This is a genomic window from Levilactobacillus sp. FUA 3915, from assembly GCF_044053135.1.
Taxonomy (GTDB): domain Bacteria; phylum Bacillota; class Bacilli; order Lactobacillales; family Lactobacillaceae; genus Levilactobacillus; species Levilactobacillus lanxiensis.
Map to the genome: position 1 here is coordinate 1,960,831 of NZ_CP168704.1, position 115,343 is coordinate 2,076,173.

Genomic DNA, 115,343 nt, shown 5'->3' on the forward strand with positions numbered 1-115,343 from the left:
GCTTCCCATCCGCTAGTCATATGTTTAGAGACCTGATGCCACGCTTGGAAAATGACTTCCATTTGATTGCGCCAGACTATCCGGGGTTCGGCCAATCGAGCATGCCCAACCACAAGGACTTCACGTACACGTTTGCTCACCTGGCTACGGTCATGACCGACTTTATTGAAAAATTAGGGTTAAATCCGTTCTACATGTACGTGTTTGATTACGGGGCACCAATCGGCTTTCAAATCGCTGCGGCACATCCAGAGTGGATTCAAGGCATCGTGAGTCAGAACGGAAACGTTTATCAGGAGGGGTTAGGCCAGAAGTGGGCGACCCGGCAGGATTTCTGGGATCACCCGACACCAGAGAAGCGAGCCAGCTATCGGGGTGCGTTTGCGCCGGAAACCATTAAAGGCCAGTATCTGACGGGGACACCGGCGAACAGTGTGGGTCCCGATGGCTACACGTTGGATATTGCTTACACGCAGAGTCCCAATTACGCGGACAACCAATTGGATTTGATTTTTGATTATCAAAATAACATTAAGCAGTACCCCAAGTTCCAGCAGTATCTCCGGGAGAACCAGCCTAAATTATTGGCGATTTGGGGCCGGAATGATCCGTCATTTATTTTCCCTGGCGCTGAGGCGTTCACCAAGGATGACAGTCAGGCGATTGTGAAGTCAGTGGACAGTGGGCACTTTGCCCTGGAAAGTCACGCTGCTGAAATTGCTCAGAGCATTCTTGAGGTGTTTGGGTAGCGGGGTAACAAAGAAAAAAAACAGAAAAATAAGGAGTGGGCTGATTTCTTAGCTCACTCCTTATTAAGGTTGTACTGATATTAGTGAATGACGCGCACAAACTGTTTGTTCCCGGTGATGTAGCCACCAGCAACCTTGTAGCGCAGGGTGTCGCCCTTGCGGAAGTTGTTGGCATTGGAGTAGGCCCAACCGGTAACGTTGAAGGTGGTATGAGCCTGCTTAGGATAATGTCGATTGCGGCTCGTCAAATTGGCAGTGCCATAACGGTTGACGGCTGTCTTGGCTTGAACGCGTTTAGGCATGGTGTATTTGCCAGCGATAACCAGCTTCTTATTCCCCGACACAAACTGCCCGTTCGGGAGCACGAAGCGTGTCGTCAGGTTGTGGGTAACGATTCGTTTAATTCGAAGAACTTGCCCCTGCCGGTAGTGGGCTCGTTTGCCAGTCAGATTTTTCTTTACATAGCCATTTAGGCCGCGGGGGTTGATGACCGTGAGCTTCTTAGGTTTGTTAGCGTAGTAGACGGCCTTAACGTAAGTGGACCTGGCGGTGATATACCCGGTTGTCCCTTTACCATTAAGGTCCTTCACCTGGTAACGTTTAAGGCCATTCCGTGAGGTCGCAAAGTCAATGACCTTAAACATTGGTCGATTGATTCGCGCCTTTTTCGCGTAGTGGGTCATCTTTGCAGAAGCAGTAAAGGTGGGAGTGGCGTAAAGGTTTAGGCCCTTTGTGGCGTAGATGACACTGTTTTTCACGACTGGCGCGACGACATTCGGGTGGTAGGTATAAGTGACTGTCTGTTTGTGAGCTGTAAAAGTTCCGGTCCCCTGACCGATTGTTTTGACGAGGTGATATTGGGGAATGCTGAGGGGCTGAGTTTGGTAGCGACTCCCAAGCGAGCCAGTCAAGGTTTTAGTTGGTCTGAGGGATTGACCCTGTTCATCAAGGTAGTGGACAATGACTGGCTGACTTTGCGGACTAGGTGGCGGCGTTGGGCCAGGTCCCGGTGCAGTGGGTGATTTGAAGACATAGGTAATGGAGGTCAGAAGCGGATAGGAAGCCAACACGCCATCGGCCATGACTTTACCGTCAGGATTATGATGAATAAAGGTTTCAATGGGTGTTTTGAGTAATTTGGCTGCTTTCACTTCAGATGCGACAGGGTCAAGGTTAACCAGTTCTTCCGGGGAGCTCACTAAATAGTTGGCGGAGGCGAAAGGCAGCAGTTGAGGAAGATTGCTATCGTATTTGGTCTTATCTGAGAACAAGTCGTTCAAGGTGGCAAGCGGATTTTCGTCTATCAGGTTACCCAGTGCTGTGAGCCGCTTCTGCAAAGTCGCTTCATAGTGCGCTTGAGCTGAGTCAAAATCAACATGATTTACGACCTTATCCGCAGCGGCTTGATAAATCCAAGCATACGTGTAGGCCGCAGTTTTATAGGTTTGAGTAAAGTCTGTTAGCGTATTAATGTTTGGAAAGATTTTTTTATCAAACAGATATTGATCTAGATGTTCATCGGGGGTGACGGTCAGACCATCTTGTATCAGACCTTTCATCGCTTCAACCACATTGAAAACGTTATTATCCGATGGATGGCCTCCGGTTATACTGTTAGTAAAAATGTCTGAATCCGTGGTTTCTTCTGCTGTAAACTCTTGAGCAGTGGCGTTAGGAAACCAGAACATCTTGCTGGTGTGCCCCTGTTCATCGGTGATGATGTTATATGGCAACTCTGCGGAATCGAATCTGTAGGTTTGTGAATTAGGGGAATTCGTTTCCGTTGGGAGCATGGCGGCCTGAACGACAGTAGGGGGTAGGCTCGCACCAAGCAAAAGCAATGACAGGCTAGTCAGAATAAAACGGTGAATGATCGTCATCATAGCGTTACCTCATCTTTTCCTTATTTAGATATTGTTAGTCTACCACGATTCAGGTTGAAAAACTTGCTTACAAAAACAGGAGAATCTTGGCAGAGGCGTCATAGCTTAGATTGATGACAATTATATAAATTAATTTATGGGATTAACAAGGCTGTGACAAGGGTGTGTCTTTATGGGGGAGGGCATTAGTTTTTAGAAAAGTAACTTTATTTGACTATTGTAACTAATTATTATAAGATATTTTCAACTAAAAAAGACAGAACGATATTACTCGCTAACAAGCAAAGGAGAATTGACAAGATGCAAGCTGCCCAATTACTGAAATATGACAAGAATTTTAAACTAGTTGTGAAGGACATCCCCGTACCAACGCCGACTGAGGATGAAGTCCTAGTTAAAGTAAAGGCAGCAGCCGTCAATCCTTTGGAAAAGTTAATTGGCATCGGCTATCTGAAGTTGCTGCAGAATTATACCTTGCCAGTGACGACGGGAAACGAATTGTCGGGGGTTGTTGAAGCGGTTGGCAAAAATGTGAAAGATTTCAAAATTGGGGATGAAATCTACTCACGGTTGCCCTTAGAAAAGATTGGGGCCTTTGCGGAATATGCTGTGATTGATTATCATGCCGTCGCGCTGAAACCAACTGGCTTGGATTTTGTACACAGTGCGGCAGTGCCCTTAACCGGCTTGACCGCGTATCAGGGGCTGACCGAAGAACTAGGCGCGCAACCCGGACAAAGCGTGATGATTCCAGGCGGCTCTGGGTCGTTTGGACAAATGGCCATTCCAATTGCTAAAGAACTAGGCTTGAGAGTCATGGTTAGTGGAAATGCGCGCGCAAAACAATCCGTCATGGATATGGGTGTCGAACAATATTTTGATTATCGTGAACAGAATTATTGGGAGCATCTCGAACCCGTTGATTACGTGATTGATACGGTTGGGAAGACAGAGCTGGATCATGAACTTCAGGTGTTGAAACCGGGTGGACGATTATTATCCTTAATCATGACGCCTAATCGCCAGTTTGCTAAAGACCATCAGATGCCATTTTGGAAAACGGCTTTAATCGGGATTGCCGGTAGTGGGATTGATCGGCAGGCCAAACGAGCTGGTGCTGACTATCGGTTTATTTTCGTGAGAAGTGATGGCGAACAGCTGAAGATGATTACCAAACTTGTTGAAGAAAACCAGATTGAACCAGCTGTTGACCCAACTGAGTTTAAATTGTCAGATATTAATCAAGCTTTAGATTATTTGGCAAACGGCCATCCGAAGGGAAAAGTCGTTATTCGATTTTAGAAAATGATTGGCGGTAACGTCTAACAAAAATAGAGGGTGAGCTGAAAAATCAGCTCACCCTCTATTAATTTAAATATTTTTTCTCTGAAACTCTATCAATGGACCCTACCGGGATTGAACTCTTGTTTCAGGGGATGCCAGTAATATCAATGTTTATACGGGGTTTCAGCTAATTATTTAAATTAGGGGTTACCATAAAGGTTACCATTTCGCCTAAAATCCCATATAGGTTGCTAGTTTTTCAGTTGTCTTTTTACGCTGCTTTTCGGAAACGTGAGCGTAAATGTTCATGATGGTATCAACGTCAGCATCCCCTAAACGGTCTTGAACTTCCTTGATGTTGGCACCGGCCTCAAAGAGCAATGTAGCGTGGGTATGCCGGAACTTGTGAATGGTAATCTGTGGTAACTCTGGCTTATCATCCATAATTGCGTGCAACCACTTACTAGGGGTATTTAAAGACTTCATGCCGTTCTTAGTGTTGGCAAAAATGAGTTGGCCGGGCTTCATAGTGTTGTAGCCTAATACCAGATAATCACGCCGTTGCTGTGAACGCCAATGCTTTAGGTGGCCTAATGTAACCTTGTCTAACGTGATAGTGCGCTTACCAGTACGCGTCTTTGGTGGCTGAATAATCTGCTTGCCACCGGTACCTTGCGCAATAGACTTGTTGACGGATAGTGTGCCTTGTCTGAAATTAATATCATTCCACGTTAGGGCTAAACACTCACCGCGCCGGATTCCTGTGAAAGCTAAAACCCGAAATAAAGTGTATTTTTCAGCCTCTTCAACGGGATCAATGAAAGTAAAGAAATGCTTCAATTGTTCTTTAGTCCAGAACTTATTGGGATCGCGTTGCCAGTTGTCGGTACGCCTAGGCATGGTAACCATGGCGGCTGGGTTAGTAGCGATATAGCCTTGCCTCATGGCGTATTTAAATACCATGTTGGCAAAGTTATACCATCGCTTATAGTTTACCTTGACCTCTTTAAACCATCTGTTAAGCGTTGTCTGAACGTCTGAGAGGGTAATGGTTCGGATGCGTTTCTTACCGAAAGCTGGTAGAATATGGTTATCGAACATCCCCGAAACTCTAACGGTGGTGCTCTCACGAACGGTATTTACATAGGACTCATACCATTCCTGATAAACCTCTTTAAACAGAATATTATTGTCTTTTTGTAGGCCGCCTTGGTCAATTTCCAGCTCTAATCTGGAAGCTGCTAGGGTGGCCTCTTTTTGCGTTCTAAAGCCTTTACGGTGAATACGCTTAGGTTTACCCGTTTGTGGGTTAATACCGGCGTAGAGCTGAATACTGTAACGCTTGTCACCGCTCTTAGTGGTGTAACTCTTAATACTAGCCATAATGCTTTTCCTCCATAACGTACCATGCAGGGCGGTGTTATGTAGGGAATGAGAAGAGATTACTTAGTATCAAAAGAGATCTTAATATCTAAATCAATATCAATGTTCTTATCATTGTAGTTAATGGCAGACTTAACTTGCTGTTTCATGTAAGCGGCAATATTGTTCTTAACGTCAGTGATGAAAGAGGGCGATAGTTGGTCTACATAAGGCTTGATTATTTTTAGATTGTCATCCCCATTAACGTGAAATGAGGCCCCATACAGAGCCGTCTGAGTGTCAGACAGTCCCTCATTTTCGATAAAACCATTAAGCTCAACGGTTGAAATGCGAGTGCCATTTTCAGAAATGTTGATATATAGCGGTGCGGTGTAGGTGTACATGTGGTTTTCATTCCAGATGTTTTCATCATAGTCACCTAGCTCGTAGTAGTAATCGAAGTCAAAGGGAAGAAATTCGAATAACTCAGAGGGATTAGATTCAAGGTAAGTACATATTGTATTGATTGTCCCCATTTGAATCATCTTATTACTGTTTTGGGAAAGTGCTGTTAAAGTTGTGCGGGATATACCTGTATCATTGGCCATCTTTGAAATTCTGATTTGTTTTTCTGTCAAGATAACAGCTAAATTACTTCTAATCATGTTGACACCTCCGTTGCTTTCTATTGACAATTGTACGGATAATTGAACAAAATGCAACTTTTTGTTGAAAAAAGATAATTAGTGGGTTAAGATGTTCATGTTGAATCGTTCAAGTAGTTGAACAAAAAGTGATGGAGTGATGATTAATGATTGAGAACGAAACACATATTTTATCTTTGAAACAGACAATGGATTATATGGGAATTAAGTCGTATAACACGCTTTACCGAATGATTGATAACGGATTACCAGTTATTCATGTTGGAAATGTAAAACGTGTTGACCGGGACAAGCTGGATGAATTTCTTGCTAAAAGCACTGAGGTAAAGCAATAGGAGGCAACCAATCATGGCGGAAACAGACCAACGAATTAAGGCTATCTTAGCGACCCTAGACAAGCTAGAAAGCCAAGTGAGGGTGCTTGAACGGGTGGTGCTTGAACAGGCTACTAGGGGAGCTGAGATGGACGTATTACAGGGCCTACTGGTTAAGGTGATGGCAACTAACGAGAGTATTAGCAAGCTATCACGTCAATTAAAAGACTTGTCTAAAGGGATGGAGGTATAAGGGTTATGGAATTAGGACTAACGTTACCAGAGTCAGAGTTAGATCACGTCAAGTCAGTTATGTATCAGTCAGCAATGGAGGCTTACAAGGCGGCTGGGAGGCAGCAGAGTTACCGGCCATATATGACTAAGGCAGAGGCTAGCAGTTACTTACACGTTTCACAAGTTAAGCTGAATGAGTTTATTCAAGCTGGCTTACAGGTTACCACGGTGCAAAATATCACCCGGATTAGTAAGGATAGTTGCGATACATTCATGAAAGAACACTTAATTTAAAGCCATGCAGGGCGGTGTAGTTAGCAAGTCTCTTAGTCGTTACTGAGGACAGCATGAGAGGCGGTGAACAGTCGTAAACATATTTAATGCGATTCTATTGGGGATGTTAGCCAGCTACGCGGCAGGGGGTGTCAGTTTGACACTCCCATACTAGAGGCTAATTCTCTGAACTAAAGTAGATTGTTGGAGAGTAACTCATGAATGAGAGTATAAAAAATCCACGCTATAACTTTGGCGAGTTAGCGTGGACGTGAAAGAAGCATATTCGATTGCTTTTTCTGTACCCTCATTCTATCACAGAATGGAGATTAGTATATTGGATTTAGAAGACGTTAGAGCCAATGTAATTGAGAGCCAGAACTTGAATTTTGCTCAGTTTGAAATGTTGGGACAGTTAGAAACCATGGTTGCTAGTTATAATCGGGGCGAGTGCAGTAGTGAAGACATTGCCCGTGAGCTTAGTCGGATGTTCGGCAGTATCTATTGGCTAGGAATGAATGTTAAAGGCGATTTAGAGAGCATTGACCAACAGTTAGACACGTTGACGTGGCGCAATGCTAGAGGACTAAAGATATGAGTTGTCACTGGGGACAGGAGGTGAAACACGGGGATGAGTTCTAATGGTAAACGACATGATTTAGTTAGAGATGAAGGCCCGTTACTCGTATTCCCATCATTAGCTTGTGAGGTGGGAACTAACGAAGCCATTATATTAGCCCAGATACATTACTGGTTACAACGATCGAAGAACTATCGTGATGACTATCTTTGGACGTATCACAGCTACACAGGATTGCGTAAGCAAATCCCTTTTATGAGTATCAGCACAATTAAACGGAGTATCCAACACTTGGAACGAGACGGCTATTTAATTAGTGCCAATTACAATAAGGCTGGTTTTGACAAGACAAAATGGTACCGAATTAACTACAGCAAAGTGGACGAGCTGCCGTGGGGTCAAGTTGACCCTACGAGTGATTCAGATTGGACCAATGGAACGGGTCAATTTGAGCAAACCAATACCATAGATTACACAGAGACTACATCAAAGACTAACAACCCCATTGTGGGGCAGTTGTCGACACAGGAGCTTGAGAATGATGGGAGTGTCAAATTTTTTGTGTAAATGGAAGTCCTCTCCCATTAGCTAGCTTCTAATACATGGATTCTAACGTATCTTGAATTTGCTTGAAACCTCGATGCGTTCGCTCAAAATTTTGGCCGTTGTAGTCACGAATAACTGTGACCAGAACGCGTTCTAGTGCTGGTTCATTTGGAAATTGTTCTTTCTTCTTTGTCTGCCGTTTTAGCTTCTTGTTGAATGATTCAATGAGATTTGTGCTGTAGATGCTACTGCGTATCGCAGCTGGAAAAGTGAAACAGGTCAAGAGATGAGGATTATTTTCTAGCTTGCCCGTTACTTTTGGATACGCCTTTTGCCACTTGTCTATGAAGTCAGCTAAGGCCTGTTTTGCGTCGTCCATGGTAGCTGCTTGATGGATCAGTTTGAAGTCGTTAAGGACCTCTTGTCGGTCCTTAGTTCGAACGTGAGCTTCAATGTTCCGACTGACGTGGATCAGGCACTGCTGGAGCTTAGCCTTAGGGAAGTGGTCACCAATTGTGTTGGTAAGGCCGACTAAGCCATCGGCCACGAATAAGAGGACTTCTTTTACACCACGCTGCTGAATGTCCACGAGAAGCTCTTCCCAAACGGTACTGGATTCAGTTGGAGCGACTTGGTATGCTAGGACCTCTTTCATACCATTTGGTCGAATGCCAATGGCGATATGCACGGCTTCTTTAGCCACTGAGTCCCGGCGCAGAGGTAAGTATGTTGCGTCCACATAAATGACTGCGTAACGACTCGCTAGAGGGCGCGTCTTGAAGGCGTTGACCTGTTGGTCAACGACCTTCGTGAGGTTTGAAACCGTTTGTGGTGTGTAATGAGCACCATACATTTTCTCAATCAAATCCGCGATCTCACTAGTGGTAATCCCTTTTTCGTAGAGCTGGACAACCGTGGCTTCTAAACCATCCGTTTGGCGTTGATAGCTTGGAATAGTTTGCGTATTAAAGGCGCCATTTCGGTCGCGTGGAACCTCCAAGTTTAGTTCCCCATACTTAGTTTTAAAGGTTCGCAGATAATGCCCATTGCGTGAATTGCCGCTGTTAAAGCCTTGGCGGTCGTAGGGTTCATAACCGAGGAACGATGAAAGTTCCTCGTGCATTAAATCATTGATGGCCGTTTCCAAATGTTGCCGAAAAACTTCGTCCAAATCTTGCTTTTGTGCTAGTGCTGCCATAATTTCTTTGTTAAACTGAGTCATGGGGAAAGCCTCCTATGTCCTATGAAGTGAGTGTGGTTGCTAACTATCATAAGGGAGAGGCTTTCCCTTTTCAATTGCTTATTTTTCTATTTACACATAATTATTTAAACACTCAGAATGATTTTCAGGAGGTATGGAAGCAATACCCAAGTAAGACCGGGAAGAAACTAGCTCTTAAGTATTATCTGAAATGGAGGAATGAAGAGGGCCATACTAATAGGTACCTACTTCATAGACTAGACACCTATAAAAACTATTTAAAATTACATGATAAGCAACCGGTTCATGGATCAACCTGGTTCAATGGACATTTTGACGATGCAGAATGCTTGACTGATAAGGAACGAGAAGAACGATATGGTAAGGCACTAACTGAGACGGAAGGTACTAATACCAATTGGATGGATGAAGTTCCCTTCTGAACCACTGGTTCTAAGAAAAAGAGAAAGGTTCCGCGCGAAAGAGAAAGCTGAGTCGGTATATTACCGAGTGAGGTGTGTACCTAGAACTACACAGCAAGTTAATGGCGAACCCAATAACGTTTTGTTATTGAGAATATGGCGTAGTGTAACCTGCGTCCCCAATTTGGGTACGCAGCCTATCTGATTGCGTAATTGAGAGTACTGACTGTAAGGGTGTAGTTGAGAGTACTCCCTTGAACGAACGTAGCTAGAGCTGCTGCCATTGCCATAAACACAAGCGTAGTTCCAACTACAGTTGTGGATCAACAGACCAAGCAACAGAAGTTAGGAGCGCTGTAATACGTGTCAGTTAAGGGAAATTGATGCCGTTTAGCCAAGCAACAACAGACCAGTCAACAGAGGGACAACAGACCAATAAACGAATGGATCATGATACCTCAGCTACTAGCTGGGGCTTCATTTTGAAGAGGCTTTTGGTACTTCAAGCAGATCAATTTAAAAGACTCAAAATGTCGCGTTATGTGGGGATGAAATAATATCTTTAATAGTGACGAGCAACCAACTACACAACCAAGGAATCAACCAACGTTAGGAGTGCGCTGAACGCCTGTATAATCACTCTTGAACGAATAGAACGGTTAGCAAACAACCAAGGAAACAACCAACAAAAAACGCTGGAAATAGTAACGACTTTAGCAAGGTGACTAAGTTTAACTTAGGGCGTCAGTTGGCAATACTTATGAATGACATAATTTCACGGCCGAAAGGTTGGCAGTGAGAGTATCAAACTTCAATCCATGATAAGTGGACAGGGGTACATCCCCTGTAAACGCCGGTAAGGCAAACAATTATAGGCATGCCGTTAGATAAAGTGAACATCAACCGAACGCCCTAAACCATTACCACAAGTTGTCCAGCAGTTGACAGGCCTCAAACGTTGCCACAATAGGCAACGTGAAGGTAGGTATTGGCGATACTGTCCAGCCGGTGTCCAACGAGTGTTCAGCAGTAATGGAGTGTGCTTAATTTTATGTAGATTTCTCAGTGTCAAGCGTTATGTCGAACCATTAGTAGGCTATCAAAGCTGGTTAGACAGCGTTTATAGGTGGCAGGCGTGTGTGGTGTGTCAAGCCTAATGACAATCAACTGTCAAACCAAAGAGGGGCTACTAACGTTGTTGTATGAGTATTTGCCATGAGTTGGTATGGGTGACGTGTCAAACGTGTTGGCGATGGTTACGCGTCCCCAAATTGGGTACGCAGCCTATGCTGTTTCTTTGCTTAGTATAATCATGGTTAATGTATTCAACGACCAACTAAGGGCCATCAAAGGGCCATCAAAGGGCCAACAAGTGGCAATCAAACTAATAGTGAAACAGGTTGGTATATAAGGCTTGGGGCCGGTTAATAATTGTTGAGTGGCAATCAAACGGCAATCAAAAGGGCCAGCACTAGTGGTAATAAAAAAAGGGATGCAACGAGTTAACGTCACATCCCTTGAAAAAAGCGTCCCAGAGCAGGCATACCGAGTGGTTTAATATCCTAACAGGAACTATTGTATCACGAACGATAGCATAAATGAATTGGAGGCAGAGCAATGGCAGATAGCGGTAACGATAGCCAAGAATTGTTGAGTGAATATTTGGACGTTTCAGAACATTCACAATTTCTGAAATGGAAGCAGCGTAAATATAAGCGTGAGGGAAACACGGCGGCAATGGAAACCGTGTCCAAGGAATTGAAGGGGTGCCAGAGCCAGAATGATAAAGCATTGTCCCTGATAGGTTTATTCAACGGGTACGAGGCCACGTTGTTAAGGCTACGGTATGTAGAGGGAATGAGTGTGAAAGAGATTGCAGACAGCTCAGAGCTTCCATACGGCTATGATTGGATCAATCACAAGCTCAGTGAGGAACGACGTGCGTTAGAGTTACTAGACCGTTGGAAATCGGCACAAGCATAATGTTGGTAGGCATAGAGGCCGTGTACAGTCCTGAGAGGCTGTGTGCGGCTTTTTGATTGGCTTACGGTATGGTTTTACCCCGCCCCGGCAATGCTGAGGCTAGAGCGCACACATTACCGTTGTCTTATACCACAGCAGTATTCTGGAAAACTTTTAGGGGTGGGGGTGAATGAGGGGCAACTGACATTGAAATAGTCGGGGATGCTTGCAATAACGGGTAGGGGACTAGTCGCACGTGTCTAGCGATTTACGGCAATAGTGCCAGATTAGTGTACTTTTTAGCCGTGTTTGAAGGTGCATCCCCGTGTATGGAATTTGCTTGGGAATACTGAGGTATAACCGTTGCAATTGCCAACGCATTTATGGCACTGTGATAACTGATAAATGCTAACATGAAAGGTTTTATATGGTTATTTGAGGCATATGAAAAAGGGTGCAACCTTCTAATTTAGAGGTGCACCTAAAGTTGCAGACTTAGAGTGGAATTTTGGTGAGATTGGCCGTCGGCTCGAGTGGGTAAAGGAACATGACTTAGCACATGGCGAGTTTGAACATTGGTATCAGGGTGTTGGTATGGAACGTCATTTTGTTCAGAAGGCAATGAAGATTGCAACTGAATTAAAAAGCCCAACATCCGGCACTGTGGGATCGGAGGCATTATATCTCATTGCCACCATGCCTGAATCTGAACGTGACAAGCCACAATCGCTAACATTACAATGAAAGCTTATTGGGGTATGAGGGTGGAAACCACAAAAAACTGCTAGCCATTAAGCTAACAGTTCCCACCGCCTTGCATGATGATTCTTGTGTGCCGGTTACCAAAAAGGTTACCATCGGTTACCATATTGTGGTTACCAGTAAAAATAGTAAAAATTGAGAATGCCTTAATACCGCTGTTTACAAGCCGTATTTTACTTCCTGAAACCTTATCAATGGACCCTACCGGATTTGAACCGACGACCTCCTGCATGCGAAGCAGGCGCTCTCCCAACTGAGCTAAGGGCCCATACCACTTACGCCATTAATTATAGCACGTTGCCGTGAAATGTTAATGGCTAAATGGCTGTTGTATTTAGTGCTTAAAACTGTGAATTAGGTGTTGCCACATATTTTCGCTGTCGGTCTGCAACATCAACCGTTGGTACTGGCGGCCAATGTACAGAGCGAACAGGCCAATCGTGACCAGCAAGACGAGCAGGGAGCCCAGCTGTTCCACCAGGCTGACGGTGCCGTTGATGACCCGCATCGGCATGAAATATGATGAGAAGAAGGGCACGTAGGACAGAATCTTAACGGCTAACGCGTCCAAATTATTTTGGAACGGGAAGGCGGCAAAGAAGCCCAGCATTCCCAACATCACCACGGGTTGTGCCGCTTTGGAAGCATCCTCCGCTTTGGAGACCAGCGCACCACTGTAGGCGGCCAGAAGCGTGTAGATGACGACCCCCAACAGGACGTACAGGAGGTTCAGGTTGACGATGTTGTGAATGACACTGTCGACCAGCGATTGGTTGGTACTGATCAGGCGTTTGATCCCCGCGTTATGCATGGCCAATCCATAACCAGCCCAGCCTCCCAGAAGGTAGATGGCAATCTGCGTGACGATGACCAGTAGAATCCCTAAGATCTTGCCGACAAAGTAGCTCGTTGCCGTGGTGCTCGAGAAGATGATTTCCATGATTTTCGTGCCCTTATCCGACGCAATTTCTTGAGCCGTGATGGTGGAGTACGTAATTAGGATGATGTAGATCATGGTGATCAGAATCCAGAAGGAGATAATCTTTGCTAAGTTGGTGGCGCCGTCCTTGGTGGCCACGTGCTGCTTGAGCACCGGCGTTTGGGCGAGGGCCTGTTTCTGTTTAGGACTGAGTTTAGCGGTCTGGTAATTTTGAATGGTCTGATATTGCGTCAGAAAGTTTTGGACCTGCGCCTTCAGCCCATTGGCCATGGCCTTGTTCCCATGATAATCCCCGCGCAGGTGTGCGCCGCTGGTGCTTAACGTCAGGTAACCGGCCAGGTGGTTGGCCTTCAGGGCCTTCTTGGCCGCGGCGGTCGTGGTGATTTTGGTATTGATGCCGTCCTGGTGCTGTTGCAGGTAGCTTTGCCGAAGCACCTTCGAATCGCTAATAATGGCGACCTGTTGGCTGCTACGACTGCTATTGGCGCTGATATAGCTAATGCCGACGGTCAGGGCAATCATGACAAATGGCCCCAGAATCATGAACAGGAAGCTCCAGGATTTAATCTGGCGCAGGTAGGTTTCAAACGTGACGACCCAGGTCTTAGACATGTTCCTCACCCACTTTCAAACGAAAGATTTCATCAAGGGTCGGTGGCTGTTGGCTAAATTCTTCAATATAATGACCCTGCGTCAGCGCATCAAAAATGGCGGGACCGGCCGTGGCGTCCGTCAAATGCAGGACGTAACGGTTGCCGTGTCGGTGGGTCACACTGGCCACGCCGGTCAAGGCTGTGAGCTGCTCGGTGGTCCAGTCGGTCGTGACAAACAGCTCGGTCTTACCAAACTGTTCGCGCACGTCCTCGAGGGTGCCGCGCAACACGACGTTGCCTTTCCGCAGCATCACGAGGCGGTCACAGACGGCCGTGACGTGTTCCATGTCGTGGCTGGAAAAGATGATGGCCGCGCCACGCTCCTTGGCCGCCACGATGGCTTGCTTCAGGAGGTCGGCGTTGACCGGGTCCAGCCCACTAAAGGGTTCGTCCAGGATCAACAGGTCGGGCTGGTGAATCAGCGTGCAGATCAGTTGGACCTTCTGTTGATTCCCTTTGGACAGGTCGTTGATCTTACTCTTGCGGGTCCCTTTGACATCGAACCGTTGAAGCCAGTCGTCGATTTGCGGCCGAATGACTTTAGCCGGTTGACCTTTGAGGCGGGCCAGGTAAATGATTTGTTGTTCAATCGTCAGCTTGGTCATCAGGCTTCGTTCTTCTGGCAGGTAGCCGATGTGGTCGAAATCCTCGGCGGACAGGGTGTGGCCCTGCCACTGAATACTGCCGCCGTAGTCGATAAAGTTCAGGATACTGTGAAAGGTGGTCGACTTGCCGGCCCCGTTTTGGCCGATCAAGCCCAGTATCTGGCCATCGGGAACGTCAAAGCTGACGTCGTTCAGGGCTTTGACTGGGCCGAATTCTTTGCTGATATGTTGAATGCTTAGCATGGCAAATTCTCCTATCAATTGTTTTGCGGTTAAATGTCTTCTTAGCAGCGCCTCCGGGCTGGTGAAAATGGGCCGTGACGCTGTGGGCGCACGTCTGAAGCCTGAGAAACGGTCTTCAGACTTACTTTGAGCCGAAGTTCACGTCTCAAAGATAGCAGTTGCCTAAGCGGGAAACCCGCTAAGGCAACTCCCACGGCTGAGACCATTTTCACCAGCCCTGCGGCTGACACAGATTTTAACCCCAATCAAGCGGTTCGTTCTGTGCTTTGGACAGCAGAGTTACGTTGTGCCTGCTGGGGACTATCAATCTGGGCCTGGTCGCGTCTGTTCCCGGCGGCGGGCTCAAACTGCCCTGCTGCGGGGCCGGTTACAGCCAAAAGGCGGGCTTTCACCTCAACTTTGAGCCTGAAAAGCGGTCTCAAAGGTTGTCCCATGGTCTAAATAGAGAAAACCACTCTATTAAGTCCATCGACACAGCTGGGCAGTTTGGCCCGCCTCTGGTCACTTCCACGACCGGCCCAGTTTCCCCAGCCCTGCGGCTGACACTGGTTTGGCCGCCATCGAATGTATAGATGGTTGTGTCAGTTTTGACTAGTTATGATTCTTCGTTTTCAGATTGTTCCTTGCTGTATGTCAGTGGATGTTTCACTGAAGCTAACGGAACCAACTCCCGACTACCAGTTGAAATGACGATATTGTTGACTAATCCCATCTCGAACATGCTTATATTATACGCAGATGCAGGGGGAAAACTAAAGGACTCTTAACCGTTTGTAAGGTTCCTGTCACACAGTGGGCCATTGTCTGAAAAAATAAGACGTGCTAATAGCTTATCATGGATGTCGGGTGGAAGAAAGTTATTTGATGTATAAATATAGTATAATGTTAATTATATTTAACCGCGAAAAAACGACTGACTCGGGCAAAGGAACCCAGTCAGTCGTTTCGTAATTCATTATTTATTTTGAGGTTGGGCGTCGCTGTTGACCTGCGCTTGCGCGGTCGTCACAGCGCGGTTCGGCCGCATGTTGAAGATGATATTCAAGAGCACGGCGGAGAAACTCCCAATGACGACCCCGTTGTTCATCACGATTTGTAAGGATTGGGGCAGGGCTTGGAAAATCTGGGGATAGACGGTGACGCCTAAGCCCAGGCCAATCGAGATAGCGGAGACCAACAGGTTGTTGTTATTTTGGAAATCAACCTGTTGGAGCATCCGAATTCCTTGGACCCCAACCATCCCGAACATAACGATCATGGCGCCACCCAGGACAGCGTCGGGGATGACCGTAGCTAGTGCACCAATCTTAGGCAACAGGCCCAGCAACATCAAGAAGGCAGCTGAGAAGTACAGGGGTTTACGCGTTTTCACGCCGGACAACTGTACGACCCCAACGTTTTCGGAGAAGGTCGAGTAGGGGAAGGTGTTGAAGAGCCCACCGAGAATAACGGCGATGCCTTCCGCGCGGTATCCGCGTTTCAAATCCTGTTCGCCAATCTTCTTGCCGGTGATATCGCCTAAAGCGAAGAAAACCCCGGTCGATTCAACCATGGTAGTCAGGGAGACCAGAATCATGGTGACGATGGACGACCACTCAAACTTGGGCGTGCCGAAGTAGAAAAATTGGGGGAGGTGGAACCAGCTGGATTGGCCGACCGCCTTTAGCGAGACCATGCCCATGGCACCGGCGATGAAAGTCCCAATCAGGATACCCGCCAGAATGGCTAAGGACTTGAGAAAGCCCTTGGCAAAGGCGTTTAACCCTAAAATGATGCCCATCGTGAGGAAGCCGACCAGTAACATCTTGGGATCACCGAAGTTCTTGGCCGTGGCGTCCCCGCCACCCAGGTCCTGGAAGCCGACCGGAATCAGCGTGAAGCCAATGATGGTGATGAGTGAGCCGGTCACTACGGGTGGGAAGAAGTTCTTAATTTTAGAGAACCAGCCCGCGCTGAGAAAGACGAAGATCCCGGCACTGATGATGGCCCCGTACATGACGCCGACGCCGTATTGATTCCCGATGGCGCTCAGGGGCGTGACGGCCTGCACCGCACAGCCGAGGACGACGGGTAAGCCGATCCCGGTCAGCGGGGTGCGTTTGAGTTGGAGCAGGGTTGCAACCCCACACATGAAGATATCCGCACTGATTAAGTAGGCCATTTGCATGGCGTTAAAATGAAGCGCGCCCCCAATCAGTAGGGGAACGATGACGTCACCAGAGTACATGGCTAATAAATGCTGGAAACCGAGAATGGCCGCGCGCCACATGGGTAGTGACGGCCCCTTTTCTGATGACGAGACGGATGATGCGGACTTTGTGGACTGCAAGAATGTTTCCTCCTTCTCGTGATGTCCATACGCCGCCAAGGTAATTTTGAAAACAAAAAAGCTCCCTTTGCAAAAAGGGGGCTACTGAAAACTCGCCGACGAACTCTTTTCATCGGCAAAAAGAGTTTCGTCCTCAATTTGCTTATAGTCCAGAGTTTACGGCTCTGGGTAGAAACTCGCCAACCTTATCTTGGCATTATATAGGCAATCACTTATTTTTTTAATGGAATGTCATTTACTTTACCACTGAAAAATAAAAATAACAATACCGATTTAGGAGGCCTTGTGTTTCGACCAGAGTCCTTTGAGCCAGTTCCATAAAGATTTGACTAGACCGTTGAACCAAGTCAATAGTGGCCCCCAGTCGGCGATGCCCCCGGATGAGCTGTACTTTTTGGGGTGGACGTGGACGCCTGGGATGTAGCCTTTTTCTTCGTCTTCTCTTTTGGACATTTTTAACATCCTCTCTGAATTCTAACTTAATTCTATCGCAAATACGGTACAATGTGGATAACGAATCTACTTGGCGGGCTGGATTAAAAATAGTTTTGCTCAGCGCCTCCGGGCTGGTGAAAACTGGGCCTGGTCGCGTCCGTTCCCGCCGGCGAGCTCAAGGAGCCCTGCTGTGGGGCCGGTTCCAGCCGAAGGGCGGGCTTCCACCTCAACTTTGAGCCTGAGGGGCGGTCTCAAAGGTTGTCCCATGGAACTAGGCTGGGACAGAACCCCAGCCAAGTCCATCGACACAGCCGGGCACCTTGGCTCGCCTCTGGTCACTCCCACGACCGGCCCAGTTTTCCCAGCCCTGCGGCTGATACTGGTTTGGCCCGCCGAGTGGATTGTTCTGTCGCGAGTCGGTTTGGTGGCTGTGGTAGATGGTATTGTCACGGCTGGTCGAGTTGAGATAGATTTTGCATGGTCGTTGTAATCAGACTAGACTTACCGCAACATTATCCCGGGGATAACCAATGAAATTCAAAATATTCAATGAAACTAACTAATACTGAAAGAAGTTGACAACTGTGAAGAAAATTTTAGCCATTCATACGGGTGGAACGATTTCCATGTCGCAAAATGATCAGGGGGAGGTTGTGCCGAATGCACAGAACCCGATTGCCCAACAGGAAACGATTCTGGCCGGACGGGTGGAATTGTTTACCGATGAAATGTTTAATTTGCCATCCCCGCACATGACGCCGGTGGAGATGCTACAGATCAAAGAACGCATCGACCAGGCCGAGAAAGATGGGATCGATGGCGTGGTCATCACCCACGGGACGGATACGCTGGAGGAAACGGCGTACTTCTTAGACCTGACCCTGCCCAGCACGATTCCCGTTGTCGTAACGGGGGCTATGCGCTCCTCTAATGAGGTTGGGTCCGATGGCCTGTACAACTTTCAATCCGCCATTGAAGTGGCCGCAGACGACGCCTCACGCGGAAATGGTGTGATGGTCGTGATGAACGATGAGATTCACACGGCCCGCTACGTGACCAAGACCCACACGACTAACGTGGCCACGTTCCGGACGCCCACGTTTGGCCCGATTGGAATCGTTGCCAAGGACCACGCGGTTTATTTCCAGAAATTAATTCGGGAAGATACCTGCAATATTGATCACGTTATCGACCACGTTTACTTGATCAAGGCCTACGCCGGGATGGACGGGAGCTTGTTTGATTTCCTCGACAACGACGAGACGGCCGGGGTGGTCATCGAAGGCCTGGGTGCCGGGAATTTACCACCGAAAACGCTGGCATCCGTGCAACGGTTGTTAGACCGGCAGATTCCTTTAGTTCTGGTGTCACGGTGTTATAATGGCGTCGCCGAGGACATTTATGACTACGAGGGCGGTGGCATTGAGCTGCGCAAGATGGGGCTGATGCTGTGTCAGGGGCTGAACGGGCAGAAAGCACGAATCAAGCTATTAGTGGGCCTGAGCGCTGGGTTACAGGGCGCCGAGCTCAAACAATTCTTGAGCACCGCCGTCTCCTAACCAGGCCGCGACTACTGACGGGCTATTTCTGTCAATATATGGTAAGATTTTCAGATAAATACGTTTTACCTATTCATGGGCAACGTATACTAAAAAAGGGGGTCGTCATGTGAATTCAATCGTGAATGATTTAAACCGGGCACTGGCCCAACGCTTACTGGTCAACGTTTATCAAACGAACCAGGAGGTCGTCTACACCGGTTACGTGACGACAGTCGGTGAGACGGGCATCATCCTCGCAACCTACGATGATTTTGGGTTGCCGGACGGTGCGGTCTTTCTGGCGCTGAACGTGATCGATGAGGTCGAATTTTCTAGTGATGATCTGGACAACATGTCCTTTCGGATGAAGACGGCGCAAGAAGAGCGCTTCATTCAAGCCGGGGGCCTGACCATGAAATTCGACACGCAACGCGACTTGCGGCGGCAGGTCTTGAGCCACGCGTGGGTCGATCACCTGGTGATTATGTTGGTTTTAAAAAATGATGAACATTTTTATGAAGGCTTAGTGACGAGCGTGGCGAGTGAAGAGGTCGGCGTGCAGTTGATCAATAAATTTGATTATTCTGACCAGCCGGCGATGATTCTGAATCCCGCAGACATTGAAGTCATTGAGTTCCAAGGCAAGGAGTTAACGCTACAGGGCATCGCAGCCCCCCATTTGCAAAAGCTCACGCACGTGGAACAGGTGGCGGTCGAGGACCCGACGCAATTCCGTGATACCTTGCAACAGCTGGCGGGTAAGGATCCCTTGGTGGCGCTGATTCCCAAGCACAACAAGGACCTCTTCTTCGTGGGCCAAATCAACGTGTTGACGGACGATTCAGTCATCATGAACCTGCTCGACATGTCGGGCCAGTTCGGGGGCTACACCCTGATGCGGCTAAGCGATGTGAATGCCATCGTGGTCGAATCTGATTATCTCCAAACGATGCGGCTCTTCTCGTTACTGAACCGAGCGCGCCAACAACCGCTACAACCGGTATTAAACGACGAACGTCTCTTTGATTCGACGGTGGACCAGTTCCACGAACGGCTGAGCCAGGCCGCTGCGTTCCGGACGATTATCCACGTGAAACTCAAGGACAACGACAGTCAGACCGGTTACCCCAGTCAGGTCGGCGGCGAACGCTTCATTTTCCACGAAGTTTCGGAAGATGAAATCGACCAGGTCGGCAAGGTCTACCGCGTGGCGGACGTGGAGGAGCTGTCATTCGGCTACCTCGACGCCTACCTCACGGAACACCAGTTGCGAGTCGAAGGTGACTTGTAAATGGGTTCAGTGTTGACTGAATTATGTTTGTTTGAGGTTTGAGAAATCAAGCTCAAGTGATAAAAAACAGTTAATAGTTAATGCGTGACCGTAAGTCATGTCGTTGACAAACCGTTTAGTTGCGGGCTAAACCGATGTTAGCCGCAGGGATGGTGAAAATAAGCTCAGCCGTGGGAGTTGCCTTAGTGGCGAAGCCGCTTAGGCAACTGATATCTTTGAGACGCGTTTCTTAGCGGCTCAAAGTAAGTCTGGAGACCGCTCTTTGGCTCCAGACGTTCGCCCACAGCGTCACGGCTTATTTTCACCATCCCGGAGGCGCTGACAACGGTAACCCCAAGACTAAACAATGAAATTTGGTGGCGCGGAAGGGCGCTACCGTACATAAGGAGTTTTTTACATGAAATGGCAAAATTTACCGCGCTGGATTCGCGACACCCTCTCTGTGGTTGGCGCGATGGCGGTGTTGTTGATCATCTATGACGCTTTCTTTGCGAAGAACGTCAACTGGGTACTGGTTCCGATTCAAATCGTGGTCGCCTTACTGGCCGTTGGGGTTTGGAGTTACTTTAGCTACCGGAGTCAACAGAAGCGCAAGCTCGCCGAGGAACAGAAGAAGGCCGCTGCCAAGCAACGGGTCATCGACCGGGAAAAGCGGAAGGTCGAAGCGGCCAAGACCGCTGCCGAAACACGGGAGAAGAACCTGGCGCGGAACCAAGCGCATCAGCAACAACGGCACCACGAATAGGAGGCGGTCTCTTGGCAACAGAGTTAAAATTTTGTCCGCATTGCGGTGCGGCTGTGACGGCGGACGATGACGTTTGCCCACAGTGTCAAACGGATCTCCGGCCTTACCGGCAGTCAGAAGCACCAGCCAAGCCGGCTAGTCAGAAGTTGAACTTGTCCTCGTTGTACGCCAATCCGTACCGTGAGGGCATGAAACGGTTGAAGGACCGGGATGATCAGGCGGCCAAGCCGAAGCATCACTGGCACTGGCCGTGGTCAAAGGAGTGAGCGTATGGCTGATTTTACGGTAATTCGGGGCGACATCACCCAGAGTAAAGTTGATGCGATTGTGAATGCCGCCAATACCACGTTGTTGGGTGGTGGCGGGGTCGATGGCGCGATTCACCGTGCTGCCGGTCCCGAACTGTTTGCGGCCTGTGTGCCATTGAACGGTTGTGAAACGGGTGAGGCCAAGATCACGCCCGGCTTCAAACTGCCAGCGACCTGGGTGATTCACACGCCTGGTCCCGTTTGGCATGGGGGTCAACAGGGCGAAGCGGACTTGCTGGCGAGCTGTTATCGCAACAGTTTACGCGTCGCGGTCGCCCATGATTGTCAGACGGTTGATTTTCCATCGATTAGTACGGGCGTGTACGGCTTCCCGCTGGAAGAGGCGGCGGCCGTCGCGACTCAAACGATTGGCGATGAGTTGGCTCACAGTTCTGGCCTGACCCACGTGCGGTTGGTGGCGTTTGACGACGCCACGGCCACCGCGTACCGGACGGCTTGGAATCGTTTGGCCGATTAACGTTTAAACCTAAACAAATAGCCGTTTCAGAAAGGTGGCCAGGTGACTGGCGAAACTTTTCTGAAACGGCTGTTTTTAATCTTAAATAGAATGTGCTGGTTGTTAGTGCGGCTTCGAAGCAATTAAGCCCTTCAACGAGCTCTGTTCTTCACTAGTTGGTTGCAGTTCGCCAGTCTTGATGCCGTGAAACTTCTCAACTGAAATGCGGGAGCCAAAGGCCATCTCTCCGTCTGTCTTATCGTATTTCTTTTGGTAGGCGATGATTGCTTCGGCCAAATCGTTTAATTCTTGACTCATAGATATCCCTCCAAATGATAATCCTAATGACTGCTTAAGTTCATTATACTAAAGTTTTCAAAAATCGGCGGAATAAGTCCCAATATCTGGAAGTTTTTTTCGATAATGCTTGCCCCGAGAGGAAAAATTGCGTAAACTTATACCCAATATGACAATTGGCAGAGTCGGGCCTGTAACCCGATGTGGCGGAATTGTTACTTACTTTTCGCTAGCCTGTCATGGTTTTGCAACATAAACCCTTTAAGCTAGTTAGTAGAATAATTTAGACTCATAACTAGTGAGGTGGCAGGATGAATTTGAAACATGTGATCAGTAGTCTGTTGACGGCGGTCATTTTATTGGCCGTATTCAGCGGTATGTCCTGGTACGCCATGGGCAAACGAACCACGACCCATCAGAGTTCGAGCCCAGTGGGGGTCATCAGTACCCCGCAGACGCATGCGTTTCGTGTGGCTGTCAAATAACGCGGTTAATCCCGCCCCGGGGCCGGATCATCCGGCTGTTACAACTTAAAACTTTGGTAATCATTGTGATTACAAGACTACAGTCACTTGTAGTTTATCAAGCGGGAAAACAGGTCGGCCTTCGGGCGGGCCTGTTTTTCTATGGAAAAGAGTGCGGAGCGGGGCGGTTAGGTCCTGAGCATTAACGTCGGTTCAGTGATGGCCCTGGGCTTGGGCCATTGCTGAACCGGGGTTAAGCGCAGGGACCTGCCCCGCGTAGCACGTTTCGGAGGCCGCCAGGACCGGGAATGTTCCGTGGAGAAACAGACAAATGATTTAAAACAAGATAAAATCTAAGGATTAACCCCGGACCTGGGGCATTTTCGTTACGGTGTTAAGCGGAACCAGTTGCCTCGCGTAGCACGTTTCAGAGGCTGCCAGGACCGGGATTGTTCCGTGGAGAACCAGTCCCAACGACAAAGAAATCCATCAAAATCAAAAACGCAGTCGCCATAACCTGAGAACCAACTCAGATGATAGCGACTGCGCTTTTAAATTAGCCAATAATAAACAAGGTCATAGATACGAAACTGAGTGACCTGTGTCAGTGACCAGAGGTGGGCCAAAGTGGTCAGCGAGGTGGAAGACCGCTTCTCAGGCTGGAACCGCGCCCCCACAGCAGACCACTTTGAGCCCACCACCGGGAACGAACAACAGAGGCAATCAGTTGGAGTGGAACCAGTCGCTTTGATTGCGGCGCACGTCCTTGCGAATCCCAAAGAAGTAAACCAAGAATGCCGCCACGGCAACGCCTAAGATGATGGTCCAGAACCAATTTTGTGTATGAATAAAGGTAAAGTAAGCAAACCCTAACGTGCTTAACCCGATTAAGACCAGGTTGAAAGGCAGGTGTTTACTATGGATAAACGCTACTGCTAACCCCAAAATGACGGCGCCACCGAACATGTTGTCGCCGCTTAGTTTACTACCTGGGTCCTTGAGCAACGCGTAAATTTCAATCGCGATGCCCAAAATCAGTGCCAGGTAGCCAAAAAACTCCAAGAATGTCAGTCGTTTCATGACGACACCTGCTTTCTCTAATGCGTGTATCTATTATAACGCAGGTTCACCGGGTTGAAAATACAGTTGCTTATGGGTTAAACGGGCATTGTTTGCGCCTCCAGGCTGGTGAAAATAGGCCGGGACGCTGTGGCGCGGTAGGTCGTTCCCGGCGGCGGGCTCAAAGCGCCCTGCTGTGGGGTCGGTTCCAGCCTAAGAAGCGGGCTTCCACCTCACCTTTGAGCCAAAGGGCGGTCTCAAAGGTTGCCCCATGCTCTAAGTAGAGAAAATCACTCTACTAAGACCATCGACACAGCTGGTCACTTTGGCCCGCCTCTGGTCACTGATATCGTCCAGCTGAGCCTATTTTCACCAGCCCTGCGGCTAACACTGGTTTAACCCATGAACTGGTATTTGGTGGTGTTTGTAACAGTCCCGTCTCTGGTCACTGATACCGGTCTGCCTAGCTTATTTTTACCAGCCCTGCGGTTGACACTAGCTTTAACACATAACCTGGTATTTTCGATTAGTCAGCTAGCGGATTGCTAATTATAAAGTTTTATCCGTCACTTAACTTACCCTATAAGGAGTTATTGCCTGAGTGATTAAACCAATTTCACAGCCATGCAAAAAGGACCAACCCAGTGGCCAGTCCTTCAATCGTTAATTCGTTGTCAGTGACGACGATTTCTTACTCGGCGTCAACGACCAGTCCTCGTGGTCTAACGCCATTTGCCAGAAGTTTAGTTCGTACCAGCTACTCTTTTCAAAAATGGCTAACAGCTGGTGCGTGTTTTCTGGGGTGGCGACATAGTTGGCGAGGGCTAATTGGTCCTTCATAGAACCGGTATAGTCGTCCGCGTTGTAGGTGTCGATCCAGGCCTGATAAATGGGGACGGGGGAACCGGTGCCGGCTAATGTCTGACCAATCTCCGCGTACAGCCAATAACAGGGGAGTAATCCCGCCACCGCACCGGCCGGACCCGCCGTCATCAAGGACCGGTAGAGGTGACTGGTATAGGCGTAACCCGTGGGAGCGACGGCGGTATTGGTGACTTCTTCCGGCGTGATATTTAAGCGGTCAAAGAAGGTTTGCCGCACCGCAATTTCACCCTGACGGAGGCTCTCTGCCCCGGCCCTTAGCTGTTTGACGACGCGGGGGTCCTGGCTTTGGTCGGCGGCTAAATCATGGAGTTTCCCAAATTCGTGGAGGTAGTAATGGTCTTGAATGAGGTAGTAGCGGAACGTGTCGCCGGGTAAGGTGCCGGCCTGCAGCTGTTGGATGAAGGGATGGCGTTTGGAGGCGTCCCAGCTAGCTTGGGTGGCCGCGTGTGCTAAATCAGTAAACATCATGACAGAAACTCCTTTTCTAAATTAGGGTAAGCCAATGAAGAGACCGACTTGAACCAGAATCAGACTAATGCCGCAGAGCCACCAGTCGCGGGCCCGCAAAGCTACCGTGACGGCGTGCGTCCGGGGTGCGCCTTCCACAAAACCGTGGGAGGTCATGGCGGCGGCGAGCTGGTCCGACCAGTTCATGGCGGCCAGAATCACTTTGAAATACAACTGGGGCGACCAGACGTGGAGGACTTGCCCACGCATCAACGCTGCGGCCTTAATGGTGGCGACCTCTGCCTGAATCTTCGGCATCAGGTTGAAGGCGGCCAGGAAGCCATAGGCAAATTTCGACGGTAGTTTGGCGTTTTGCTCCAGCGACCGGGTCAGCGTCAACGGGTCCGTCGTTTGGGTGAAGAGCCCGCCCATGTAAACGTAAACGAACATCCGCGTGAAGATGACGATGAGAAAATGGTGGGTGGTCGTTCCCTGGAGCGCTAACGACCAGACTAGAGCGCTGGCGAAGAAGAGCGGCACGACGGTTAGCCACAGGAGGCGTTTCCATTTCACGTGGCCCACGAACATCAGGATTAGACTAATGATGATCAGGGCGACGTTGACCGTCCACACCTGGGTGAAGGACACCTCGAGAGCAATCAGGATGACGAGCGCTAATTTTAAACTCGGATTCATGCTGGGGCCCCCTTGTAGGTGAGATGGTGGTCGGCCAGGGCGAGGTGTAAGGTGATGAGGTCGTCCAGGCCGCTGAGTTGGTGGCTGATCATGATTAGGGTCAGGTGAAGGTCGCGCTGAACGGTGGTGAGAATGTGCATGACCACTTGAATCGACGCGAAGTCCAGGCCCTTTAGCGGTTCGTCGAGGAGGAGAACCGCGGGTGCCATGATCAGCATGCAGAGTAATTGGAGCTTCTTTTGCTGGCCGCTACTGAGCGAGTAGATGATCTGCTCGGTGTGCTCGGCCAGGTTGAGTTGCGTTAAGAGGTCTTGGACCCGTTCGGCCGTGAAGTAGTCGCGGTTGCCAAATTTGCGGGAGAGTGCGAGTTCCTCGGCCACGGTCACGTTGAGAAATTGCGAGCTGGCCGCCTGGAACATGAGGCCCACGGACCGCGCGTACTGCTTGCGGGGGAGCTTTTGAATGTCGGTCCCGTCGTAGGTCAGGCGTCCTTGGTATTTGCCAAGGCGGACCAGCGCCCGAAAGAGGGTGGATTTGCCACTCCCATTGGGGCCGGTGATCAGGGTCGCTTGATGGGCAAATAGCGCCAGATCTTGCGGTGCCAATAGTTCACGCTCACCGTGTCCCAGGCGCAGTTGCGTGCCCTGCAGACTGATGGGCAGTTCACCCGGTAAAGTGACGTGAGTCAGCTGAAGCTTATCGGGGGTAAACGCCGCGAACCGGGCCTGCGTATCTGCTGGCGACAAGAGGGTCAGCTTCCCCATATCCAGCACGGCCAGATGGTCCACCCAGCGGTCGTAATTGCTGAGGTCGTGATCGGCGAGGATGATGGTCTTGCCGCGCTTGGTACACAGGGCGACAAGCTTTTCGAGCAGGGCCAGCCGCGTTGGCGGGTCGATGCTGGCGAAGGGTTCGTCCAGCAAAATGACGTCGCTGTCCATGGCCACGATGATGGCGAGGGCCACCTTCTGTTGTTCACCACCGGACAGCTGCATCAGTAGCCGGTCTTGTAAATCGGTGATGCCGATGAAATCGAGGGCGGCGGTGATTTTGGCGGGGATGTCAGCCGGGTCAATGCACTGGTTTTCCAGGGCGAACCGCAACTCGTTTTTCACCGTGTCCATGGTGAATTGCGTGCTGGGTTCCTGGAAGAGCATGGCGACGGTGGCGGCCCGCTTGGTTGGGGCAATGTCGGCCAGTGGCTGGTCGTTAAAGGTGATACTGCCAGCGGTTGGCAGCGGGGTGAGCCCCGCAATCAGCTTGAGCAGCGTCGACTTGCCGCCACCGGAGACCCCGGTTAATAGGGAAAACTTGCCACTGGGAAACGTGACGTTCAGGTCATCGAGGACGGGCCGGGAACGTTTGGGATAGGTAAATGTCAGTGAATGAACCGCTACGGTGGCCACAATGATTCCTCCAATTCTACAATGATGTTGCTGGGTTACGGGTACGCGTGGGAGTCGCCTTGCCGGTCGGTGAAAATGGACCGTGACGCTGTGGGCGGACACCCGAAGCCTGAGGAGCGGTCTTCGGGCTCACTTTGAGCCGCGAAAACCGCGTCTCAAAGATGCCAATTCTCTAAGCGGCAAGGTCCCCGCTAAGAGAATTCTCACGGCTGAGTCCATTTTCACCGACCTCACGGCTGATACGGCGGTAACCAGCAACGTTGGTGGTTACGGGATTCAGGGCCACCTTCACCTTGTGGTGGGTGGTCGTGAGTTAGCTGTGATTAATTTGGTATCGAAGCTGTTAAGCTTGTGTTCGGTTGGGTAATCTTTGACCCTTGGTGCGGTCAGAGATTGGATGGATAATAGGATGAGAAAATTGTTCAAGAATGATTGATTGGGGTGCAGACAGTGCCGGCCGTGAGGGAAAAGAAAATTGGCTCAGCCGAGGTTTAAGCCGTCCTGCCCCCAGCGTTCCGGTCAATTTTCTTTTCCCGGTAAAGCGCATGGTAAAATCAACCGTTATTTGACGTTTGGTAAGACGTGCGCGCGGGCTAGTAGGTTGGTGATCAGCTTGGTTAAGACGCCACCGAAGAGGAAGACCGAGCAGAAACGGACCGCGAACAGGAGAATCAGGAAACCAAAGTGGTAAGCGGAGTACCCACTGCGGACCAGGTCCCAGGCGAAGGTGACAATCGTGGTGGTCAGCGCGGTCAGAACCAGCGTGACCCAATTGTATTTCTTGTAGCGCATGGCGGCGAAGCCAATTTCAGCGCCCAGTCCTTGCACGGCGCCGGAAATCAGCGTGCTAGCGCCCCAGATGCCGCCCAGGAACATTTCCACAACGGCGCCGAGAAATTCGCCCAGCGTGGCCGCCCCTGGAATCCGGATGATAAAGCCGGCCAGGGGACCCGCCATGACCCAGACACCCAGCAAAATTTCGTTAGCCAGGGGTTGGAGCCCAAATGGGGCGAGGGCCGCTGCCAATAACGTGTAAACGGGATTAATGACCCAGAAAATAACCCCCATAAAAATTGCTAAAATTGTGACCAAAATAATATCTCTAATATGCCAAGCCTTCATAACCCGATGCCTCCTAGAATTTTTTGACAGGGGAGTCTATTGTGAAAAAAATCCCCACTAAGAAAGTGCTTAGTGGGGTTCATTGACAGCATAAAAGTACGCATCCCTTCGCTGGTATTAACCAGAGCAGGTTCAATGGGTTTGATCTCAGCCGTGAGGCACCCCAGTCGTATTTGATTGACTCTAGCGTAACTAATTTGCTGGGTAAATGCAACCATTGCCCAAAATAATCGTGCCTAGTCGTTGATTTATTCAGGATGGAAACGTTTTTTACAATTTCGTTACGACCGGGATATTTCACGTCTAAAGCGGTTAATCGGGCTATCCGTTGCGGGGCAAGAGTGCTATTCTAATAGTTGGTTATCTTAATTATTATACGATAGGAAGGATTTAACTCATGAGAAATTTACATATGAAACGCGGCCTGATGGCGTTTGCCGTGGCCTTAACGGTCGGCGGCACTATCAGCGCTGTCGTGCCTGCCAACGCTGCTTCAGCCTACAAAACGGTCAGCACGAAAACCATTAAGAAGACGGCCTACCACAAGAAACATGCCAAGGGAGCCATTTATAACAAAGCCCACACCCGTAAGGTCAGCAACCTAACGACCCACCCGCACACGACGTGGTACGCCACGAAGCAGGCGACGCTGAAGCATGGCAAGTCGACCGGCGTTTATTTCTACGTCAAGAACAGCAAGAATAGTGTGAAGGGCTGGGTTTGGCACGGCTACCTGAAGAAGGGGAAGGCGCCATTTGTCTTGACCAAGGCCAAGGCGGCGGTTGCCATGAACGCCAAGACGGGGAAGGTCGTTTGGTCCAAGAACGCCAACACCGCACGGCCCATCGCGTCCGTTTCTAAATTAATGACGTTATATCTGGCTTTGAAGAAGGTTGATGGCAAGACCAGCAACTGGAATCACAAGGTCAAGATTACCAGCCGTGGCTTGGTTTCCATGAGCCGGAGTGCCGACTGTGGGGGCTTCCATTTCAAATTGAATCATAGCTACACCGTCAAGCAACTGTACTACGCGGCATTCCTGGATTCGTCCAACAACTCCGCTATCGCGCTGGGCAAATGGGTCAGCGGCAGTAACGGCAAGTTTATCAAGAAGATGAACGCCCAAGCCAAGTCCTGGAAATTGGGTAAGGCCCACTTCGTTTCAGCTTCCGGTCTGGAAAACAGCGACCTGCGGCGGTTCGGTTACGGCTACGGTAAGGCCAACGCCAACAAGGTTTCCGCTAAGGACGTTGCCATTATTGCCCGGCACCTGATCACCAGCTACCCCCGTATCTTAAAGGATGGCAAGATTGGCTCGATGAAGGTCAACGGTCAGGTCTGCCACAACTACAACAACCTGTTGAAGGGGCGGAAGTACTACCGCGCCTCACTGAAGGTCGATGGGTTGAAGACGGGTTACACGCCGCTGGCTGGGTACTGCTTCGTGGGTACCGGTCAGAAGAAGGGTAAGCAACGTGTGATCACCGTTGTGTTGCATGATGAGAACGAGTTCACGGAGACGAAGTCCTTGATGGATCACGCCTACCGCCTCAGCAGCATGAACAACTAATCCTGGGTTTAAATTTGTGTTGTGGACAGCGCCTCCGGGCTGGTGAAAACTGGGCCTGGTCGCGTCCGTTCCCGGCGGCGAGCTCAAGGCACCCTGCTGTGGGGTCGGTTCCAGCCTGAGAAGCGGGCTTCCACCTCAACTTTGAGCCTGAGGGGCGGTCTCAAAGGCTGTCCCATGCTCTAAGCTGAGTGAGAAACCTCAGCTAAGACCATCGACACAGCCGGTCACCTTGGCTCGCCTCTGGTCACTCCCACGACCGGCCCAGTTTTCCCAGCCCTGCGGCTGACACTGGTTTAGCCCGCAGGATTGGTTGTTTTGCTTCGTGGAGGTGGCTGACTGCTGGGGTTGTGTTGTGGTTGGTCAGATTCACGTAATAGCCATAAAATTGTTTTGAAAAGGTCCTACTGAGAGTTTTCTTGGTAGGACCTTTTTCGTGGCTTGAATTGTGTCTACTGAAGAGTCCACAATCGTTAACCATCCTAGTTATTTAGCCACCAACTTGTGGATTACGGTAAAGTTACGTCCCCAACAAGTAAGTTACAGATGGGCCGGAATCCTTGTGGGAACGGCGTTTATCGTGTTAGGGTGACTTATATAAAGTTTTTAATGAGGAGAGGTCTACATATGATGAAATCAGGAAAAACCAAGTGGCTGGTGCTGGCGTTAATGTTTGTATTGACGCTGGGTGCCGGGCTGAGCTTGCAGGTGACTGCCGATGCGGCCGTTTATTCTACGGTGTCGACGGCGACCATGACCAAGACGGCTTACCACAAGAAGAGCACGGCAGGGGCCATTTATAATCAGGCGCATAATCGTAAGATTGCTTCGCTGAAGAGTTACCCCAACACGACTTGGTACGCCACCCAGAAGGCAACCTTGAAGCACGGTAATTCTAAGGGGATTTACTATTATGTGGCCAACAAGTCTGGTTCCGTGAAGGGCTGGATCTGGCACGGCTACCTGACCAAAGGAAAGGCGCCATTCGGTCTGAAATACGCCAAGAACGCTATTGCCATGGACTACACGACGGGTAAGGCCGTCTGGTCCAAGAGTGCCAACACGGCGCGGCCCATCGCGTCCGTTTCTAAATTGATGACGCTGTACCTGGTCTTACAAAAGGTTGACGGCAACGCATCTACTTGGAACCAGGTCGTCGACACCAGTAGCAAGGGCCTGATTGCCATGAGCAAGAGTTCTGCCTGCGGCGGTTTTGTGTTCCAAACGGGGCACACTTACACCGTCAGAGAGCTGTATGACGCGGCCTTGCTGGATTCTTCCAACAACGCGGCAATCGCTTTGGGCGAATGGGTTGCCGGTAGCAATGCTAAGTTCATTCAACAGATGAACGCGCAAGCCAAGAGCTGGAACCTGGGTAAGGCCAGTTTCGTCTCGGCTTCCGGTCTGGAAAACAGTGACTTGAAGGCCTTTGGTTACGCCTACGGGACAGCCAATGCCAACATGGTCTCCGCCAAGGATGTGGCGCTGATTGCGCGGCACCTGATCCAAGACTACCCCCAAATTTTGACCGACGGCGCGGTTGGGTCAAAGACCGTTGATGGCCAACTCTGCTACAATTATAACAACATGCTGTCTGGTCGGAAATACTACAAGGCGTCATTGAACGTTGATGGCTTGAAGACCGGGTACACGCCGCTGGCTGGGTACTGCTTCGTGGGGACTGGTCAACAGGCTGGCAAGCACCGGGTGATTACCGTGGTGCTGCATGATATTAATGAGTTCACGGAAACGCAATCCCTGATGAAGCAAGCCTACAGCTACAGCAGCATGAAAGCTTAATCTGGGGGTTAAACTTGTGTTTGTGGACAGCGCCTCCGGGCTGGTGAAAATGGGCCGTGGCGCTGTGGGCGCACGCCCGAAGCCGAAAGGCGGTCTTCGGGCTTACTTTGAGCCGCTAAGAAGCGCGTCTCAAAGATAGCAGTTGCCTAAGCGGGGAACCCGCTAAGGCAACTCCCACGGCTGAGCCCATTTTCACCAGCCCTGCGGCTGACACTGGTTTAGCCCAGGATTGTGTCGTTCTGCGTCGTGAGAGGTGACTGGTTACTGGGATGGGGGTATCCGTTCCCGTCACCTTGGATCGTCACTGGTCACTTCCACGGCTGGCCCGGTTTTCCCAGCTCTGCGGCTGATACGGGTTGAGCCCGATTAAGTGTCACCCTGTCTCTGTGGCGGCTAATCAGATTGATTGTCTTTTAAACTGACTAATTACTAAGCGTCGTCCTGAAACAATGGGATGGCGTTTTTATTTTTCTATCCAACTAGTGTTGGGGTGATCTGGTTGTTGGGGCGTTTGCTATCTTTTCACCGGTGGTCCCGGTATGATGGGACCAACTACAGGAAGTGAGCGATTAGATGATCGAACGATATCAACATGAATTCACCGAGCCAGTAGCGCCAGGGGGCTCCTTGCAAGAGGCCATTGACCTGCTGGGTATCTCTCCAGCACAGTTAGCCCCACGAACGGGCACCTCGGTTTCGTACGTAACGGCTGTGCTGGCGGGACGATTAGGCTTACCCCGGCGTTTGTGCAGAAATTAGCGCTGAAGGAAAGGGTGCCAGACAATGACTAACCGAGAAACCTACAGATTCCCCGTGCCAATAGCTCCGGGGGAAACCTTACAAGAATCCATCGACCTGTTACAAATCACGCCAGCGGACTTGGCTGAAAAGACGGGGGTATCCGTCGCTTATGTCCGGCAAGTGTTGGCCGGTCATACGCGAATCACGCCCGAGTTTGCCAGCGCACTGACACAAGTCTTCGATGTGCCCGCTGCGTTTTGGCTTCGGTACGATCAGAATTACCATCAAGCTTTAGCTGAACAATAGGCACAAAAAGGCCGCTCACGAGAAATCCGTGGGCGGTCTTTTCATTAGTCGACCAACCAAGTTTCTGGGTGATCGAACGCATTTTGTAATTTCGTGAAGAACTGACTCACGTGGTAGCCGTCCGCGACCGCGTGGTGGATGGTCACGGAGAGGGGCATTTGCCAGTGGTCGCTTTCGTTGACGAACTTGCCAGCCTGGATGACCGGGAAGAACGTGTTCAATGGCGTGAAGGGCAGCGGCGTGTAGCTGGTGAAGTGTGTCCAGGGGATGCTGCCAATCATGTAGGTGTTGGCACTCTGGGGCGCCTTGGCCATCGGCGTGTGCAGGTCGCCATATTGGGTTTGATCTGCCAGGTAGTTTTGGTAAAACTGGGTGAAGCTGGCGTCGTAGGCCGTCCAGAGACTGGAGATGGTGTGGTCGGTGTGCATGACGGAGTAGCTTGGGTGGAGCACCTCGTAGCGCACCAGTTGGCCGTCTTCTGTCCGACTCACCCGGAACTCGGGCATCTCGGTAATTACCCGGGAGACCAGGTAGAGGTACGCCGGATTGAATTTCAAATCGCGGGCGGCGAGCCAATCCTTGGTGGCCGTCACGTCGAGGTCGGCGTTCACGGTAAAGCCGGTCGGCATCATTTTGGTGAAATAGTAAAAGTATTCCCGCCGCGACCAGGTAGCTGGGTCGATGGGGGTGGTTGTCGTGTTTAATGGGTTCATGGAAACTCCTTTTAGTGTTGGTTATAGGCCGGGTGTAGCTTGTCGAGCCACTCGGCTTTGAGGTCACGCAGTTTTTGGCGAAGATGGTCGACGTCGGTAGCGTCCTTCTTCCAGAGTACGCTGTAACTGAACTGGTCGGCGCCTAGCGCGTTCCAATCCGCTTGGAGTGGCGTGTCGTGGTAGAAGTTGCCGTTCAGGTTGGTTTGGTAGTAGCCCCACCGGTTGTGGAGGTTGGGGGCGACGTCGATAAAGATTTGTCCGGTCTGGTCATTTTTGATTTGAATCACGCCGTAGAAGGTGGGCGTGGCTTTGTACTGTTGAATCAAGTCTTTTTTGTTCATGGGTTACTCCTTGTAACTGGGATTCCGCCAGTAGTCGCTGCCGTCGGTGGTGCGTTCGAAGAAGTCGTAATCGACCAGGTAACGGCGAATCAGCGGATAATCCGGATAAATGGGCCGAAGCAGGTCGTTGAGGCCAGCCTCGGTGAAGTGTTGGTCTGGGGAAATCGTGCTGGTAATGCGTTTGAGCACAGCTAGAATCGCCTTCTGGTGCTTGGGCCACCGTGTCAGCTGCAGCGGATCGGTCGACTGGAAGAACTTGGTGACGAGCTGCTGGTACTCGGTAGTCGTCATGGCAAAGCGGTCGTCCTCCGTGCCAGCCTGATTGGGGAAGCGGACCAGACTGTCGGCCACGGCCGGTTGGTTGAAGACCTGGTCGTAAATGGCGAGGTACAGCTTGGCCTGCTTGGCCTTCTCCCGGAAGGTAAACTTCTGGTGGCGAATGGTCGCGGCGGCCACGCCAGTCGCGGTGGCAATCTCGGCGTCCTTTTGCCCGGTACTAAAGGCGGCCAAGAGCTCGCGTTGCTTGGCGGTTAGGGTGTTGTACTTACTAGCATCGTTGATCAACAGGTGGACGGCATCCGGGTGCTCCTGGGCGACGTGCTGTTGAATCATTTGGGCTGCCTGGTAGAATTTGTCCGCGACCGGGAAGACCTGATCGGTGGCAAAGCTGGCCTGACAGTAGTTGCAGACGTATGCCGTGGTGGTTTGGTGCCATCCCTGTTCAATTTCGGTGAGGGAAAGGTCTTGTAAATTCATGATGATGCCTCCAATGGGTCTTAGTGTACAGATGTTTACCAAAACTGTCAACATTTATTTAAAAAACGTATACCCACAATAAACAAATAAATAAAACGACTGTTACGCTAAGCCTGGCAAACGCTTCAGCACTTAGCCAGTTAATATCATTATATTTGTAAGCAAACATCGTTGCGAAGCGGCTTGCGGCCAGGTATGATGGGTGCAAGTTAGCTTTACCAGAAGGGGAGATGGGTGGCGTGACACCAAGGTTGATAGCGACGGACTTAGATGGCACATTTTTAGATAACAGCGGACGCTACGATGCGCACCGGTTTGACACACAGCTGGCGGTGATGGCCCAACGACGGGTTCACTTTGTGGTAGCGACGGGGGACCCGCTCGACCATGCGCAGGGCCTCTTTGCGCCGTTGAAGAATCGCGCGGCCATTACCTACGTAGTCGAGGACGGCGCGCTGATCACGACGGCCACGGGGCAGGTGCTCAAGTGTGCTGCGATTCCCACGACGTTGTGGCAGGTGGCGACCACCTGGATCAGTCGAACGCCCGTGATGGCAGACTGTTTCGTGATTGCTTGCGGCTGGAAGAAAGCCTACACGCAGTTGCCGGTCGACAGCGAGCGCTTCAAGGAATCGCAGGCCTTCTACCCCAGCCTGACGCACGTGGATCAGTTAACGACCGTTGCCGATGGCATTTTGAAATTAGATTTGACCTGGCTGAAGACCGACATCGCGCCCCAAGTTGCCGCCTTCAATCAACGTTTCGTGGGGAACCTGCGGGCAACCAGCAGTGGCCTAGGCGGCATGAACGTGACGCTTCCGGGCGTCAACAAGGCCGCGGCCCTACAGTATTTAGGGGACACCTGGCAAATCGGGTCCGCCCAGATGGCGGCCTTTGGCGACTCCGGCAACGATGCCGCTATGCTCGAGCTGGTGGGCCAAGGATTTGCCGTGGCCAACGCGGCGCCAGAGGTCTTACGGACGAGTCGCCAGCAAACGCCTGACACCAACGATGAGGGGGCCGTCTTGAATCAGATTGCGCGCTGGCTAGTTTGAGTTGCTCGCGTTCTAACCGAATGTCCAGTTGCAGCAAACGACCCGCTGCCGGCATACAATGACCGCAGTGGGGGTGAGTGACGTGCAAATCACAACGAGCCGTTTGGGGACGGCACTGGTTGCGTTGGAGGTCAAGTGTCAGCGCAATCGACAGGTCGCGGCGATTCGCCAAGCGTTGCGGCTGATTTTTCCCATTATTCTATTGGGCAGTTTGGCAGATTTTGTTGACCAGGCCTGGCTGCAACGGACCGGGTATTTTTATCAGACCTTACACGTGGCGACCTGGGTGCTCCAGCTCAAGGTGTTGCGGCAATATCTCCGCTTGATCAGTGCGGGGACGCTGGGACTGGCGGCCATCCTGATGGCGTTTGCCGTGAGCTTTTATCTAGTGGCACCGGTGACCCGACAGACCACCAATCGACTGATGGCCGGCATGACCGCCGTGATCAGTTTGAAATTCTTCAATGTCAGTCGGCCGTCAGTCTTGGCCCTGCGTCCCATCAAATGGGCGTCGGCCAACCTCGGCCTGCAGGGCATCCTGATGGGCATTCTGATTGGCCTCCTCGTGGGCAATAGTTATCGCTGGTTCCTGGCCCACCACGAGACGACCGGTCTGACGGGCCCGTTTCTGCTGATGAGTGGCTGGCTGCTGGGAACCACCGCGCTGGGCCTACTGTGGGTGACCACCCAGACGGTCAGTCTAAATGCGGCGTTCGTGAGCGCCATTCAGTGGCCGTTTCGCTTACCGCATTTCATCTTGGGCCTGCTAGGCTATAGCGGACTGACCAGCCTGTATGCGTGGCTCGGGGTGCTCGAGCCCATCACGCCGAGCGGGCAAACAGTGGCGACGGCACAAAATTTAGAGGCCGTCTTGAACCATGCCGGCTGGCAGTTGCCCCATCCCGTGACGCTCCACACCGTCGTTGACGTCTACGCCAACTTTGGCGGGACGGGGATGTTGCTGGGACTCGTGCTGGCCATCCTGCTGGTGCACGGCCACACGCAGCATCACGCCGTGGCGTGGCTGAGCCTGGTCCCAACGCTGGGAAACTTCGGGGCACCGCTGATGGTCGGCCTGCCGGTGATGCTAAGCCCCGTACTGGGCATCCCGTTTCTCCTGGCGCCACTGGTCTGTATCAGTGTTAGCTGGCTGTGCCTGCATCTGGCCTGGGTGCCCGCGGTGGCGTATCCGTTATTGACCGGGACGCCGGGACCGTTGCAAGCGTTCTTAGGGACCGGTGGCAATTGGGCGGCCTTAGTTCTTGGTCTCGTGAACCTCGCCCTGAGCACGGCCATCTACTATCCTTTTGTGAAATGGCACGTGCAGGCGCAAGCCCAGATAGCCGGGGAGGTGGCCGATGATGATCCACGCAATTAAACGCGGCTTTATCGTGGTGCTGGGCCTCTTGGTCTTGCTCAGTCTGCCAGGTTTTCTCTGGCGGCCCCAGCAACGTAGCGAGGTCCGTAGTCACTATCAAACACTGATGGCGCCCGTCTTTTTGGTGCCTGGCTCGAGTGCGACCCAGAACCGCTTCAACGCGCTGGTCAAGGAACTCAACCGGGAAACGCCCGCGACCCACAGCCTCTTACGGGTCGAGGTCAAGACCACGGGCCAACTGGTGTACACCGGCCGCATCCAACCGGGGGACACGCGGCCGTTCATCGTGGTTGGCTTTCAGAATCATCACGACGGCGCGCAGAATATTTTAAAGCAGGCGAAATGGTTTGCATTGGCCTTTAACGCCCTGCAGAAGACGTATAAGTTCAATCATTTCTCGGCAATGGGGCATTCCAACGGCGGCCTGGTCCTGACGCTATTCATGGAAAATAGTCTGGATCAGCGAATCGTGCGAGCCAACCGGCTGATGACGATTGCCACACCGTTTAATCTGGAGGAAGACGACGCGACCGTGGATACACCCCTGTTCAAGACGCTGGAAGCAGGGCGGCAACGGTTGCCTCGACAGCTGGTCGTCTACTCGATTGCCGGCAGTAAGACCTTCACGGGGGATGGCATCGTGCCGTTTGACAGCGTGAACCGCGGCAAGTATTTATTTCAGGACCAAGTTAAGGGATTCACGCAGATTACCGTGACCGGTGCGAACGCCAACCACGCGGATTTGCCGGAGAATCAACAAATTGTTGCGCTCATTCGGCAGGACCTTTTGTCCTAATCATGGTTTATTTCACAAGCCGTTACGTGTAAACTAGGGGCATAAGGAAAATTACGGAGGCCAACAACGAATGATAAAGATGATTGCGCTCGATTTAGACGAGACGTTACTCAATACGGATAAGACCATTAGTGAAACCAACGCCGCAGCCCTGCGGCAATTACACACTGCGGGAATCAAGGTGGTGCTGTGTACCGGCCGGCCCATCAATGCCATTTGGGGCTACCTGGAACAACTGGGACTGACCACGGCTGAAGATTACACGATTACCTTCAACGGGGCCCTGGTCATTCAGAACACGACCAAGGAAGCCTTGGCTCAGAGTGGGTTGAGTCGCACGGATTTCAAGCCGTTGCACGCCTTTGCAGCAGCCAACCACTATCCCTTGGACGTCTTGGACTTTGATCAAGTCTATCCCGTCGCTGATTTAACGCCATCGGTTTACCAACAAATGTTGAAGGCCCCCATGACCTTTACCCCGACGCCGTTTGCAGAATTACCCGACCATCTCTTCAGTAAGGCCGTCATGGCGACGGACCCCGCCACGCTGGATGAAGTCGTTAGCAAGCTGACACCGGAGCTGACCGATCTGTATCACGTCGTCCGCTCACAACCCAAGATTTTGGAATTCTTGGCCGCCGACATGGATAAGGCCGTGGGATTGGGCCAACTGTTGACGCACTTCGGTTGGGACTTCAGTAACCTGATGACCTTCGGGGATGCCGAGAACGACTTGGGCATGATCAAGGCCGCCGGGGATGGCGTTGCTATGTTGAATGGCCAACCAGCCGTCAAGGATGCCGCCAACCACATCACGCCCAAAGACAACAACGACGCTGGGGTTGCGGCGTACCTTAAACAAACCTTTCCAGAATTGTTGAGCTAGAAGCGGTAGCGCTTGCATTTAGACCGATAAACTGGCAGTATAAATGGTGTATAGGATTAATCTTAAGGAGGATTTTGGTCATGAAACGTTTGATGGTGAAACTTGGATTAGTAGTACTTGCAGCGGGAACCCTGGGTGGTGTCGCTGCACCGAGCGCGGCTAGTGCTAGCACGAAGGCTAAGCCCGCAACCTTTACGAACACAGACTTGAAGCGTTACTACAAGAATGCTAGCTCGAAGACGGCTTTTTACTTTAAGTCATACAAGTCTAACGGAAAAACCGGGACGTTGCTGATTTTTGGTGACTTCAACGGTAAGAGCGCCAACGTCAAATATGGTGTGCCAACCTCTATTAAGGTCAGCAAGAACAAGCGGACGTTGACGACCAAGTACAAGTTGATCGAATTTAAGACGACTGACAACAAGACGACCACGTCATTGACGAAATCAACTTACACGTTTAAGCTGACGAAGAAGTCCAGCACCAAGTTCAGTACCAAGGTAACTGGCACGAAGCTCAACCGGCGTTTAGCCTCAGCCACTGGCAAGACTTATTCTTACAGCAAGGTCAAGAAGAGTCCCGCTGCTGCTTACGCTAAGAAGTACGTGAAGCCAGCCATGCAAAAGCAATACACGGACATCTTTAACAACACCGATGCCCTGACCGCAGCACAAAAGAAACAATACGCCACGGAATACACGAACAACGCTGTTAAGACCATGATCAACAACTTTAACTACAAGGCTTAATTGCGATTAAAAAATGAGCACGCGTCCTCAAATCGGGAGCCGTGCTCATTTTTGCGTACAACAAAAAACACCGGCCGCAGCCAGCGTTTTTCAATCAAACTTATTTGTTGTTTTTGAATAAAGTGGTCAGGTAGTCCATGAAGACCTTGAGGTAACGGTCCTTGTCAACCATGACGGAAACCTTGACGTTGGTAGGTTCATTGAGACGGTTGTCATCACCGATGGTCCGACCGTAAGTTTCCTTGTTGTAGTTAACGACCATGTTCAGGTCAATCGTGGTGACGAAGCTAGGGTCTAAGGCAACCCCAACAGCGAGTGGGTCATGCAAAGCACAGCCGCCCAAGTTGTCGTTGAATTGCTTGTAAGCTTCGATGTAGTAGTCGACGATGTCGGCAAACTTTTCACCAGCAACGGTGCCGAGTTCACGCCATTGCTTGGTTTCCTTCTTGGTTAAGAGGGTCCGCAACGTAACGTCCAGGCCAACCATGGTAGAGTGTAGTGGGCTGGTCAAAACGGCGTTAGCAGCTTCGGCATCTTGGTTGATGTTGGCTTCAGCGTAGGCGGTAACGTTACCAGGCATGGTCAAAGCACCACCCATGAAGGTCATGTTGCCGATTTCGTTAGCGATTTCTGGGGCCTTCTTCAAGGCAGCAGCCAAGTTGGTCATTGGGCCAGTTGGTACCAACGTCAGGTCTTTGCCGTACTTGTGTGCAGCTTCGATTAAGAAATCAACACCGGATTCTTTTTCGATGGCACGCGTTGGTTCTGGCAGTTCAACTTCACCGATTCCGTTTTGACCGTGAATGTTTGCACTAACTTCCATCCGGTCGAAGTGGTCAGAGGTTGAAGAGTGACTTTCGCCTAAGTATACAGGGATGTCGGTGTGACCCAACAATTCCAAAATCTTCAATGCGTTCTTGCCGCCTTCTTCAACGACAACGTTGCCGTATGAACCGACGATACCGATTAAGTCAACATCAGGTGCACCTAATGCGTAAGCGATTGCAAGAGAATCGTCGATCCCAGTATCCAAGTCCAAAATCATTTTACGTTTTGCCATGATATGAGTGTCTCCCTTTTGGTCAATATTTAAGCTTTAACGCCTGCTTTAACTATAATGTAACTGGTTACATTTAGCAAGCTCACCCCGTCACCAAGTTGAAGCAATTGACGGTTCAGGGTAAGATAGAAGACGGCCATTGATTCCGGGATTTCCGCCGGGAGATGGCGCTGGAAGCGCTTGAGTAAAGCGTTTTACGTTCTTTGAAAATTAGTGCCCAATAAGTTAGATGCCGGCTAGAAGTGGGGCGCTAATTTTAGTAAATTTTTTTTGAAATCGGTTAATTTGCGATCGAATTCTGGGTTAATGTGAATCTAAAAAAGGGGGGCCAGCCATGGCCAATGAAGCCAGCAAGCCAAATAGAAAGAAATTCGAGTATCACAACCATTTGCTAGACGACGCCACGAAGGAAATGAATGAGTGGACCGGCGAGAATAAAGTGGTGGAGATTCACCTGTTCCAGATGTTTTCGGAGGTATTCAAGCCGCACAACCGTGACGATGCGGAGGCCCTGTTCATTGTCGGGACCCGCGAAACCACACCGTCCCTGGAAGCCGTGTCGGCGGCACCCGTCAAGCCCTGGCTCTTCTCACGCGTCTTTGCGCTACTGGGGGCTAGCTTTGTCTTGTTAGCGATGTTGTTCCTGGTCTTTCGAAGCAACAACGCCGTGCCGGGGATGATCTTCATCGGGTCACTGACGGTGCCCTTTGCCTTATTGATCATGTTTTTTGAAATTAATGTGTTCCGCAATATTTCAGTGTACCAATTAATGACCGTCTTCTTAGTCGGCGGGATTCTTTCCCTAATTGCCACCATGATTCTATATTCCTTGATTCCATCCGGCAACGGGACGTCGTGGGAGTCGGCGCTGGTTGTCGGCTTCATTGAGGAGACCGCCAAGATGCTGGTGATTGCCTACTTCGTGAACCGTTTCCGCTTGAATTATATTTTCAATGGGTTGCTCGTTGGGGCGGCCATCGGGGCCGGGTTTGCCGTCTTTGAAACGGCGGGGTACACCGGCCAGTATGGCTTGGTGACCCTGCTGATGCGCAGCTGGCAAGCCATCGGGACCCATACGATTTGGTCCGCCATCATGGGTGCCGCCATTATTTTAGCCAAGGAACGGCACCAACCCGTGACCGGGAGTAATATGGTTGCGCCAAAATTTTTGCGTTTCTACCTCCTGGCCATTGCGCTGCATGCCCTCTGGGATTGGAACGCGCCGTTTGCTCTATTAGACATTTTATACCTGCAGCAGTGGGTCCTCATCGCCATCGGTTGGGTCGCCATCTTTGTGCTGATCAACGCCGGTCTCAGAGAGGCGCGCACGCTTCAGGGCCAACGTATCTTGAAAGGCAATCAGCTCGGCGGATAGAGGTAGCGCATCAGCTTGGCGTCCAGCGCCGGGTTCTCGTGTAACAGGGAGTGTTGCGTCTCCCAAACGGGGCCGGTAAACGTTTCGTAGCGGTACTGACCGACGCGGCCAGCGACCAGGCGCCGCAGTGGGGTCACGGTGTTCGCCGGCACCTCGCTGTCGTTGCCGGTCCGGCCAATCACGCCAGCGATATTTAAAATTTTTAACTCTGGATAGCGGTCCGCGAGGCGCGTCCGTTCCGGGAAGTCGGCCCCCACCATCACGATGCGGGCGACGGCCACCGGGGCGGGCGCGTGGTCGTTCAGGTAGTCGTAGGCAATCGTGCCGCCGGAGGAGTGGCCGACCAAGTTGACCCGGTCAACGCCGTAACGCCGGTGGAGTTGGGTCAGGACGGTCGCCAATTGCCGCGCCTGCTTCTGCGGGTGCGTGTTATCCTTGAAAATAACCGGAATGAGCGGATTGTTGCGGCCAACGGACTGGTGTTGTTGCCAGGTCACGTGGCCGTTCCAAGTGACCCGCGCCGTCAGGGCAAACGTCCCGACGTGCGGGCGGTCCAGGCTGGTGACCATGCTGCGCAGCGAGAGCCAAGCGCCGTGAGTTCCCGGCAAAAAGAGGGTGGCCGTCCGCGTTTGCGGCACACGCAGATCATTGAGCACGGTCCAGCGGTGATTCCACCAGCCGATGAAACTGCCTAAAACCAACAGCGTTGTGAGGAAAACGGTGAGTCCACGCGTGTGTTTCACCGGGACCACCTCCTTAGAAAGGATTTTGATAAAATGACTGAGCAATTTGATATCACGATTATTGGGGGCGGCCCCGCCGGCATGTTCGCGGCCTTTTACGCCGGCATGAACAATGCCAAGACCCAGGTCATCGAAAGCCTGGCCGAGCTGGGTGGGCAGGTCAACGCCCTGTACCCCGAGAAAACCATTTTAGACGTGGCCGGCCTGCCCGCCGTGAGTGGGCGCGACCTGATTGCCAACCAGCAAAAGCAGAACGCGCAATTTCCCCTGACCGTGAAAACGGGGGAGACGGTGACCAACGTGACGGCCACGGCCGACGGCTTCACCATCACCACGCCAGCCGGCACGTCGCAGAGCAAAGCGGTGATCGTCGCCATTGGCAACGGAGCCTTTGCGCCACGGAAATTAAACGTGGCCACCGCGGACGACCTCACGGGTAAACACCTTTTCTACAGCGTCCGTGACCTCGAACGTTTTCGCGATAAGGACGTCATGGTTGCCGGGGGTGGGGACGCCGCCATTGACCAGGCGCTGATGCTGGAGCCGGTTGCCAAGTCCGTGACACTGCTTCATCGCCGCGCCCAGTTCCGCGGGTTACCGCACATGGTCGACCTGTTGCAGCAGTCCAGCGTCCACGTCCAAACGCCGTACTTAATTCGCGACTTAGCGGAAACGCCGGCCGGCTTGGACGTCACGCTAAAGCCAGTGGGCCAGGCGGGTGACCCGGTCCACACGACCGTGGATGACCTGGTCGTCAGCTACGGCTTCACGTCGGACCACAGTGCCCTGGCCAAATGGGACGTCCAACTGGCCGAGAGCCAACGCCTGATTACGGTCGACTCGACCATGGCCACCAGTGTGGACGGTATTTACGCGATTGGCGATGGCGTCATGTATCCCGGTAAACAGCCATTGATTGCGACGGGGTACGGTGAGGCGCCGGTGGCGGTGAAATCAATCATGACCCGCTTCTTCCCCGACCACCACGGTCCGATCCACAGCACTTCGCTCGATTCTAAATTGCTGTAAGGGTGGAGGGAGATTGCCGCCGACGGCCGCCAGTACTCCCAGCCTGTGGGGCGACCTTGGAAGCCTGAGGGGCGGTCTTCCAAGGCGCTTAGTAAGCCGGCGAAAGACGCCGACAAACTAAACCGACACAGGCTTCCGCACTGGCTGCCTTACGGCTGAGATTGTGACCTGACCAGTAAATTGGCTTGGACCGCGAAGTACCGTGGCCCAGACGTGGTTTTACTCCCTTTGTTTTGTTGTTTCCAGCCTGTGGGGCTTTCGCACCTAGCGGCCTTATGGCTGAGATTGTGGTCTGACTAGTAAATTGGGTTGGACCGTGAAGTGCTGTGGCCCGGACGTGGTTTTACCCCTCACGTACTGGTATATTCTGCAACTCTGTCCAAGCACATCAATAGTGCGGTAACTTCACCACACATTGATGATTAGCCACAACTACTTACTTTAACCATAGAAGAAAATCTCATAAACGCAAAGAAGCTGCTCGGACAATCGTAAAGATTGAACGGACAGCTTCTTTATTTGGTTATAAAGACTGTATTTAACCTTAAAAGTAATTTTCCTAGCTTATCTGCCTTTTAGATGTTAAAATATCACCAATACGACAACGAATGGGGGAATTATATGCGTAATCCAGCAACTAAAGATCGTTTAACGATTCGAATTGATCATGAACGTAAAGAACGTGCAACTCAAATTGCCGATTCAATGGGGACCGACTTGCCAAATTTGGTAAATATGTTTCTCGCTCAAGTTGTTCAAGAAAATGGGATGCCTTTCAAGCCGACAAATGATCAAAATACAATTGAACTTGATGAAGCTCTCGCTGACGTCAAGGCTGGTCGAACAACGACCTTTACCAATGCTGATGACTTGTTCAAACATATTCATCAGTTAGAAGACTCTGCGAATGATTAAGTTATCCAAGACCACCGCGCGCTTTGATCGGTCAATCAAGAAATTAGCCAAAAAACATTATGACTTGCGACGTCTAGATACTGCAATCGATTTGATTCTTGTCGAAGATCATGAAACATTGAAGCACCGTTTCGATTGGCATATGCTTGTTGGTAATCACGCTGGAGTAAATGAAATTCACCTCGACAAGAATTGGTTATTACTTTATCAAATTACTGATGAAAATGAGCTGACCTTACTCTTACTCGATACGGGTAGTCATGATATCTTGTAACCAGATTTGATCAGAAAAATTGGGGACAGGAATACAGTAAAAAAATTGGTGCAAGAAATCGTTTCGTGATTTCTTGCACCAATTTTTTATTGCTGTAACTAGGTCCTTCTGTTTCAGAATCAGATATCTGTGTTATGGATGATAGATTATAAGAGAACAACCAATCAGATAACGAACCAAACCAACCAGCCAACCAAGCCAACCAGCCGAAAGTACATGGACAATCTCAGCCGGAGTCGGTTAGGTGCGGAACCCTGTGTCGGTGGTGTTGGCCGGTGACTTGCCGGCCTTACAGCACGGGATGTGTTCGAGACTCGCGGGTTGGGCGAGGCTTGAACACAAGGGCGAAGACCGCTTCACAGGCTTCGGCCGTGCCCCATAGGGTGGGAGCACCTAACCGACGCAGGCGGCAGTTGCCCACAGGCGGAGTTCCTTGAAATTTCGGAGGCGGAGCGAGGAGCTACTTCCCGCTAGTGTCGTCTTGGTTGGTGATCTTGATTCGGTTGGAATCGGTGGTCTTGTGCCCCAACTCTGGCGCATTCGTCTTATAGAACGGCTGCGTCGACTTGTCCCCGTTACGGGAGAACAGGCTGGTAGACTTCAAGCCCAACTTCTTCTCCAGCTTCTCTTCCTTTTCCAGCCCGTCGGAATAGTTGTAATCGGACGGGTCAACGGCGGTGAAGCCCTTGGGATGGAAGAAACGCAGGAGGTTCTTTTGGTTCAGTGAATCGGAGTCGTTCAAGCCCTGGTTGACGTGCTTTTGAATGGCATCTAGCTTGGCCTGCAGCGCCTTGTCAGGATGCAGCTCCTCTTGGGTCTTGTTACTATAAACGGTGCCGTCGATGGACGTGTAGTCCGGGCTGACCCAATCGCGGTTACGGAACGCCACGACCGGATTGTGGGCCTTGGAGAACAGGTCGGTCCCGAACTGGATGTACTTCTTGGTATTCATGCCCATCAGATGCATCAGCGTTGGCAGCACGTCGACCTCGCCGCCATAGGTGTGTTCGACCTTGCCCTTCTTGTAGCCGGGCATGTTAAACATCAGTGGCACGCGTTGGAGCTGAGCGTTGTCGTAGTCGTTCCAGTCATCCGGATTGACCCCGAGCAACTTCGCCAGACTCTTGTTCGACGAGTTAGAAATGCCGTAGTGGTCCCCGTAGATCATAACCAACGAATTCTTATCCAACCCGGATTTGTGCAGGTAGGCGTAGAATTCCTTGATGGATTGATCGAGGTAGTGGGCGGTCTTGAAGTAGTTATCGACCGTCTTGTCACCGGTATTTGGTGTCTTGAAGCTGGAGTCTTCACTGTCCAGCGTGAACGGGAAGTGGTTGGTGACGGTCAGGTATTTCACGTAAAATGGCTGCTGGAGATGCTGGAGGTACTTCACGGAATCGTTGAACAATAGCTTATCCTTTAAACCATAGCCCAGCGATTTATCACCCGAGGTGTCGTAGTAACTGGCATCGAAGAAGTACTGGTAACCCAGGTTCTTGTAGGTGTTGCTGCGGTTCCAGAAGCTGGCCACGTTCCCGTGGAAGACCGCGGTGCTGTAGCCGGCCTGGTCGAAAATGGCGGGCGCGGCCTGGAAGGTGTTGTCGTTCCCGAGTTGGGTAAATAGCGACCCCTGTGGCAGGCCGTACGTCCCGGTTTCCAGCATGGTTTCGGCGTCGGACGTCTTGCCTTGGCCGACTTCATGGAAGAAGTTGTCGAAGCTGTAGGTCGCCTTGCTCTTGTAGAGTTTGTTCAAGAATGGCGTGACCTCTTGGCCGTTGACCTTCTTGTTGATCAAGAATTGCTGGAAGCTTTCCAGGTGAAGGATGATGACATTTTTACCCTTGGCGGCGCCGTACATGCTCTTGTCGGGGGCCGCATAATTCTTGTGCACGTATTTTAAAATGCCACTGAGCTCGGACTTCTTGGCGTGCGACCGCAGTTCACTGGTGTGCTGCGACTTGATACCATCGTAAACGGTGAAGGCGTCCAGCCCCAGGTATTTCACCAGGTAGGTCCGGTCAAAGGTCCGCGTCAACAGCTGCGGCCGGTCCATTTCGCCCATGGTCAAGTTGACCGTGAACAGCAGGAGGGCGCTGGAGGTGACGGCGAGGCCGACGCGTTTGTTCAGCGGCCGCGGGTCGATGTAGATGCGCCGCGTGGCCATCAGTGCCAGCACGAGCACGAGGTCGAGCCAGTACAGAATGTCGTGCGGCGAGGTCAGGGCCAGCGAGCTCCCGGAGAGTCCCTGGTCGACCTTGGAATAGCCCAGCATGGTGCTGACGGTCATGAAGTCCGTGAACTCGCGGAAGTAGATGACGTTGATGTACAGCAGCAGGCTGTTGAGGATGTCGATGAGAAAGATAAACGGGTAGAAGAAGCGCGCTCGTTTGAAATACAACGCCAACCCGAACAACAGAATCGTTGTCGCCAGGGGATTCAGGAGGAGAATCAGAAATTGAAACGGATCACTGAGTCCCAGCTTGAAGTCGACGAAATAGGCGAGTAAAGTCTTCAACCAGAACAGGACGACCAGCAGGGTGACAAAGCCCATGCGAGTCCCGGTTCTGGCCCATATTTTTTTGAAACGTTCCACGGTGCGTTCGCTCCTTCGTGTGCGGATAAAGTAGTCTCATTCTACCATATAACTGACCGGGGTGGGTGGTCAGGTGAGCCTCCGGTGACCAGACGCCACTCCCGTGGGCAGACCTGAAGCCTGAGAAGCGGTCTTCAGGGCGACTTGAAGCCTCACCAAGACCGTGAGTCTACAAGCTCGGCCGTGGTCTAAGTCGAGAAGAACGCTCGACTAAAACCACCGACACGGGGTTCTGTCTGATCACCTCCGGCCCACCTGACGGACTTCCCGGCAGTTAATGGTAGATGGACTAGGGGGTTACTTTTGTTTGGGGTTGTGCCCCACCCGGTATGCTTCCGCTGGTTAGCCACCCTGCCTGTGGGGCAGACCTGAAGCCTGAGGTGCGGTCTTCAGGGCGGTTGGGAGCCTTACTAAACCCGTAAGTTTCCCAACTCGGCCGTGGTCTAAGGTGAGAAGATCACTCACCAAAGACCACCGACACAGAGAGGGTGGCCAACCGCTCCAGCACACCGAGTGGGGCACGGCAACGTTGTTGGGTTCATGAGACGTTGGGTGGTGTGAGGGTGTAACCAATATAGTAGAAACTAGTACCCAACTAGGTTATGATGCTGGGTAAAACGGTTAGCGCATAAGGACGAATAGACTAGTTATTTAATCACTTTTCTTCTATTATATATGTCCTATTAATTACATGACGCAATTGCCATATGTCTAAATCATACAGACCTTAACGGATAGAACAGACCAGGACACAGAAAAAACCACCCAACAAGGACAAGCCCGTCGATATTGGTGCGGGGTGAACCAGTGTCAGCCGCAGGGGTGGTGAAAATGCCAGCTTGTGCAGTGACCAGAGGCGGATCAAGGTGACCAGCTGTGTCGATGTTCTTGGCTGAATGGTTTTCTCAGCCTAGAACATGGGACGACCTTGGAGACTGGTGGTTTTCCAGGCTTCAAGACGAGGGGGCAGACCGCTCCTCAGGCTGGCACCGTTCCCCACAGCAGGGCAGCTTGAATCCGCCGGCGGGAATGGAACTAGCGCAGCAGATTTCACCACCCCTGCGGCGAGGCAATCCGTGTTCAACCCAGCGTACCAAAGTTCGGGGGGCTGTGGCCGTTTTGGGGGCAAGTTTAGGAAAACTTTAAGTCAGACTGCGAAATTGTAACCGCTACCGCAGTATCTTTGGTACACTAGAGATAGATTTTAAATGAAAGGTGTGACTAGCTATGACGAAACAACTCACGCTGTACGTGGTCCGTCATGGGCAAACGTATTTTAATATCTACAATAAACTTCAAGGCTGGAGTAATTCACCATTGACTGAGGCGGGCATCGCGGACGCTGAGAGTGCGGGTAAACGCCTGCAGGACGTGCAATTCGCTGCGGCTTACTGCAGTGACACGACACGGGCTGAACAGACGGCCAAGGCCATTTTGGCCGCTAACCACTCGGCACCGGCTGCGCAGTTGACGACGGCGTCCTTCTTCCGTGAAGAGTTCTACGGGTACTACGAAGGTACCGACATGGCACAGGCCTGGTACGTGGCGGGTGCGCCGCATGGAGTGCCAACGTTTAAGGCGATTGAAGAGAAATACTCGATTGGCAAGGCCAAGGACTTCTTGAAGGAAGCCGACCCGTTCCGCCAAGCTGAAAACAACGAAGAGTACTGGGCGCGGGTGGATCAAGGATTTAACCTGATGCGCCACAACCCTGATTTGAAAGACGGCGACAACATCTTGATGGTCAGCCATGGTAACACGTTGCTGAGCCTGATGGAACGTTATGGTCAGGGCAAGTATGACCTGAGCGAACGGCCAGCGAACGGGAGTGTCACGAAGCTACTGCTGACGCCGGACGACATTCAAGTATTAAGCTACAACCAAAAAGATTAAGCGAGGATGGATGGTTTGATGGAAATTAGAATGGCTTGGGGCAAATTGAACCCCGTATACCAAGACGCCCTGCAAATGCGTAAGGACGTGTTCATTGAAGAACAGGGGATTGACCCTAAGGTGGAACTGGACGGGACCGACGAAGACAAGATGCACTACGTCGGGTACGTGGACGATGAACCCGTCACGACGGCACGGATTGATATGCTGGCGGGGAACCGCGTGAAGATTCAACGCGTGGCCACGGTCGCTGATCAACGTAAGCACGGCTACGCAGCGGAATTGATCAAGCAGATCATCCACGACGCCAAGCGCTCAGACGTGGCGCACGTCGAATTGGACGCCCAGTTGACGGCCATGGATTTCTACAAAGAATTGGGCTTTGAACCCATCGGTGATGCATTTGAAGAGGCTGGTATCCAGCATCAGACGGTGCAATATACTGGGGAATAGAGACACATTATACTTAAGGAAGGCTTCTGATCAGTACTGTACTGTTCGGAAGCCTTTTTGTGTGGGTAACCATAGAAATTAAGGTGTTAAATAAACTGCCTACCGATTGCATGGGAAGGTAGTTTTTTTATTTATAGGGTTTGGCTGGCTTAGATGTGTTGGTTACGTAGTATCTGTTTAATTTTTTTATTTGAATCCGGTAAACTCTTTGACAGTCAAGTGATAGTGACGTTTTGTCCGTTGGTTGGTTTCCTGTGGAGGATTTATCCAAGCAAAGGACGTTGATTAATTTTACCCGTGTAAGGGCTGTTATCTCTCGAAAACTTGTGGGTGTAGTACTTGTTTTCGCAAATCAGCAATGTAACTTGGGTTGCACTTTTCACAACAATTCGTATCGACTTGGCTATTAACACTATGATATGTTGCTAAAATAGATATTAATTCTGTTGACGTCTCTATTATAGAGACGTAAAATTAACATTGTAAATGAAGATTGATAGAATCCATGATTGAATTTAATTGTTTTACCATCAATTCATATAATGAGGATTGGCAGGTACATAAGAGAATTATGTGCCATCGCAATTTAAGTGGAGGAATAGTACATATGGAAAATTATTCAGATTTTAATTACGTGGGAACTGGTAGTGATGAGGATGATAAATTTCGTTATTTCTTGGAACTCAAAAATAAAAATTATTCCCAAATTGGACATAGTAAGTTAGCTCCGACCTTAGTAGCGTTAATGCAACATCCCAGTGATGCGACTGTTGAGAAGAGTGACCCAACAGTTAATAACGTTCTCAGAGGACAAGGAAGAGAATATCGAAAAATCATTATTGTAAATCTGGTTCCGATGAGAGGAAAATGTGAATTTTCAAGCAAAAAGTACAAAAAACTTATCGAAAGTAAAAAGAGTGAAAATTGCAAAGTTGTCAATAAAATTATAAAAGAAGAGACAAATTTTGATTTTTTGGTGGCAACTGGAAATAATGCTAGCCGTGTTGCAAGTCAATATAATGGCTTAATTGATATAATTCAAAGCTATTCGCCAAAAAAATCGTTCGTAATTGGTTTATCAAAGTCTGGATATGGTTATCTTCCTTCAAATGCGAATCGGCCAGCAACTAAGCATCTTACTTTGGTTCACATGCATAATAATAATTCTGAATGGACGTTAGAAAAAGTAATCAATTAAAAACAATTGTTGAGCATTATCAAAAATTCACTAATTTAATAATAAAGGAAGTTATCGAAATGAGTGAAGCATATCCAGAAGGATTTAAAGTTATTGGCATTAATCGCAATGAAACCTGCCGTTATTCTTTAGAAATCAAAACGCCAAACGAGAATGCTGATAAAGCACTGTTTGTTTTAATGAAGAATCCTAGTGTGGGTGATGAAAAATTGATGGACCCGACAATCAAGTTACTCGTTAAGCATGTGGCTCCACGTTATCGGAAGATGATTATTGTTAATGCATCACCAGTCATTGAAACGGACAGTGAGAATTTGAATGATCACCGCGAAGAAATTGAAAAACAAGCCGATAAGAATGCACGTGTGATTACAGAAATGGCTCAGAACTTAGGCGAGGCTGACTTACTGTTGGCTACCGGGGAAGTCGAAGATATCTTAAAAGGCTCTTATGTCGAATTGATGAATCAGATTAGTCAGTCAGAGCTAGGCAATCATTTGTACATGATTAGTTCTGTTGCTAACTATGGTGGGCATCCACTTGGCAAACTCATTGCGGATATGGAGAAATTGACTCCTGTTGAACAGGCGGATGCTGAATGGCATCTGAAAGAAATCAAGGCTTAACAGATTAAACCCAGCTGACCGGAGAGGTCGTTGCTGCAATTATCTCCGTGGCTCTATTTTAAAAGCGCCGGAACGGCGCTTTTAAAATAGAGTTAAGCAAAACGGCCAGTTAGGCATGGGCAACAATGAAGCCCTTGACAGCGAACGTTAGCTAGCATAAAACGCTAGTGATCTCAGTCACTTGTCAGATGTAATCAATGTCAAAAATCTTTTCTAAAATTTGGAGGAAGTTAGCATGAAAAAGACTCAGTTGATCAAAGCCGTTTCTGCTTTGTCTGTTGCCTTGTTTGTGGGTGGTGCTGCCACAACGGTTAGTGCTTCAGCGAAGGCCGTTAAGACTACAGGCGCCCGGGTAACCAAGATTACGAAGAACACCCACTATAAGAAGAGTACTTTCAAGAAGGCGCATCCCAAGCAAGGTGTCACGCTTTATTCCAGTCGTTATCTGACTAAGCACGTAACTTCTAAAAATACTAAGACCTTTTATTCGACTGAAAGTGTTCGTGTCAAGAAGTCTACTGGCAAGACGGCCACTTACCGTTATGTCAAGAACGCCAAAGGCTCAGTTAAAGGTTGGATTTGGACGGGCAACTTAAAGGGCAAGCAGGGGAAAGTGACCAAGGTATCTAACAAGATGGTCATTGCGCCAACGACTAACGTAAAAATTGCCAAGAAGACACATGTTACACCACTGAAGAAAACTTCTTCAGATCCTTCTGTAGCTTCAGATAAGGTAGATGTAAAGATTATCTCTGATGCTGTATCTAATTCCAACTTCATGGGGCTTAAAAATGTTGCGACTTACCGTGACAAGATTAATCAGTGGGGGACTATCTTGAAGAATCACCCTAATGCTTGGGACGCTTGGGGTAAGAAAAAATTTAAAGGTTTTTCCCATGAATCAATTCACCGTTTGGTAGACCAAGATTACACTGAATCATATGCTTGGTATACGTATGACATTAAAGTAACGTTGGCTGGTGGGCATACTAAGGGGCTAGTAACACAAAAGGGAATTAATAATAGTATTAAGCAAGCCAACGAATATATCAACGCTGCGAAGTACTAACAGATAGTAGCAAATTAAGAATACCGACCTTTAGGGGCCGGTATTTTTGTTGTCGTTACCTTTTTGTCGACAATTGTACCTAAACTGTCAGTTAGGACACAATCTAACTTATTGCCATCAATCCAGATAATCTTTGTTCAATCACAAGTCAATTCTTGTGTAAGCAATACTCGGTTACATAACTAATATTGGAAAGGTGTCGAGTGGTATGGCAAGTATGAGTAAGAAGAAATTAACTGGGTTGATGCTGACTGGTGTGGCTGTTATAGCGATTGGGGGTACTGAAACGGTTCTTCCGCAAGTCAGTGTTGCCACAGCGCAAGCAGCAAAGCTGAAAACGCAGACGGTTGGTGAAGCAAAAGCGGATTTGCAGAATGCAGTGAATTATTTCAAGGATATTGCGGCAAAGAATCCCAAAGATAGCGGATTGCAACAAGTATACAAGGGAGCACAGACATCCTTGAAGGACGATAAGGCAACAGTAGATGACTTGCAGTCATATAGCCTTGCCTTGAACCAGTACAGAGAAGGATACAACAGCGATGGTTCTACCAAAAAAGATAGTAACGATAAAGAAACGGCTGAAGCTGGAGATAACAAGGGTGGTACCGGTATTGAAGATGACTCAAGTAGTACCAATCCAGTAGCTGATACGCAAGATGCCCATGAATATGAAGAATCCACGGCTCAAGACGAAAACAGTGGTAGCCATTCTACTGATAGTAACACTGCTTCCAACAGTAACTCAGACCCTTCCACTGTAAATTCGTCTTCTACGAAGCCAAGCCGTCATAGCACGAGCGAGTTCAGCAAAGAATCCGTGAATGCTCCGGGTAATGCTGGTTCAACCACAGGTTCCAGTAGCGTATCTAATACAACTCCGGCGGCAAAGCATAATTCCAAGAAGGATAATCTTCCCGGCACCGGTGAAGACAGCAACCAAACAGTCTTACTTGCTACCATGGGACTCCTTGGAATCCTGGGCCTCGGGGGTACGGCATTAGCACTGTGGTTGCGTCAACGTAAGCATGTAAATAATGAATAGGGGTGAACCTTAACATGAAATTATCTAAGAAATTTAAGTATGCAACATTAACTTTAGTTGCCTTAACTACCATGGGAGTAACACTAAGTAAGGGAACGACTGCTAAAGCTATTAATGGGCAGCAGGATGACTTTCCCACGGTCACTTTTTCACCGAAGATTAATACGGGGGGAACAACAAAGATTTCAAAAGTATCTGGTGGTTCACCTGTGACAAGTGGTCTAGGAGGTGACCCGCACTTTTATAGTCGAAGCAGTCCTACCGTATTTAAGTACACCTATATCGGGGAAGATCAGAATACTGGTAAAGCTGTAGACATGAAAGTAAAACTGTACGACCTGTCTTCCCGAATTACCATGGTTGGTTACAAGAAAGACCATGGTATTTCAGTTAACATGAATGGTGGGGGTAGAGCCGGACGTACCATGAAAGTCCAGTTGTCCTTCTATTACCATGGCACAAATACTCAAGTTAAGTGGAATGACGATTCCATTGGGGTAGCCTTTTCAGACTTGGAGCCTAAGAAGTTAGGCGCTGATGGCGTTATTCAGCAGTCTTTTGGCCAGTACGTTAAGAAAATTTCAGCCATTGATAGTTGGAATCCGTACAGTAATCTTACTGGTAAACAGACTTTCTTAAATAACCAGGATGCCAATCAAGGATATTTTCACATGGATAAACCTAGTGGCGATCCTTGGAATTTTCCAACTTTGGCAGCATTGAACAAGAAGTCTGGAAAGTGGGGGTATAATCCAGCAAGCAAGGTAGTAGAGCAGGAGCGTAAAACAGTTCGCCAATATATCCATAGCTTTTGGACTTATCCCGATGCTATGAACCGAGACCTTCGTGCAGATTTACATTATACGGGGGCAATTGCGGTTTACAAGGCAGCTTCTGGTGCCAAGACCATCTCTTTCTTAGTTGGTGGGCATTCTCAAGGAAACGACGAATTCATTCTTTCTGATGCCAATATTAAGGTCAACAGCAAGCCAAAATCCACCATCTCCAAGTCCATTACCTACAACGGCAAGACCTCTACGGCCAACACGTTGAAAGACAAGGACGATGCCATGGTTTACAACGTTAACGCCACGGTCTCAGCGAAGAAGGGGGCTTACATCACAGATACCCTCCCCAAGCGTTTTACGGTAACCAAGATTTCCGCTGTCACGAACTTCTCGCATAATTCAGTGGCTGACGTTAATTCGACGCACAAGTTTAAGGCTACCTTGAACAATAACAAGCTAGACGGCAAGAACAAGAAGATTACTTTCCACATTACCGGTAACATGGGGACTTGGATGGACAAACACCCAAGTATGTTGGCCAGCTTAAAATGGCCCGTAGTCAATACCGCTTACGGGGCCCCAAGAGCACGGGTAAGCTCAAGTTCTCCGGATCACGACACTACTAATTAGGCGGATGGTTTTGTAGTGTCGTGATCCGGGGGACCTGACGTTGAAGGGTGAACAGGGGATGTCACTGTCAGATTTGGTAGCGGTGAGAAGTTTGATGTTAATCAAGTTAAGTAGAAGCGCGTTGGCTAACCGTGGTGGCCATGGAGACTGGCTCATCACAATCCTAGACAGAAAGGGGACTTGAACAGCAATCGCTGCCCAAGTCCCCTTTCAATTGGAACAATTAATGATACTAAATGAGCCACCTCCTCAAGTGAATGGGGAGGTGGTGAGTGTGTGACTAACTCAAAACGATTTACTCAGATGGATTGGTAGGATCAAATTTGCCATCTTTCAGACGCTCTTGGTAACGGGCGCGTTGGAATTTAGCGTAGCCGTCGATGGCAGCGCGATAGTAATAGGGCAGGTCGTCAACCTTTATGGTCGTTAAGTCGTCCTTGATAAATTTCGGCTCAGTCATGTCATCTGTTCGTCCCAGGGCATAATCGGCCGGGATTTTAAAGAAATCGACAATTTTCAGGAACTCTTCGGTCGAGATTTTACGAGTGCCCTTCTCGATACGACTCATACTTGATTTATCCAAGTTGAGCTCGGTAGCTAGTTGTCCTTGGGTGATACCTTTGGCCTCTCGTAGATCCGTGATTCTTTCTGGCAATGTTTTACTCATAGCGATTCCTCCATTCTCTATTTTCACAATGAATCATACATAATTATCTATTTAAAATACGGTATTATGCTAAAATAGAGAATCAGTGTGTTGATTTTGCTATTTTAGAGAAGTAAAATTAAGCTTGTGAACTACGATTGCTGGAATCTGAGAGATGTGGCAATTGTCAGTGGCGTTATTTTTTTGAGAAAAGTTGGATGTAGGACCTGTATTGGTGAAGACATTACATAAAGATAGGTTTCTGTTTTTGAAGCGAACGCTGAGTATATCAATTGCCGCGGGTCCTTCTCCGTGGCTCTAGTTTAAAAGCGCCGGAACGGCGCTTTTAAACTAGAGTTAAGCGAAACGACTAATTAAATTAGTCGTGACTAACCATGGAACTGACGACAGTATACGTCAGAGAGCTTAAAACGCAACTGTACTCAGTTGTTCACCGAGACTAATCGATGTCGAAATGATTTTCTAGAATTTGGAGGAATTTATTATGCAAAAGACTCAGTTGATCAAAGCCATTTCTGCTTTGTCTGTCGCCTTATTTGTGGGCGGTGCTGTCACAACGGTCGATGCGTCAGCTAAGGCCGTTAAGACCACAGGCGCTCGGGTAACCAAGATTACGAAGAACACCCACTACAAGAAGAGTACTTTCAAGAAGGCTCATCCCAAGCAAGGTGTCACGCTTTATTCCAGTCGTTATCTGACTAAGCATGTAACTTCTAAGAATACTAAGACCTTTTATTCGACTGAAAGTGTTCGTGTCAAGAAGTCTACTGGTAAGACGGCCACTTACCGTTACGTCAAGAACGCCAAAGGTTCCGTTAAAGGTTGGATTTGGACAGGTAATTTGAAGGGCAAGCAGGGGAAAGTGACCAAGGTATCTAACAAGACGGTCATTGCGCCAACGACTAACACAAAAATTGCAAGTAAGACTACTTATACAAAGATTAAAGGTAGTAATACTCAGGATAGTTTTAATTTGACCTCAGACGCAGTTTCTAATACCAATTATCGGGGAATGAAGAATGTAGGCAAGCTTCGTGATGCTTTAAATAAGTTAGCAACTATTTTAGCAAAACATCCCCATGCTTGGGATAAGAATATCGGTTACGAGTATGCTTTCGATTCTTATTCAAAAGCCGGTCAATTGTATGGACAGATGAAGTCCGGTGAAGCGAGCGGATCTGGTTATAATAGTATCATTAAGGAACAGATTAAATATGTTAATGGAACCATTAATGAAGCTGAATACTAATAAAAGTTAAGGCCATCTAAAAATGCCGATTCTCTTTTGAGGATTGGCATTTTTATTGTATTTCTAATTATAGACTAAACGACCCCATATACTATCTTGAGACCCTTTATACATTATTCCTGTTGATCTCCTCGATGTTCTGTAGACCAAGAAGTAATTTCTGTATGCAAGAATAATAACGAGTACATAACTCATATAGAAAGAAGTTGAAAGGTATGGCAGATACATGTAAGCGGAAATTTACCACGTTAGCCGTAGTTGGCTTAGCGTCTTTTTCACTTGGGGGTACGCTGATGGCTACTAACGCGGTGCATATACCCACGATTGCTTATGCGGCCAGTGAGACGGCTAAGCAGACTTTAGCGGGGTATATAGCGAAGGGTAAAATTATCTTGGCCAATAAGGACGTTACAGGCATTGCACGAGAGGTTATTGTAAGTGACCAGTCTATGGCTACTGACGCTTATAACTCGGGTGACCAGGAATCTTATAAACAAGCTAACGAAGTTCTTAAAGATGATTATGGTATCTACGATTCAAAAGGCAATTTAGTGGGCAAAAAGGATGAAAGTACTAATGAATCTAACGTAGATGACATGGGAGACAATGTTGCCACTGCCGAAGAACCAGGTACCGGTTCTTCTAATTCAAACAGTTCCGATCCAATCAAAGATACCCAAGATGCCCACGAATACGAAGAATCCACGGCCCAAGACGAAAATAGTAGTAACCATTCTACTGATAACAACATTGATTCCAACAGTAACTCAGGTTCTTCCACTGCAAATTCGTCTTCTGCTAAACCAAATAGTCACAGTACCAGTGAGTTTAGCAAAGAATCCGTGAACGCTCCAGGTAATACCGGATCAAGTACAGGTTCCAGCAATGTATCTAGTACAAAACCTGTAACAAAGTCCCATTCCAAGAAGGGTAACCTACCTGGTACAGGTGAAGACAGCAAGCAAACAGTCTTACTCGCTACCATTGGACTCCTTGGAATCCTGGGCCTCGGGGGTACGGCATTAGCGTTATGGTTGCGTCAACGTAAACATGTAAATAACGAATAGGGGTGAACCTTAACATGAAATTATCTAAGAGTTTTAAATATTCTTTGCTATCATTTATGGCGTTAACAACATTAGGGGTAACTCTAAATACTTCTCCTACCACTGCTCATGCAGCTACGTGGCAAGCAGCTGGTGATACTACATGGTCTCCGCATTGGAACGATGGAGTTAAGTCTTCTTACAGCGTATCTGGTCAAGGTGCTTCTTTAGGTTCAGCTTCTTGGGGTAAAGATGGCATGCACGCCTGGGTACCTAAAAATGGGATGACAATTAAATACGAAAAGCTAGGTGTATACCCTGGAACTAAGAAACAAATTGACATGTGGGTAAAAGTAAAAAGTCATAGTGGTTCTTCTGGCATGGGGTATAAATCTGAGCATGGGGTGTCTTTTAACATGTTTAGCGGTGGTAGTGAAACTGCTAATGTTGAAATTTCATTCCATTACCATTCTGGCGGGGTAGTTAAGTGGGACAATGATGTTATTGGTTTAGCTTATACTGATTTGGAACCAGCTAAACTGGGTAACACAGATTCTAAGCCAATTTTGGCAACTTCGTTTGACCAATCTATCAAATCTAATACGCATCCATCTTCTTGGCACCCTTGGACAGATACCCATCCGCGGTATTCTTGGATTGATACTAAGAAAGCTGAGAATGATTTATTTCAAGTTCAAAACGGGTTAACCTTTCCTAGTAATCTTCAGCCCTCTACCAGTAAAATTGGGGGTAAAGGCTGGGATCCATTGGCAAAAAGACCCAATGGTGGCTATGGTATGGTAGTACCAGAAAAGAAGGGTACTGATTATCCTAACCACCTTCATACTATTTGGGCTGATGTAGGTAGTCGAGACCTTAACCCAGATATTCATTACTCTGGGGCAATTGTCGAATACAAGGCCGATGGCGCAAAAACGATTGACCTAACTATCAAGGGGCATGGCTCTGGAAATAACGAGTATGTTTTCACAGGTGCGAAGTCTTTTCCGAAGCCCAAGTCTACCATCTCCAAGTCCATTACCTACAACGGCAAGACCTCTACGGCCAATACGTTGAAAGACAAGAACGACACCATGGTTTACAACGTTAACGCCACTGTCTCCGCAAAGAAGGGGGCTTACATCACAGATACCCTTCCTAAGCGGTTCACGGTAACCAAGATTTCCGCCGTCACGAACTTTTCACATAATTCAGTGGCTGACGTTAATTCGACGCACAAGTTCAAGGGCTTTGCTGATCTGCCAGTTGGGGCAACCTAACGCAAAAACAGACTGTCAAGGGTTCTGACAATCTGCTAGTGGACCGGCGCTTAGTGGCGCCGGGCGTTGTACTCTTCCGTAATGACCTTGTTATGGAAATCACCGGATTCGATGACGACCTCAGTGGCACTGGTCAGCTTGCCTAGGGGCGATTTCTTAGCCTCGTCGTAGGCCATGTACTGACTGGTCGGGGCCTTGATTCCCCGGGATGAGCTGTAAAAATTCATGCCAGACGGGTAGTACTGAAGCCGGCCCCGCTTGACCAGTTGTTTGTCGTGACCATTCACCGTCTTAGTCACGATGGGGAGGTTACCGGTAAAGTCGGTGACACGACTGAGGTCTTTCAGCGGGATGTCTGTCAGGTAGCTGGTGAGGTAACGGCCGATGTCGTCCACGTCCTGGAGCGCCTTGGTCTTAACGTAACCGTGACCCCAGAGTTCGGTCAGGTCAGTGGGGTCGAGGTAGGGGATGCCCTTGAACAGGCAATGGTAATGCCAGACAGCCCGGCCAGACTTCAAGCGTCCCTGGGGTTCTGCAATCTTGATGTAATCGAAGGTCGCGAACCGCCGGCGGAGACGCTTGATAAAGCGGTCGAAGTCCCGACTGATCTGCTTGGGGTCGGTCACGTCCGCAGCGTACGTCAGGGTCACGAAGAGCTCGTCTTGCTCGCCGGAGAAATTGTTGTTGATGAGGCGACGCAGGCGTTTGAGACTGGCCTTGAGTGACGCCAGATTCTGGGCACGGTTGTCGTTACGCACGTACGCCTTGAGTTCACCGGTACTGAGCACCACGTACTTGGTCTTGTTCAGCCGGCGAATGGTCGCACAGGTATTGCGGTGCTGGCTGTACTGAATCTCGGTGATCTGCTGCATGCGGGTGACCTTGACCCGAGCGTGCGCGGCGATGGTTTCGACGGGATGAATGGCACGAATGGTCTTGGACTCAGTCAAGGTAGCCACCTCCCCAAGTTAGGGCACCGGTGGGAAGTTTGATGTTAATCAAGTCTAATGGAACGGCGGTTAGGTACTGCTTTGTTAAGTTTGTCATGGATAGAACCTCCAAGTTAGAATTAACGGTGATTGGTCGTCAACTCTATAGAAATTCAAGGGGCCTATCCGGTACGAAAGGGTGTGGCTAAGTGGGAAGAGAGTCGTAACTCGCTTATCTAGGGGCAAAAAATAGCCCCCACGTGTTTTGACGTGAAGGCTGGAAAATTTAGGGAGATGGAAGAGACATATAGGTTGGCAGTGTGTGTTGAAGGATTCAATTTCTACTATAGAGTAGGCGGGGAGTTGCTAATAAAAAATGGCCCATGCTTCATCCCAAATAGACGAGAGCATGAGCCAGGAGTAAATCAAGATGATTCACTCCGAATGGCTGAGATTATTTGGAAAAGTCTTTTAAATATGGTTGAACGCGTTTACCATAACACCGGTTGGTGCTCTGCGAATTTTTCACCCAGATTAAATTGGTTTTAGTGGTGTCATTTGTAATTATACCAACGTTGATATCTTTAAGTTCCACTTTTCCTGGCTCCGCAACTTTGCCATTTTTAAGAATGAAGGTTGGGCGAATGTAATTCCCGTGGCTTACGGTACGCACAAATTCATCAAACACAGGCAGTCGAGAATAGAGGATTGCAACATCAGGATCCAAGTAATCAAAAAGACATTTGAAATTATCGTGATTAGAAATTAGTGACTGCTGCGTTGGGTCTATTGCACTCCACTTTTTTGTGGTAGCTATTGCACTTTCGAAATCAATATGAATAGCTCTGTTAAGGGGGGAGCCGTTTTTATCGTATTTTTTAAAGTAGCTGGCATTGAAGTACGGTAATTCCTTTTCCAAATTTTTGAACCAGTTTAGGTAAGGATTGGGATCTTCTTTTCGTTTTTGTTCAGGATCTTCAAAGTAGGTATTCCAGCTATCCTCTAATTTTAAATCCGATGGGAACCTACTGGGATCGACAGGAAGCTTTGTCTCTTCATCAACAAACTCAACATCAGAAGGGTTTACCGCTATTGTAAGAATTTTTCTTTTACTGGATTGGTATGCCGATTCATTTCCAAACCAGGCAATGGGAACCTTAGCGACACTAGTTGTATCAGGGAATGCCTTTTTCTTTTGTTCGAAATCATTTTGAAAGGCGCTAATTACTTGTTCCTTGGTTGGTTTTGTCTCTATGGTATTAACGGGGTTAGTCTGAGTCAAAGTATGTTCCTCCATTCGAAGATAAATTTTAATCAGATGATATATTCAGTTTAGCTTGGTAATGACAGTTATTCAATGGCGTATAAGAATTAACAACGAATTCGCTGTTTGATTCTTTCCCGGGATTTAATCTTGTCCGATGTTAGGGGGTGGTTGAAGGGGGAAGAGACATATAGGTTGACAGTGAGCTTTGCGTGTATGCTATTCTTGTGAGAAGCACAGGATAGATACTATTTTAGTGGGACGAAAAAATGGCCCATGTTTCATCCCCAATGGATGAGAGCATGAGCCGGGAGTAAATCAAGATGATTCACCCCGAATGGCTGAAATCATCTCGTAAGTATTATGCCTATTTAATGAAGGAAAAGCAAGTAACACGGGGCAACTTAATGACAAAAAAACACGTTACCGCCGGCCAATTGCCAACGCGTAACGTGTCGAATTTATTTCGTTCAGTTGAATTCATGAGGAGATTACTGAACGTTAGGTTTTAGAAATTAATCAGCATCAGTTGCGCTAGAAGAAGCGTTGTTGCTGTTATCAGCAGTCGTTACCCGAGCGTAACCAACAGCGTGCCACCATGGGGCATGAACGGCTTCGCGAACGACACCGCGGTTTTGGGCATCGATCATCTTACCTTTACCAATGTACATCCCAACGTGGGAGATAGAGTAAGCACTACCACCAAAGAAGACCAAATCACCCTTCTTGATGTTCTTGTAGCTGACGTGCTTGTAAGCATTGTATTGGGCTTGTGCAGTCCGTGGCAATGTTACGCTAGCACCCTTCTTGTAAATGTAACCCGTGAAGCCAGAGCAATCAAAGGCAGTTGGGCCAGTAGCACCGTAAACGTAACTAGCGCCCAAGTGAGCCTTGGCAACCTTGTAGATAGACGTGAAGTCGCTCTTAGTAGCGGCTGAAGCAGACGTCGTAGAACCGGCGTTAAAAGCAAAGAATCCAACGAAAACCAATGCGCTTGCTGCAATTGCTTTAATAAATTTCTTCATCCTAATAAACACCCCTCATGAATTTTACAAGTACAAGGATACCAATGTAATATGACAAACATGTAACAAGCCAGTTGCAGGGCTGTTAAATGTCTTAAACAAAACATTACTTTTAACCAGAAAGTTGTAATTGGGGTGCGGAATTTGCTATTATCTAACATAATTGGTAACTTAGTTTACATAAGCGTCAAGGGGAGGAGAAGGACACATGGCACAATTTACGAACGAAGCCCGGCATTTCTTTGATGTTCGTCGGTTAGTTTTCCGAATCGGGGAGTTGGCTTCAATGACGGACGTTTCTGCCCGGCAGCTCCGGTATTGGGAGAAGAAGGAACTGATCAGCTCACAGGAACGCACGGATGGCCAGCAGGCCCGGGTCTACACGTTTAAGACCTTCATTCAGGTGTCACTGATCAAGTATTTCATGGACGAGGGGTTCACGTTAGCGGCGGCGGCCCAGAAAGCTGCTGCCCGCCAAAACCGAATGGCGTACATTCACCATTTCATTTCAAGCGGACTACAGGGATTTGCCAAGGTCGATGACCAACTGGCCATTAATCTCGGGGCCTTTGATGCCGAGCAAACGTTGATGGCTCTAGTGCCGGATGGCGATGGGCCCATCACTTACAAGCTCTTACCAAACGCAGAGGCCCAGCAGATGACGCGGGCCGAAGCGGAATAGCGTGGTGTCACAATTTTGTAACAGTAAGCAGGTCCAGGGCGGATTGCCTTGGGCCTTTTTGACGCGACAGAGGAATAACCGATTTTTTCCTGCAGAACATGATATGATGATGTCACACAAGGTTCTGAATCGGTTAACTGGGAGGCTGGGGTAGTTTGGTAAACCAGAAAATCAGAGATAGAAATATTTCTCGCGAGTTTTCGCAACAAGGACGACAGGTATTTATTTTTGGTGGAAGTCTTAATGACAGAATTAATCTAGTAGCCAACAACTTGACAACCTTAGAGCAGCGTTATGGGACTACGAGTATGCAGATTGATGGGACACCGCTAATGACAGACAAAGAATTTATAGCGAATGTTACTAAGCTGGAGGCTGTCCCACCGTTTTCTGAACAGGGCGTTGATGCGTTTAACCTACTAGCAAGAAATTTGCTTGAAAGTAATATGATCCTAGTCATTCGCGAGTTAGCCATTGCACAGTCGACGTCTCTTAGAATCAGACTGGCAGAGATGGCTAAATCAATGTCGGATGACGCAATCAATTATGAAAATTCATACGCTAAGGTTATCTTTACGGGACCAACTGATGTTGTGCAGCAAATGTGGCAGGATGTGCCGTCTCTTAAAAGCCGAATGGCAACAATATCTGTTTAGAGAAAGACGATTACTTGAGAGCCGAGTAATTGTCTTTTTAATTTGTTGCAAAATACAGTGTTTAGGCATAGTAATTAATCCTTACGCTGGAATTGAGTAGTTGTTAATTTTAAGTTGTCATAAACCACCGTTGAATGTATCTGCCAGATATACTATACTTAGTCAGCGGAAAGGAAGCGACTTGTTTGTACGAATTATTTGTGCTCGGCCAACTCATGGATCAAGAGATGGCGGGGTATCAGCTACGCCAGGCGCTCAAGTCGGTAGTGGGGCAGGAACAGACCGTCAGCTATGGCGTCCTGTACCCCTTACTCGAGCGGCTCAGCCAGGCGGGGGACATCACCCTGACCACGGTTGAAACCAGTCAGCGGCCCAAGAAAGTGGCGACTCTCACATCGCAAGGCCGCAGCCATTTTCAAACACTGATCCTGGCACCAGTGACTGTCAACAAGCAGTCCCAGCTGGTCTTTCAAATCAAGTGCAATTTTTTACATTTATTAAGCGTGCCCGACCAGCGGACCGTGTTACAGGATTTTCAAAGCTTTACGCAGTTTCAATTAGACAACCTGCGAGACATAAACGACTACCTGACGACGCAACCGCGAATGGTCCCGACCGACGTGGCCGATGCGCTTCAGGTCAATCAGCTACAAAAAGGACGCGCTCAGGCCCAGGCCGACTGGATTACCGCCCGACTCGCGCGTTTAGATAAGGGAGAATGAACATGCAACCGAAAAACTTTGCGGACGACCCGCAGATTCAAGCACACCGCTGGTGGATTCTCGTTGCGGTCTGCCTCTTTACCTTCATGTCGACGCTGGACGGCAGTATCGTCAACATTGCCTTACCCGTCGTGAGCAAGGACCTACACATCCCGATGAACCAGGCGGAGTGGGTGGTGTCCATCTACCTGATTGCCATCTGTGCGCTCCTACTGATCTTTGGCAAGCTCGGTGATACTCGCGGCAAGATTCGCATTTTTAAAATAGGTTCCGTCCTGTTTATCCTGGGGTCACTGCTGTGTGGCTTCAGTGCCGGGCTGACCTTTCTACTGGTGGCCCGCGCGATTCAAGCGATTGGCGCGGCCATGACCATGGCGACCAACAACGGCATTATCACCGAAGTCTTCCCGTTCAATGAACGGGGCCGGGCGCTCGGGATGATTGGCTCGTTCGTTGCGCTGGGCAGTATTGCCGGGCCCGGGATCGGTGGTCTGATTTTAGCGCACCTCCACTGGGGCTACATCTTCTGGATCAACGTGCCCGTCGGCATCATTGCCTGGTTCATCGGCCAACGCATCCTGCCCAAGGACGTGACCGTGACCCACACGCCCATTGATAAGGCGGGGGGGAGCTTATTCGCTTTGATCATGATCAGTCTGTTTGCCGGCGTCTTTATCGGCCAGGAGATTGGCTTCGCTCAGCCGCTGATTCTGGGCTTGTTCGTGGTTGCCATCGTGGCCATCGTGGTCTTTGTCCGTCTCGAACTGCGGGTGGCCGACCCGATTCTGGCCTTGAAATTATTTACCAATAAACGCTTTAGCATCAGTATCCTCTGTGCCTTCCTCATCTTCGTGGCCAACTTCTTCTTCAACGTGATTTCACCGTTCTACCTGGAAAATGCCCGGGGATTGGCCGCCAATTACGCAGGATACGCGCTGATGACGTTCCCCATCGTGCAGGTCGTCGTCGCGCCGATTGCCGGGGCCGTCTCGGATAAAATCGGCCCGGAGCTGTTAACGTTTATCGGTCTGGTTCTGATTTCCATCAGTCAGGTTGGGTACATGCTAGCGACTCTCCAGACACCGTTGTGGATCTTCATGTTCTTCATCGGTCTGGTGGGGCTGGGTAACGGAATCTTCATGTCGCCCAACAACTCCATCGTGATGAGTTCCGTGCCGGTGCAAAACTTGGGCATCGCCGGGGGTATCAACGCTTTAGCGCGGGAGCTCGGGATGATCATCGGGATTTCCATCGCCACGACCGTCCTGTTCTCAGCGATGGGCCATTACGCCGGTCACCATGTCACGGCCTATCTGCCAGCCCATCCGGAAATCTTCATCGGCGGAATGCGCGTCGCCTTCATGGTCTCGTTAGCCATTTGTTTGGTGGCAACGGTCATCACCGGGGTTCGTCTCTTCCACCGTCCCGCCAAAGCTTAAACGTCCTAAACCATGACGCCTGCGGCCTCTGGGGACGCCGCCACCTGTGGGGAACGCTTGCGGCCTGAGGGGCGGTCCGCAAGCTCGGTTTGAAGCCGGAAGGGCACCGTCTCCAAACACGTCCCATGCTGTAAGTCCGGGGAAAAGCCGCCCGGGCTAACACCATCGACACAGGTGGCTCTGTCCCCAGCTGCCTCCGGCTCACGATTTGCGGTGGGTGTTTAAGTTTGGTGGTGGCGGTAGTGATTTAAGCAAATAAATAGTCCGTTCGACAACTGTTTCTGGTAATTGTCGAGCGGACTATTTTCGTATTAAGCGTGAAGTAGTTTGTGTTTCTTCAGGAAGGCAGTCATGGTTTGTTGGCCCCAGATGTGGGTCACTTGCCGGGGAACCAAGTGCATTGACACACGCATGAATTTGGTGAAGCCGGCGTCGATTTGCGGCTTGTTTTTCTGCATGCCCTTGATGCCCGCATTGACCAATTGCGTGGTGGTGGAGCTGGCGAATTTGTCCAGGAAGGTCTTGTCGTATTGCTGGGTCAGGTTCGTGCCCGTCACCAGGGGGGGCAGGAGCTCAACGATGTGGATGTTGACGTGGTTGGCCTTGACCTGTTCGCGCAGGGCGTCCGTGTACATGTGAATGCCCGCCTTGGTTGCGGAGTAAACGGGTGAGTCGGCCGCGGACACCAGGGACAGCAGGGAACTGATGTTGACAATCATGGCTTCAGGTTGCCGACTAAGCAGGGGAAGTAATGATTTCGTCACGTAGATAATGCCGTTCAAATTAGTCGTGACCTCGGACGTGAGGTCGGTCAAAGCAATCGCTGGGTCAAATAAGTCGTACTGCCGCATGATACCAGCGGAGTTGATGACTAGATTCAAATCGGGGTAGTCGCGTTCAAGTTGATTCGTTAGCGCAGTTACATCAGTGGTCTGACTAATATCGGACCGAATGGCTTCTAGCCCAGGGTGCAGGGAGAGCACGTTATCGATTTTGGCCTGGTTCCGCCCGACAACGATGACGCGATTGCCCATGTCCAAGAGCCTAAGCGCAAAGGCTAAGCCAATTCCAGAAGTCCCACCAGTAATCATAATTGTGTTGTTTGTTAATTTCATATTTTTGCCAACCTTATTTGTTTTATTTTGTAAGATGAGTATAGATGAAGAAGTTACAAAAATCAAATAAAGTTACTTAACTTTAGGAATTGGGTGCAAAGGCGGTGACATGGGTCCTTTAGTGAAGGTGGTTACGAATTAAGTGGAGAGGAAGAATAGAGGGGAAATCAACAACCTAAGTGATGGTTGGAATACAACGTTAGCCGGAGGAGGACAGAGATGGAGGTAGCTGTGACGACGGTGTTAGCTGAGTGTTTTCTCAGCTAACACCGTGGGACGTGTTTGAAGACCGGTGGGTTTCCGGGCTTCAAACCGAGCCGGAGGAACGCATCTCAGCCGGGTACAAGTGGAGAGACAAACTTATTCTGAGATTGATATGTGTTGAAGGAGGACGCGCGTTGTTCAGTGAGGGCGTCCATGTAGAGCCGCAGGAAGCCAGAGATGGAGACAGCTGTGTCGATGGCATTGGCTGGTGTTTTTTACCAGCCTAGGGCATGGGACGACCTTGGAGACGCAGGTCTTTTGCGGCTTCAAGGCGAGCCGGAAGACCGCTCTTTGGCTGGAGGCGTTCCCCACAGCAGGCGGAATCTCTGGAAGCCGCAGGCGGAGGATTGACACAATCGCTGAACAAAAAAAGCCACCGGCCTGTTTGGGGTCGGTGGCTTTCATGTATCTAATTAATCTTTCTTCGAATCGTCAGGCGTCGTCGTTGGCTTGGCATCTGCCTTGCTAGACTTGGCCGACTTCATTGGCCGGTCCGCCCGCTTTTGCCGCTTCTTGCGGTGTGGCGCGTGGAACTCGTGTGGCTTCTGTGCTGGGAGAATCACGGACAACTTCCCGAAGGAGGATGCCATGATTGGCAGCGTCAAGTTGAAGATGATTGCCGTTAAGATGGTAATCAAGGTCACAGCGGTCAACGTTTGTGATTCAGCGACCAACAGGCCTAAGACCCCGGCAATGATGATGAACAGGGAGTGGCGCATGGTTTGGCCGACTTCGTTAATGCCTGGGAGTAACCAGTCAAGCAGTGGGGCGTCGTTTAACCGGTAGCTCAAGGCTAACTGGGTCAATTCTACGACGGCCAATACCGTGACGGGCACGAAGGCTAACAGTGGCACTTGCCAGTTGAAATCGCCGTCGCCGGTCAACCACTTCATCAAGAGGTGGGTCAACTGGTAACTAGCAGCGGTCGAGGCCAGGAAGGTCAAGAACCAGTAAGTGGCTTGCAGGATGGACCGACTGAAGATGATCAGGAGCAATAACGTAATCCCGAAGACCAGGAGTAAGACCCGTGGTAAGTCGTGTTGGTACTGGTTTTGAATCGTGGCGGTCGTGGCTGGTTGGCCAGCGAAGGTCAACGTGGACCCTTCCATAATCGTGCCGCGTAATTGGGCGGTAGCGACTTGTTTCAGTTGGGTCAACGTCTTGGCCGTATCGTTGGCGTTTGGCGCATGTTTCAAGGTAATGGTCAGGTAAGTGGCTTTAACCTTTTCATCGGTGAAGTTGGTCAAGGATTGTTGGAAGTCACCGCTAGAGATTTGGGTAGGGGACAGGTACAAGGCCTTGGCTGCTTCGGATGATTGCAGGCCACTCAGGTACAGGTACATCTTGTTTAAGGACTTCTGCATGGTGATGACTTGCTTACTTGAATCATTCAGGCTGGTGTTGACGGCCTTGATGGTTTCGGCGTAGTTACTCATGTTTGAGTGAGCGGCACTGGCGTCCGTGTTGGTGGTGCTGACGTCACTGGACAGCGTGCTTAAGGTGGCAATCGCTGAGTTCAGTTGGGAGTTCACGGCGTTCAATTGGTTGATGTAGCGGGTAACCTTCTTGGACGTACTGCTGGTGCTACTTGCGCTCGACTTGCTTTGGGCAGCTTGCAGGGAACTTTGAAGCGCGCTGCTGTCGCTGACTAAGCTAGTGGTTTGCGTTGAGAGTTGTTGCAGGCGTTTGATTTCAGCCTTCAACGTCTTCTGTTTCAGGTTGGCACTGTCTGATTTCAAATCGTTGCGGACAGTCCCAAGTTGACCAACCACGCCGGTCAATTCGTTGGTTAACGAGTTGAGTTGGGTTGATGCGTAGTACTGCGTGATGGGTTGACCACCTGGTTGGGTAACGGACGTGACGCTGGCGACACCCGGTTGGGCCCGCAGCTTCTTCGTTAAGTTATCCAGCTGGAAGAGTTGGTTTTGGTTATCAAGACGTTTGTTCGTTTGAACATAGAGGGTCAATGGGGTTGCTTTCCCTTGACCAAAGTGGGCACTTAAGACCCGAGCACCCTGCACGGCTTGGTTATTTGGAATATCCGTTGAATTATCATAGTTGAGTTGGTTGCGGTAGCTGTAAGCAAATGGACCGACCAAGTAGAGGACGACCAAAATGGCAATCCATGGCTGCCAGAGGCCGAAACGGGCGAGGTTATGCCATAACTTGTGATCCTTGAGCTTTGGCCGCGTCTTCTTTGGCCAGAAGAGGCTGGTTCCCAGCATACCGGCGAAGACGGGAATCAAGGTGACGCTGGCGATTCCGGTGATGGCAAAGCCAATCCCGAGGAGGCCGTACGCCCGAATGGTGGAGAAGTCAAAGAGCATGAGGCTACCAAAGGCCAGTGTCAGGCTCAGGGTACTGATCAGAATCCGGTAACCCAGGTCCTGAATGACTTTGCTAGTGGCTTCTTGACTTTCCATGCCATCATCCACGTGGTTACGCAGTTCCCGGAAGAACCAGAAGCTGGTCAGCAACGTGAAAAGGCTGATTCCCAGTAAGAGGAAGATCGGTGTGTACTCGGAGTACGCGAAGTTCCAGTGATAAGCCAGGTTAGTCGCCAAACTAAGCGTTGAAATATAACTGATTAAAATGGCTAGGAACGTAATGATTGGGGCGATGATGGATGCGAATAAAATCCCCATGGCGACTAAGGCAATCAGTAACGTCATTAAAATCACGATTAACGTGAAGGACGAAATGTGCTCGTTCGCGGCGTCACTAACGATTTCAGGGCTGGTCACATACGTGTTGAGGCCGAGCGTAGAAATTTGACTGGTGAGTTGCCCAGTAATTTGACGAACTGTTCCTTGGTTGTGGCTGACCGCGAGTTGAACAACCTCGGTCGACTTATCCTTGGAATACAGTTGCGGTTTGCTGGTTGGCGTGTTGGTCATTGTGGTAATCTTTTGAATCCCATAATAACTTGACCGTTTTTGCAAATTGGCCACGGTCTTGTTGACCGCTGCTAATTGCTTATTGGTGAGCGCGCCGCCCGGGTTGTTGAAAACCGCGTTGACGGTGTACGTCCCGTTTAAGTTGCGCCCCCAAGTATTTTGAATCTGGGTTGCTTTAACGGGTTGACTCGTATTCGCCAATTGTGGTTGACCATCATATTGAATAATGGTATTGACATTCGGCAAGGTGACAATGGCCGCAAAAACCACGATTAACCAGAATACGAGTGCAAAAATTCGGTTGTGGTGAAGCTTTCTAATCCGTTCTTGCATAAGTAGTCTGAGTCCTCTCTATGTATCCAATCTCCCGCCGTGCAAGCAGGGTGTAATCCATACTCAATTTTACCATAATGACCGGGCTTCGGGCCTTTTTAAGACGGATTTAACAAAGTTTAAGAAACTCTTTAGTTGCTTTAAAATCTTAAAGGGGTAAGGTTAGAAACACTTGTATCACCCAATAAGGGAGGGAACTTCAATGGCTAAGCATCATCGGGCCTACCAAAGCCCATTTGCAAAAATGTTAACTGACCAACGTTACCCGTTTGCGACGGAATTAGCCGCGCAGGCCGGGTTAGATCCCAGTCAAGTCATGTTTGCCTATCTGAAAATTACGGCGAGCGTGGCGGATAGTTTGGGGAGTGAGGCCCGGTTGAAGGAAATCGACAGGCGCTTCCAGTCCTTCCTAACCGACGCTTCGCAAGCCTAAGCGGGTTTTTCTTAGCCCGCCACCTGCGGTAGAGGGGTACTCCACCCCTGTGGGGACCGCCTCCAGCCTGGGAAGCGGTCTTCCGGCTCGCCTTTGAGCCTCGGAAAGCGCGAGTCTCAAAGGTCGTCCCGTTTCGTAAGCCGGGAAGGAACCCCGACTAACGAAACCGACACAGGGGTTCCGTACCCCTCTACCTCCGGTTCTGGGCGGCAACAGCCGCTTGGGCTTGCTGCTATGTTTTTCGTTGTGTGGTTATGTCTAGTGAAGCAGTCAGTTTATTTCGGTTGAACGATTGCTGTTCAATGGAGATACTGCTGGCAAGAATTTACGCTTGTGGGTTTGTGGTTGGTAAGTAAAAATAGCTATTTTTCCGCTGGATTATTTGTTCTAAATGAAGCAATATGCTTGGTGTGGCGGTGGTTGTTGGTCGATTCGTGACTGAGCCCGCCGCTTTTGTTTGTGAAATAAATTGAAGCGCTTACATTTATATGCTTTAATGAAGGTGTTCGGAAAATAATTATCCCTTAATTTAACGTCGTCCGGGAGGCGGGGCTGGATTCGCTGGTTATTTTCGAAAAAATCAGATTAGAAGGAGTGTTTTGCGTATGACAAGAGTTGCGATTGTTACCGGTGGTGGCCAAGGTATTGGTGAAGGTATCGTTAAGCAATTGGTTTCCGATGGCTTACAAGTTGCCGTGGCTGATTTGAACAAGGAACATGCTGAAGCCGTTGCCGCTGAAGTGGGCAATGGTGCCAAGGGCTACTTCGTTGACGTTTCCAAGAAGCAAGCCATGTTTGACCTGGTTAAGAACGTCGTTGCCGACATGGGCCACCTGGACGTGATGGTTAACAACGCTGGGATTGCCAAGATCGACCCCGTCATTGAAACCTCTGAAGAAGATTTGGACCAAATCTTAGACGTGAACATCAAGGGTGCTTTCTTTGGGATTCAAGCCGCTGCTGAACAATTCAAGGCCCAAGGAACTGGCGGGAAGATCATCAGTGCTTCCTCAATCGCCGGCCATGAAGGCTTTGAAATGTTGGGTGCTTACTCCGCAACGAAATTCGCTGTTCGTGGCTTGACACAAGCTGCTGCCAAGGAATTAGCGAAGGACCAAATCACGGTCAACGCTTACTGCCCAGGCATCGTGCTCACCCCAATGTGGGATGAAATCGACCAACGCATGGCAAAAATCTACAACGTTCCTGAAGGCGAAACCTTACAGAAGAACATTGATAGCATTGCCTTAGGCCGTGGCGAACAACCAGCCGATGTCGCTAACCTGGTTTCCTTCTTAGCCGACAAGAAGTCCGATTACATTACCGGCCAAGCCATTATTGTTGATGGTGGGATTAATTTCGCTTAAAATAGAATAACTGCATAAAGCTATCGGTCATCGCTAATTGCGGTGGCCGATTTTTGGTTTTGACTTGGGTTTTGGAGTTCGCTCCCGGCGGCAAGCCTTGCTCCCGCTGCTGTGGGGACCGACTGCGGCCTGAGGGGCGGTCCTCCGTCTCGCCTTGAAGCTGAAAAGTCCATCTTCAAGGTCGTCCCATGGCCTAGGGCGGCAAAGAACGCCGGCCAACGCCATCGACACAGCTGCGTCCGCAAGGTTGCCTCTGGTCGCTGACAACGGCCAGGACAAAACCAACTGGCTGTGTGCCGGTGTTAATGGCAGTTGGCTGGTATCAGTGTGGTTATGAAACGGGCAACGACAACTCACACCAGACCGGGTGAGTTTGTGCAGTAGAGAGTTTTACAGCAACAAGTTTAGACAATTAATTAACCAAGGCAAAAACGCGTGCGGTACCTCACAGGTATCAGTACGCGATAAAATAAGTGGGTTGGTTGTTTGGGTGGAGTCGGCGGCCGCTGAGCGCTGAGACCTGTGTCGGTGGTCTTGGTCGGGGTATTTTCCCGGCCTAGAGCACGGGCCGACCTTGGAGACTGGTGAATTTCCAGGCTTCAAGGCGAGGTGGAAGCCCGCTTCTCAGGCTGGAGCCGGGCCCCATAGGCGCTAGCGCTCGGGCGGCCGCAGACGGAACCCAGACAAACAACCCCAACCAATTTTAAAGGAGGCTGACACCTGTGTGTACCAGCATATTACAGATTGCGAAAGACGGCAGCCACATCCTAGCCCGCACCATGGATTGGCACGCCCTATACGTCCAACCCCTGTTCGTGCCCCGCAACTTCCAGTGGCAGGGCCTATACGACAACGAGGTTCACACCAACCGCTACGCCATGATCGGTGGTGGGGGGGCGCATGACCATGAAATTGACGTGTCCGATGGCGTCAACGAAATGGGCTTGAGCGTACAAAAATTGACGTTTGCCAACGGGTCACACCTCGTGGAAACGCCAACGCCGGGCCAGGTTCATTTGGCCCCGTATGAATTTTCATTTTATTTATTGGGGCACTACGCCTCGGTCGCCGACATTGAAGCGCACCTCGACGAGATTCAATTGATGACGAATCGCTTTGCCGTGAACGATATTGGCGACTCCGAATTACATTTCGCCGTGGTCGACCGCACCGGCCGGACCGTGGTTATCGAGCCCACGCATTTCCCCATGAAGGTGCGCGAGAATCCCTTGGGCGTCGTCACCAACAGCAAGGATTTCGAGCTTCAGCTGGAACGGTTGGGCCAATACGTCAACTACACCGACGACTTTGACGCCGGCACCGTCCCATTGAACGCGCCTCGCGTGACGACCGGCCGCTTCTCCGGTAAGCCCGTGCCGAGTGGATCCTTCACACCGGGGGGCCGCTTCGTGCGCGCCGCTTACTACAAGGAACGCGCCGATTTGCCGGACAACGAGGACGAGGCCATTATCAGCGCCTGGCACTTGCTGGACAGCGTGACCGTACCGCGCAGCTCCAAGTACCGGCCGACGTACTCGGTCTACCGCGCCGCCACCGTTTGCGAATCGCTGACGTACTACTTCCAGCCTTACAACCGCTTGGACACGGTTCAGTTGCGCTTGACGCCGGAAATGTTGACGTGGACCAAGCCCAAGTATTACAACGTGCCCAACCAGCTCAGCGTGACCGCGTTAAATTAGGAACCACAGAATGTTGGCCGCGACCATGCCAATTAAAACGCCACGGTGGAGGCGGGGATGCAGCATGATGATTGCCAGAAATTCCCGCGCCCAGGCCGCTGGCAAGTAGCCCCACCGGGTCGGTGCCGGGTAACCGCCACACCGAATACCGAGCTGACTAGCCAGGTGTTCGGCTCTGAACAGGTGATAGTTGTTGGTCACGATGACGACGCGGCCGCCTTGTTGGGGCAGCTTCGTCCATAACCGTTGACTATAAAGGAGATTGGTAAAGGTACTCGTGGCCCGCGTTTCCTGAACAATCTGGTCGCTGGGCCAATCGTGGTCCTCTAAATAGGCCGCCATCGCTGCGGCTTCCGAAAGCGTTTCGTCCGGTCCCTGGCCTCCGCTAACTAGGAGGGTCACGGGGCCTTTTTGGCGTCTAGCAAGGGCTAGCGCCGTATCCAACCGACTGCCCAACACGCGGCCAATTTCATGGCCGTTGCGCAGGCCCGCGCCGAGAATCAGAATCGTATCCGCGCGCCGGGCCCGCCACACGTTCGCCCGCAGGCTGCCGACCAGACTAGCGCCGTAGAGGACGCCCAGATAGGCGCTGAAGGCGGGGATGAAGGTCACCCACGGCCACCAGCTTTCACCGAAGTGGCCACTGGCCAACCGGAAGCCCCAGCCCACGCCGAGAATCAGCCAGAGCCAAATCCCGGCTAGGAGCCCGTAAGTCAGGCGTTCCTTTTTGCGAACGACTAGGTGGGGCGCATTTAGAATCAGTAATAAACTGAAGAGACCGACCACGCCGATGATGGTAATCAGGCCCCAACCCAGGTGGGCGACCAGCTGCCAGCCAGGATGGTGAGAGAAGCTGGCGAAGAGAATAATCAGGCCGCCGCTGATGCAGGTCATCACCGCGGAACTGAGGCCGTGGGGTTGCCAGAAGGTTAGTAAGACGGCTAATAAAATTAAAATGACACTCACAGTAAGCAGCATCCGCGCGGCTCCTTTCGTAAAGGTTAAGTTTTTTTGAGACTTTCTGAATTTAGCAGTTCCTTAAACTTTTCTCGGTATAATTGAGTCCATTATAACGGAAACGAGGGGATTCTGGTGGCAAAACGACGGAGAAAAAAACGAAAATCAACGACTAATCCCGCCATGGCTACCTGGATCTTTGTGATGATCCTGTTGGTACTGGGTGGCGGCCTGTTAATGCGGGGTAAAATCAAGACGGTCATGCAGGCGACGCACGTCGAGCAGACCAGCTATAGTGCCGGCAACACTGGTGAGACGGCGACGCAACAGAAATTTATCAAGAAGATTGCGGCCCCGGCCGTGCGCGTGTACCAGCAAAATGGCCAGGTCCTGCCCAGCATCGTGATTGCCCAGGCCATTCTGGAATCGAGCTGGGGGACGTCCGCGCTGTTTGTTCAGGCCAACAACCCGTTTGGGGTGAAAGGCAGTTATCAGGGCAAGACCAAGTCGTTTCCCACGACCGAGTATGTTAATGGGAAAAAGATCAAGATTCACGCTAATTTCCGGGACTATCCTAGTTTGACCGCGGCGATTCTGGATCATGATGCCTTGTTGAAGGAGAGTTATTTCAAGCAGACCGTGACGGATTACCGGACGGCGGCGAAGTTGCTGCAGAGCAACGGGTACGCCACGGATCCGGATTACGCCAAGAAACTCGACAATGTCATCGCCACCTACAACCTGAACCAGTACGACACTTAACGGGCTTTGTTGGTTGTGTGTTGGCAGCGCCTCCGGGCTGGTGAAAACTGGACCTGGTCGCGTCCGTTCCCGGCGGCAAGCTCAAGGAGCCCTGCTGTGGGGCCGGTTCCAGCCTGAGAAGCGGGCTTCCACCTCAACTTTGAGCCTGAGGGGCGGTCTCAAAGGTTGTCCCATGGGCTAGGCTGGGGAAGTACCCCAGCCAAGGCCATCGACACAGCCGGGCACCTTGGCTCGCCTCTGGTCACTCCCACGACCGGCCCAGTTTTCCCAGCTCTGCGGCTGAGACTGGTTTAGCCCGTTAGGTGGGTGCTGGTTCTGTTGTGGCGGGCTGACTTGTCGGTCGTCTGGCGTGGCCGGTTCCTGGCGGCGTTGGTTGTCGTGGTAGAAATGGCCAATTTGATTTTAGCAAGCTATCCTTGAATTTGAACATAACTGAATAAAAGATTGAAAAAAATCCCCGCCACCAACGTCCAAGTAGGACTGTTGATGACGGGGATTCTTAGTACAGTCAAACAGATACAGTTTAGTCGTGACCACGAAACTCACGTGGTTGTTGCCTAACGGAGCCGGAGGTAATCAAGGCCGAACCCTCGAGGTGGAAGCCAGAACCTCAGGCTGGAGCCGGTCCCCACAGGGTGAAGGGCTTGAATTACCGCAGGCGCAGTGACAGCGACCGAATCGTTAGTTTTCGTTGTAGTAGCGCGCGAGGTCGTAGAGGGTCTTAGCCAACGTGTCGATGGACTTGGTTGGCTTCTGGTTGGCGAATAAGACGACACCCTTCTTGTTTCCCTCGGAGCCGTAGTAAATCGTTTCGTAACCAGAACCGGTCAGGGCACCACGGACGCGCTTGATGCCGCCGCTGTAGTGGTAAAGACCGCCGGCGTAGTTTAATTTGTAATAGTTGGCTAAATCGTAGTATTGGTTCTTGGTCAAAATTTTACCGTTACGCAGGCCCTTTTGGATCTTGTAGTAATCCGATGGGGTCGAGTAGTAGTTGCCGGCGCCCAACAGCGAGGACATCAGTTTTTGGGAGACGCCATTAGCGACACTGTTGCCATTGCTATAGCTGTAACCGTTGGCCACGACGCTGTCCTTAGGCAGGCTGTCCCAGGCGTAGGTGTTTTGCAGTTTCAGTGGTTTGATGATCCGGCTTTGCACCAGGTTATCGTAACTTTGGCCGGTGACCTTGGACGCAATCGCTGCGAGCAGGGTGTAGTTGGCGTTGGTGTAATTAAAGTTTTGGCCACCGGTACTCTTGAGCTGGCTGAGCGTGTAGTTCAGTTCGGCTGCCTGGGTGCTCAACACGCTGTCGGGCGTGCTTTCGTCCATGTCGATGCCAGAACGGTGGTTCAGCAGTTGCCGGAGGGTAATGCTGCCGCTACCGGAAACGCTGGGGTAGTATTTGCTGAGTTTATCGGTTAAGGAAAGCTTGTTGCTGGCCGCCAATTGTTCAATGATGGCCCCCGTCATGACCTTTTGTAGCGAGGCGATGGGAAAGAGGGTCGTTGCGCTGTTGGCTGACTTGCTGGTGGCATCGGCGTTACCGACACTGACCAGGCTGGCGCCGGTCGCGTAGTGGTTGAACAGCATGGCACTTCCTTGGAAGTGGGCGTTGTTTAGTAACGCGGCCGCATTTTGCGAACGACTGTACTTTTGCAGGGCGTTTTGATTGACCCAGCCAATCGTTTTGCCGTACCAAGCGAATTTCACGTAGGTCGTCCCGTTCGAGAGCTTGGCCGTCTGGGTGACCTTGACGAAGCGGTGTTGCCAATTTTTTCCGCTGGCATCGCGGGTCTTAGCCGAGCGCTGCGTGTAATACGGCGCATAGTAATAAATACCATCGTTGCGGCTCGCCTGATTCGTGAACCGCGCGTTGTAGCTGACACTTTGTTTGCTAGTGATTTGCAGGTAGCTTTTGGCATCCGCCGAAGTGGCAGGCACCAAAGCCCCAACAACCAAAAGCGTCCCCAAGATTAACCATAATTTCTTCACAATCATCATCCATTTCCCCTTAGTTGTAAGTCCCATGGTACCGCTGGATAGTTGCGAAGAGGTAACAAGATTGTCACTTTTCAGTAACATTTTCAACGATTTATTTTATAAACAGGTTAAGATACTTAACCAAGGCATTAAAAGAGTATGGGGTGAAGCAACTTAATGGGTCGCAACTTTTAGGGGAGTGTGGTAAACTTAGCCCCAATATAAAATTAGTTATGAGGAGCTGAACCCAGCATTGTTACATTTTCTTGGCCAACTCTATGGGCCATTCTTTGATTTACACAACTGGGAAACGGTGATCACGTCCGGCAACGACTGGCTGATCATCTTTTCACTGGTCTTAATTGAATGTCTATTGTCGGTGGATAACGCAGTCGTGTTAGCCGCCCAAACGCAGTCACTGCCCACCCGCGAACAACAGGAAAAGTCGTTATTTTACGGGATCTGGGGCGCGTACCTCTTCCGATTCATCATCATTGGACTGGGAACGTACCTGATCAATTTCTGGGAAATCAAGGTCATCGGAGCGCTCTACCTGGTCTTTCTGGTGTTCCAATACTTCAGTAAAACCCGGGTTAAGCATACCCGAAAACTGGTCAAGGACAAGAAACGCCGCTTCCTACCGTTGTTCTGGTCGGTGGTCATGCAGATTGAAATGATGGATATCATTTTCTCCGTGGACTCCGTGCTGGCGTCCTTAGCCATTTCCAATAACCCAGTCATCGTCTTGATTGGGGGACTGATTGGGATTCTGGCCATGCGGGGGGTTGCCGAAGTTATTATGAAATTAATGCGGCGGATTCCCGAGCTGGAGCCAATGGCGTACATCCTGATTGGAATCATTGCCCTGAAGCTGTTCGTCTCGATTCCTGCCATCGACATTGAAATTCCCGCCACGTTGTTTGGGATTGTCGTGCTGGGCGCCATCGTGATTACGTTGCTGATTCACGTGATCCGCAAGCGGCGTCAACCACAAACTAAGACCGAAAAAGCCTCAAAACAAACTGAATCTTAATGCCAAGGTCGCGAGCAGAAAATGTTCGCGGCCTTTTTGTAGTGCCCAGCTAGAGAAATGGGTATACTAAAGATATGTTTAGTTCTTGTTCAATTGAAGGTTAGGTCCTTTAGGGGGATGGGATAATTCTGTTTGCCGATTGTAGGTTCAGCTGTTAGTGAAAACTGTGCTAGTTAGTCATGGCTAACCGGTAGAAGCTGAATCATTATAGAGGAAAACAGAATGGTGAAACGAAATATCATTACGAGTTAACGCTGTGTTAGCCGCAGGGCTGGTGAAAATGAGCAACGTGGTCAATGTAAGTGACCAGAGGCGGGCCAAAGTGCCCAGCTGTGTCGATGGTCTTAGCTGAGTGATTTTTCTCAGCTTAGAGCATGGGACAACCTTTGAGACCGTTTCTCAGGCTCAAAGTTGAGGTGGAAGCCCGCTTCACAGGCTGGAACCGACCCCACAGCAGGGCGCTTTGAGCCCGCCGCCGGGAACGGACGCCACCACGTTCTGGCTCATTTTCACCAGCCCGGAGGCGAGGGCAGAGATGTTTAACCCGTAAATTGGAGATGAAGGTATGCGGACCTGGTGGCAGCGTTTCAATTGGTTAATCCTAGTGGGCATCCTGCTAGGCGTCGGCGGCACAATGACCCGTGCGCAGGCGGCAACAACGACGGGCAAGGTGCTCGTCACGTATAAGGTGGCGGACGGCACTGTTTTGGCGCGAAAAACCTTGACGGGGCCGGTGGGACAGCACTACCGGACAACGTATAAGAATGCACAAATAGATTCCCGGCAGTATTCGTGGAACAAGAAGCAGCCGAAAAAGTTTCAGGGTGAATTTACCAAAAAGACGATTCACGTGCAGTACAAGTTTCTATCGGCCATGGCATTCTTTCGGCTATGGGGCAAAAAATCACTTCAGTTAACTAATATTCAGATGAATGGGAATCATCAGATCTTTGATGTGTCCACCAGCCTGAAGGGATCCGGATACATTCAGGCGATTAACTTTTCTAAGGGCAAGGTCACAGTCAATGGTCGACGACTGACACGGGGCAAAACCTATCACGGCAAGATTGGCGGGACGACGTTTAAAACGTTACTGGTGTCTCGCAACCAGGTGCGCGCCACATATTTGGTAAAGAACAAGCTGCACACCTTTCAGTTCACGGCGAGCTCGTGGAAATGGATTAATCAGTAAGTGACAATCAGGAGGTAACGCTTATGCAAATTGGGTTTATTGGGACCGGCGTCATGGGCACCGGCATTATCTTGAATCTCTTGAAGGCGGGGCAAACGGTCGTGGTCTACAACCGGACCAAGGCGCACGCCGAAACCGTTTTGACTGCTGGGGCCACCTGGGCCGAGACGCCCGAAGCCGTGGCGGCACAATCGCAACTGGTCATGACCATGGTCGGCTATCCCAGCGACGTCGAAGAGGTGTACACCGGCGAACACGGCATCTTTGCTGGTATCCAAGCCGGCAGTACGGTCGTAGATATGACGACCAGTACCCCAGCGCTGGCGGTAAAATTAACGCAGCTGGCACACGACCATGACGTTCAAGCGTTAGACGCCCCCGTTTCCGGTGGGGATGTTGGGGCCAAGAACGCCACGCTGACAGTGATGGTCGGTGGCGATAAGGCCGCGTATGATCAGGTCTTGCCGGTCTTTCAACAATTAGGCCAACGGGTTAACTACTTCGGTGGTGCCGGTAAGGGTCAGCACACCAAGATGGCCAACCAAATCATGATTGCCGGCACGATGACCGGACTGACGGAAATGTTGGTCTACGCCAAGGCGGCCGGGCTGGATTTGCCACAGGTTTTGGCCACGCTGAGCAGTGGTGGCGCCGACAACTGGAGCATGGACAATTATGTGCCCCGCATTTTAAAGGGCGACTATACGCCGGGGTTCTTCGCCAAGCATTTCTTGAAGGATCTGCGGATTGCCTTGCAGGAAGCGGACCGGATGGGGCTGGATTTGCCGGCTACCAAGCAGGCTAAACTGTTGTATGAGGCGATGGTGGACGACTTCGGCTTAGGCAACGACGGCACCCAGGGCTTAATCAAGACTTACGAGAAAAAGGTTGGTTAAACTTGTGTGCTTGGCAGCGCCTCCGGGCTGGTGAAAATGGGCCTGGTCGCGTCCGTTCCCGGCGGCGAGTTCAAGGCGCCCTGCTGTGGGGCCGGTTCCAGCCGAAGGGCGGGCTTTCACCTCAACTTTGAGCCTGAGGAGCGGTCTCAAAGGTTGTCCCATGGACTAGGCTGGGAAAATACCCCAGCCAAGGCCATCGACACAGCCGGGCACCTTGGCTCGCCTCTGGTCACTTCCACGACCGGCCCAGTTTTCCCAGCCCTGCGGCTGACACTGGTTTAGCCCCAATTCCGTCGTTGACTGGGAATGAGCCCTGTCATCCGGTGGGTTATGGTAGTTGCTGAGTTTAGTTTGTATGCTATGGATGGTCGTCATTTAATAAAATAATAAATCGAGGTCGCCGTCATTGGCGGCCTTTTTGCGGTCATGGATTGTCCAGCTGGCAGTCCGGTGGTATCTTTAATTTATATAGAAATAGAGGAGAAATAGTTGATGGTTAAATCATATTTAAAGGGAATTATTCCCTGTCTCTTTTGGTTCGTCCTGTTTAGTGTGCCGGTCACGCATGGGGCTCCGCATCTCACTTTTTCGTGGTGGACAGTTTATGTGGTTTTGAGTTACGGCGTCTGTTTTCCGCGTGCTTACCGCATCATGAAGCAGTTTTCTCGCAAGAATAAGGGATCACAAATTCAGCGACCGCGGGGCAATGCTGAAGAAGAGGCCTTACGTGATGGGGCTAGTTACGCCAATACCGGGCGTTTTGGCACGGCCCGCGTTGGGGATGCCGCTGGTAAAGAGGGCTGGCTGACTAGCTGGGGGACGGATTTTGTGTTGCGGTTGTTTGTGATTGTTGCGGCACCCGTGATTGTTGCGGTTGACGCGATGTGGCAGCGTAAGTAACGAGACTTCAGTGAAATTAAAAAGGCCGTGTGACAGGAATTTCGTCACACGGTCTTTTCAATGCAATTTTTAGTTAAGTTACAGGGCCTTCTTCAACGTCACCACTGGGGCGCCGTCCTCTTCGAAGGGCTCGCCGACCACGTGGTAGCCGCAGCGTTCGTAGAAACTTTTGGCGGTGAGCTCGCCGTCAATCAGACCGCTGGTGAAGCCGTGGGCCTTGGCCCAGTTCTCACCGGCCTACAGGACCTGGCTACCGATACCTTGACCGCGCAAGGCCTGACTGGTGCAGACCCGACCGAAGCGCATTTCTGTCGTCGATTGGGGTTCCAGCCGCAACGTGCCGACCGGCAGTTCTGGCCGTTGGTAAGCGACCACGTAGAGTCGGTCCGGCGTATCGCGGTCGTCAAACTCGACGTCGCGGGGAATGCCGCGTTCGGTGACGAAGGTGGCTTGCCGCAAGGACAGGGCGGCGGCACGGTTGAAGGGTGCATTTGAAATGACGATTTCCATGAGAAGGGGACCTCCTATTCAATCTCGGCGAAGAAGCTGTAGAGTTTTTCGCTGGTCAGAGCTTGCTTATCGGCGCCGGCCACGTCATAGGTGACCTTGCCGTGGTGCAGGACAATCAGCCGGTTGCCGTACGTCAGGGCATCTTCCATGTGGTGGGTGATCATCAAGCAGGTCAACTTATCTTGGGAGACCCGTTCATTGGTTAAATGCATTAGATCCTGACCGGTCCGGGGATCGAGAGCCGCCGTGTGTTCATCCAGCAGTAAGATTTCCGGGCGTTTTAGCGTGGCCATCAGGAAGCTAAGCGCTTGGCGTTGACCACCGGACAGGTTCCCGGTCGCCGTGGTCAGGCGGTCGTCCAGGCCGTTGTGCATGGTGGCCGTCAATTCCTTGTAGTGGGCCATGTGGTGGTTCAGCCCCCGGGGCAACAAGCCGCGGCGTTGTCCGCGCCGCTCGGCCAGCAACAGGTTTTCGGCGACCGTCATCCGGGGAGCCGTCCCCAGCTTAGGATCTTGGAAAACGCGAGCCAGGAAGCGGGTCCGTTTTTCCACGGATTCGTGGGCGATATCCTTGCCGTTCAGGAGAATCTGACCGCTATCGATACTGAGGTCGCCCCCGATAGCGTTGAATAGGGTGGATTTCCCCGCCCCGTTGGAGCCCAACACCGTGATGAACTCGCCGGCGTTGATGGTCAGGTTGAGCTTATTTAAAATGGTGATTTCTTCGGGCGTGTTGCGATTGACTTTTAACACGACATCCTTTAATTCCAGTAATGGTTTAGTCATTGGTATCCAACCCCCGTTTCACAAGGTGCTTGAAGTTCAACACGTTCTTGAAGACCGGCAGCATCATGCAGAGTGCCAAGATGATGGCGGAAATCAGGTTCAGGTCGTTGGCGCTGAAGCCCAACTTGAGGACCAGCAGCAGGACGAAGCGGTAGAGGATACTGCCGAGCGTGACCGCGACCAGCCGTTGGTTCAGGGTCAAATCGCCAAAGGCCACTTCCCCAATGATGATGGAGGCCAGCGCGATAACGATGATACCGATTCCCATGTTGACGTCGGCGTACCCGTTGTTTTGGGCGACCAGCGCGCCACCAAAGGCAATCAGGCCGTTGGAGACCATCAGGCCCATGATTTTCATGTTGTCGGTGTTGATGCCGAGGGAACGGGCCATGGTTTGGTTATCCCCAGTGGCGATGAACCCTTGGCCCAGCTCCGTTTGCAGGAAGTAGATGACGATGGTCGTGATGATCACCATGATCAGGGTTCCCAGCACCACGCTGTCGAAGTATTGGGGTAGGGAGGCTAAGAAATGATTCTTAAATAAGGTGGATTTCCCCAGGAGGGAAACGTTGGCCCGGCCCATGATTCGCAGGTTAACGGAGTAGCAGGCCGTCATGACCAGAATTCCGGCTAACAGGATGGGGATGTGCCCCTTGGTGTAGAGCAGCCCGGTGATCAGGCCGGCGAGGGCGCCGATGACGAAGGCCAGTAACGTGGCGAGCAACGGGTTCATCCCGTTGGCAATGGCAGCGACGGCGGTGGCGGCCCCCAGTGGGAACGTGCCTTCAACCGTCATATCAGCGAAATCTAAGATTCTAAAGGTCAGGAATAAGCCGACCCCGAGAACGGCCCAGAGGAGGCCTTGTCCAATTGCGGAAACTGCTAAACTCATTTAAAAACCTCCCCGTGTGCTTTGGCTTCTTTAACAACGTCGGCGGGCAACGTGATGCCCAGCTTCTTGGCTTGTTTCAGGTTGACGGTCATTTCACCCTTTTTCTCGAAGTGAATGGGCGTGTCGGCCGGGTTCTTACCGTTTAAAATGGCGGCGGTCATCTTCCCGGTTTCAACCCCGAGCTTGTACTGGTTGATGCTCAACGTGGCGAGCCCGCCAGCCTTGACCATGGTGTCGACGGCGGGGAAAACGGGGACCTTCTTGGCGTTGGCCGTGGAGACCAGCGTTTGCATGGCACTGGCCACCGTGTTGTCGGTCGGCACGTAAATGGCGTCGACCTGGCTGACCATCTGTTCAGCGACTTGGTTCAAATCGTTGGTGCTGGCGATGGAGTAGGCCTTGAGTTGGACGTGTTCCTTTTTGCAAAGGGCCTTGAATTGGTGATACTGGGCGGTGGCGGAGTCGTCGGAAGACGTGTAGATGATTCCCAGTGTCTTCATTTTCGGCATGATGCGTTGAATCAATTTGAGCTGGGCCTTCAATGGCGCTTGGTCGGAGACCCCGGTCACGTTATTGCCGGGATGCGTGTTGCTCTTGACCAGGTCGGCGCCCATCGGATCGGTGATGGCCCCCAGCACAACGGGAATGTTCGAGCTGGCGTTGGCCAAGGCCTGGGCGGATGGGGTGGCAATCCCAATCATGGCGGCCGCCTTCTCGTTGACGAAGCGGGCACTCATGGTCTTCAGATTACTCTGATCATTTTGGGCGTTTTGAAAATCAATCTTGACGTTCTTGCCCACGGTGTAGCCTTCTTCGGCGAGCCCGTGGATGATGCCTTTGTGAATGGCATCGAGGGCCGGGTGAGAAAGCAACTGGAGAATCCCAACCGTTGGGACTTCCTTCTTAGCAGCTGATTCGGGCTTGCTCTCCTGAACGAAGGCAAAGCCGAGAAAAATAAGTAAAATGGCAATGAGTCCATATAGACGTTTCATTTGGTTAACCTCACTTTAATGGTGGTTGGCAACGGTCGATTATACAAAAAAGAGCACCCAGACCGGCTGGGTGCCCAAATAAAAAGGCCCGCAAAACCGGAATGATACATCCGTGCGGGCTTTTGCATAGAAAAGTTAGCCGGCGCAGATGCGAGAATCGCTCTGGGAGCTCAAGTCGCATCAACACTGATGACGACTTGATTACCGGCTTTGCCAACGTCCATTAAGTTTTGTGGTAGACATTTGCATTAACTTTTCCTTCTTTCCGTTGTTTGAATAATTTTAGTTTACGGCAACGCTTAAAAGGCGTCAACCTTAATTTTCATTTTTTTGCAAATTGGTTTGGACCAACAGACCGACTGTCGTTCCCGGCGGCGAATTCAAGTATCCCTGCTGTGGGGTCGGTGCCAGCCTGAGGGGCGGTCTGCCACCTCGACTTTGAGCCACAGAGCGGTCTCAAAGGTCGCCCCATGTTCTAAGCTGAGAGTAGCCCGCTCAGCTAAGAACATCGACACAGCCGGGAAACTTGATTCGCCTCTGGTCACTGAGGTTGGCCGTGTTGGTCGTCGCATCTTTTTCTGGTGTGGGACTATGTGATTTAGATACGGTCATAAATCGTCCAGAATAAGGAGGGGTATGTAAGAGACAGGTAGAAGAATCGTTGCCCGGAAATCACAAACTTTGGCGTTGGGTGGCGCTGATTTTTGGTATACTGGACGATAACAGTTGCGGGGGATGCACACCCTCGAATGAAACGACACAAGGAGGCTGCATCAATGAAAATTGCAGTTCTAACGGATACGTCTGCCGGCATGGACTTTGACGAGGCGGCGGAGCGCCAGGTGACGCTCTTGGCCGCGCCAATTATGTTTGGCAACCGGCAGTACCACGAGTATCAAGACCTGAGCACGGCCGATTACTACCGCTTGATGCGGTTGGCCAAATCGAAAAAAATGGTGCCGACCGCGCCGCAGGTTTCCATGAAGACCGTGAAGGCGACCTGTGATGCTTTGGCTAAAACGGGCGTGACCGACGTCATCGTGATTGGGCCCTCACTCGGGATTTCCGGGCTGGTGAACACGTTGGCCGCTTACGTTGAAAATATTACCAGTGTCCACGTTTGGCCGTGGGACTCTCGCGGCATCCTCACGACGATGGGGGACCAGGTGCGCCTGGCCGCTGAACTGGTCGCGAAGGGGCACTCGGTCAAGGAAGTCTTCGCCCAGCTCACTAAGCTACGGGCAACCGCGCACAGTGTGTTTGTGGTGGATTCCATCAAGCCACTGTTACGCACGGGGGAGGTCAATCCCAGCCACAGCCCCGGCAGTACGCCCTTGTTGGCGGGGAAACCCATCCTGATTTTTGATCCATCCGGTAAAATGCGGGTGGCCGGGAGTGCCTTGCGGTTGAAGGGGGCCATGGCAGACTTCCTGGATGACCTGGCCGCTGATTTGGCGGGGGCCGACCCGGTTAAGGCGACGGTCTTGAACGCCGACCAACCGGAAGCCACGCAACGCTGGCTCGCCGGTGCGCAGAAGCGGTTCCCAACCGTTAAATTTGATGTGGCCTTGATTGGGCCTAGCTTTGGGGTGCATGTTGGGGATGGGGCGATGGGATTGGCTTGGTGCCAGGACTACCGCAGCCTCCTCACCCCCGAACCAAACGTCAGCGAACTTTAAGGGTTAAACGTTGTGTTTGCTTTTCGCCTCCGGGCTGTTGAAAACTGGGCCTGGTCGCGTCCGTTCCCGGCGGCGGATTCAAAGTGCCCTGCTGTGGGGCCGGTTCCAGCCTGAGAAGCGGGCTTCCACCTCAACTTTGAGCCGAAGTGCGGTCTCAAAGGTTGTCCCATGGTCTAAGCTGAGTGAGAAACCTCAGCTAAGACCATCGACACAGCTGGTCACTTTGATCCGCCTCTGGTCACTTCCACGACCGGCCCAGTTTTCCCAGCCCTGCGGCTAACACTGGTTTAGCCCCACAGTTGCGGTGGACGTTTAGGTTGATTGGAATTTGTTCCACAGTCGATGGTCAGGTTCATTTTTAATTCCACTAATTTTAGAGAGAGCTGTCCTAGTTCAATCTGCTTCAATCGAGTTTGAACGATAGGATAACTGCCACGTACACTCACAGAATGACCAGTCCACCAACTTAGTAATTGTCAGAAATCTCATTTTCGGGTTGAACGTCGTTTAGCCGCAGGGAGACTGCCAATGGACTCAGCCGTGGGAATTCCCTTAGTGGCGGGTTGAGCCGCTTAGGGAATTGGTGTCTTTGAAACGCGTCCCTTAGCGGTTCAAAGCATCCCAGAGACCGCCTTTTGGCTCTGGGTGTCCGCCCACAGCGTCACGGTCCATGGGCAGTCTCCCGGAGGCGAGGGCAACGACTACATAATCCGAAAATGAGAATTAAATTAAAATTCAGGGTTGACAGTCTTATTTTTTCATGGTTAACTGAGAGAGTAAATTGATAAATGAAAGGGATTTTGCCATTATGAAACTCAATAGCCTAACTCATTTAAATAACCAATTTGCCTTTAGCTTTTTCTTTAGATAGCGTTTGTATTCACCTCGTTGGATACGAACGCGCCGCTCAATTGCGTTTGTATCTATCGAATAGCTAAAGTTTTTCAGCATGAACTTAGCGCCAGATAGATACGGGTATAATCTATCTGGAGAAAATATATCGGGCCCGATATCACCAGGTAGATTCTACTCAGAATCTATCTGGTGTTTTTTGTTTTCTCGGACTTCTTTTTTTTCGAGAAACGGTGATGGCCCTGGACGCAGGGCGTGTCATTCCGCTGGAAGATTGGTTAAATTTACCAATTAAAGGATCAGTCAATCGTTGACCGGTGACAGTTCTACCGGCCCGAAAATAAAAGCACCACCATACCTTGGAGGAATTGATTATGAAGAAATTATTAGTTAGCAGTTTAGCGTTAATGGGACTGGGCCTCGTCTTAGCCGGGTGCTCCAGCAAGTCCAGCGCCGACAAGAGCAGCTTGAACGTCGGCATTTTACAGGTCGTGCAACACGGGTCCCTGGATGAGGCGCGGCAAGGGTTCAAGGCCGGTCTGAAGGCAGAACTCAAAGCCCACGGCAAATCAACCAAGGTGACCTACCACTACTTAAACGCGCAGGGTGATCAATCGAACCTGAACACCATGAGCCAACAATTGGTTCAACAAAAGAATGACTTACTGCTGGGAATTGCGACACCAGCCGCTCAGGCCTTAGCCAAGAAGACCACGACCACGCCAACGTTGGTGACCGCCGTGACTGATTTGAAAGCCGCTGGGTTGGTCAAGTCTAACGACAAGCCGCAGACCAACGTCAGTGGGACCAGCGATTTGACCCCGGTTGGCCTCCAGCTGAAATTGCTGGCCAGCATGACCAAGGGCAACCAACCGCTCGGCATCATGTACAACTCATCCGAAGAAAACTCCGTGCTCCAGGTCAAGTTGGCTAAGGCCTACGCTAAGAAGCACAATTTGAAATTAAAGATCGTCAGTGCCACCAGCACCAACGACGTTTCCAGCGTCCTGGCAGGTCTGACCGGCAAGATTTCCGGCCTGTACTTACCAACTGACAACCTGATGGCCAGCGCCATGAAGACTATCGGTGCCAAGGCCAAGGCGGCCAAGTTGCCCGTTGTCACCGGCTCGATTGAAATGGCCGAAGACGGGGGCACCGCGACTTACGGCCTGAACTACTACGACTTGGGCAAGCAGACCGGGAAGATGGCCTACAACGTCTTGGAAAAGAACCAAAAGCCACAGAACATGGCCGTTCAAACCGCTAAGAAACTGCACCTGTACGTCAACAAGGCCAACACGAAAGCCATTGGCCTACAAACTAGTCAAATCAAAGAACCTTAAGAAAGGGGCAACCAGTTATGTTAATCACCAGTATTGGACAGGGACTCTTGTGGGCACCACTCGTTATCGGGGTGTTCTTAACGTTCCGGATTCTCGATATCCCCGATTTAACCACGGAAGGCAGCTTTCCGCTGGGGGCCGCCGTGACCGTTAGCGCCATGATTAGCGGGCAATCCGCCGTGGTCGCTAGCTTACTGGGTTTCCTCGCCGGCTGTGTGGCCGGTTGGGTCACCGGGGTGCTCGACACCAAGCTCCACATGCCATCCCTGCTCGCTGGGATTTTAACCATGACCGGCCTGTACTCCGTGAACATGCACGTGATGGGTAAGTCGAACGTGCCGTTGCTAAATCAAAAAGTGTTGACCAACTACCTGCCAGCCACGTGGTCGGTCGACCTGCAAACGATTATCGTTGGGGCAGTCGTCACCGGCGTCGTGATTGCCGTGCTCATTTGGCTGTTCAAGACGCGGTTGGGTCTGTCACTGATGGCGACCGGGGATAACCCCGCCATGAGTGCGGCTAACGGCATTTACACCGACCGGATGGTGATTCTGGGTTACATGGTCTCCAACGGCTGCATCGCGTTGTCCGGGGCCCTGATCGCCCAGAGCAACGGCTATGCCGACATTGGGATGGGCATTGGCACCATCGTGATTGGCCTGGCCTCCGTTCTGGTGGGGGAAATCTTCCTCCACGGGCGCCAGATGTGGGTCCGTTTGACGGGCATGGTCCTCGGCGCCATCATCTACCGGTTCCTCTTAACGGTCGCGATGGGCCTGGGCTTCCCGGTCGACGATTTGAAAATTCTCTCCGCAGGCATCTTGGTCGTGGTCATTTGCCTGCCAATCCTGCGGACCAAGTACCGGACGCGTCAACAGTTGAAACGTTACCTCAAACAGATTGGAGCCGATGAACATGAAGCAGAATCAACCAGCAGTCTTAACCGTCAAGCATCTCCAGAAGGTCTTCTTTCCCGGGACAGCAAATGAACGTCACGTCCTGAAAAATGTCAGCCTGACGATTGAACCGGGCGATTTCGTGGCCGTCATCGGGAACAATGGGGCAGGGAAGTCGACGCTGCTCAACACGATTGCCGGAACGTTACCTGCCGATGCCGGGGAGTTGACCCTGGCCGGCCACAACGTGACCAAGAAATCCGTGGCGTACCGGGCGAAATGGCTGTCACGGGTCTTCCAGGACCCCAAGATGGGCACGGCGGGGGAACTGAGCGTGGCCCAGAACCTGACGCTGGCGCAACAGCACACCGGCAGTATGAGTCTTGGCCGGTACCGCAAGGCCAGTCAAGAAGCCACGTATCGCGAGCTGCTACAGTCCCTGAATATGGGACTCGAGGACCGCTTGACGACGCAGGTCAAATACTTATCTGGTGGGCAACGGCAAGCGCTGTCGCTGTTGATGGCCACGTTGAGTCACCCGGACTTGTTGTTGCTGGACGAACATACGGCGGCCTTGGATCCGCAGACCAGTAAAAAGGTGATGGACCTGACCCAAACGATTGTCGAGACCAACCAATTGACCACGATGATGATCACCCATAAAATGAGTGACGCATTGACCTATGGCAACCGGCTGGTCATGGTCCAGGATGGGCAGATCAAGCTGGATGTCCGCGGGGCGGCTAAGGACGGGCTGCGGCAGGAGGAGCTCATGTCCCTCTTCGCCGACTAGCTGGTGGTCCTTGCCAGCGCTCCCGGCGGCAATCTTCGCTACCACTGTTGTGGGGCCCGACTGCGGCCTGAGAGGCGGTCCTCCGTCTCGCCTTGAAACCTCGCTGAGAAGCGCGAGTTTCCAAGGTCGTCCCATGGTGTAGGCTGAGAAAGAACCTCAGCCAACGCCATCGACACAGCTGCGTCCGCAAAGTTGCCTCTGGTTGCTGACAACGGCCGCTGCACGTGGTTGTGATTATTTCGACTACACGGACGACGCCAGTCAGCTGCTGTTTAGTGGGCTTCGATTGGTGGAGGCCAGCGCTCCCGGCGGCAATCTTCGCTACCGCTGCTGTGGGGCCCGACTGCGGCCTGTGGAGCGGTCCTCCGTCTCGCCTTGAAACCTCGCTGAGAAGCGCGAGTTTCCAAGGTCGTCCCATGGTGTAGGCTGAGAAAGAACCTCAGCCAACGCCATCGACACAGCTGCGTCCGCAAAGTTGCCTCTGGTCGCTGACAACGGCCGCTGCGTGAACGACGCTAGCCAATTGTTAGGTGGGCTTCAATTGGCTAGGTCAGTATCCCCGTGACAAGATAACTGTGCTTAACAGGCTCTGATAGTGGATAACTTAGGCAAGTTTCAGGAGTTATCCACCGTTCCAAACGATTTTCTACGTGAATGATTCTCAAAAATAACGAGTTATCCCCTAGGGGGTGCGTAACTCAGTGTATAAGTAAGGCCGTTGTTGATAACTTTTCCTGGTGTAGGAGAGTTATTGACAGCGGCTTTTCTACTGAGTATATGGTATAGTGAACGTGGAAATAGCATTAATGCTATTAGGGGCTCTGGGATGTTTAGGTATCGTGCATATTGAAAAGCTATGCCTCCTAGTAAGCTTATCTATCAGAAATAGTCATTAAGAAAATTCTACTTAGAACATGGAGATGATCAGAAATGAAGTTAAAAGCAATCGATGACTATGCTGATGACTTGCGGCAGGAAGATCCGAATTTTGATGCGAAGTTGGCTGACGCAGAAATGAACTTGAAAATTGCGATGGGGGTTAAGAATCTGCGGGCTGAGCTTGGGCTGACCCAAAAGCAGTTTGCCGAGCTGGTTGGCAAATCCACTTCGACGATTGCTCGAATTGAGACGGGCTTTGATAAGGCTAGTTCGCAGACGCTAATTGATATTGCCATCAAAACACATCGGACGTTGAATGTGCAATTTGACAAAATTGATGTTTCAATGAATTAAGAAACATTTCTAAAAAGGCTCCGACTACACACCAATCTAGGTGGGTAGTCGGAGCCTTTTCGCGTAGAACCAATTTAAATAAAGGACAACAACGACAACGCATTATTCAAGAAGTGCAACGTCACGTTGTAGCGCAAGTCGCGGAATTTCAGGTACGTGTAGCCCAGCACCCAACCTAAGGCCGAGTACATGAGGAGCGTGAACGAGAAGCTCATGACGTGCATCATGCCAAAAATCAGACCGGACATGAAGACGCCAAGAAAGTTCATCACCCGGGAATTTTCACGGAAAAAGTAGTTTAAAAAGATGCCGCGGAAAATCATTTCTTCGACGAATGGGGCCAACAGAATTGCGTAGGCCAAGTTCCAGAATGGCAACTGCAGGATCTGTGTGTTGAGCGCCGTTTGGTTCGCGGGACTACTCAAGACGTGGGAGTTAATCAGGAAGGTCCAGCCGAACTGAATGACCAGCATCAGGAGAAAGAGGCCAGCCAATTGCCACGAGCGTTTGGCCGTGAACGGGGTCTTGCCGATGTGCCGCGGGTTATTTTTCTTTAGCTGTTGCCAGTAGCGCCAGGTCAGAAAAGCTAGGAGAAATGCCGAGTAGATCAGCATGATGCCAATCAAGCGCGTTGCCACCTGGGGATGACTGGCCTTGCTGGTGGCCGCCTGCAGGATGAGCGAGTCGGCCAGGTAAATCACGAGAAAGCCAATCCATTTCAGACTGCGAATCAGCCAACTGCCAGCGGCCGTCAGGAGTTGATTTAATTTGTTCATGAACTGCGGGGACCTCCTACTTGTCGTACTTGCCGATTTCAATCAAGTTTTCGTCAGGGTCGCGGACGTAGACCGAGGTCATGGGGCCCAGGGCGCCTTCCTTGGGGAGCGGGCCGTCAACGATTTCAACGGCGTAGTTGGTCAGGTGTGAGAGGATGTTGGCCAGCGGGTCAGTCGCGATGATGGCGAAGTCGGCGCTTCCGGCCAGGGGATGCTTAGCGACTGGCAAATGGGGGGCGTCACTCTGTTGGAAATTGATTTTTTGTTTGCCAAGTTTGACGCCGCGCCGACCATTGTCAAATTCAATGATGGGCAGGTCAAAGACTTCGTGGTACCAGCGAACGGAACGTTCCTCGTCGCTAACGGTTAAGGTGATGTGATCAATGTTACGGATATTCATTCAGAGTCAGTCCTTTTTTGGTTTTTATTAATTTGGTGTTTAGTGCAGTATAAATTGATGGATGCCACCGCCTCCGGGCGGGTGAAAATAAGCCGTGACGCTGTGGGCGCCGCCTGGAGCCGAAGGGCGGTCTCCGGACTTACTTTGAGCCGAAAATCACGTCTCAAAGATAGCAGTGGTCTAAGCGGTAAACCGCTTAGACCACTCCCACGGCTGAGCTTATTTTCACCCGCTCTGCGGCTTACATAGATGTGACTGGCAACGAAGCGGGTCACCATAAAAGCAATTGCCTGCTTGGTTGTTAGTTATTGTTGTGACCTGAAAATCCATTGGAGAGTTAGGCCGCCTAACATTACGTCACCCTAATTGGCACAGACGATGTTGACCGAATTCAGCCACAGTCAGTGACCAGAGGCGGGTCAAACTGACCAGCTGTGTCGATGGTCTTGGCTGAAGTTTCTCATTCAGCCTAGCCCATGGGACAACCTTTGAGACCGCACTTCGGATCAAAGTTGAGGTGGAAGCCCGCCCTTTGGCTGGAACCGGCCCCACAGCAGGGCAGTTTGAACCCGCCGTCGGGAACGGTCCGACTCGACCAATTTACGAGTTAGACCCCACGCCAATTCGGGTGAATTTCACCTATTATAGCATAGAATGCGGGGGCAATCCCAGGTGGGGAAGTTGACGAACCCGGGCGTTTCGTGGTAAATTACTACCTAATATATGTTTACGATACGGCCTTGACGTTGTCGGGGCCTTTTCTGCGTGAGAGAAGAAGGGAAGGGACTACAAGTGCCATTATTAGAAGTCGACGACCTGAGCATGAGCTTCGCCGACAAGAAACTTTACGAGAACGCCAGCTTCACCTTGAATAAGGGTGAACACATGGGTGTTGTCGGGCAAAATGGTGTGGGGAAGTCCACACTGATTAAAATTATTACGGAACAAGAGCTGCCATTGACGGGCTCTGTGAAATGGCAAAAGAAAACCCACATCGGTTATTTGGACCAATACGCAGATATTCCTGAAGGCATGCAGCTGATTGATTTCCTCCATACGGCCTACGCTGACCTGTACGAAAAGAACGACCGAATGACGGCGTTGTACACGGAATACGCCGAAACCATGGAAGACAAGCTGCTCGAACGGGCCGGCCGGCTCCAAGAAGAATTGGATGCGCGGAACTTCTACGACATCGAAACCGAAATTGAACGGGTCATCTCCGGGTTAGGTCTGGACGACATTGGCCGGGACCATGAAGTGGCGAAGATGTCTGGGGGCCAACGGTCAAAGATTATCTTGGCAAAATTACTGCTGGAAAATCCCGACGTTATTCTCTTGGACGAACCGACCAACTACCTGGACGTTGCCCACATTGCGTGGTTGGAAGACTACCTGAACAACTTTGATGGGGCCGCTTTGATTGTGTCCCATGATTATGACTTCCTACAAAACGTGACGAACTGTATCATTAACGTGGCGTTTGGGCAGATCACCAAGTACCGGGGCAATTTCAAGCAAGCCATGCGCCAGCGTGACGAACGTGAAAAGGCCCAACAACGGGAATTTGACAAGCAACAGGTCGTCATCGAAAAGGCCGAACGCTTTATCCGTAAGAACAAGGCGGGGTCCAAGTCGACCATGGCCAAGTCACGGGAAAAGATGCTTAACCGGTTGGACCGGGTCGATCCACCTTCGACCAACGTGCAAGCCCACTTTGATTTCCCTTACCAGGAAACCGGGTCGCAAAACGCGCTGGTGGTGGACCAACTGTCCGTTGGTTACGACCGGCCACTGTTGAAGCCCGTCACGTTCTCCGTCACGACTGACCAAAAGGTTGGGTTGACTGGGTTTAACGGGGTCGGGAAGTCCACGCTGATCAAGTCGATTCTGGGTATCATCAAGGCCAAGGGTGGCGAAGCCCATTTCTCACCATCCGCCCGTATCAGCTACTTCAGCCAGGACCTGGTCTGGGACAACGACCAACAGACGCCGTTACAGATTATCCAAGCCAAGTACGAAAAGCTGCCCCAAAAGGCCATTCGGACCAAGCTGTCCAAGTGTGGGCTGGATTCCGCTAACGCGATGAAGCCCATCGGTGAGTTATCTGGTGGGGAACAAACCAAGGTCAAGCTGGCCTTGATGGAATTTGAACCCGCTAACTTCCTAATCATGGACGAACCCACGAACCATTTGGATGACGAGACCAAGCAAGCCTTGAAGCAAGCCATCTTGAACTTCCAAGGCAATGCAATCATCGTCAGCCATGAGGCTAGTTTCTACACCGGACTCGTCGACAAGATTTTGAACGTGGAGAAGCTGAGTTTAAAGAATTCTGCAAACTAAGTTGCATGTAGATTACGTTTTGGTAAAAGGCGTTCCTTTTTTCTGAAAAATCCGTTACAGTAGTCGTAGTTAGGAAAAATTCGAAAAGGACGGCAGAGTATGAGACGTTTTAGACAGTTACTCGTGGTTGTCGCGCTGATCATCGTTGCGGCACTTGGGGTCAACCGGGTCTTTCAGAAGATGACCGCGACTTCGCACCCGAGTCAGCAGACGACCCAGACGACGGCAAAGAAGACGGCCAAGGCCGATACCATTAATTGGCGTAAGCCGTCGGAAAGCAAGCCTTATCCCAATTTAGATAAACATCCCAACGCGTGGCTGGACGTGAATACCAGTCGGCAACGGGTGTACATTCGCGACGGCAATAACCGGGTGCTTTACACCATGTATTGCTCAACTGGGACGGGCAAGGAAAACAAGACGCCACACGGCACGTATGCCATTCAGGGGGAACGCGGGAAGTTCTTCTTCAACCAGAGTTCTGGTGAGGGAGCCAAGTACTGGGTCTCCTGGAAGGACCACGGCATCTACTTGTTCCACAGTGTGCCAACCGACCAGAATGGGAACTACATCAAGAGTGAGGCCGAGGAGTTAGGCAAGACCGCCGCTTCACATGGGTGTGTTCGCCTGTCCGTGGCCGATGCCAAATGGGTCTACAATCACGTGCCTTACGGGATGAAAGTTGTGATCCACTAAGCACAAATAGGTAAGCACAGAGCAGTGACTCGTCAGAAATGACTGGTCACTGCTTTTTTTGTCGTCGCACACAAAAATCCCGCCTAATCAGTGATTAGAGCGGGATTTTTTATCAAACTTAAGCGTTAAAGTTATCGGATTCCACGTCGCGGATGAACGTTGCCAAGTGATCGTAGTAAACGGGTGCGTTGTCGATCATGTGGTGATGGCCACCTTCAGGCGTTGTCACGAAGCGAGAGTGGGGGATGAGTTCCGCCATCTTCTTACCCGTAGCAATTGGCATGGTTTCGTGTTCACCAAAGGTCAACAGGGTTGGGACCTGGATTTCCTTCAGGTGGTCACGGAAGTTCCATTCCTTCAGCTTACCCTTGATGACAAATTCGTTGTCACCTTGGAAGGCACCGTAAACGTCGGTTGCCATGGTGCTGATTAGGTGAGAAATGGCAGCGGGCTTCTTGCGGTCCACGTAGCCGTCGTTTAAGATGTCGACGTAGCTTTGGTACTTGGCGTCGTCGTAGTTCCCATCTTTTTCAACTTGCTTCATGTAGGCCACTTGGTCAGCCGTCAAAACTTTTTCCCGGATATGGTTGATGCTTTCAACGTATTCGTCGATGTTATCAACCATGGAGGAAATGATGGCGCCCTTTAAATGTTGGCCATACTTAGCAGCGTACATTTGAACCAAGGCGCCACCCCATGATTGGCCAATCAGGTAGAACTTGTCGATGCCCAGCTTTTGCCGAACTTCTTCAACTTCATCCAAGAAGTAATCGTAGGTCAGGTACTTCTTAGCCGTTTCGGGGTCGCTATAGTCGGGTTGATCGGAGTACCAAGAACCCAATTGGTCGTACATGTGGACCTGAACGTTCAGGCCTTGAGCGGCTAATTGCTTGGCAGTGTCTTCCCAGTATTCATGGTTGCCACCAGGGCCACCGTGTAAGGCGAGCAGGTGGATGTCACCAGTGCCTTGGGTGTTGGTCCAAAGGTGGTAACCGTTGTCTAAGGTGATAATCGTGGTGCCTTGTTTCATGAGAGATTCCCCCGTTTCTAATGAGTTATTAATAGTTTATCACTAACGGCGTCATTTCTAAACACCCAACCTTATTTGCTGGTTAAACTTGGCCGTTGATTACGCCTCCGGGCTGGTGAAAACTGGGCCGTGACGCTGTGGGCGCACGTCTGGAGCCGAAGGGCGGTCTCCAGACTTACTTTGAGCCGAAGTTCACGTCTCAAAGATAGCAGTTGCCTAAGCGGGAGACCCGCTAAGGCAACTCCCACGGCTGAGCCCATTTTCACCAGCCCTGCGGCTCACACTAGTTTAACCAGCATTCGGTGTGTCCTCGTGGTTGGTGTCTTGCTAATTTTGTGAAAACTGGGCCTGGTCGTGTCCGTTCCCGGCGGCGCGCTCAAAGCGCCCTGCTGTGGGGCCGGTTCCAGCCGAAGGGCGGGCTTCCACCTCAACTTTGAGCCGAAGTGCGGTCTCAAAGGTTGTCCCATGGTCTAAGCTGAGTGAGGAACCTCAGCTAAGACCATCGACACAGCTGGTCACTTTGATCCGCCTCTGGTCACTTCCACGACCGGCCCAATTTTCCCAGCCCTGCGGCTCACATGGGTTTAACCTGCATTTGGTATGTTCCTCGTGGGTAGAATTGGCGGGTGTGTCTTACTGGTCAAAGAAGGCGGAGGGATACATCAGTCCGAAGAGAGAGCGGATTTTTACCTGTTCCGTGAGGGAGTCAGAACATCCTAAGATACTAAAAAGAGCTAACGTCATTGGCGTTAGCTCTTTAGCATTATAGGTAATTTGTTGGATAAATTAATGTGAACATGAGCAACCACAGCCAACATCCCATCCATACCAGCAACAACGGTCAGTCTGAGTGACCAGAGGTGGGGCAACTTGCCCAGCTGTGTCGGTGGTCTTGGCTGAAGTTTCTCATTCAGCCTAGCCCACGGGGCGAGCTTTGAGACCGTTTTTCAGGCTCAAAGTCGAGCTGGAAGCCCGTCCCTCAGGCTGGAAGCGACCCCACAGCAGGGCGGGTTGCACCCACCGTCGGGAACGCGCGTTACACACTAACCTAGTTTTCTGGTAAGAATGGGAGGTGCAGGGCGGAATTGCCGAGCTGGATGGAGTACTGCAAGTCCTGGTTCCCACGCACGGTCATGCCAAAGTCGGTCGCGTAGATGACCAGGCCCAGTTGGTGGCCCGCCAGCAGCCGGTAGTGCGTTGGTTGCAGCGTCACGCTGAGGTCATAAAACTCGTTGGCCTTCAGTTCATCGACGTGGTAGGCATTGGTCCGGTTTTGTAGGTTACGGTGGCCCTTGGTGATCATCTTAAACGGCGTGGTTGCGGCCGGTTTGAATTCACGCAGGTCGTCTTCACGCCAACGGTAACCTTCGTCCAGGGCCTTGCGCGCCAGGATGGTTGGTGAGACACCGAGGCGTTTGGCATCCCCGTAGTCTACCAACTGGAAGCTCAGCATCCCGACCGGCTGGTTCACGGCCACGCGTAGGTCGACGGTGGGCTTCCCATCTAACAGGAGGTCGTCCGTTAAGACGGCTGACTTAAAGATTAACCGGTGATTGAACATGTCGTTGTGCTTGTCACCCAGCAAATCAGTTTGCCACTGATCGATATGGTGGGTGTATTTGTTAAATTGTTCAACGGGTAACTGGTCGTTGAAACTCGTGGCGTAGGCTAGAGGCTCGTGGGTGCTTTGGTCGACCAGCTCATCGGCCTGCAGGTTAAAGCTACGGGTCGGGTTAGTTGGCGCATCCCAGTCCTCGTAGGCGTGCCACGTTTCCGGCTGGACGTTGTCCTGAATGATGACGTTTGGCAGCAATGTTTCTGCTTGGTTGTCGACGCCCAGGAGCTCGTGGGTCAGCCAAAGATTGACGATGTCCGTGTAGTCAATGGAACGAAAGGCATTGATGTAAATGTGTTGGCCTTGGTGCAGAATCAACTTCTTGGTGACGGGCAGGTCGCGCACGGCGTTCCAAAGATTGTTGACGTTCCGTGGCTTAACGTTCCAGTCATTCAGGCCGTGGACTAGCAGGAGGTCCGCCTTGATATTCTTGGCGTTCTTCAGGTAGTTCCGTGCGTCCCAGAAGGAATTGTAGTTCCCGGTCGACCGGTCTTGGCCGTGGGTAATGGCGGCCAGGTCGGCTTGCCATTTGGCCTGAATCCGGTGATAGTCCCCAGCCTGGAGCTGACGGCTAAACGTTTCCTCGGCCAGCACGTCGGCGTCCTCACCAGGGAAGCCACCGGGCGCGATGACCAGCCCGCCATCACGGTAGTAGTCGTACCAGTTGGAAATGGCGGCTTCGGAAATGACCGTCTTGAGGCCTGCAACACCGGTGGTCGCCGCGGCCGTGGCCAGGGTCCCCAAGTAGGAACGGCCAGTCATGGCAACGGCGTGATTGCTCCACCAAGCGGGAATGGCCTGCGTAGCGGTGCGGCTGGTAAAGGCCGTCCGGTTGCCGGCCAACCACTCGATGATGGCGATGGTCGAGGTCGTTTCCTCGGGGTCACCGGTCGTGCGGACGCCGTCGGAATCCAGTGTCCCGATGCCAGCGGCGTAGACCACGGCGAACCCGCGGGCCAGGAAGTAGTCGTTTAACGTATAGGATTGTTCCCGGGCAAAGGTCTGTGCGGCTTCCTTGGTCGTGGCGGTCACGGCGCGGGGGGCGGGCAGTGGCGTGTCGTCCGGTTGGGCGGTCACGTCAGCCAGCGTGAAGTCGTTGGGCTGCTTCGGTTGCAGCGGCACGTTCACGTTGTGCATCATTTGGTCACCGGCTTCATCGTTGGTGCCCTGGTTGTAAGGACTGGCGGTATAGAGGACGGGGACCTTGAGGCCGGCTTCGGTTTCGGTTGGGCGAATGACCTCGGCCTTTAACAGGTCGCGCTTGCCGTCGTGGTCGGTGTCTTGAGGACTTTCCACGTAAACGACTTCGCGAATCAGTTTGGTCGTATCAAAGACGGCTTGGGACTTCCCGTTAAAAATCAGGGGCTTGTCAACGTGGGCGTCGTGAACGAAGGGGTCAAAGTAGCCCTTCGTGGTCAGGTGATCCAGGAAGCTCTGACCGTTCTTGGTGTGCGTCGTCAGGAGCAAGTACCAGGCCTGCTTGAGCTCATCCAAGGTGAAGTCCGCGCCGGCGTGGTCGGCCACGGGCAGTTGCATCTTGGTCATGGCGGTTAAGGGGTCGCTCAGCTTAAAGTCGAGGTCGACGGCAAATTCCAGCCGTTGTAGGGCCAGGTTGTAGAAGACCGTGACGGGGACGTTGTCGTGGTTACTGAGAAAGTCCAAGCCATCGATGTCGGGCGTCGCCATCAGGTTACTGAGCTGTTGGGAAACCGTGTCGGGCGTGGTAAATTCGGGCCAGCTCCGGTCATAGAAGTTGCAGAGCAGTTGGCTCGGCGTGGTGAGTTTTTCCGTGTGTTCGTCTAAGAAATGGATTCGTTGAAGTTCGTCTAGGGCCTGAGCGGGTGCTGTGGGCCGAATGGCAAATTGTTGGTTACGCATAAATATCGCCTACCTTATCAATTTTAAAAATCAACGCTTGCGTTGGTACTTGAAACAGCGTGTTGTCAGCGCCTCCGGGCTGGTGAAAATGGGCCGTGGCGCTGTGGGCGCACGTCCGAAGCCTGAGGTGCGGTCTTCGGACTTACTTTGAGCCGAAGGTCACGTCTCAAAGATAGCAGTTACCTAAGCGGGAAACCCGCTAAGGTAACTCCCACGGCTGAGCCCATTTTCACCAGCCCTGCGGCTCACACTGGTTTTGAGTGCCAACGAATGGTGGATAAAATGGTTAATGTTGGTGCTCAAGGGTTACATTGGATTGACTGTCCTGCATTCTTAGGGTGCACATGAGGTGCGCAACTAGAAGTTGGGACGAAACAATTACATTGTAGTAAGTGTAACGCAAAGATTAGTTGTTGGAACAATAAATAATTGAAGAAACCAATCAGCGGGTTGAACGGATGTAAGTCCCGAGACCGTTCTTTGGCTCGGGGCGTCCGCCCACTGCCAAACCGGACTGTTTTCAGCATCCTGGAGGCGAGTTACTCCTCTTCGTTCAACCGGCTGTGACGGATGCCGTAGCTGAAGTAGATGACCAGTCCCAGTGCGAACCAGATTGATGAGGCAATCCAGGTTTCTGCGGGGAGTTGGAGCATCATGTAGAAGCACAGCAGGCCCGAGATGATGGGCAGTACCGGGTAGAAAGGTACCTTGAAGCCCGTGTTGTGGGGCATTTCTGGCAAATGGCGCAGCCGGAGAATCCCGAATGACACGAACAGGAAGGCGACCAGGGTCCCGATGTTAACCAGGTTGGTCAGCTGAGCCAGGGGCACGAAGCCACCTAGCAGGGCAATCACGACGGTAATCACAGCCAGACTGTGTTTGGGCGTGCCCGTTTTGTCGTCGATTTTGCCTAAGAATTTTGGTAACAGACCGTCACGCCCGACCGAGTAGATCAGCCGCGAGGAACTGTAGATCATGGTGACCATCATGGTAAACATCCCCGCTAGCGCGCCCAGCGAAATGATACCGGACGTCCAGTTTTGGTGGACCAACGTGAGCGCAAAGGCCACGGGGTCCGCGACGTTTAGCTTGGTGTAGTGGACCATCCCGGTCAGCACGATAGCGACCAGCATGTAGAGCACGGTGGCCACGATGAGCGTGCCGATAATCCCAATGGGCATGTTTTTCTTGGGGTTCTTCACTTCCGCAGCCGAGGCAGAGACCACATCAAAGCCTAAGTAGGCAAAGAACACGGTCGACGCACCCCGCAGAATCCCTTTGGAGCCAAATGGCGCGAACGGTTGCCAGTTGCTAGGCTTCACGTAAAAGACGCCGACGACCACAAATAAAATAATGATGGCAATTTTCACGATGACAATCGTGTTATTGATCCGCATGGACTCGCGCATCCCCCGATTTAACAGCCAACTGATGAAGAAGACCACCAGGATGGCAATCAGGTTACCGTACGTGCCCCCGGCCGGATTGTAGGGGCCACTAATGGCGTTGGGCAAGTTGAGTCCGAAGCCGGCCAAGAAGGATTTGAAATAGGCCCCAAAGGCGTTGGCCACGGCAGCCACGGCCAGCACGTATTCCAGAATCAGGGCCCAGCCCAGAATCCAGCCGACGATTTCACCGAAGACCAGGTTACCGTAGGAATAGGCGGACCCAGCGACCGGCAAAACGGAAGCAAATTCGGCGTAGCACATGGCGGCTGTGGAACAGACGATGGCGGCTATCAGAAAGGATAAAACGATGCCGGGACCACTATACTGTGCGGCGATGGTGCCGGGGAGAATGAAGATCCCGGTCCCAATCACCGCCCCAATGCCGAGTGACATCAGATCCTTTGCCGTCATTGTTTTGGCAAAGTGCTGGTCACTCTTTAAGTAATTATCTAAGCGTTCGCGACGAAATATTCGCGCAAGTCCCATAAAAAGCCTCCTTATGTCGTTGAAACTGTTTGGTTTAGGTGGTTCCTCGATTCGCCTTACCGGTCAGAGAAAATGGGCCGGGACGCTGTGGGCGCACGGCCGAAGCCTGAGAAGCGGTCTTCGGCCTTACTTTGAGCCGGAAAACACGTCTCAAAGATAGCAGTTACCTAAACGGGGAACCCGTTAAGGTAACTCCCACGGCTGAGCCCATTTTCTCTGACCTCACGGCTGACGTTGGCAGCAAAGCTAAACCGTCCGAGCTGCCTGGCCAATGCAACTGGCAGACTGGTTAGACGATTAGACTGTTGTGAATGCGGCGTCAGCAAGATTGTGAGGGTACAGTGAGTCGTGTGATTGTCCGTTAGCTGATTCATTAAAAGCTAATGTCATTTAGCCCAACCAGCGAAAACCACCTAAACCAAAACTTTCCTTATATAATGATGATACACATTGTCGCGTGCAGTTTCAGCCTTTTTTGTGATTAATTTGGGAGGCTGAGGCTGGTAGTCGCAATGATGTCTGGGATAGTGTACCGTGGAATTAAATTAAAAGTCAATGAGAGTAAGCGGTTGTTTTTGAGAAAGTCGGGTTTATTTTACCCATTCTGGGTGGTTTCGATTTAAAATAGAAGGAGTTTATTTAATTCCGAGGGGGCAATGCAACATGATTACCGAAAATGCTAGCGGCGCGGTCGTTTACCGGCTCGTCGACAATCAAATCCAATATTTACTGTTAAAGAGTGCCACCAGTCACTTCTGGGGCTTTCCCAAGGGCCACGTCGAGGGGGATGAAACGGATCTCCAGACAGCCGTCCGTGAAATTAAAGAAGAGACCAGTCTAGTCGTCGCTATCAATCCCGAGTTTCACGCCGATTTGGACTACGACATGAAGAACGGCCATCACAAACACGTGGTCCTCTACACGTCGTTGGTGCCAGCCGACAGTGAAATCAAGCGGCAAGTTGAAGAAATCAGTGAATTCGGCTGGTTCGACTACAAGATTGCCCGCGAACGCCTGAGCTATGACAACTTAAAGGGCTTGTTAGACCAAGCCAATACGTACTTGGAGGACCAGTATGCCGAATAAAGTTTTGGTGATTACCGGCGCAACGGGGACCGGCAAGACCACGGTCCAAGACTATCTGGTGGCGCACTATCCCGTGACCAAGGTCATCACCCACACGACGCGGCCACCGCGCCAGGGTGAGGTTGATGGCGTCGATTACTATTTTGAAACGGAAGCCAGTTTCCCCAAGAACCATTACCTGGAATCCGTGACGTACGCCGGCTACCACTACGGTTCCTCACGCGAGGGCCTGGCCCGTGGCTTTGAACGCGCACCGTTTGACGCCATCGTGTTAGATAGCAAGGGCGCCATCACCTACGCCGAAGAGCTGGGCGACCAAGCCGTGATCATTTTCCTCACGGTTAGCGAGTCTACCAAGCTGGCCCATCGGTTGAGCAAACGCGGCGACGATGAAGAAATGATGGCCCAGCGCCTAGCCAGTCCAGAGTATCGTCGCGACCTGACCATGCCGCTGGCACTGCGAGGCAAAGCCATTCAGCTAAACAACGACGACTGGCAACAGACCCAAGTGAAGCTGGATGAATTGATGACGCGGTTGCGGCAGGGAGAGACGGCTGATAGTTGAGTTTCCCAGTAAATATGATAAACTAACAGGGAATTCGGGTTTACACTGATGTTTGGGTCGCCTTACCGGACGAGAAAAACTGACCGGAACGCGGTGGGCAGGACGCTCCGAGCCAAGGAGCGGTCTCGAAGCTCGCTTTGAACCTCAAAGGGCGAGTTTCAAAGTCGCCATTTCTAACGCGAACCGCGTTAGAAATCCCACGGCTGAGTCAGTTTTTCTCGTCCTCACGGCTAACACTGGTTTGAACCGAATTGGATGTTAGGCTTATTGGTTGGCCTGTGAGTTTAAATTGAACGTGTTTAGTTCGTGAATCAATCACGGATAAATTAAATTAGAATATAAGGACAATTACTGGTTGGGGCTAAGCGGCTAGTGAAAATCACCGCACCTTATCAGTGACCAGAGGCGGGCCAACCTGACCAGCTGTGTCGGTGGACTAGGCTGAGGTTTTTGCTCAGCCTAGTCCACGGGACGACCTTTGAGACCGGTCTTTGGCTCAAAGTCGAGCTGAAAGCCCGCCCCACAGGCTGAGCCCGCCGTCGGGAACGACCAGCACAAGCAACACCCGTTTATTTTCGCAAGACCCATGAACAGAGAAAGAAGGAGGTTGGGCACTATGGCAGAATCGTTAACCACCGCCGTCGCCATTTTAAAGAAGAACAAACTGAAGATGACCAAGCAACGGCACGCTCTCTTGGAGTTTCTGCTGACGAACCAAGCCCACTACACCGACGTGGTGACCGTGGATGCTTACATGCGGACCGAGTTTCCGGGGATGAGCCACAACACGGTTTACCGTAACCTCAAGGAATTTGAAGAGGTTGGTATCGTTGAGCAAAACACGGAACAGGAACGGGCACGGGTCAAGTATCAGTGTGACCTGCATCACCAACACCATCATCATTTTGTGTGTCAAAATTGTGGTAAGGTGATTGAATTACAGATGTGCCCGATGGACTTTTTCACAGATCAATTACCGGGTTGTGAAATTGCTGGGCATAGCTTCGAACTGTACGGCCTCTGCGCTGACTGCAAGGCGGCCGGCGTTCAGGAAGCAGACTTAGTGAAAAATTAAGATAAATTTGAAAGATTTTTGAGTTTCCTATGCGACAATAGTCGTAATTAGGCAAAACGAAGGAGGAATGACGCATGGGGTATCGCACACCACCCTTGATTACGCCGTTCGCAATTGTCTCAATGGCTCTGGCCTTGGGGGCAACTAACGTGGTGACGAACACGGTGACGAAGACCAACGAAGGCGCCACGCGGGTGTCGAACACCAGCTCATCACTGGTCAACAATATGTCGTCGAGTGATTCGAAGAAAAAGGCTAGCGACGACAGTAAGAAGAAGGATTCTGACTCTTCTAAGAGCAGTTCCGATAGCAGTGATTCCTCATCGAAGGACGAGTCATCCACGGACACGGAAAGCTCCTCGGCCAAGAAGACCTCTACGACCGAGTCCAGCACCGCGGGGAATACCACTGGTAACACGACGACTGGGACCACCACGTCTAAAAAGAAGAAGACCTCATCGAGCGCCGTTAGCTCTTCAGCGACTACGGAAGAGAGTTCAACGGATAACGCCGATACGGCAAATGACACGACTGACAATACCGACACGGGTGGCCAAACGACAACTGGCACAACCAATGACGGCACAAATCAATAACGAAGGAAGGGGGACCGATAATGCTTAGTTTCCTTGATATGGTCAACCATTATTTAGGCTACATCAACGTCAACGCTAAAATTAAAAACCGCATCTACGTGATCATTGGTGCGTTGGGTGACCTCTACCTGTTCTACATCGCGGTTCGTTACCTGCAAAACGGCCATCCGTTCTGGGGCTTACTGATCTTACTGGTAGCCATCATTCTCTTGTACTTTGTCTACCTGAACACCATCTATTATTTTACCGAGAAGACGGCCCCATTCGACATCTCGCCTAAGATTGAAAAGATGCTACACATGAAGCCTAAGGAAGCCGAAGAGGACGCTGCTAAAACGGCGGTCCGCGGCGGTCGAAACATTCCGGCCAACGGCTACTTTGATGAGAAGAAGATTCTCCCCGGAAAGCTGACTATGAGCGGCATGGATGCGCGCAACGTGCAAAACCTTGCCACGCAACTCCAACAGAATCAGCTCTTACTACTGGATTACTCCGGGTTGGGCGACCGTGAAATCATGGAACAGACACGCCAGAACGGCAAGCCCGTTTACGCGTCTGGCCCTGGCACCCTGATTCCCTACTTCGACATGCAAACGGAAGGCAACCAACTGGTCGTCTACGCCGGCATCAATCAAGCAGAGAAGCAACGGGTCGGCGTGGTCAGTACGGTCGGCTTACAAAATGTGGCCGATGTGCGTGATCAGTTCGAACTGTATTTAGCCAACGCCACGCTGGTCGGGGGACCCTTCAAGGTCTTAGGCCGCACGTCTCTGATCGAGCAACCGGGTGACTTCCAAGTGGCGGTCCAACTGGCCTACAAGCACAGTGACCAATCCACGACGAACACCTACGACCGGGGCTACGGTCAAACCACCACAACGCCAACGCAGACGACCACTAGCCGCCGCGCCCGTTATGACAATGACCAACCGACGTCGACCAACAACGATGATGAACCAATGACTAGAACGTCCCGGTATCATCATTAAGTTAGGTGACCGGCAAAACTGAAAATGATTCAGAAAAAATCAACCATCCAGACAGGGCAGGTTGATTTTTTTGTGTGGCGAGCAAAGTGACACAGGCGTGGCAACTACGGAAGGGGATAACCAGGATAGCGTTAGCCAGGGAAGTAAGTAATTGATGAAAATGAGCAAGCCATGTCAGTGACCAGAGGTGGGCCAAGCCGGCCAGCTGTGTCGGTGGTCTTAGCTGAGGGCCTTTCTCAGCTTAGCCCACGGGACGACCTTTGTGACCGCTTTTCAGGCACAAAGTCGAGGTGGAAGCCCGGTTCTCAGGCTGGAACCGACCCCATAGCCGGCCCGGTTGAGCCCGCCGCCGGGAACGAAAGCCAAGGTGTGACCCTCATTTTCACCAATTTGGGTAGGTGACAGGGGATGTGATGAATCGGCTCCGAAAACGCGCTCGCCGCTTCCTCATGGGAATCACAAGCGTGAAATATTTTTGAAAGCAGACCGGACCCGTGGTACATCTAATCTTTGAACCCCCAAACGGTCAGTAGGGGTGGGTAACCTGGAGTGGTTTACTTTGACCGGGTAAATTTTTTGGTTTAAACTTTACCTTAGACACTGTAAAAATCTGGTCTCAAGGGACTGGATGAGGCGCTAGTCCGCCGCAAGCACGGCAAACAAATCACTAGTGGAGGGAATACTTATGTCAATGATCGAATTTCACAACGTGGAAAAGTACTACGGCGATTTTCACGCGCTGCATAACATTAATTTAACGATTGAAGCCGGGGAAACGGTTGTTTTAATCGGGCCTTCTGGTTCCGGGAAATCAACCCTGATTCGGACCGTCAATGGGCTGGAACAGATTCGCGATGGCCAATTGATCGTTAACGGCCAAGATTTGGCCAATCCAAAGACGGATATGAACCGGATTCGGAAGAACGTGGGGATGGTGTTCCAACACTTTAACCTCTACGCCAACAAGACGATTTTGGAAAACATCATGCTGTCACCCCGGATCGTGTTACACCGGGGCGAAGAGGAAAACAAGAAGGTTGCCATGGAAATGCTCGACCGGGTTGGGTTAGCCGATCAAGCGCCTAAGATGCCATCCCAACTTTCTGGGGGACAACAACAACGAATCGCCATTGCGCGGTCGTTAGCCATGAAGCCGAAGTGCCTCTTGTTTGACGAACCAACCAGTGCCTTGGACCCTGAAATGATCGACGATGTGCTGAACGTTATGAAGACCATCGCCCGGGACTCCAGTATGACGTCGCTAGTCGTGACCCACGAAATGGGCTTCGCGCGTGAAGTGGCCAACCGGGTAATCTTCATGGCTGACGGCCGGATTTTGGAAGACGACTCTAAGGAAACCTTCTTCGACGGCCAACCAACCAATGAACGGGCTCGCCAATTCTTAAGCAAGATTTTGACACACTAAAACGGGGAGGAACGCTCACTATGAAAAAATTAATTCGCAGTTTGGGCCTGCTGTTCTCCCTGGTTGCCTTGACGGTCGTCATTAGTGCGTGTGGCAGCAAGCCGTTGTCCGCACGGAACGTGTACAAGACCGATCAACAATCCAAGACGATTACTTGGGGTGTCAAGGCGGATACCCGATTGTTCGGGTTGCTGGATACCAAAGACGGGAAGATCAAAGGGTTCGAAGTGGACCTGGCGACGGCACTGACCAAGCAAATGCTGGGCAAGGATGCCAAGGCCAAGTTCATTCAAGTGACGAGTTCAACGCGGATGCCCATGTTAAAGAACGGGAACATCGACGCCATCATCGCCACCATGACCAACACGCCAGAACGGCGCAAGCAAGTCACCTTTTCTAACACGTACTTCTTTGCCGGTCAATCGTTACTGGTCAAGAAGGGCAGTTCCATTAAAAATGTCAAAGATTTAAACAAGCAAAAGGGCACGGTCCTCGGGGTCGTCGGTTCTGACTCCGTGGAAAACGTGGCCAAGGTCGCACCTGACGCGAAGGTCTTACAACTGACCGACTACGCACAAGCCATGACGGCATTGAAGTCCGGTCAAGGCCAAGCGCTGACCACCGATAACGGTATTTTATACGGGATGTCGGTTCAAAACCCGGGTTATGAAGTCACCGGGGGAACGTTCGTGTCCGAACCTTACGGGATTGCCATGGACAAGGGCCAGACGCCGTTTAGAAACGCCACGAACCAGGCTTTGACCGAGTTACGGGCCAATGGCACTTATAACAAACTCCTGCACAAGTGGTTCCACAACGTGAAGGGCTTTGACTACAAGGAGGCGGCTAAAGAATGATTCATATCTTTGCAAATTACGGAGGCACCCTCCTGTATGGGTTAGGGCAGACGTTGCTGTGCAGTGTGCTCGCCTTGATCTTCAGTTTGATTTTGGGAACGCTCTTCGCCTTACTAGAGGAATCACCAAGTAAGTTTGCCCGCGGCGTGGCCCGGGTCTACATCGAAATTTTCCGGAACATTCCTTTGCTGGTTATCACCATGTTCTTCTACGTGGTCTTTCCGCTGTACGTCGTCAAGATGAACGGGTTTACCGCCGGGACGATTGGGTTGACGCTCTACACGTCCGCCTTTATCGCCGAAACGGTGCGGGCTGGGATTCAGTCCGTTGACCCTGGCCAAATGGAAGGGGCCCGTGCGAACGGGTTATCCTTCTGGCAGGCCATGCGGTTCATCATCTTGCCCCAAGCCTTTCGGTACGTCATTCCGCCACTGGGCAACCAATTCGTGAACCTGGTCAAGAACTCCTCAACGTTAGCCTTCGTGGGTGGCTTTGACCTGATGTACCAAGGGAACGTCATCGCGTCCAGTTCACTGGAAACCATTGCGGCTTACTCCGCGGTCGGGGTTCTCTACCTGGTCATCACGATGCCAATCAGTTACTACATGCGTTACTTAGAAAAACGGTTAGCTTAGGGGAGGAGAATAAATTATGTTACAAAACTTTATTGACGCCTACTCCCCAGATAACTTACGCTACCTGTTTGGTGGACTGGGAATCACGATTCTGGTTTCCGTGGTGTCCATCATTGGGAGTTTCATTATTGGCTCGATTCTTGGGATCATCCGCTACGTAAAAATTAAGTATTTTTCAGCTATCGTTGGGTTTATCATCGATATCATTCGGAATTTACCGTTGATCTTAATTCTGTTCTTTACCTACTTCGGGTTACCTAACCTGGGGGTCAAGCCAGAAATTATTCCAGCGGCCATTCTCGCCATGACCATCTTTGAATCCACCATGCTGGCAGAAATTGTCCGCTCCGGGATTCAAGCGGTCGACCCCGGCCAGATGGAAGGGGCCCGCGCCAACGGGTTAACCTATTGGCAAGGGCTGTGGCACATTGTCTTGCCCCAAGCCATGGTTAAAATGATTCCCGCCATCGTGAGTCAATTTATCTCACTGGTCAAGGACACGTCACTGGCAACCATTATTCTCTTGCCAGAAATGCTGTACCGGTCACAGATTATTTATGGGCAAAACACCAACTACATTATTCCGATGTTCGTGGCGATTGCTTTGATGTACTTTGTGGTCTGCTACTGCCTTTCCGTCCTCGCCCGTTACCTGGAAAAACGCCAAGCTTAGTCTTCTGGGCTTAACTTGTGTTGTTGCAGCGCCTCCGGGCTGGTGAAAATGGGCCGTGGCGCTGTGGGCGCACGTCTGGAGCCGAAAGGCGGTCTCCAGACTTACTTTGAGCCGCTGAGAAGCGCGTCTCAAAGATAGCAGTTGCCTAAGCGGTAAACCGCTAAGGCAACTCCCACGGCTGAGCCCATTTTCACCAGCCCTGCGGCTGACACTGGTTTAGCCCGAGACTGCGCTGGTCGTTTGTCTAGTTGGTTGTTGTCTTCATTTTGATTTTAAATTGTTCAAATTGTTTAAATTGTTTAAATTGTTTAAATTGAGCTCACTCACTTCAGTTCGTTGGAACTGGCGTGGGTGGGCTCTTTTCATTTATCGTAAACAAAAAGACATCCGCCTGACTATTTGTCGGGGGATGCCTTTGGTGTGCAAATTATTCGGTAACAACGTATTTCTTGAAGCGGTCGAAGTCGGCTTCTTGAAGTTCAACCTTCAGGGCCGTGCCTTCTGCTTCGTAGTTGGTGTCCAAGACGTTGGCGTGGTCGTTCATGTAGGCGACGACATCACCGTCTGCGAATGGAACCAGGAAGTTGGCCGTTACGTAGTTGTGGAAGACCTTTTCCTTGATAGCCGTAACCAGGGTATCGATGGATGCGGGGTCCTTGGCTGACAGGATGAGTTGGTCACCCACGCGGTTCGGGTAGTGGGCTTCCGTCAGGTCGGCCTTGTTGAAGACGGTGATCATCGGCACGTCGGTGACGCCGATGTCTTGCAGCGTCTGTTCCGTGGTGGCCATCATCGATTCCTTGTTCGGGTCAGCATAGTCAACGACCTGAATCAATAGGTCGGCGTTGGCAGCTTCGGCTAACGTGGAACGGAAGGCCTTGACCAGTTGGGTAGGGAGTTGGCTCACGAACCCAACGGTATCACTCAGCAGCATCTTCTTTTGGTCGGGGAAGGTCAGCTGACGGACGCTGGTGTCCAGCGTGGCGAACAGCATGTTCTTCACGAAGACCTGTTTTTCTTCGCTCTTACCAAATTCACGAACCAGGGCATTCATCAACGTGGACTTGCCGGCGTTGGTGTAACCGACCAGCGCAACGGAAGGGAGTTCATTCCGTTCCCGCTGTTGCCGTTGCGTGGCGGCTGCCTGATTGATTTCCTTCAGTTCATGGTTGACGTGGTTGATCGACCGTTGAATGGTCCGCCGACTCATTTCAGTTTGCGATTCACCGGCACCACGGTTGGTGAACCCACCGCCGCCACCGCTACCCGTTTGTTGGTCCAGTCGTTGCGAAGCGCTGGTGTGCAAACGAGGGAGTTGGTATTGCAGCATGGCGAGTTGTACTTGGAGCTTGGCTTCGCGGGATTGTGCCCGGTTAGCGAAGATTTCCAAGATTAAACCGGTCCGGTCCATGATGCGGGCCTTGGTGCCAGCTTCCAGGTTCCGGATTTGGCTGGGGGACAGCTCATCGTTCACGACAATGGTATCGACACCATCGTCCGCAACAATCGTCGCTAATTCCTCAACCTTACCAGTGCCAAAGTAAGTCCCTGGATTTGGCTTTGGCAATGACTGCTGAACTTCTTCAGCGACCGTCATGTTGTTGGCCTCTACCAAGTTTTTCAGTTCAGTCATCGAGTAGCCGAACGTGGCTTGACCAGCGTTCAACCCAATCGTGATGACTGGTGTTCGTGGGGTTTCTTCCAAAAGATCACCCTCCTTTAAAGTCTATACGTTGAGTATAACATGTTCCTTTGCAAACACCGAAAAATTAAGCGTTGTTAGGCTTCCGACTGTCCCAAACTCGTGAAAATCAGGTGGCAGTTTGAGGTCCGTTCCCGGCGGCGAGCTCAAGGAGCCCTGCTGTGGGGCCGGTTCCAGCCTGAGAGACGGGCTTCCACCTCAACTTTGAGCCGAAGTGCGGTCTCAAAGGTTGTCCCATGGTCTAAGCTGAGTGAGAAACCTCAGCTAAGACCATCGACACAGCTGGTCACCTTGGCTCGCCTCTGGTCACTCACACTGACCGCACATTTTCACTGGATTGGTATCGGTTGGTGGTTGGGTGTGTCATTGGTAATTTTTTCAGTGTGAAGGAACGAAAATTACTGGGATATAAGTTGGCCGGTTTCTGTTCCCGGAAATGAGCGGGCACAAAGGTCGCCCCGTGTTCTAAGCTGAGAAAAAGCGCTCAGCTAAGAACACCGACACAGCTGGCCGGCTTGGCCCACCTCTGGTCACTCACACTGACCGCGTATTTTCACTGGGTTGGCATTGGCTGAGTGTTAAGCTATCGTCGATAATTTTTCTAATGTGAATGCACGTCAACTATCTGGAAACGTTGCAGCAACTTGTGGCAACACTGGTGAAGCTGCTGATTGGCCCCGATTCTAAAGGCTGGTAGAAATAAGTCACTTCTGAGAATCAACCCCACAATCGCTGCTGCGTTGGCCGATGTTAGCCGGAAGGCTGGTGAAAATTGGGCCAGTTGTGGAAGTGACCAGAGGCGAGCCAAGGTGCCCGGCTGTGTCGGTGGTCTTGGCTGGTGTCTTTTTGCCAGCCTAGCCCACGGGACAATCTTTGAGACCGTTCCTCAGGCTCAAAGTTGAGGTGGAAGACCGGGCTTAGGTCTGGAACCGGCCCCATAGCAGGGTTCCTTGAGCTCACCGGCGGGAACGGACGCGACCAGGCCCATTTTTAACCAGCCTGGAGGCACTGACAAAGACCAACAGAAACTCCCGAAAATGAGAATTTGGTATTGATTCTCATTTTATTTTAATTTATAGTGGTCTTTATCAACAAGTTGCTTAGGCATACTAACTTAGAGGGGTCGGATTTTATGAGAGTTAAATCAGTCATTAAGTTAGGGACGGTCGCCGCGCTAACCACCATTGCGTTAGCCGCGTGTGGCTCATCTTCTAGCAGCAGTAGCCAAGCCAAGGATCAAACCTTGACCTGGATGGAAAGCTCCGCGTTACCAACCATGGACAGTTCGTTGGCAACCGACGTCGTTTCCGGTGAAACGCTGAACAACACAGGTGAGGGTCTGTTGAAGTTTGGCAAGAATAGTACCACGCATCCCGCCGTCGCCAAGAGCTACAGCAAGTCCAAGGACGGCAAGACCTACACGTTTAATCTCCGGAAATCCAATTGGAGCAACGGGGACAAAGTAACCGCCAAAGATTTCGTTTACGGCTGGCAACGCACAGTCAACCCGAAGACGGGGTCCCAATACGCCTACCTCTACGCTGACGTGAAGAACGCCAACGCCATCATGAATGGCAAGAAGGCCGTTTCCACGCTGGGCATCAAGGCCGTCGGGGATTACAAGGTCCAAGTGACCCTGATTCATCCCGTCAGCTACTTCCCAACGCTGGTCGCCCAAACCGCGTTCTTCCCACAAAACCAAAGCGTCGTGGAAAAGTACGGCAAGAAGTACGGCACCAACGCCCAAGACAACGTCTACAACGGGGCCTTTAAGCTGAGCTACTGGACCGGGACGTCAGACAACTGGACGCTGACCAAGAACACGAAGTACTGGAATGCCAAGTCCGTTAAGCTTAATCACATCAAATTTAGTGCCGTTAAGGATCCCCAAACGGCTTTGAGCCAATACCAGAGTGGTAAGCTCGACGCTATTTACCTGAGTGGCCAACAACCAAAGAACTACAAGAATAACAAGGAATACCATGCACGGAACAGTTCCCGGGTCGCTTACCTGGAACTCAACGAGAAGAAAGATTCCATGATGCGGAACAAGAAGGCGCGTCAAGCCTTATCATTAGTCATCAACCGGAATCAATTTGTGAACAAAGTGCTCGACAACGGGTCAAAGGTCGCAACCGGGATCGTCACGAGTGGCCTGGCCATCCGCAACGGCAAGGACTTTGCGACTGAGGGCACGATTCCTGCCGCTACCGAACACAACCTGGCTAAGGCTAAGAAGTTGTGGAACGAAGCTTTAAAGGAAACTGGGCGTAAGAGTTACGCGCTGACCCTGATGGCCGACGATACTGCCGAAGGCAAGAGCACGACCGAATTTGTCCAGAGTCAATGGTCGAAGCTGCCTAACTTCAAGGTCACCAACTCTAATTTGCCATACAAAACGCGGCTTTCCCGTTCTGCTAGTGGCCAATTCGACGCCGTGGTGACGCTTTGGGACGCTGACTTCCCAGACCCAATCACCGACCTGTCCCTGTTCACGTCCGACAATTCCTACAACAATGGGAAATGGTCTAACAAGACTTACGACAAGCTGGTCAAGGAAGCTACGACGACCAACGCCAACAAGCCGGCTGCCCGGTGGCAAAATCTGATTGATGCCCAAAAGGTTCTGTTGAAGGACCAAGGGATCATTCCAGTTTACCAGAGTGGCAAGCCACAATTGGTCAAGTCAAAGGTTAAGGGCGTCACTTACTTCCCAGTTAGTTCCAACTGGGACTTCAGCAAGGCTTACATCGCTAAGTAAGCTGGTTGGAGCCGCTTCGGCAGTGAAAATGAGAGGTGTTCGGTGGCGTCCGTTCCCGGCGGTGGGCTCAAGTGGGCCTGCTATGGGGTCGGTCCCAGCCGAAGGGCGGGCTTCCACCTCAACTTTAAGCCTTGAAAGTCACAAGTCTTAAAGGTTGTCCCATGCTCTAAGCTGAGAAAACCGCTCAGCTAAGACCATCGACACAGCTGGCCGGCTTGGCCCACCTCTGGTCACTTACACTGGCCGGAGCTGTCTCATTTTCCCGTTCTGACGGCACTGATAACATCTATCTTTCAAGAATTAGACAACTGATAATTTTTTCAGGACTGATACCCCTCTAGCTGGGCGTGTCAGTCCTGTTTTTGTATATGTAGGAAATTACCGGGGTCGGGGGCTAAACGGACGTAGGCGGGCGAAGAGAGGGCTTCTAGGCCGGATACTGGCTATAAGATCCTTAATCTTTTTGCCTGGTCGTTCTTACGGAAAACTTAGAATGACTATTTTTGAGAAATGAATATTAGAATTCACCGATTTTGATGGGTTAATAGGTTAACTGGTAGCGGCATCATCAGCGACTGAATCCCGGCAGTGTGCGCTCCTT

The 115,343-nt window shown here is 50.9% G+C and carries 106 protein-coding genes, 1 tRNA gene and 2 riboswitches (1 of these 109 running past the window's edge); of the genes, 67 read left to right on the top strand and 40 right to left on the bottom strand.

Going from position 1 to position 115,343, the window contains the following annotated elements:
• On the top strand, nt 1–749 hold the 3' portion of the coding sequence (locus ACEPST_RS09095) for an alpha/beta fold hydrolase (protein ID WP_395390665.1). The gene continues 97 nt to the left of window position 1, outside the view; 749 of the gene's 846 nt are visible here — the last part of the coding sequence; its start codon lies beyond the left edge, outside the window; the stop codon is at nt 747–749.
• Between the two features lie 80 nt (nt 750–829).
• Here the strand turns inward: ACEPST_RS09095 and ACEPST_RS09100 are convergent, their stop codons facing one another.
• On the bottom strand, nt 830–2,632 hold the full coding sequence (locus ACEPST_RS09100; RefSeq protein ID WP_204122106.1) for a DUF5776 domain-containing protein: 1,803 nt from the start codon (nt 2,630–2,632) through the stop codon (nt 830–832).
• Between the two features lie 300 nt (nt 2,633–2,932).
• Between ACEPST_RS09100 and ACEPST_RS09105 the strand changes: the two genes are divergently transcribed.
• The gene (locus ACEPST_RS09105; RefSeq protein ID WP_204122107.1) at nt 2,933–3,934 is read left to right on the top strand and encodes an NADP-dependent oxidoreductase; all 1,002 of its coding nucleotides are present in this window, start codon (nt 2,933–2,935) and stop codon (nt 3,932–3,934) included.
• A 213-nt stretch (nt 3,935–4,147) separates the two neighbouring features.
• Here the strand turns inward: ACEPST_RS09105 and ACEPST_RS09110 are convergent, their stop codons facing one another.
• Both ACEPST_RS09110 and ACEPST_RS09115 read right to left on the bottom strand, forming a co-directional pair.
• Nucleotides 4,148–5,299: a site-specific integrase gene (locus ACEPST_RS09110; RefSeq protein ID WP_204122108.1), complete on the bottom strand. Its 1,152-nt coding sequence runs from the start codon at nt 5,297–5,299 to the stop codon at nt 4,148–4,150.
• Nucleotides 5,300–5,358: 59 nt separating this feature from the next.
• Complete coding sequence (locus ACEPST_RS09115; RefSeq protein ID WP_204122109.1) at nt 5,359–5,943, bottom strand: helix-turn-helix domain-containing protein; 585 nt, start codon at nt 5,941–5,943, stop codon at nt 5,359–5,361.
• Nucleotides 5,944–6,089: 146 nt separating this feature from the next.
• Between ACEPST_RS09115 and ACEPST_RS09120 the strand changes: the two genes are divergently transcribed.
• The 5 genes from ACEPST_RS09120 (at nt 6,090) to ACEPST_RS09140 (ending at nt 7,911) form a co-directional block, all read left to right on the top strand.
• Nucleotides 6,090–6,278: a helix-turn-helix domain-containing protein gene (locus tag ACEPST_RS09120; protein ID WP_204122110.1), complete on the top strand. Its 189-nt coding sequence runs from the start codon at nt 6,090–6,092 to the stop codon at nt 6,276–6,278.
• A gap of 13 nt (nt 6,279–6,291) precedes the next feature.
• Entirely contained in the window at nt 6,292–6,510 is a 219-nt protein-coding gene (locus ACEPST_RS09125; RefSeq protein ID WP_204122111.1) for a hypothetical protein, read from the top strand.
• Between the two features lie 5 nt (nt 6,511–6,515).
• Entirely contained in the window at nt 6,516–6,785 is a 270-nt protein-coding gene (locus tag ACEPST_RS09130) for a hypothetical protein (RefSeq protein WP_204122112.1), read from the top strand.
• 250 nt (nt 6,786–7,035) lie between these two features.
• Entirely contained in the window at nt 7,036–7,362 is a 327-nt protein-coding gene (locus ACEPST_RS09135; protein ID WP_395390666.1) for a hypothetical protein, read from the top strand.
• Between the two features lie 33 nt (nt 7,363–7,395).
• Nucleotides 7,396–7,911: a hypothetical protein gene (locus ACEPST_RS09140; RefSeq protein ID WP_395390667.1), complete on the top strand. Its 516-nt coding sequence runs from the start codon at nt 7,396–7,398 to the stop codon at nt 7,909–7,911.
• 28 nt (nt 7,912–7,939) lie between these two features.
• Here ACEPST_RS09140 and ACEPST_RS09145 read toward each other — a convergent pair whose 3' ends face one another.
• Nucleotides 7,940–9,112, bottom strand: a complete 1,173-nt coding sequence (locus ACEPST_RS09145; RefSeq protein ID WP_057879063.1) for an IS256 family transposase — start codon at nt 9,110–9,112, stop codon at nt 7,940–7,942.
• A gap of 14 nt (nt 9,113–9,126) precedes the next feature.
• On the opposite strand from ACEPST_RS09145, the gene ACEPST_RS09150 reads away from it, so the two are divergent.
• Together ACEPST_RS09150 and ACEPST_RS09155 are read left to right on the top strand one after the other, a co-directional pair.
• Nucleotides 9,127–9,534, top strand: a complete 408-nt coding sequence (locus tag ACEPST_RS09150; protein ID WP_395390668.1) for a hypothetical protein — start codon at nt 9,127–9,129, stop codon at nt 9,532–9,534.
• A 1,596-nt stretch (nt 9,535–11,130) separates the two neighbouring features.
• The gene (locus ACEPST_RS09155; protein ID WP_204122115.1) at nt 11,131–11,496 is read left to right on the top strand and encodes a hypothetical protein; all 366 of its coding nucleotides are present in this window, start codon (nt 11,131–11,133) and stop codon (nt 11,494–11,496) included.
• A gap of 936 nt (nt 11,497–12,432) precedes the next feature.
• Here the strand turns inward: ACEPST_RS09155 and ACEPST_RS09160 are convergent.
• The 5 genes from ACEPST_RS09160 to ACEPST_RS09180 all read right to left on the bottom strand — a co-directional run bounded on the left by ACEPST_RS09160 (nt 12,433) and on the right by ACEPST_RS09180 (nt 17,460).
• A tRNA-Ala gene (locus ACEPST_RS09160) sits at nt 12,433–12,505 on the bottom strand.
• 66 nt (nt 12,506–12,571) lie between these two features.
• Nucleotides 12,572–13,789 (bottom strand): ABC transporter permease, encoded by a 1,218-nt coding sequence (locus ACEPST_RS09165; protein WP_204122116.1) that lies wholly within the window; start codon nt 13,787–13,789, stop codon nt 12,572–12,574.
• The gene (locus tag ACEPST_RS09170) at nt 13,782–14,678 is read right to left on the bottom strand and encodes an ABC transporter ATP-binding protein (RefSeq protein WP_204122117.1); all 897 of its coding nucleotides are present in this window, start codon (nt 14,676–14,678) and stop codon (nt 13,782–13,784) included. The genes ACEPST_RS09165 and ACEPST_RS09170 overlap by 8 nt, the downstream gene beginning before the upstream one ends.
• Nucleotides 14,679–15,633: 955 nt before the next feature.
• Nucleotides 15,634–16,947: a nucleobase:cation symporter-2 family protein gene (locus ACEPST_RS09175; protein ID WP_395390998.1), complete on the bottom strand. Its 1,314-nt coding sequence runs from the start codon at nt 16,945–16,947 to the stop codon at nt 15,634–15,636.
• 185 nt (nt 16,948–17,132) lie between these two features.
• Nucleotides 17,133–17,231: riboswitch (purine riboswitch) on the bottom strand.
• A 49-nt stretch (nt 17,232–17,280) separates the two neighbouring features.
• Nucleotides 17,281–17,460 (bottom strand): hypothetical protein, encoded by a 180-nt coding sequence (locus ACEPST_RS09180; RefSeq protein ID WP_203637758.1) that lies wholly within the window; start codon nt 17,458–17,460, stop codon nt 17,281–17,283.
• 557 nt (nt 17,461–18,017) lie between these two features.
• On the opposite strand from ACEPST_RS09180, the gene ACEPST_RS09185 reads away from it, so the two are divergent.
• The 5 genes from ACEPST_RS09185 (at nt 18,018) to ACEPST_RS09205 (ending at nt 21,805) form a co-directional block, all read left to right on the top strand.
• Nucleotides 18,018–19,001, top strand: coding sequence for an asparaginase (locus tag ACEPST_RS09185; protein WP_275404343.1), 984 nt, complete (start codon nt 18,018–18,020; stop codon nt 18,999–19,001).
• A gap of 109 nt (nt 19,002–19,110) precedes the next feature.
• Nucleotides 19,111–20,274 (top strand): hypothetical protein, encoded by a 1,164-nt coding sequence (locus ACEPST_RS09190; protein ID WP_204122118.1) that lies wholly within the window; start codon nt 19,111–19,113, stop codon nt 20,272–20,274.
• A 397-nt stretch (nt 20,275–20,671) separates the two neighbouring features.
• Nucleotides 20,672–21,019: a hypothetical protein gene (locus tag ACEPST_RS09195; protein ID WP_203637755.1), complete on the top strand. Its 348-nt coding sequence runs from the start codon at nt 20,672–20,674 to the stop codon at nt 21,017–21,019.
• Between the two features lie 11 nt (nt 21,020–21,030).
• Nucleotides 21,031–21,285, top strand: a complete 255-nt coding sequence (locus ACEPST_RS09200) for a zinc ribbon domain-containing protein (RefSeq protein WP_204122119.1) — start codon at nt 21,031–21,033, stop codon at nt 21,283–21,285.
• Nucleotides 21,286–21,289: 4 nt separating this feature from the next.
• Nucleotides 21,290–21,805: an O-acetyl-ADP-ribose deacetylase gene (locus ACEPST_RS09205; protein ID WP_204122120.1), complete on the top strand. Its 516-nt coding sequence runs from the start codon at nt 21,290–21,292 to the stop codon at nt 21,803–21,805.
• Nucleotides 21,806–21,907: 102 nt separating this feature from the next.
• On the opposite strand, the gene ACEPST_RS09210 is transcribed toward ACEPST_RS09205, so the two are convergent.
• On the bottom strand, nt 21,908–22,102 hold the full coding sequence (locus ACEPST_RS09210; protein ID WP_203637752.1) for an LBP_cg2779 family protein: 195 nt from the start codon (nt 22,100–22,102) through the stop codon (nt 21,908–21,910).
• A 290-nt stretch (nt 22,103–22,392) separates the two neighbouring features.
• On the opposite strand from ACEPST_RS09210, the gene ACEPST_RS09215 reads away from it, so the two are divergent.
• On the top strand, nt 22,393–22,566 hold the full coding sequence (locus ACEPST_RS09215) for a hypothetical protein (protein WP_204122121.1): 174 nt from the start codon (nt 22,393–22,395) through the stop codon (nt 22,564–22,566).
• Nucleotides 22,567–23,268: 702 nt separating this feature from the next.
• Here ACEPST_RS09215 and ACEPST_RS09220 read toward each other — a convergent pair.
• The 5 genes from ACEPST_RS09220 to ACEPST_RS09240 all read right to left on the bottom strand — a co-directional run bounded on the left by ACEPST_RS09220 (nt 23,269) and on the right by ACEPST_RS09240 (nt 28,160).
• The gene (locus tag ACEPST_RS09220; RefSeq protein WP_204122122.1) at nt 23,269–23,625 is read right to left on the bottom strand and encodes a hypothetical protein; all 357 of its coding nucleotides are present in this window, start codon (nt 23,623–23,625) and stop codon (nt 23,269–23,271) included.
• A 642-nt stretch (nt 23,626–24,267) separates the two neighbouring features.
• Nucleotides 24,268–24,957 carry a thiaminase II gene (tenA, locus tag ACEPST_RS09225; protein WP_395390669.1) on the bottom strand — a complete coding sequence of 230 codons (690 nt, stop codon included), beginning with the start codon at nt 24,955–24,957 and terminating at the stop codon, nt 24,268–24,270.
• Nucleotides 24,958–24,978: 21 nt separating this feature from the next.
• Nucleotides 24,979–25,632 (bottom strand): energy-coupling factor transporter transmembrane component T family protein, encoded by a 654-nt coding sequence (locus tag ACEPST_RS09230; RefSeq protein ID WP_204122199.1) that lies wholly within the window; start codon nt 25,630–25,632, stop codon nt 24,979–24,981.
• Nucleotides 25,629–27,038, bottom strand: coding sequence for an ABC transporter ATP-binding protein (locus tag ACEPST_RS09235; protein WP_204122198.1), 1,410 nt, complete (start codon nt 27,036–27,038; stop codon nt 25,629–25,631). The genes ACEPST_RS09230 and ACEPST_RS09235 overlap by 4 nt, the downstream gene beginning before the upstream one ends.
• Nucleotides 27,039–27,599: 561 nt before the next feature.
• Nucleotides 27,600–28,160, bottom strand: a complete 561-nt coding sequence (locus ACEPST_RS09240; protein ID WP_203640000.1) for an ECF transporter S component — start codon at nt 28,158–28,160, stop codon at nt 27,600–27,602.
• An 86-nt stretch (nt 28,161–28,246) separates the two neighbouring features.
• Nucleotides 28,247–28,336, bottom strand: a riboswitch (TPP riboswitch).
• Between the two features lie 221 nt (nt 28,337–28,557).
• Between ACEPST_RS09240 and ACEPST_RS09245 the strand changes: the two genes are divergently transcribed.
• The 4 genes from ACEPST_RS09245 to ACEPST_RS09260 all read left to right on the top strand — a co-directional run bounded on the left by ACEPST_RS09245 (nt 28,558) and on the right by ACEPST_RS09260 (nt 32,574).
• The gene (locus tag ACEPST_RS09245) at nt 28,558–29,730 is read left to right on the top strand and encodes a D-alanyl-D-alanine carboxypeptidase family protein (protein WP_204122197.1); all 1,173 of its coding nucleotides are present in this window, start codon (nt 28,558–28,560) and stop codon (nt 29,728–29,730) included.
• 624 nt (nt 29,731–30,354) lie between these two features.
• A complete protein-coding gene (locus ACEPST_RS09250) occupies nt 30,355–31,527 on the top strand; it encodes a serine hydrolase (protein WP_374706473.1) in 1,173 nt (390 codons plus the stop codon).
• A gap of 573 nt (nt 31,528–32,100) precedes the next feature.
• Nucleotides 32,101–32,286, top strand: a complete 186-nt coding sequence (locus ACEPST_RS09255; protein ID WP_204122196.1) for a helix-turn-helix transcriptional regulator — start codon at nt 32,101–32,103, stop codon at nt 32,284–32,286.
• A 24-nt stretch (nt 32,287–32,310) separates the two neighbouring features.
• The gene (locus ACEPST_RS09260) at nt 32,311–32,574 is read left to right on the top strand and encodes a HigA family addiction module antitoxin (protein WP_204122195.1); all 264 of its coding nucleotides are present in this window, start codon (nt 32,311–32,313) and stop codon (nt 32,572–32,574) included.
• Nucleotides 32,575–32,618: 44 nt separating this feature from the next.
• On the opposite strand, the gene ACEPST_RS09265 is transcribed toward ACEPST_RS09260, so the two are convergent.
• Genes ACEPST_RS09265 through ACEPST_RS09275 form a run of 3 tightly spaced genes read right to left on the bottom strand, consistent with a single transcriptional unit; the run spans nt 32,619 to nt 34,384 of the window.
• Nucleotides 32,619–33,287 (bottom strand): chloramphenicol acetyltransferase, encoded by a 669-nt coding sequence (locus tag ACEPST_RS09265; RefSeq protein WP_204122194.1) that lies wholly within the window; start codon nt 33,285–33,287, stop codon nt 32,619–32,621.
• Nucleotides 33,288–33,298: 11 nt separating this feature from the next.
• The gene (locus ACEPST_RS09270; RefSeq protein WP_204122193.1) at nt 33,299–33,628 is read right to left on the bottom strand and encodes a GIY-YIG nuclease family protein; all 330 of its coding nucleotides are present in this window, start codon (nt 33,626–33,628) and stop codon (nt 33,299–33,301) included.
• A gap of 3 nt (nt 33,629–33,631) precedes the next feature.
• Nucleotides 33,632–34,384 carry a DUF2087 domain-containing protein gene (locus tag ACEPST_RS09275; protein WP_204122192.1) on the bottom strand — a complete coding sequence of 251 codons (753 nt, stop codon included), beginning with the start codon at nt 34,382–34,384 and terminating at the stop codon, nt 33,632–33,634.
• A gap of 239 nt (nt 34,385–34,623) precedes the next feature.
• Between ACEPST_RS09275 and ACEPST_RS09280 the strand changes: the two genes are divergently transcribed.
• The 5 genes from ACEPST_RS09280 (at nt 34,624) to ACEPST_RS09300 (ending at nt 39,248) form a co-directional block, all read left to right on the top strand.
• Complete coding sequence (locus tag ACEPST_RS09280; protein WP_204122191.1) at nt 34,624–35,439, top strand: HAD-IIB family hydrolase; 816 nt, start codon at nt 34,624–34,626, stop codon at nt 35,437–35,439.
• Between the two features lie 82 nt (nt 35,440–35,521).
• Nucleotides 35,522–36,817: a PTS transporter subunit EIIC gene (locus ACEPST_RS09285; protein WP_239064552.1), complete on the top strand. Its 1,296-nt coding sequence runs from the start codon at nt 35,522–35,524 to the stop codon at nt 36,815–36,817.
• On the top strand, nt 36,801–37,613 hold the full coding sequence (locus ACEPST_RS09290; RefSeq protein WP_374706474.1) for an alpha/beta hydrolase: 813 nt from the start codon (nt 36,801–36,803) through the stop codon (nt 37,611–37,613). Before ACEPST_RS09285 ends, ACEPST_RS09290 begins: the two co-directional genes overlap by 17 nt.
• A gap of 70 nt (nt 37,614–37,683) precedes the next feature.
• Complete coding sequence (locus ACEPST_RS09295; protein ID WP_203642999.1) at nt 37,684–38,499, top strand: Cof-type HAD-IIB family hydrolase; 816 nt, start codon at nt 37,684–37,686, stop codon at nt 38,497–38,499.
• Between the two features lie 80 nt (nt 38,500–38,579).
• Nucleotides 38,580–39,248: a hypothetical protein gene (locus ACEPST_RS09300; protein WP_203642998.1), complete on the top strand. Its 669-nt coding sequence runs from the start codon at nt 38,580–38,582 to the stop codon at nt 39,246–39,248.
• 100 nt (nt 39,249–39,348) lie between these two features.
• Here the strand turns inward: ACEPST_RS09300 and ACEPST_RS09305 are convergent, their stop codons facing one another.
• On the bottom strand, nt 39,349–40,308 hold the full coding sequence (locus tag ACEPST_RS09305) for a nucleoside hydrolase (RefSeq protein ID WP_204122188.1): 960 nt from the start codon (nt 40,306–40,308) through the stop codon (nt 39,349–39,351).
• 334 nt (nt 40,309–40,642) lie between these two features.
• Between ACEPST_RS09305 and ACEPST_RS09310 the strand changes: the two genes are divergently transcribed.
• Nucleotides 40,643–41,683 (top strand): PrsW family intramembrane metalloprotease, encoded by a 1,041-nt coding sequence (locus ACEPST_RS09310; protein ID WP_204122187.1) that lies wholly within the window; start codon nt 40,643–40,645, stop codon nt 41,681–41,683.
• Here ACEPST_RS09310 and ACEPST_RS09315 read toward each other — a convergent pair.
• A complete protein-coding gene (locus ACEPST_RS09315) occupies nt 41,668–42,426 on the bottom strand; it encodes an alpha/beta fold hydrolase (RefSeq protein ID WP_204122186.1) in 759 nt (252 codons plus the stop codon). The two genes, ACEPST_RS09310 and ACEPST_RS09315, sit on opposite strands and share 16 nt — an antisense overlap.
• 33 nt (nt 42,427–42,459) lie before the next feature.
• Between ACEPST_RS09315 and ACEPST_RS09320 the strand changes: the two genes are divergently transcribed.
• The 3 genes from ACEPST_RS09320 to ACEPST_RS09330 all read left to right on the top strand — a co-directional run bounded on the left by ACEPST_RS09320 (nt 42,460) and on the right by ACEPST_RS09330 (nt 44,644).
• A complete protein-coding gene (locus ACEPST_RS09320) occupies nt 42,460–43,455 on the top strand; it encodes an NAD(P)/FAD-dependent oxidoreductase (RefSeq protein WP_204122185.1) in 996 nt (331 codons plus the stop codon).
• Between the two features lie 579 nt (nt 43,456–44,034).
• Complete coding sequence (locus tag ACEPST_RS09325; protein WP_395409175.1) at nt 44,035–44,370, top strand: type II toxin-antitoxin system RelB/DinJ family antitoxin; 336 nt, start codon at nt 44,035–44,037, stop codon at nt 44,368–44,370.
• Complete coding sequence (locus ACEPST_RS09330) at nt 44,363–44,644, top strand: type II toxin-antitoxin system YafQ family toxin (RefSeq protein WP_204122183.1); 282 nt, start codon at nt 44,363–44,365, stop codon at nt 44,642–44,644. Before ACEPST_RS09325 ends, ACEPST_RS09330 begins: the two co-directional genes overlap by 8 nt.
• Nucleotides 44,645–45,104: 460 nt before the next feature.
• On the opposite strand, the gene ACEPST_RS09335 is transcribed toward ACEPST_RS09330, so the two are convergent.
• On the bottom strand, nt 45,105–47,195 hold the full coding sequence (locus ACEPST_RS09335) for an LTA synthase family protein (protein WP_204122200.1): 2,091 nt from the start codon (nt 47,193–47,195) through the stop codon (nt 45,105–45,107).
• A gap of 1,269 nt (nt 47,196–48,464) precedes the next feature.
• Between ACEPST_RS09335 and ACEPST_RS09340 the strand changes: the two genes are divergently transcribed.
• The 7 genes from ACEPST_RS09340 (at nt 48,465) to ACEPST_RS09370 (ending at nt 54,939) form a co-directional block, all read left to right on the top strand.
• Nucleotides 48,465–49,130, top strand: coding sequence for a histidine phosphatase family protein (locus tag ACEPST_RS09340; protein WP_204122182.1), 666 nt, complete (start codon nt 48,465–48,467; stop codon nt 49,128–49,130).
• A gap of 18 nt (nt 49,131–49,148) precedes the next feature.
• Nucleotides 49,149–49,583, top strand: coding sequence for a GNAT family N-acetyltransferase (locus ACEPST_RS09345; protein WP_125765901.1), 435 nt, complete (start codon nt 49,149–49,151; stop codon nt 49,581–49,583).
• A 505-nt stretch (nt 49,584–50,088) separates the two neighbouring features.
• Nucleotides 50,089–50,781, top strand: a complete 693-nt coding sequence (locus ACEPST_RS09350; RefSeq protein ID WP_395425068.1) for a DUF1643 domain-containing protein — start codon at nt 50,089–50,091, stop codon at nt 50,779–50,781.
• A gap of 59 nt (nt 50,782–50,840) precedes the next feature.
• Nucleotides 50,841–51,407 carry a DUF1643 domain-containing protein gene (locus tag ACEPST_RS09355; protein WP_204122180.1) on the top strand — a complete coding sequence of 189 codons (567 nt, stop codon included), beginning with the start codon at nt 50,841–50,843 and terminating at the stop codon, nt 51,405–51,407.
• A gap of 235 nt (nt 51,408–51,642) precedes the next feature.
• The gene (locus ACEPST_RS09360) at nt 51,643–52,476 is read left to right on the top strand and encodes a hypothetical protein (protein ID WP_204122179.1); all 834 of its coding nucleotides are present in this window, start codon (nt 51,643–51,645) and stop codon (nt 52,474–52,476) included.
• Nucleotides 52,477–52,693: 217 nt separating this feature from the next.
• Nucleotides 52,694–53,521 carry a hypothetical protein gene (locus ACEPST_RS09365; RefSeq protein WP_395409178.1) on the top strand — a complete coding sequence of 276 codons (828 nt, stop codon included), beginning with the start codon at nt 52,694–52,696 and terminating at the stop codon, nt 53,519–53,521.
• Nucleotides 53,522–53,838: 317 nt separating this feature from the next.
• Nucleotides 53,839–54,939: an isopeptide-forming domain-containing fimbrial protein gene (locus tag ACEPST_RS09370; RefSeq protein WP_395390670.1), complete on the top strand. Its 1,101-nt coding sequence runs from the start codon at nt 53,839–53,841 to the stop codon at nt 54,937–54,939.
• A 295-nt stretch (nt 54,940–55,234) separates the two neighbouring features.
• Here ACEPST_RS09370 and ACEPST_RS09375 read toward each other — a convergent pair whose 3' ends face one another.
• Nucleotides 55,235–55,606, bottom strand: coding sequence for a helix-turn-helix domain-containing protein (locus ACEPST_RS09375; protein ID WP_203642970.1), 372 nt, complete (start codon nt 55,604–55,606; stop codon nt 55,235–55,237).
• Nucleotides 55,607–56,090: 484 nt separating this feature from the next.
• Here ACEPST_RS09375 and ACEPST_RS09380 point away from each other — a divergent pair, with 484 nt between their 5' ends.
• The 3 genes from ACEPST_RS09380 (at nt 56,091) to ACEPST_RS09390 (ending at nt 59,181) form a co-directional block, all read left to right on the top strand.
• Nucleotides 56,091–56,855: a hypothetical protein gene (locus ACEPST_RS09380; protein ID WP_395390671.1), complete on the top strand. Its 765-nt coding sequence runs from the start codon at nt 56,091–56,093 to the stop codon at nt 56,853–56,855.
• 215 nt (nt 56,856–57,070) lie between these two features.
• Nucleotides 57,071–57,922, top strand: coding sequence for a hypothetical protein (locus ACEPST_RS09385; RefSeq protein ID WP_204122127.1), 852 nt, complete (start codon nt 57,071–57,073; stop codon nt 57,920–57,922).
• 14 nt (nt 57,923–57,936) lie between these two features.
• The gene (locus tag ACEPST_RS09390) at nt 57,937–59,181 is read left to right on the top strand and encodes a hypothetical protein (RefSeq protein ID WP_204122128.1); all 1,245 of its coding nucleotides are present in this window, start codon (nt 57,937–57,939) and stop codon (nt 59,179–59,181) included.
• Between the two features lie 50 nt (nt 59,182–59,231).
• Here ACEPST_RS09390 and ACEPST_RS09395 read toward each other — a convergent pair whose 3' ends face one another.
• The 3 genes from ACEPST_RS09395 to ACEPST_RS09405 all read right to left on the bottom strand — a co-directional run bounded on the left by ACEPST_RS09395 (nt 59,232) and on the right by ACEPST_RS09405 (nt 62,399).
• On the bottom strand, nt 59,232–60,131 hold the full coding sequence (locus tag ACEPST_RS09395) for a rolling circle replication-associated protein (protein ID WP_204122129.1): 900 nt from the start codon (nt 60,129–60,131) through the stop codon (nt 59,232–59,234).
• Nucleotides 60,132–60,564: 433 nt separating this feature from the next.
• On the bottom strand, nt 60,565–61,392 hold the full coding sequence (locus tag ACEPST_RS09400) for a hypothetical protein (RefSeq protein ID WP_204122130.1): 828 nt from the start codon (nt 61,390–61,392) through the stop codon (nt 60,565–60,567).
• A 497-nt stretch (nt 61,393–61,889) separates the two neighbouring features.
• The gene (locus ACEPST_RS09405) at nt 61,890–62,399 is read right to left on the bottom strand and encodes a C40 family peptidase (protein ID WP_204122131.1); all 510 of its coding nucleotides are present in this window, start codon (nt 62,397–62,399) and stop codon (nt 61,890–61,892) included.
• A gap of 208 nt (nt 62,400–62,607) precedes the next feature.
• Here ACEPST_RS09405 and ACEPST_RS09410 point away from each other — a divergent pair, with 208 nt between their 5' ends.
• The 4 genes from ACEPST_RS09410 (at nt 62,608) to ACEPST_RS09425 (ending at nt 65,898) form a co-directional block, all read left to right on the top strand.
• Nucleotides 62,608–63,081: a MerR family transcriptional regulator gene (locus ACEPST_RS09410; RefSeq protein WP_204122132.1), complete on the top strand. Its 474-nt coding sequence runs from the start codon at nt 62,608–62,610 to the stop codon at nt 63,079–63,081.
• 155 nt (nt 63,082–63,236) lie between these two features.
• Nucleotides 63,237–63,737, top strand: a complete 501-nt coding sequence (locus tag ACEPST_RS09415) for a hypothetical protein (RefSeq protein WP_204122133.1) — start codon at nt 63,237–63,239, stop codon at nt 63,735–63,737.
• Between the two features lie 185 nt (nt 63,738–63,922).
• Entirely contained in the window at nt 63,923–64,459 is a 537-nt protein-coding gene (locus tag ACEPST_RS09420) for a PadR family transcriptional regulator (RefSeq protein ID WP_204122134.1), read from the top strand.
• A gap of 2 nt (nt 64,460–64,461) precedes the next feature.
• Nucleotides 64,462–65,898 carry an MFS transporter gene (locus ACEPST_RS09425; protein WP_204122135.1) on the top strand — a complete coding sequence of 479 codons (1,437 nt, stop codon included), beginning with the start codon at nt 64,462–64,464 and terminating at the stop codon, nt 65,896–65,898.
• A gap of 311 nt (nt 65,899–66,209) precedes the next feature.
• Here ACEPST_RS09425 and ACEPST_RS09430 read toward each other — a convergent pair whose 3' ends face one another.
• Together ACEPST_RS09430 and ACEPST_RS09435 are read right to left on the bottom strand one after the other, a co-directional pair.
• Nucleotides 66,210–67,013, bottom strand: coding sequence for an SDR family oxidoreductase (locus tag ACEPST_RS09430; RefSeq protein ID WP_204122136.1), 804 nt, complete (start codon nt 67,011–67,013; stop codon nt 66,210–66,212).
• Between the two features lie 677 nt (nt 67,014–67,690).
• Nucleotides 67,691–70,507 (bottom strand): MMPL family transporter, encoded by a 2,817-nt coding sequence (locus ACEPST_RS09435; RefSeq protein ID WP_395390672.1) that lies wholly within the window; start codon nt 70,505–70,507, stop codon nt 67,691–67,693.
• Nucleotides 70,508–70,709: 202 nt separating this feature from the next.
• Here ACEPST_RS09435 and ACEPST_RS09440 point away from each other — a divergent pair, with 202 nt between their 5' ends.
• The 3 genes from ACEPST_RS09440 (at nt 70,710) to ACEPST_RS09450 (ending at nt 74,007) form a co-directional block, all read left to right on the top strand.
• Nucleotides 70,710–70,940 (top strand): hypothetical protein, encoded by a 231-nt coding sequence (locus ACEPST_RS09440; RefSeq protein WP_203642956.1) that lies wholly within the window; start codon nt 70,710–70,712, stop codon nt 70,938–70,940.
• Nucleotides 70,941–71,545: 605 nt separating this feature from the next.
• Nucleotides 71,546–72,307 carry an acetoin reductase gene (locus ACEPST_RS09445; RefSeq protein ID WP_204122138.1) on the top strand — a complete coding sequence of 254 codons (762 nt, stop codon included), beginning with the start codon at nt 71,546–71,548 and terminating at the stop codon, nt 72,305–72,307.
• A 722-nt stretch (nt 72,308–73,029) separates the two neighbouring features.
• Nucleotides 73,030–74,007, top strand: a complete 978-nt coding sequence (locus ACEPST_RS09450) for a linear amide C-N hydrolase (protein WP_204122139.1) — start codon at nt 73,030–73,032, stop codon at nt 74,005–74,007.
• Here the strand turns inward: ACEPST_RS09450 and ACEPST_RS09455 are convergent.
• Nucleotides 73,999–74,985: a YdcF family protein gene (locus ACEPST_RS09455; RefSeq protein ID WP_204122140.1), complete on the bottom strand. Its 987-nt coding sequence runs from the start codon at nt 74,983–74,985 to the stop codon at nt 73,999–74,001. The genes ACEPST_RS09450 and ACEPST_RS09455 overlap by 9 nt on opposite strands.
• Nucleotides 74,986–75,099: 114 nt before the next feature.
• On the opposite strand from ACEPST_RS09455, the gene ACEPST_RS09460 reads away from it, so the two are divergent.
• Entirely contained in the window at nt 75,100–75,726 is a 627-nt protein-coding gene (locus ACEPST_RS09460; RefSeq protein ID WP_204122141.1) for a glycoside hydrolase family 73 protein, read from the top strand.
• Nucleotides 75,727–76,407: 681 nt separating this feature from the next.
• Here ACEPST_RS09460 and ACEPST_RS09465 read toward each other — a convergent pair.
• Nucleotides 76,408–77,808, bottom strand: a complete 1,401-nt coding sequence (locus ACEPST_RS09465) for a serine hydrolase (protein WP_395409180.1) — start codon at nt 77,806–77,808, stop codon at nt 76,408–76,410.
• 151 nt (nt 77,809–77,959) lie between these two features.
• Here ACEPST_RS09465 and ACEPST_RS09470 point away from each other — a divergent pair, with 151 nt between their 5' ends.
• From ACEPST_RS09470 to ACEPST_RS09485, 4 genes are all read left to right on the top strand, one after another.
• Complete coding sequence (locus ACEPST_RS09470) at nt 77,960–78,739, top strand: TerC family protein (protein ID WP_204122142.1); 780 nt, start codon at nt 77,960–77,962, stop codon at nt 78,737–78,739.
• Nucleotides 78,740–79,304: 565 nt separating this feature from the next.
• Entirely contained in the window at nt 79,305–79,931 is a 627-nt protein-coding gene (locus ACEPST_RS09475; protein WP_204122143.1) for a MucBP domain-containing protein, read from the top strand.
• 23 nt (nt 79,932–79,954) lie between these two features.
• Nucleotides 79,955–80,827, top strand: coding sequence for an NAD(P)-dependent oxidoreductase (locus ACEPST_RS09480; RefSeq protein WP_204122144.1), 873 nt, complete (start codon nt 79,955–79,957; stop codon nt 80,825–80,827).
• A gap of 492 nt (nt 80,828–81,319) precedes the next feature.
• Nucleotides 81,320–81,727 (top strand): hypothetical protein, encoded by a 408-nt coding sequence (locus tag ACEPST_RS09485; protein WP_204122145.1) that lies wholly within the window; start codon nt 81,320–81,322, stop codon nt 81,725–81,727.
• A gap of 78 nt (nt 81,728–81,805) precedes the next feature.
• On the opposite strand, the gene ACEPST_RS09490 is transcribed toward ACEPST_RS09485, so the two are convergent.
• Genes ACEPST_RS09490 through trpX form a run of 5 tightly spaced genes read right to left on the bottom strand, consistent with a single transcriptional unit; the run spans nt 81,806 to nt 84,906 of the window.
• Nucleotides 81,806–81,922 carry a GNAT family N-acetyltransferase gene (locus ACEPST_RS09490; RefSeq protein ID WP_395391000.1) on the bottom strand — a complete coding sequence of 39 codons (117 nt, stop codon included), beginning with the start codon at nt 81,920–81,922 and terminating at the stop codon, nt 81,806–81,808.
• A 42-nt stretch (nt 81,923–81,964) separates the two neighbouring features.
• Nucleotides 81,965–82,237 (bottom strand): GNAT family N-acetyltransferase, encoded by a 273-nt coding sequence (locus ACEPST_RS09495; RefSeq protein WP_395390676.1) that lies wholly within the window; start codon nt 82,235–82,237, stop codon nt 81,965–81,967.
• Between the two features lie 14 nt (nt 82,238–82,251).
• Nucleotides 82,252–83,022 (bottom strand): ABC transporter ATP-binding protein, encoded by a 771-nt coding sequence (locus ACEPST_RS09500; protein WP_204122147.1) that lies wholly within the window; start codon nt 83,020–83,022, stop codon nt 82,252–82,254.
• Nucleotides 83,015–83,914, bottom strand: a complete 900-nt coding sequence (locus ACEPST_RS09505; RefSeq protein WP_203637524.1) for an ABC transporter permease — start codon at nt 83,912–83,914, stop codon at nt 83,015–83,017. Before ACEPST_RS09505 ends, ACEPST_RS09500 begins: the two co-directional genes overlap by 8 nt.
• Entirely contained in the window at nt 83,911–84,906 is a 996-nt protein-coding gene (gene trpX / locus ACEPST_RS09510; RefSeq protein WP_203637523.1) for a tryptophan ABC transporter substrate-binding protein, read from the bottom strand. Before trpX ends, ACEPST_RS09505 begins: the two co-directional genes overlap by 4 nt.
• Before the next feature lie 776 nt (nt 84,907–85,682).
• Between trpX and ACEPST_RS09515 the strand changes: the two genes are divergently transcribed.
• The 5 genes from ACEPST_RS09515 to ACEPST_RS09535 all read left to right on the top strand — a co-directional run bounded on the left by ACEPST_RS09515 (nt 85,683) and on the right by ACEPST_RS09535 (nt 91,702).
• On the top strand, nt 85,683–86,585 hold the full coding sequence (locus tag ACEPST_RS09515; protein ID WP_204122148.1) for a DegV family protein: 903 nt from the start codon (nt 85,683–85,685) through the stop codon (nt 86,583–86,585).
• Nucleotides 86,586–87,811: 1,226 nt separating this feature from the next.
• The gene (locus ACEPST_RS09520) at nt 87,812–88,780 is read left to right on the top strand and encodes an ABC transporter substrate-binding protein (protein ID WP_204122149.1); all 969 of its coding nucleotides are present in this window, start codon (nt 87,812–87,814) and stop codon (nt 88,778–88,780) included.
• A gap of 17 nt (nt 88,781–88,797) precedes the next feature.
• The gene (locus tag ACEPST_RS09525) at nt 88,798–89,769 is read left to right on the top strand and encodes an ABC transporter permease (RefSeq protein WP_203642925.1); all 972 of its coding nucleotides are present in this window, start codon (nt 88,798–88,800) and stop codon (nt 89,767–89,769) included.
• The gene (locus ACEPST_RS09530) at nt 89,696–90,469 is read left to right on the top strand and encodes an ABC transporter ATP-binding protein (RefSeq protein WP_204122150.1); all 774 of its coding nucleotides are present in this window, start codon (nt 89,696–89,698) and stop codon (nt 90,467–90,469) included. The genes ACEPST_RS09525 and ACEPST_RS09530 overlap by 74 nt, the downstream gene beginning before the upstream one ends.
• Before the next feature lie 930 nt (nt 90,470–91,399).
• Nucleotides 91,400–91,702 carry a helix-turn-helix transcriptional regulator gene (locus tag ACEPST_RS09535; RefSeq protein ID WP_204122151.1) on the top strand — a complete coding sequence of 101 codons (303 nt, stop codon included), beginning with the start codon at nt 91,400–91,402 and terminating at the stop codon, nt 91,700–91,702.
• A 74-nt stretch (nt 91,703–91,776) separates the two neighbouring features.
• On the opposite strand, the gene ACEPST_RS09540 is transcribed toward ACEPST_RS09535, so the two are convergent.
• Both ACEPST_RS09540 and ACEPST_RS09545 read right to left on the bottom strand, forming a co-directional pair.
• Entirely contained in the window at nt 91,777–92,478 is a 702-nt protein-coding gene (locus tag ACEPST_RS09540) for a CPBP family intramembrane glutamic endopeptidase (protein WP_203642920.1), read from the bottom strand.
• A gap of 16 nt (nt 92,479–92,494) precedes the next feature.
• Nucleotides 92,495–92,878, bottom strand: a complete 384-nt coding sequence (locus ACEPST_RS09545; RefSeq protein ID WP_125765931.1) for a VOC family protein — start codon at nt 92,876–92,878, stop codon at nt 92,495–92,497.
• Nucleotides 92,879–93,670: 792 nt separating this feature from the next.
• On the opposite strand from ACEPST_RS09545, the gene ACEPST_RS09550 reads away from it, so the two are divergent.
• The gene (locus ACEPST_RS09550; protein WP_203642919.1) at nt 93,671–95,224 is read left to right on the top strand and encodes an ABC-F family ATP-binding cassette domain-containing protein; all 1,554 of its coding nucleotides are present in this window, start codon (nt 93,671–93,673) and stop codon (nt 95,222–95,224) included.
• Nucleotides 95,225–95,323: 99 nt separating this feature from the next.
• Nucleotides 95,324–95,920, top strand: a complete 597-nt coding sequence (locus ACEPST_RS09555; protein ID WP_203642918.1) for a L,D-transpeptidase — start codon at nt 95,324–95,326, stop codon at nt 95,918–95,920.
• 118 nt (nt 95,921–96,038) lie between these two features.
• Here the strand turns inward: ACEPST_RS09555 and ACEPST_RS09560 are convergent, their stop codons facing one another.
• From ACEPST_RS09560 to ACEPST_RS09570, 3 genes are all read right to left on the bottom strand, one after another.
• Complete coding sequence (locus tag ACEPST_RS09560; RefSeq protein WP_204121904.1) at nt 96,039–96,950, bottom strand: proline-specific peptidase family protein; 912 nt, start codon at nt 96,948–96,950, stop codon at nt 96,039–96,041.
• A gap of 1,048 nt (nt 96,951–97,998) precedes the next feature.
• Nucleotides 97,999–100,443 (bottom strand): Xaa-Pro dipeptidyl-peptidase, encoded by a 2,445-nt coding sequence (locus ACEPST_RS09565; RefSeq protein ID WP_204121905.1) that lies wholly within the window; start codon nt 100,441–100,443, stop codon nt 97,999–98,001.
• A gap of 539 nt (nt 100,444–100,982) precedes the next feature.
• Nucleotides 100,983–102,377, bottom strand: a complete 1,395-nt coding sequence (locus ACEPST_RS09570; RefSeq protein ID WP_204121906.1) for an APC family permease — start codon at nt 102,375–102,377, stop codon at nt 100,983–100,985.
• Between the two features lie 663 nt (nt 102,378–103,040).
• Here ACEPST_RS09570 and ACEPST_RS09575 point away from each other — a divergent pair.
• The 9 genes from ACEPST_RS09575 (at nt 103,041) to ACEPST_RS09615 (ending at nt 110,279) form a co-directional block, all read left to right on the top strand.
• Complete coding sequence (locus ACEPST_RS09575; protein WP_204121907.1) at nt 103,041–103,463, top strand: bis(5'-nucleosyl)-tetraphosphatase; 423 nt, start codon at nt 103,041–103,043, stop codon at nt 103,461–103,463.
• Entirely contained in the window at nt 103,453–104,028 is a 576-nt protein-coding gene (locus tag ACEPST_RS09580; protein ID WP_125765939.1) for a guanylate kinase, read from the top strand. The genes ACEPST_RS09575 and ACEPST_RS09580 overlap by 11 nt, the downstream gene beginning before the upstream one ends.
• A 616-nt stretch (nt 104,029–104,644) precedes the next feature.
• Nucleotides 104,645–105,103, top strand: a complete 459-nt coding sequence (locus ACEPST_RS09585; protein WP_203637509.1) for a Fur family transcriptional regulator — start codon at nt 104,645–104,647, stop codon at nt 105,101–105,103.
• Between the two features lie 74 nt (nt 105,104–105,177).
• Nucleotides 105,178–105,699 carry a hypothetical protein gene (locus ACEPST_RS09590; RefSeq protein WP_204121908.1) on the top strand — a complete coding sequence of 174 codons (522 nt, stop codon included), beginning with the start codon at nt 105,178–105,180 and terminating at the stop codon, nt 105,697–105,699.
• Nucleotides 105,700–105,719: 20 nt separating this feature from the next.
• The gene (locus ACEPST_RS09595; RefSeq protein WP_204121909.1) at nt 105,720–106,688 is read left to right on the top strand and encodes a DUF6681 family protein; all 969 of its coding nucleotides are present in this window, start codon (nt 105,720–105,722) and stop codon (nt 106,686–106,688) included.
• 685 nt (nt 106,689–107,373) lie between these two features.
• Entirely contained in the window at nt 107,374–108,114 is a 741-nt protein-coding gene (locus tag ACEPST_RS09600) for an amino acid ABC transporter ATP-binding protein (protein ID WP_125580705.1), read from the top strand.
• 20 nt (nt 108,115–108,134) lie between these two features.
• Complete coding sequence (locus ACEPST_RS09605) at nt 108,135–108,971, top strand: transporter substrate-binding domain-containing protein (RefSeq protein WP_204121910.1); 837 nt, start codon at nt 108,135–108,137, stop codon at nt 108,969–108,971.
• Complete coding sequence (locus ACEPST_RS09610) at nt 108,968–109,606, top strand: amino acid ABC transporter permease (protein WP_203637505.1); 639 nt, start codon at nt 108,968–108,970, stop codon at nt 109,604–109,606. The genes ACEPST_RS09605 and ACEPST_RS09610 overlap by 4 nt, the downstream gene beginning before the upstream one ends.
• 16 nt (nt 109,607–109,622) lie before the next feature.
• The gene (locus ACEPST_RS09615) at nt 109,623–110,279 is read left to right on the top strand and encodes an amino acid ABC transporter permease (protein ID WP_125765887.1); all 657 of its coding nucleotides are present in this window, start codon (nt 109,623–109,625) and stop codon (nt 110,277–110,279) included.
• 427 nt (nt 110,280–110,706) lie between these two features.
• Here ACEPST_RS09615 and hflX read toward each other — a convergent pair whose 3' ends face one another.
• A complete protein-coding gene (gene hflX / locus ACEPST_RS09620) occupies nt 110,707–111,984 on the bottom strand; it encodes a GTPase HflX (protein ID WP_204121911.1) in 1,278 nt (425 codons plus the stop codon).
• A gap of 1,129 nt (nt 111,985–113,113) precedes the next feature.
• On the opposite strand from hflX, the gene ACEPST_RS09625 reads away from it, so the two are divergent.
• The gene (locus tag ACEPST_RS09625; protein WP_204121912.1) at nt 113,114–114,742 is read left to right on the top strand and encodes a peptide ABC transporter substrate-binding protein; all 1,629 of its coding nucleotides are present in this window, start codon (nt 113,114–113,116) and stop codon (nt 114,740–114,742) included.
• Nucleotides 114,743–115,343 lie beyond the last annotated feature (601 nt).

Bases quoted from the DNA above. Each gene is read 5' to 3' on its own strand.
- ACEPST_RS09500 (WP_204122147.1), bottom strand. From the start codon at position 83,022: ATGACTAAACCATTACTGGAATTAAAGGATGTCGTGTTAAAAGTCAAT.
- ACEPST_RS09325 (WP_395409175.1), top strand. From the start codon at position 44,035: ATGTTAAAATATCACCAATACGACAACGAATGGGGGAATTATATGCGT.
- ACEPST_RS09360 (WP_204122179.1), top strand. From the start codon at position 51,643: ATGAAAAAGACTCAGTTGATCAAAGCCGTTTCTGCTTTGTCTGTTGCC.
- ACEPST_RS09530 (WP_204122150.1), top strand. From the start codon at position 89,696: ATGAAGCAGAATCAACCAGCAGTCTTAACCGTCAAGCATCTCCAGAAG.
- ACEPST_RS09270 (WP_204122193.1), bottom strand. From the start codon at position 33,628: ATGAACAAAAAAGACTTGATTCAACAGTACAAAGCCACGCCCACCTTC.
- ACEPST_RS09465 (WP_395409180.1), bottom strand. From the start codon at position 77,808: ATGTTACTGAAAAGTGACAATCTTGTTACCTCTTCGCAACTATCCAGC.
- ACEPST_RS09110 (WP_204122108.1), bottom strand. From the start codon at position 5,299: ATGGCTAGTATTAAGAGTTACACCACTAAGAGCGGTGACAAGCGTTAC.
- ACEPST_RS09545 (WP_125765931.1), bottom strand. From the start codon at position 92,878: ATGAATATCCGTAACATTGATCACATCACCTTAACCGTTAGCGACGAG.
- ACEPST_RS09570 (WP_204121906.1), bottom strand. From the start codon at position 102,377: ATGGGACTTGCGCGAATATTTCGTCGCGAACGCTTAGATAATTACTTA.
- ACEPST_RS09300 (WP_203642998.1), top strand. From the start codon at position 38,580: ATGAAACGTTTGATGGTGAAACTTGGATTAGTAGTACTTGCAGCGGGA.
- ACEPST_RS09625 (WP_204121912.1), top strand. From the start codon at position 113,114: ATGAGAGTTAAATCAGTCATTAAGTTAGGGACGGTCGCCGCGCTAACC.
- ACEPST_RS09120 (WP_204122110.1), top strand. From the start codon at position 6,090: ATGATTGAGAACGAAACACATATTTTATCTTTGAAACAGACAATGGAT.
- ACEPST_RS09125 (WP_204122111.1), top strand. From the start codon at position 6,292: ATGGCGGAAACAGACCAACGAATTAAGGCTATCTTAGCGACCCTAGAC.
- ACEPST_RS09310 (WP_204122187.1), top strand. From the start codon at position 40,643: ATGGCCAATGAAGCCAGCAAGCCAAATAGAAAGAAATTCGAGTATCAC.
- ACEPST_RS09585 (WP_203637509.1), top strand. From the start codon at position 104,645: ATGGCAGAATCGTTAACCACCGCCGTCGCCATTTTAAAGAAGAACAAA.
- ACEPST_RS09445 (WP_204122138.1), top strand. From the start codon at position 71,546: ATGACAAGAGTTGCGATTGTTACCGGTGGTGGCCAAGGTATTGGTGAA.
- ACEPST_RS09195 (WP_203637755.1), top strand. From the start codon at position 20,672: ATGAAATGGCAAAATTTACCGCGCTGGATTCGCGACACCCTCTCTGTG.
- ACEPST_RS09250 (WP_374706473.1), top strand. From the start codon at position 30,355: ATGATGAAATCAGGAAAAACCAAGTGGCTGGTGCTGGCGTTAATGTTT.
- ACEPST_RS09215 (WP_204122121.1), top strand. From the start codon at position 22,393: ATGAATTTGAAACATGTGATCAGTAGTCTGTTGACGGCGGTCATTTTA.
- ACEPST_RS09170 (WP_204122117.1), bottom strand. From the start codon at position 14,678: ATGCTAAGCATTCAACATATCAGCAAAGAATTCGGCCCAGTCAAAGCC.
- ACEPST_RS09455 (WP_204122140.1), bottom strand. From the start codon at position 74,985: ATGCTGCTTACTGTGAGTGTCATTTTAATTTTATTAGCCGTCTTACTA.
- ACEPST_RS09350 (WP_395425068.1), top strand. From the start codon at position 50,089: ATGATTGAATTTAATTGTTTTACCATCAATTCATATAATGAGGATTGG.
- ACEPST_RS09555 (WP_203642918.1), top strand. From the start codon at position 95,324: ATGAGACGTTTTAGACAGTTACTCGTGGTTGTCGCGCTGATCATCGTT.
- ACEPST_RS09535 (WP_204122151.1), top strand. From the start codon at position 91,400: ATGAAGTTAAAAGCAATCGATGACTATGCTGATGACTTGCGGCAGGAA.
- ACEPST_RS09540 (WP_203642920.1), bottom strand. From the start codon at position 92,478: ATGAACAAATTAAATCAACTCCTGACGGCCGCTGGCAGTTGGCTGATT.
- ACEPST_RS09485 (WP_204122145.1), top strand. From the start codon at position 81,320: ATGGTTAAATCATATTTAAAGGGAATTATTCCCTGTCTCTTTTGGTTC.
- ACEPST_RS09405 (WP_204122131.1), bottom strand. From the start codon at position 62,399: ATGAAGAAATTTATTAAAGCAATTGCAGCAAGCGCATTGGTTTTCGTT.
- ACEPST_RS09375 (WP_203642970.1), bottom strand. From the start codon at position 55,606: ATGAGTAAAACATTGCCAGAAAGAATCACGGATCTACGAGAGGCCAAA.
- ACEPST_RS09595 (WP_204121909.1), top strand. From the start codon at position 105,720: ATGCTTAGTTTCCTTGATATGGTCAACCATTATTTAGGCTACATCAAC.
- ACEPST_RS09330 (WP_204122183.1), top strand. From the start codon at position 44,363: ATGATTAAGTTATCCAAGACCACCGCGCGCTTTGATCGGTCAATCAAG.
- ACEPST_RS09345 (WP_125765901.1), top strand. From the start codon at position 49,149: ATGGAAATTAGAATGGCTTGGGGCAAATTGAACCCCGTATACCAAGAC.
- ACEPST_RS09165 (WP_204122116.1), bottom strand. From the start codon at position 13,789: ATGTCTAAGACCTGGGTCGTCACGTTTGAAACCTACCTGCGCCAGATT.
- ACEPST_RS09615 (WP_125765887.1), top strand. From the start codon at position 109,623: ATGTTACAAAACTTTATTGACGCCTACTCCCCAGATAACTTACGCTAC.
- ACEPST_RS09440 (WP_203642956.1), top strand. From the start codon at position 70,710: ATGGCTAAGCATCATCGGGCCTACCAAAGCCCATTTGCAAAAATGTTA.
- ACEPST_RS09525 (WP_203642925.1), top strand. From the start codon at position 88,798: ATGTTAATCACCAGTATTGGACAGGGACTCTTGTGGGCACCACTCGTT.
- trpX (WP_203637523.1), bottom strand. From the start codon at position 84,906: ATGAAACGTCTATATGGACTCATTGCCATTTTACTTATTTTTCTCGGC.
- ACEPST_RS09180 (WP_203637758.1), bottom strand. From the start codon at position 17,460: ATGTCCAAAAGAGAAGACGAAGAAAAAGGCTACATCCCAGGCGTCCAC.
- ACEPST_RS09205 (WP_204122120.1), top strand. From the start codon at position 21,290: ATGGCTGATTTTACGGTAATTCGGGGCGACATCACCCAGAGTAAAGTT.
- ACEPST_RS09320 (WP_204122185.1), top strand. From the start codon at position 42,460: ATGACTGAGCAATTTGATATCACGATTATTGGGGGCGGCCCCGCCGGC.
- ACEPST_RS09590 (WP_204121908.1), top strand. From the start codon at position 105,178: ATGGGGTATCGCACACCACCCTTGATTACGCCGTTCGCAATTGTCTCA.
- ACEPST_RS09240 (WP_203640000.1), bottom strand. From the start codon at position 28,160: ATGAAGGCTTGGCATATTAGAGATATTATTTTGGTCACAATTTTAGCA.
- ACEPST_RS09175 (WP_395390998.1), bottom strand. From the start codon at position 16,947: ATGTGGCGCGCGGCCATTCTCGGTTTCCAGCATTTATTAGCCATGTAC.
- ACEPST_RS09230 (WP_204122199.1), bottom strand. From the start codon at position 25,632: ATGAATCCGAGTTTAAAATTAGCGCTCGTCATCCTGATTGCTCTCGAG.
- ACEPST_RS09520 (WP_204122149.1), top strand. From the start codon at position 87,812: ATGAAGAAATTATTAGTTAGCAGTTTAGCGTTAATGGGACTGGGCCTC.
- ACEPST_RS09100 (WP_204122106.1), bottom strand. From the start codon at position 2,632: ATGATGACGATCATTCACCGTTTTATTCTGACTAGCCTGTCATTGCTT.
- ACEPST_RS09605 (WP_204121910.1), top strand. From the start codon at position 108,135: ATGAAAAAATTAATTCGCAGTTTGGGCCTGCTGTTCTCCCTGGTTGCC.
- ACEPST_RS09495 (WP_395390676.1), bottom strand. From the start codon at position 82,237: ATGGAAATCGTCATTTCAAATGCACCCTTCAACCGTGCCGCCGCCCTG.
- ACEPST_RS09505 (WP_203637524.1), bottom strand. From the start codon at position 83,914: ATGAGTTTAGCAGTTTCCGCAATTGGACAAGGCCTCCTCTGGGCCGTT.
- ACEPST_RS09335 (WP_204122200.1), bottom strand. From the start codon at position 47,195: ATGGGCTTTGTCACCCTGCTGGTCGTCCTGTTCTGGTTGAAGACTTTA.
- ACEPST_RS09355 (WP_204122180.1), top strand. From the start codon at position 50,841: ATGAGTGAAGCATATCCAGAAGGATTTAAAGTTATTGGCATTAATCGC.
- ACEPST_RS09255 (WP_204122196.1), top strand. From the start codon at position 32,101: ATGATCGAACGATATCAACATGAATTCACCGAGCCAGTAGCGCCAGGG.
- ACEPST_RS09155 (WP_204122115.1), top strand. From the start codon at position 11,131: ATGGCAGATAGCGGTAACGATAGCCAAGAATTGTTGAGTGAATATTTG.
- ACEPST_RS09365 (WP_395409178.1), top strand. From the start codon at position 52,694: ATGAGTAAGAAGAAATTAACTGGGTTGATGCTGACTGGTGTGGCTGTT.
- ACEPST_RS09290 (WP_374706474.1), top strand. From the start codon at position 36,801: ATGATCCACGCAATTAAACGCGGCTTTATCGTGGTGCTGGGCCTCTTG.
- ACEPST_RS09275 (WP_204122192.1), bottom strand. From the start codon at position 34,384: ATGAATTTACAAGACCTTTCCCTCACCGAAATTGAACAGGGATGGCAC.
- ACEPST_RS09390 (WP_204122128.1), top strand. From the start codon at position 57,937: ATGAAATTATCTAAGAGTTTTAAATATTCTTTGCTATCATTTATGGCG.
- ACEPST_RS09260 (WP_204122195.1), top strand. From the start codon at position 32,311: ATGACTAACCGAGAAACCTACAGATTCCCCGTGCCAATAGCTCCGGGG.
- ACEPST_RS09610 (WP_203637505.1), top strand. From the start codon at position 108,968: ATGATTCATATCTTTGCAAATTACGGAGGCACCCTCCTGTATGGGTTA.
- ACEPST_RS09140 (WP_395390667.1), top strand. From the start codon at position 7,396: ATGAGTTCTAATGGTAAACGACATGATTTAGTTAGAGATGAAGGCCCG.
- ACEPST_RS09515 (WP_204122148.1), top strand. From the start codon at position 85,683: ATGAAAATTGCAGTTCTAACGGATACGTCTGCCGGCATGGACTTTGAC.
- ACEPST_RS09145 (WP_057879063.1), bottom strand. From the start codon at position 9,112: ATGACTCAGTTTAACAAAGAAATTATGGCAGCACTAGCACAAAAGCAA.
- ACEPST_RS09560 (WP_204121904.1), bottom strand. From the start codon at position 96,950: ATGAAACAAGGCACCACGATTATCACCTTAGACAACGGTTACCACCTT.
- ACEPST_RS09385 (WP_204122127.1), top strand. From the start codon at position 57,071: ATGGCAGATACATGTAAGCGGAAATTTACCACGTTAGCCGTAGTTGGC.
- ACEPST_RS09370 (WP_395390670.1), top strand. From the start codon at position 53,839: ATGAAAGTAAAACTGTACGACCTGTCTTCCCGAATTACCATGGTTGGT.
- ACEPST_RS09115 (WP_204122109.1), bottom strand. From the start codon at position 5,943: ATGATTAGAAGTAATTTAGCTGTTATCTTGACAGAAAAACAAATCAGA.
- ACEPST_RS09105 (WP_204122107.1), top strand. From the start codon at position 2,933: ATGCAAGCTGCCCAATTACTGAAATATGACAAGAATTTTAAACTAGTT.
- ACEPST_RS09410 (WP_204122132.1), top strand. From the start codon at position 62,608: ATGGCACAATTTACGAACGAAGCCCGGCATTTCTTTGATGTTCGTCGG.
- ACEPST_RS09210 (WP_203637752.1), bottom strand. From the start codon at position 22,102: ATGAGTCAAGAATTAAACGATTTGGCCGAAGCAATCATCGCCTACCAA.
- ACEPST_RS09580 (WP_125765939.1), top strand. From the start codon at position 103,453: ATGCCGAATAAAGTTTTGGTGATTACCGGCGCAACGGGGACCGGCAAG.
- ACEPST_RS09475 (WP_204122143.1), top strand. From the start codon at position 79,305: ATGCGGACCTGGTGGCAGCGTTTCAATTGGTTAATCCTAGTGGGCATC.
- ACEPST_RS09575 (WP_204121907.1), top strand. From the start codon at position 103,041: ATGATTACCGAAAATGCTAGCGGCGCGGTCGTTTACCGGCTCGTCGAC.
- ACEPST_RS09295 (WP_203642999.1), top strand. From the start codon at position 37,684: ATGATAAAGATGATTGCGCTCGATTTAGACGAGACGTTACTCAATACG.
- ACEPST_RS09245 (WP_204122197.1), top strand. From the start codon at position 28,558: ATGAGAAATTTACATATGAAACGCGGCCTGATGGCGTTTGCCGTGGCC.
- ACEPST_RS09425 (WP_204122135.1), top strand. From the start codon at position 64,462: ATGCAACCGAAAAACTTTGCGGACGACCCGCAGATTCAAGCACACCGC.
- ACEPST_RS09265 (WP_204122194.1), bottom strand. From the start codon at position 33,287: ATGAACCCATTAAACACGACAACCACCCCCATCGACCCAGCTACCTGG.
- ACEPST_RS09565 (WP_204121905.1), bottom strand. From the start codon at position 100,443: ATGCGTAACCAACAATTTGCCATTCGGCCCACAGCACCCGCTCAGGCC.
- ACEPST_RS09150 (WP_395390668.1), top strand. From the start codon at position 9,127: ATGTCCTATGAAGTGAGTGTGGTTGCTAACTATCATAAGGGAGAGGCT.
- ACEPST_RS09480 (WP_204122144.1), top strand. From the start codon at position 79,955: ATGCAAATTGGGTTTATTGGGACCGGCGTCATGGGCACCGGCATTATC.
- ACEPST_RS09435 (WP_395390672.1), bottom strand. From the start codon at position 70,507: ATGCAAGAACGGATTAGAAAGCTTCACCACAACCGAATTTTTGCACTC.
- ACEPST_RS09130 (WP_204122112.1), top strand. From the start codon at position 6,516: ATGGAATTAGGACTAACGTTACCAGAGTCAGAGTTAGATCACGTCAAG.
- ACEPST_RS09220 (WP_204122122.1), bottom strand. From the start codon at position 23,625: ATGAAACGACTGACATTCTTGGAGTTTTTTGGCTACCTGGCACTGATT.
- ACEPST_RS09380 (WP_395390671.1), top strand. From the start codon at position 56,091: ATGCAAAAGACTCAGTTGATCAAAGCCATTTCTGCTTTGTCTGTCGCC.
- ACEPST_RS09600 (WP_125580705.1), top strand. From the start codon at position 107,374: ATGTCAATGATCGAATTTCACAACGTGGAAAAGTACTACGGCGATTTT.
- ACEPST_RS09340 (WP_204122182.1), top strand. From the start codon at position 48,465: ATGACGAAACAACTCACGCTGTACGTGGTCCGTCATGGGCAAACGTAT.
- tenA (WP_395390669.1), bottom strand. From the start codon at position 24,957: ATGATGTTTACTGATTTAGCACACGCGGCCACCCAAGCTAGCTGGGAC.
- ACEPST_RS09430 (WP_204122136.1), bottom strand. From the start codon at position 67,013: ATGAAATTAACAAACAACACAATTATGATTACTGGTGGGACTTCTGGA.
- ACEPST_RS09305 (WP_204122188.1), bottom strand. From the start codon at position 40,308: ATGGCAAAACGTAAAATGATTTTGGACTTGGATACTGGGATCGACGAT.